This window comes from Sphingomonas sp. P2_B6 (genome assembly GCF_056404755.1).
Genome location: NZ_JBFUDK010000020.1, coordinates 1 through 88,829 on the forward strand (window position 1 = coordinate 1; position 88,829 = coordinate 88,829).

The window sequence follows — 88,829 nt, forward strand, 5'->3', positions numbered from 1 at the left end:
GGGCGGGATTCTCGAGGCGCTGACACCCGACGACTTCTATTTCGGATAGCCGTTGCGCAAGGTCGAGGAACAGAGACGCCAGATCCTTCTCGAACCAACCTTCGCCGGGATGGCTGATCCGCTGCAGCGGCTTTGAGCATCAGGTGCGTGAGCTTGGCGAAGACCTGCTCGATCGGATCGAGATCGGGGTTGTAGGGCGGCAGGAACAACAGCCTGGCGTCGGCGCTGCGGATCGCCTTACGGATGGCGAGCCGTTTGTGACTGCTCAGTTTATCCATGATGGCGACGTCGCCGGCCGGCACGGTATTCAGTGACATCCGTTGCGCCGCGGGGGCAGGGCGAGAATGCCCCCAACCAAGATATGGTTGAACGCACCGGCAGCGCGCTCCTATTGAGGCATCGGCAGGGGTGCCCGTTCGGAGTATCGCCACATGAAACCGCTCATTCTCTCCGCCGTCGCGCTGCTTGCCCTGGCCGGGGCGCAGGCGCCCGCACAGGGCAACGCGCAGCGGGTCGAGATCGACCTGTCCAACTTCAAGTTCACGCCCGACACGATCACCCTGCAGCACGGCCAGCCCTATGTGCTGCACGTCGTCAACCAGGTGAAGGGCGGGCATGATTTCGAGGCCAAGGCGTTCTTCGACGCGGCGCGCGTCGCGCCGGAGGATCGGGCGGCGATCGCCAAGGGCAAGATCGCGCTGGACGGCGGCCAGTCGGCCGATGTGCACCTGACCGCGCCTGTGGCCGGCCGCTACGAGGCGCATTGCACGCATTTCRTGCATTCGACCTTCGGGATGACCGGGACGATCGTGGTTCAGTAGGGCCCGGTCCTACATCTTCACCCGTTCGTGCCGAGCCCGTCGACTAACCTTCTTCATGGCTGGCGACTTAGAAGAGCAGCCCCCTTCGACTGCCTGCCAAGGCAGGCGCTCAGGACAGGCTTCGACAAGCTCAGGGCGAACGGGGGATGTGTGGCGCCTCAGCTATATTTCGCCTTGAGCATCGCCCATGTCGCGCGCAGGCCGAGGGCGTCGCCGCCCTTGGGGCGGCCGGGCTTGGCGGCGGGGCGCCAGGCGAAGGTGTCGAGATGCGCCCAGGGGGTGCCCTCGGGCACGAAGCGTCGGAGGAACAACGCTGCCGTCACCGCGCCGGCATAGCCGCCATCGGGGGAGTTCACCATGTCGGCGATGTCGGATTTGAGCATCTCATCATAGCCGTCCCATAACGGCAGGCGCCACAGCGGGTCGTCCACCGCGCGCGAGGCGGCGAACAGCGCGTCCGCCAGCGGCTCGTCATTGACGAAGGTCGCCGGGAGATCGGGCCCGACCGCGACGCGCGCGGCGCCGGTCAAGGTCGCGAAATCGAGGATCAGCGCCGGCTTGTCCTCGCCGGCGCGGGTGAGCGCGTCGCCGAGGATCAGCCGGCCCTCGGCATCGGTATTGGTGTTCTCGACGGTCAGGCCCTTGCGCGTTCTGAGCACGTCGCCGGGGCGGAAGGCATTGCCGGCAATGGCATTCTCGACCGCGGGGATCAGCAGGTGAAGCCGGACCTCGAGCCGTCCCGCCATGACCAGCCCGGCCAGCGCCAGCGCGTGCGCCGCGCCGCCCATGTCCTTCTTCATCAGCCGCATGCCCGAGGAGGGCTTGATGTCGAGCCCGCCGGAATCGAAGCACACGCCCTTGCCGATGATCGCGATGCGCGGGTGTTTCGGGTCGCCCCATTCGAGCTCGATCAGGCGCGGCTCGCGGCCCTTGGCGGCGGCCTGGCCGACGGTGTGGACCATCGGATAACCCTTGGCCAGCGCCTCGCCCCGGGTGACGTGGAGCGTCGCGCCATGCGCCTCGGCGAGAGTCGCGACCTCGGTCTCGAGCTCGGCCGGGCCGAGATCGGACGCGCCGATATTGACCAGGTCGCGCACCTTGTTGGTGGCGGTGGCGATGCGGACGATCTCCTCGAACCGCGCCGGCTCGCCCGACAACAGGATGCGCGGGCCCTCGCCCTCGGGCTTGCGGTAACGGTCGAACCGGTATTGTCCGAGCACCCAGCCGAGCATCGCGGCGCCGGCATCGCGCGAGGGGCGGTAGCTTCCCTCGGGCAGCGTTTCAGCCAGCCTGGCGAGGTCCCAGGCGCCGAGCGCGGCGTGCTTCACCACCAGGACGACCGACCAGTCATCGGCCTCGCCGGGCAGGATCGCGCTGGCGCCCGCTTTGGCGCCGCCCTTGCCGCTGAGCTTCTGCGCCGCGACCGCCGCGCGGATACGGGGCGGCTGAGCCTTGATCCACGCCTCGAAGCCGTCGGCCTCGACGATTTCGATCGCCTGCGCGGGCTGGCCGCGATCGGGCTGGAGCAGTTTCGTGGGCATCAGCGTTGCACCGGGGTGATGAGGAATTGTTCGATCTTGCCGCTCTGGTCGGCATAGCTGCTGATGGTCAGCGCGCGATTGGCATAGGTGACGCGGTAGGAACGGCCGACGAAACCGCCGCGCAGCCGGGCGCGGCCGGTCTGGACGAAGGTTACCGGATCGCCGAGCGGGACCAGGCTCGCGCGATAGTCGTCGAGCGTTACGCTCGTGAAATAATAATTGGCGTTGTCGGTCAGCAGCGCGCGGTCGAGCGCGCCGGTGCGAAGCTGATCGAACACGCGCCGCGCGGTGCCGAGCGCGGCGGCGTCCGCGGTATCGGCCGAGGCCGGGGGCAGGGGCGGGAGCAGGGTCCGGGCGAGCGCCTGGCTGATCGAGATGAAGGCGTCGCTCGACCAGGTGTTGGTCAGCACGACGATCGCCGCCTTCTCGTCCGGATAGACGATATTCTCGGACAGGAAGCCGACCGCCTCGCCGCTATGCTCGATGAAGCGGCGGCCATTGGCGCTGCCGATCGAGACGCCCAGGCCATAGCCGGTCGAGCTGCCGTCAGTCAGCTTGACTGGGGTTTCCTGCAGCATCCAGTCGTCGGGGGCGAGGATCTTGCGGTCGAGCCGGGCGACGTCCCATTTCGCGAGGTCGCGCGCGCTCATCGCCAGCTCGCCCGCGGCGAACAGCCAGCCATGCGCTGCGGGGGTAGCGACGCGCACCGGGCCCATCGCGGCGCGGCCATAGCCCTGGGGGAAGCCCTTGCCGATCGCGAGATCCTGATCGTAGGCGGTGATGCCGAGCGGCTTGAAGATGCGCAGCTCGAGGAAGTCGAGCAGCGGCATGCCGGCGACCTTCTCGACGATCATGCCGGCGACGACATAGCCGGTGTTGGAATATTGCCACTGCGTGCCCGGCGCGAAATCGAGCGGCTTCTTCGCCCAGCGATCGACGATGCCCTGGGGCGTGACCGGGGTAGCCATGGCCTTGAAGCTGTAATCCTGCGGCCAGTAATCCTGCAGGCCCGAGGTGTGGCTGAGCAGCTGGCGGATGCTGATCCGGTCGCCGTCAGTGATGTCCGGGACATATCTGGCGACGCTGTCGTCGAGGCTGAGCTTGCCGTCCTTCTGGAGCAGCAGCAGCGCCGCGGCGGTGAACTGCTTCGAGACCGACGCGATCTGGTACGGCGCCTCGTCGCGCGGAACGGGCTGGTTCTCGGCCTGCTTGCCATAGGCCTTGGCGAAGACGATCTCGCCGCCGCGCACCACCGCGATCGAGGCCGAGGGAACGTCGGTCGCCTTCAGCGAGTCCGTGACGATCCGGTCGACCTGGGCGCGCTCCTCGGCAGTGAGGGCCTGGGCGAAAGCGGGGGTCGCGGCGAATAGCGCGACCAGAGTCAGCGTCGAGCGGAGCAGCATCGTCAATCAGTCACCTTGCCAGTGGCGGGGGAGCCCGTCTTTTCACCTTAGCGCCGCAAAGGGAAGGGGGCGGCGATGACGATTTTGTCATGGAAACAACCAGTGCCTTCGCTGGTTTGGATGGAGCGGGGCAACAGGGAAATCGTCATGCCGGTCCGTCACAGCTGGATCGCCGCCATCATCGGCATCGTCGTCGCGCTGATCGGGGCGGTGCTGAGCATCGGCGGGGTCTGGCTCGCCGTGCTGGGCGGGTCGCTTTATTATCTGGTGACGGGCGCGGCGATGGTCGCCGCCGGAGCGCTGCTGGTGCGCCAGCGGCTGCTGGGCGGCTGGATCTATGTCGCGGTGGTTGCGCTCACCCTGTTATGGGCCTTTGCCGAGGTCGGGACCAATGTCTGGGCGCTGGTACCGCGCATCGTCGCGCCGATCGTGCTGCTGGTGGCGGTGCTGGCGGTGATGCCGACCCTGTCGAGTGCGCCGAAGCGCTGGCGCATCGCGCAGGGCGCGATTGCGGTGCTGCTGGTCGCGACGGCGGTGCTGTTCGGCATGCTCGGCACGCGCGATGATGTGGCGGTGGCCGCGCTGCCCGCGCCGCAATCGCCCGGGTTCGCCGACCCCTCGGGCCAGGCGACCGGGCCCGACTGGCCGGCCTATGGCGGCACGTACAGCGCGCGGCGCTTCTCGCCGCTGGCGCAGATCAACAACGGCAATGTCGGCGGGCTGAAGCGCGCCTGGCTGGTCCATACCGGCGACATGCCGTCGAGCAAGGCGATCGCCGGGACCTATGGCGCGGAGACCACGCCGCTCAAGATCGGCGACAGCCTGTATCTCTGCACCCCGAAGAACCTCGCCATCGCGCTCGACGCAGCGACCGGCAAGGAACGCTGGCGCTTCGACCCCAAGGTGGCGGACGACGCGATCCCCTATACCGCGGCCTGCCGCGGGGTGAGCTATTATGCGGTGCCGGGCGCCGCCGCCGGATCGGCCTGCGCGGCGCGGATCGTCGAGGGAACGCTCGACGGACGGATTTTCGAGCTGGACGCGGCGACGGGCAAGCCCTGTGCCGATTTCGGCACGGGCGGGCAGGTCGACATCAAGGCCGGCATGGGCGCGGTGCCGCCGGGCTATGTCTCGATCAATTCCGCGCCGACCATCGTGCGCGGGGTGATCGTGACCGGGCACCAGGTGCTCGACGGACAGGATCGCTGGGAGCCGTCGGGCGTGATCCAGGCCTATGACGCGGTGACCGGCAAGCTGCGCTGGGCGTGGGACATGATGCGCCCCGACATCACCGGCATGCCGCCGGCGGGCCAGACCTATACGCGCGGCACGCCGAACATGTGGACCACGGCGTCGGGCGACGAGCAGCTGGGCCTGGTCTATCTGCCGATGGGCAATTCGACGGCGGATTATTATTCGAGCCTGCGCCGCCCGGCGGAGAATTTCTTCGCCACCTCGCTGGTCGCGATCGACGTGACGACGGGCAAACCGCGCTGGCGCTTCCAGGCGGTGAACAAGGATGTGTGGGATTACGACTTCGGCAGCCAGGCGACGCTGATCGATTACAAGGGCACGCCGGCGCTGGTGCTGCCGTCGAAGCAGGGCGATCTCTATGTGCTCGACCGTCGCACCGGGCGGCCGCTGACGCCGGTGGGCACGATCAGGGCGCCGGGCGGCGGGGTCGAACCCGAGCAGCGCGCGCCGACCCAGATCGTCTCGCTGTGGCAGACGCTGCGCAAGCCGGCGCTGACCGAGCGCGACATGTGGGGCATGTCGCCGATCGACCAGATGATCTGCCGCATCCAGTTCCACCGGGCGAGCTACAAGGGCTTCTTCACGCCGCCCGAGGCTGATCGGCCCTCGATCGAATATCCCGGCTATAATGGCGGCAGCGACTGGGGCGGTATCGCGGTCGATCCGCAGCGCGGGGTGATCGTCGCCAATTACAACGACATGCCTAATTATGTCCGGCTGGTGCCGCGCGCCGAGGCGAACAAGCGCGGCTGGACGCCGCGCGACCAGGCACGCGGCAAGATCGGCGGCATCGAGGGCGCGGGCGACCCGCAGGCGAACACGCCCTATGCGATCAACGTCAATGCCGGCTGGCGGATGCCCTTCACCGGCCTCCTCTGCAAGCAGCCGCCTTATGGCGGGATCAGGGCGATCGAGATCGCCACGGGCAAGACCCTGTGGGACCGGCCGCTCGGCACCGCGCGGACCAACGGGCCGTTCGGCATCCCCTCGATGCTGCCCTTCCATATCGGCACGCCGAACAATGGCGGTGCGGTGGTGACGGCGGGCGGCCTGGTGTTCGTCGCGGCGGCGACCGACAATCTGATCCGCGCGATCGACCTGCGCACGGGCAAGACGCTCTGGTCCGACGTGCTGCCGGCGGGCGGGCAGGCAACGCCGATGGTCTATGAACAGGGCGGGCGCGAATATCTGGTGATCGTGACCGGCGGGCATCATTTCATGGAGACGCCGATCGGCGACCAGGTGATCGCCTATGCCCTGCCGCAGCGGAGTTAGGGCCGATAGGGCCGCCACAGCCCTTGACAGGCGCCGACGCCGCCCGTCGAATGATGCCACGCAAAAACCGGGAGAGACGGCATGTGTGACAGCGACATCCATCAAGGGCTGGTAGAGACGTCCGCATTGTCCCGCCGGGCGTTCGTGATCGCTGGCGTGGCGGTGGCCGGGCTGGCGACGACGGCGCTCGCGGACAATGTCGTCGAGACCGACGTGACGGTGAAGACCGCCGACGGCGAAGCCGACGCCGCGCTCTTCTACCCCAAGGGCAAGGGGCCCTGGCCGGCGGTGGTGGTCTGGCCCGACATTCTCGGCCTGCGCCCGGTGTTCCGCGAACTGGGCCGGCGCCTGTCGAACGAAGGCTATGTCGTGCTCGTGCCCAACCCCTTTTACCGCAGCAAGCGCGCGCCCGTGGTCGACGGGGCGTTCGATTTCAGCAAGCCGGACGACCGCGCCAAGGTCATGGGCTTCCGCCAGGCGATGACCGACGCCGGCGTCGACACGGATGCCGCCGCCTATCTCGCCTTTCTCGACCAGCAACCGCAGACCAATAAAAAGAAGAAGGTCGGCGTGCAGGGCTATTGCATGGGCGGGCCATTGTCGTTCCGCACGGCGGCTGCGGTACCGGGGCGGATCGGCGCGGTCGGCAGCTTTCATGGCGGCGGGCTCGTCACCGCCGAGCCGTCCAGCCCGCATCTGCTGATTCCGAAGACCAAGGCGGCCTATCTGGTCGCGGTCGCCCAGAATGACGATGCGCGCCAGCCCGAGGCGAAGGACGTGCTGAAAAAAGCGTTCGAGGCCGCCGGGCGCCCCGCGACGGTCGAGGTCTATCCCGCCGACCATGGCTGGTGCGTGCCGGGCAGCCAGACCTATAATGAGGCGGCCGCGGAAAAGGCGTGGGGCGAGTTGCTCAAGCTGTACAAGGCAAACCTGGCCTGACGGATCGGCGCGCGCTTGGCGACCTGCCTCGCGCGCGCTAGCCTCCCCCAAAGGGGGAGAGCGATGCAGGAGACAGGACTGCGCCCATTGGCGATCGCCCTGGCGGCGACTGCCCTTGCCGGGATCGGCATCGTCTTGCTGCTTTTGGCGCTCGGCCCCGACTGGAGCGTCTATGCTCCGGCGAGTTGCACCGCGACGCGATGTTTCTGCGAGATGCCGCGCATCGGCGCGCTGATCCTCCAGCGGGCCAATAGCTGGTCGTCGCTGGGCTTCGTGTTTGCCGGGTGCCTGATGATCGTGCTGGCCCGCGCGCCGGCCTGGCATTCGGCGATGACGCCGGTTTCCGCGGTCGCCTTCGGGATCACCGCGATCATCGTCGGGCTTGGCTCCGTGCTGCTCCATGCGACGCTGACCTTGTGGGGGCAGTTCCTCGATGTGCTCGGCATGTATCTGGTGGGGTCGTTCCTGCTGGTGAGCGCGCTGGCTCGCTGGCGGCGTATGGCGGACGGGCAGGCGATCGCGCTCTACCTGCTGTTGTGCCTCGTTCTTGTCGGGGTGTTGATCGTCGCGCCCGAGGTCCGGCGCTGGCTGTTCGCGGTGGTGCTGATCGCGGCGATCGTCCTCGAACTCGGCCTTGCGCGTCCCCGTCGGCAGGGGGTGCGGCTGCGTTTCTATCTGGCCGGCATCCTGGTCAACGCGATCGCCTTCGCGATCTGGAACCTCGACCAGCACGGGCTGGCCTGTGCGCCGTCCAGCTTGATCCAGGGGCACGCGATCTGGCACCTGCTCGGCGCCGTCGCGACCTGGCTGACCTTCGCTTATTATCGCAGCGAGCGGGCCGAAGCCTAGGAGCTGCGCTTGACGTGGCGGATCGTCTGCTTGCCTGCCTGGAGCGTCTGGGGATGGCATGTCGCGCCGTCCGCGCCTGACGTCGCGCAATAGCTGGTGCCGGGGCCGATTCCGCTGACGGCCCCGGTCTCGTTCACCGCGACGGTCGCGGTGGAGGGGCTGGCATTGCCGTCGAAGCGGAAGACGCACTTGCCGCTCGACGATATGCGGCAGGTGAAAAGAGCGACGCTCTGATTCGCATCGACATCGGCCGAATAGGCCAGCTCGTCGAAATGCGCCGGGCCGCAGGCGGCGAGGGTCGCCGCGAGCACCGACATCAGGACCGCTGTCTTGACCATTGTCACCCCTTCGTCATCGTCGCGAAAGTGTATTGTTTAAGCAATACACTGTCAATATGCGGCAGCGACGGAAACACTGGTTACGGTGAAAGACCATATCATGTCGTGAGCAAGTAAGCGCCATGTTGAATGCCAGTTGCATCCCGAAAATCCTCAGATCGGTGCCAACATGACTTGAATACGCCCGAAATGAGAGGATGCTCCCCGCGAGACACCGGCCAGTCGGACCGATGTCCGCCATTTGAGACGCAGGAGAGGTTGTCCATGGGATATGCATTCTTGGCGATGATGGGGTGGTGCGGGACTAAATGGCCCGGCTGGTGGCGCGGTCCACGGCCGCCGCAGCCGGATCCCTGGTGGTGGATCGTCGGTCTTGCCGGGGCCATCGGCGGCGTACTCGCGGGCACCGTCTTCGCGCCGGTGATCGGCGAGGCGGGGATCTTCGCCAGCGCCCTGACCGGCTTTGCCGGCGGCGTGCTGGTCGGCAGCATTGTCGATGGTATCGGCGGCGTAACCAACAGGGGTTGACCGCGATCGGAGGGGGAGGTGGCGGCCGTCAGGGCGCCGCCTCCCTTTTTGGTTACGCGACAGGCACGCCGAACAGGTCGTGCTCGTCGGCATCCTCGATCTCGACCTGGACGATATCGCCCTGGCGGAGATGGCCGGCATCGCGAAGATGCACTTCGCCGTCGATCTCCGGCGCATCCGCCTTGGACCGGCCAGTCGCGCCGTCGCCATCGACCGCGTCGATGATCACGTCGAGCGTGCGGCCGATCTTGGCTTCCAGCTTTTCCGCCGAGATGCGCGCGGTCAGCTCCATCAGCCGGGCGTAGCGCTCTTCCTTGACCTCTTCGGGCACCGGGTCGGGCAGGTCGTTCGCCGCAGCGCCCTCCACGGGTTCGAAGCGGAAGGCGCCGACCCGGTCGAGCCGGGCTTCTTCCAGCCAGTCCATCAGATAGCGGAAATCATCCTCGGTCTCGCCGGGGAAGCCGACGACGAAGGTCGAGCGGATCGCGATATCGGGCTCGATCGTGCGCCAGTTCCTGATGCGCTCCAGCACCTTCGCCTCGTTGGCCGGGCGGCGCATCGCCTTCAGCACGGCGCGCGAGGCATGCTGGAACGGGATGTCGAGATAGGGCAGCACCAGCCCCTCGGCCATTAGCGGGATGACCTGGTCGACATGCGGATAAGGGTAGACATAGTGCAGGCGGACCCAGGCGCCGAGCTTGCCCAGCTCGCGCGACAGATCGGTCATGTGCGCGCGGACCTCATGGCCGTGCCACATGCGTGGGTGATGCCTGATGTCGACGCCGTAGGCCGAGGTGTCCTGGCTGATGACCAGCAACTCCTTGGTGCCGGCCTCGATCAGCTTCTCGGCTTCGCGCAGGATCGCGTCGGGGCGGCGGCTGACGAGGTCGCCGCGCAGCGACGGGATGATACAGAAGGAGCAGCGATGGTTGCAGCCCTCCGAGATCTTCAGATAGCTGTAATGGCGCGGAGTGAGCTTCAGGCCGCTTTCGGGCACCAGGTTGAGGAAGGCGCTGGGCGGCATCGGCGCTGCCTCATGCACCGCGCCGACCACTTCCTCATATTGATGCGCGCCGGTGACGGCGAGGACATTGGGGAAGCGCGCGCGGATCGTCTCGGCTTCCTTGCCCATGCAGCCGGTCACGATGACGCGGCCGTTCTCGGCGATGGCTTCGCCGATCGCTTCGAGGCTTTCTTCCTTGGCGGAATCGAGGAAGCCGCAGGTGTTGACGAGCACGACGTCGGCACCGGCATAGTCGGGCGACATCGCATAACCGTCCGAGCGGAGCTTGGTCAGGATGCGTTCGCTGTCGACCAGGTTCTTCGGACAGCCGAGCGAAACCATGCCGATTTTCGGCGGGGTGGGGAGAATCGTTGCCATGGGGAACGGGCCACATAGGCGCATCGCGCGGGATTTTCCAGTCATCGCCTTCATGGGCCGGAGAGTCGACTTCCAGTCGGGCCAGAACGGGCATATCGTGCCGTGGGCGAAACGAGGGGAGAAGGACGATGGGAACGGAAGTGCACTGGCTGGCGATCCTGGTCGCCGCGGTTTCGGGGTTTCTTGTCGGCGGGCTGTGGTACGGCCCGATCTTCGGCAAGGCGTGGCAGGCAGCGCGCGGCCTGAGCGACGACGCGATGAAGAACGCCAACATGCCGATGATCTTCGGCCTGACCTTCCTGCTCAACCTGTTCTCGGCCTTCATCCTCGATCACACGCTGACCACCTACGGCGCGCCGGATCTGAGCCTGTCGGTGATGATCTCGGGCGGCATCGCGCTTGGTTTCATCGTGCCGTCGATCGGTGTGAACTATCTGTTCTCGCGCCAGTCGCTGCGGCTGTTCCTGATCGATGCGGGGTATTGGCTGGTGATTTATGCGGTGATGGGCGTGGTTTTCGCGCTGCTATAAGGGGCATTTGAGGATGTCGCTCTTGCCACCATAACCCTCCCCGGCAAAGGCCGGGGTCCAGTTGGGGGACGCTGGAATGGAAGAGCAATTCTACGTTTACATCATGACGAACCGGCGAAACGGCGCGATCTACATTGGCTCGACCAACCATCTGATCCGGCGTGCGTGGGAGCATCGTAACGGCGTTATTGCGGGCTCCACGAAGAAATAGGATTGCCGGTTGCTGGTCTGGTACGAGATGCACGGCGATCTTGAGTCTGCGAGGGTGCGAGAGGTTCGGATGAAGGAATGGAAGCGGGCGTGGAAGGTGCGTGAGATCGAGGGGCTCAATCCCGATTGGGAAGACCTTTACGACCGGATCGCGCAACCATGACCGACATCCCGACTGGACCCCGGCCTTCGCCGGGGAAGGAAGAAGGGCAGGGGGAATCGTTTTCGCTCGTCCCGCACCCCGATTGTCCGAGCAATGCGGTACGATCGATCGCGGTCACGGCGCGGCGGGATGGGAACCGGCTGAGCCTGACCTATCGCGTTACCGGCGCGATCGGCGATGTGCTGTGGCCCGAGCCGGCGGAGCCCGGCTTCAGGGACGAGCTGTGGCGGCATAGCTGCTTCGAGGCCTTTGTCGGGCACGAAGGGACGTCGCTCTATGTGGAGCTCAATATCGCGCCGTCGGCGCAATGGGCGGCCTATGATTTCGACGATCATCGTACCGGGATGCGCCGCGCGGCCGGTGCGGCGGTGAGTGACGTGATGTGGCAGCCGGAGGCGGAGGTCGCGGAATTGCGGGCGGCCGCCGACTTGTCAGGGCTGGCGGGTGTCGACTGGGATGTCGCGCTGACCACGGTGATCGAGGAACGCGACGGGACCAAGTCCTTCTGGGCGTTGGCGCATCCGACGGGGCCGGAGGATTTCCACGATCGGGATTGCTTTACGGCACGGCTCGCGGCACCCACCGCCCCATGAAATTCGGTATCGATCGCCTACTCGCCGACCCCGCCCTGCGTGCGCCGCTGGAGGGGAAGCGTATCGCCTTGCTTGCCCATCCGGCCTCGGTGACGGCGGATCTCACGCATTCGCTCGACGCGCTGGTGGCGAGCGGGCTGAATGTGACGGCGGTGTTCGGGCCGCAGCACGGCGTGCGCGGCGACCTGCAGGATAACATGATGGAGTCGCCCGACTTCACTGACCCGACCTATGGCATGCCGGTATTCAGCCTGTACGGCGAAGTGCGCCGGCCGACCGGCCAGTCGATGGGCACCTTCGACGTGATGCTGTTCGACCTGCAGGACCTGGGTTGCCGCATCTACACCTTCATCACGACCTTGCTCTACGTGCTCGAGGCGGCGGCCGAGCATGGCAAAACAGTCGTAGTGCTCGACCGGCCCAACCCGGCCGGACGTCCGGTCGAGGGGCTGACGCTGTTGCCGGGCTGGGAGAGTTTCGTCGGCGCCGGGCCGATGCCGATGCGGCACGGGATGACGCTCGGCGAACTCGGCCACTGGTTCGTCGCGCTGAAGGGGCTTGATGTCGATTACCGCGTGATCGAGATGGAGGGCTGGGCGCCCGAGGCCGCGCCGGGCTTCGGCTGGCCGGACGACCGGATCTGGATCAACCCGAGTCCGAACGCGCCCAATGTCAACATGGCGCGGGCCTATGCCGGTACCGTGATGCTGGAGGGCACCAATTTGTCGGAAGGGCGCGGCACCACGCGGCCCCTGGAACTGTTCGGTGCGCCTGATGTGGATGCGCGCGCGGTGATTGCCGAGATGCGGCGGCTCGCACCCGACTGGCTGAAGGGCTGCGCGCTGCGCGACATCTGGTTCCAGCCGACCTTTCACAAGCACGTCGGTAAGCTCTGCAACGGCGTGCATATCCATGCCGAGGGGCCGTTCTACGACCATCACGCCTTCCAGCCGTGGCGGGTACAGGCGCTCGGGTTCAAGGCGATCCGGCTGCTATACCCCGACTATGACCTGTGGCGCGATTTTCCGTACGAATATGAATTCGGCAAGCTGGCGATCGACGTGATCAATGGCGGGCCCGGCCTGTGCGAATGGGTCGACGACGCGGCGGCGGTCGCGGGCGACCTGGATGCTGTAGCGCGCCCGGACGAGAGCGCCTGGGTGGAAGAGCGGAAGCCCTATCTGCTGTATTGATGCGCCGCGGGACCGGGGGAGGCGAGCATGCGACCGATGATGTGGATGCGGCACCTTGGCCTTCTGGCTTGCCTAGCCATGGGGCCGGCATCGGCCGTGGCAGGTGACGGACGCGCTTGCCGGCTGCAACCCGCCGACCGGTTGTGGACCGAACAGGCGCTGGACAATTGGCGCTGGGCCGAGACCAACATGCTTCACCTGCCGGCCGTGCCGATGCCGGAAGTGGTGGCAGTCGATGCGACCTGCCAGGCGAATGCCGTGCCGCACACCGGCGCGCCGATCCGGTGGCGCGGGCGGCTGCATCACGGCAAGGTGATGATGCCCGACGGCAACGGCGCGCCCGTCGGCGTGATGTCCTTTGCGGGCCCGAATCCGAAAGACCCGCGCGGCTTCTTCGTGATGAGTATGCCGTCGGTGTGGCGGAAAGGCGGGGTGACGAGCGAACTCGGCCTGGAAACGCTGATGGACGGCGTGCTGCTGCACGAGATGATGCACACGCGGCAATTCGCCTTCGCTAACCCGGCGGTGGCAGCGCTGAGCAAGCGCTATGGTTTGCCCGAGGACATCAACGACGATTCGATCCAGGCTGCATTCAAGGGCGACCCCGCCTATGTGAGTGCCTGGCAGGCGGAGACCGACCTGCTCTATGCCGCCGCGGCGGCACCGACCGATGCCGAGGCGCGCCGGCTGGCGCGCAAGGCGCTGACGGCGATGCGCGTGCGGCACGCGATGTGGTTCGTCGGGCCGGAGGAGAAGTGGAAGCCGCTCGACGATATCTTCCTGCAGATGGAAGGGCTCGGCCAATGGCTGATCTACAAATATTATGTCGATGGGCCGAACAAGGTCTACGCGCCGGGGACGGCATTGAAGGCAGTGCGGCGCGGGCGGAAACAATGGTCGCAGGACGAGGGGTTGGGGCTGATTCTGGTGGTCGACCGGCTGGTCCCGGGCTGGCAGGACGGGGCGTTCGCAGCACAGCCGATGCTGGCTGAAGCATTATTGGCCAGGGCTGCTGCGTAACGGCTGGCCATCGGGCGTCGGGACGTTCAGGGGAAAGTCACGATTTTCCTTGGAAAGAGCGTGGGATGCGTAAGGTTGGATTGAGTGTCGCCATGGCGATCGGCCTGGTCTGGGCAGCACAGGCGGCCGCCCAGGATTCGTCGCAGGACGATGTCGTCGTGACCGCGCGCAAGCCGCTGGATCGCGACGAGGCGACCCGTTTCGTCAGCAGCATCACCGCCGGCAAGAGCGACGGCCAGGTGGCCCGGTTCGAGGCACCCGTGTGCCCGATGGTGATCGGATTCACGCCCGAGATATCGCGCGAGATCGTCGCGCGCATCCGCAAGGTCGCAAAGGCAGTGGGTGCCGAGGTGGCGCCGGAGGACTGTGCGGGCAATGTCGCGCTGGTCGCGACGCCCGATGGCGGCGCGCTGGTGAAGGGCATGCGGGCGACCAACCCCGAATTGCTCGCTGGGCTGGAGACCACGCAAATCCGCCGGCTGATCGATGGCGGCGGCCCGGTACGCGCATGGAGCGCGACCGCCACGGTGAACGAGGATGGCCAGCGCCTGTCCGCGCCGTCGAGTAGCAACCCGATGGGGCCTTCCTCACTCAACGTGAAGACCGCATCGATCCTCAATCCATCGAGCAAGCGGATCATCGACACCTCGACAGTGGTGATCGACTCGCCGGTCATGGCCGGCAAGACGGTGATCCAGCTTGCCGATTATGTCGCCATGCGCGCGCTGGCGAAGACCCGGCCGGTGGGAGGCGAGGCGAAGGTCGGCACGATCCTCACCCTGTTCGATCCCGAAGCGAGCCCGCCGCAATCCGTGACCGACGTGGATGTCGCCTATCTGAAGGCACTTTATGCGATGCCCGGTAACCGGCGGGTGGGGTATCAGATCAGCGCGATCGCAAGGGCGGTCGAAGCCGCGGCGCGAAAGTGAGGTCAACCAGCGATTCGAGATGGATCACGCCGGGCGAACCATAGCCGCCATCCCGATGGTCGTGATATTCAGCGCTTCGGAGACAAGGACTGCGGTCGGTCGTTGAATTGCCTGATCCCTCACCGCTTCCGCGTCAATTCCCGCATCGCGTCGTCGAGCCCGGCCAGGCTCAGCGGGTACATGCGGTCGTTCATCAGCTCACGGATGATGCGGACCGATTGCGAATAGCCCCATTGCTGTTCGGGGACGGGATTGAGCCAGATTGCCGCGGGATAGGTGGTGGTCAGGCGGTGCATCCACACCGCGCCCGATTCCTCATTGAAATGCTCGACCGAGCCGCCGGGATGGGTGATCTCATAGGGGCTCATCGAGGCGTCGCCGACCAGCACCAGCTTGTAATCATGGCCGTATTTGTGGAGCACGTCCCATAACGGGGTGCGCTCGGTGAAGCGGCGGCGATTGTCCTTCCACACCCCCTCGTACGGGCAATTGTGGAAATAGAAGAATTCGAGATTCTTGAACTCGCTGGTCGCGGCGGAGAACAGCTCCTCGCACAGCTTCACCCAGGGATCCATCGATCCGCCGACGTCGAGGAACAGCAGCAGCTTGACCGCATTGTGCCGCTCGGGCCGCATCACCACGTCGAGCCAGCCCTGGCGGGCCGTGCCGTCGATCGTCGCGTCGATGTCGAGCTCGTCGGCGGCACCCTCGCGCGCGAAACGGCGCAGCCGGCGCAGCGCGATCTTGATGTTGCGGGTGCCGAGTTCCTTGGTGTTGTCGAGATTCTTGAAGTCGCGCTGGTCCCAGACCTTCAGCGCGCGCTTGTTCCTGCTCTCGCCGCCGATGCGCACGCCCTCGGGATTATAACCCGAATTGCCATAGGGGCTGGTGCCGCCGGTCCCGATCCATTTGTTGCCGCCCTGATGCCGGCCCTGCTGCTCCTCGAGCCGTTTCTGCAAGGTCTCCATGATCTCTTCCCAGGAGCCGAGCGACTTGATCGCTTCCATCTCCTCGGGCGTGAGGTATTTCTCGGCGACGGCGCGGAGCCATTCCTCGGGGATGTCGGCATGCTGGGTGCCGAAGCTGGTGGCGATGCCCTTGAACACCTTGGAGAAGACCTGGTCGAACCGGTCGAGCAGGCCTTCGTCCTTCACGTACACCGCGCGCGACAGATAGTAGAAATCCTCGGGCGTGTGCTCGATCACGTCGCGGTCGAGCGCCTCGAGCAGGATGAGATGCTCCTTCATGCTCGCCGGAATGCCGGCCGCGCGGAGCTCGTCGAGGAAGTTCAGAAACATCGTTGGGAGAGTAGGCGCTGCATCCCGGTCAAGTCGATGCTTTTATGCTCAGCGCGCGTAGACATCGATCATCGCGCCGACATAGTCGGGATCGTCGCCGGTCAGTTCGGATGCCGGGCGGGCTTTGGCGACCTGCTTCGACTCCGGCGTGCCATAGATGAACCCGTAGACGGGATAGGTCGTGGTGCCGAGGCCGTCGCGGTCGCGGTACCAGACCTGCACTTCGCTCCAGTCATTGTCGCGCGACATGTCGGTCAGGGTCACGTCCTGCTCGGCATGGCCGCGTTCGCCATTCTGGCGCGACCAGTTGGCATGCGTGACCATCACCACGCGCGGCGTGATGACCCGGCTGATCACCGCGACATGGCCGAGCGGCAGGCGCGCGGTCCTGGCAAAGACGATGACCGATCCGATCCTGGGCTTGTCGCCGCGTTTGTATTTGCCATCGGCCTGGTCCCACCAGGTCCAGGCATCGCCATAGATCTGGATGCCCGAGGCGGCGCGGGCGAAGGGCACGCATTCGCCGACATAATCGAGCAGGGATGCCGCGCCGGCGGGCGACATTACCGCGCACGACATGGCGCAGGCGGCCGCTGACAAAAGGGCGTTCGAGGAAAGGATACGCATAAGCGCCGTCGTCCCGATGGTTCCGCATCTGCCTGATCGGCGATGATTATTAGCACGTAAACCCTGTTTCGCGCCAGTTGCGCGTGACGTTCGCTTCGCGCGCGATGATCAGTTCTTGTTCGCCTGCCTTTTTGCCATGAAGGCGAGCCGTTCGAACAGCATGACATCCTGCTCGTTCTTGAGCAGCGCGCCGTGCAGCGGCGGGATCGCCTTGGTCGGATCGCGGTTCTGCAGGACCTCGAGCGGCATGTCTTCGTGCAGGAGCAGCTTGAGCCAGTCGAGCAGCTCGCTGGTCGAGGGCTTTTTCTTCAGGCCCGGCACGTCGCGCACGTCGTAGAAGATGTCCATCGCCTTCGAGACGAGGATCTTCTGGATGCCGGGGAAGTGCACGTCGACGATCGCCTGCATCGTCTCGCGATCGGGGAATTTGATGTAGTGAAAGAAACAGCGGCGCAGAAAGGCGTCGGGCAGTTCCTTCTCGTTGTTGGAGGTGATGACGACGATCGGGCGCTCGACCGCACGGACCGTCTCCTTGGTCTCGTAGACATGGAATTCCATGCGATCGAGTTCCTGGAGAAGATCGTTGGGGAATTCGATATCGGCCTTGTCGATCTCGTCGATCAGCAGAACGGGCACCTCGGGCGCGGTGAAGGCCTCCCACAATTTGCCACGGCGGATATAGTTGGAGATGTCATGGACCCGCTCGTCGCCGAGCTGACCGTCGCGCAACCGGGCGACCGCATCATATTCGTACAGCCCCTGCTGCGCCTTGGTGGTCGATTTGACGTTCCATTCGATCAGCGGGGCGCCGACGGCCTTGGCGATCTCATAGGCGAGCACGGTCTTGCCGGTGCCGGGCTCGCCCTTGACGAGCAGCGGGCGGCGCAGGGTGACGGCCGCGTTGACCGCGACCTTCAGGTCGTCCGTCGCCACATAGCTTTGCGTGCCCTCGAAGCGCTTCATTCAGCCGTCCAATCCCGTTTCGAATATCGGGTTTGGGGATAGAGGGAATACTACGCCTGACGCAAGCCGGTGTTACGGGTGATTGCGCGCGCTCGCACGGGCTTCGAGCAGATCCCACAGGCCGCGATGCTGCGCGAGAATCTGCTGCGCGCCGAACGCCATGGCGCGTTCGATCGCCGGCGTTTCGGCAAGCGCCGAGACGAGGGAGGCCGTCTCCATCTCGTCGGGCAGGTCGGCGGCGGGCGGCTCGATGCCGAAGCGGCGGGCGGCGGCATCGAGCATGACTCGTATCGCCGCCCAGTCGAGCACGAAGGCGATCGCCGCACCGGTCGCGCAGCCGGTACGGTCGGACTGGGCCAGCATCTCGAGCGCGTGGCGTTGACCCGCGACGGCGGCCTCGGACTCGGCCTGGCCGGGAGTCGAGGGCAGGGGGCCGGCCACCGCGGTGAGCCGCGCGAGATAGGTACGCTCGCCGACGAACGCCGCGGCGGCCGACTCGAACCAGTCCTGCGCGGCGGGCTGGTGATTATGGGCAGCGGCGCGATCGACCACGCCCGGGTGGCGGCCATGCAGCCAGCACAGGGCGTGCACCGCGTCGGCCAGGTCCCTTACCGCGACGTTCGCGCCCGACAGCGAGCGCGGCACGGCATGAGTCGCGGTTCCGTCGACGGACGCCAGCGTGGCGATGGTGCCCCAGCTGCCGCCGATACGCTGACCAAGTGCCGAATCGAAAGCCATGACCCCCCGGGGTTTTCGTGAACGCGCCGGCGAATCCCGGTGCGGTTCATCAATGGGCTCACGGAGTATACCGAAGGGCGTAAAGACTTGGTTAAAACCCCGTTAGGCGTTTCCAAATCGCACCCATTTTATCGGCCTTGCGCCCCGGATCAGTCGTATTTTCTTCGTCAGCCGGATTCACTCAGGCTTTAGTGTACGAAAAAGCGCCCCGGAAACAAATCCGGGGCGCTTTTTGCGCAAAATAGATATTGCGGTTCTTACTGATCGAGAAAGCTGCGCATCTTGCGCGATCGTGACGGATGCTTGAGCTTGCGCAATGCCTTCGCTTCGATTTGCCGAATACGCTCGCGCGTCACCGAGAATTGCTGGCCGACCTCTTCCAGCGTGTGATCGGTGTTCATGCCGATGCCGAAGCGCATGCGTAGCACGCGCTCCTCGCGCGGGGTGAGCGAGGCAAGGACGCGGGTGACCGTTTCCTTGAGATTGGCCTGAATCGCGGCGTCGACCGGGATGACCGCGTTCTTGTCCTCGATGAAATCGCCGAGATGCGAATCCTCCTCGTCGCCGATCGGCGTTTCGAGGCTGATCGGCTCCTTGGCGATCTTCATCACCTTGCGGACCTTTTCGAGCGGCATGGACAGCCGCTCGGCCATTTCCTCGGGCGTGGGCTCGCGGCCCTGCTCGTGCAGGAACTGGCGGCTGGTCCGCACCAGCTTGTTGATCGTCTCGATCATGTGCACCGGAATACGGATGGTGCGCGCCTGGTCGGCGATCGAGCGGGTGATCGCCTGGCGGATCCACCAGGTGGCATAGGTGCTGAACTTGTAGCCGCGGCGATATTCGAACTTATCCACCGCCTTCATCAGGCCGATATTGCCCTCCTGGATGAGATCCAGGAACTGCAGGCCGCGATTGGTGTATTTCTTCGCGATCGAGATCACGAGCCGCAGGTTCGCCTCGACCATTTCCTTCTTGGCGATGCGCGCTTCGCGCTCGCCCTTCTGGACCATGTTGACGATGCGGCGGAACTCGCCGAGCGACATGCCGGTCGCCTGGCTGATCTCCGAAATCTCGATGCGGATCCGGTCGACCGCATCGCTCTCGTTCGCGACGAACGCCGTCCATTTCTTGTCGAGCTTCGACACGCTGGGGAGGAACTGCTCGTCCAGCTCATGGCCGATATAGCGGTCGAGGAAATCCTTGCGCGGCACCTTGTGGCGCTCGGCAAGGCGCAGCATCTGGCCGCCCAGCGCGGTCAGGCGCCGGTTGAAGGCATAGAGCTGATCGACGAGATATTCGATCTTCGCATTGTGGAACTGGACGCTCTCGACTTCGGCGGTGAGGTCCTCGCGCAGCTTCTGGTACTTGCGCTCCTCGGCACCCGACAGCTCGCCGCCCGCGGCCATCGCCTCGAGCCGCTGCTGCTGCATCTTCGAGAATTTCTTGTAGATCGCCGTGATGTTGGCGAACCGCTCGAGCGCCTGCGGCTTGAGCTGCTCTTCCATCTGGGCGAGGCTGAGGGTGTTGTCCTCTTCCTCGTCATCCGACGGCCGCGGCGTGCGCCGCTCGGTCATCGAATCCTCGTCCTCGTCGGCGGCGGCCTCCTCGGGCTCTTCCTCTTCCTTGAACGACGGGCCGGCGGTCTTTTCCGAGATTTCGCCCGAACCTTCGGCGTCGTCGTCGGTCAGCGACTCGGGGGCAGGGTCCTTGGACAGCATCGCATCGAGATCGAGGATCTCGCGCAGCTGCATCGTGCCTTCATTGAGCGCGGTCGACCAGTCGATGATCGCGTTGAAGGTGATCGGGCTTTCGCACAGGCCGAGGATCATCGTGTCGCGGCCGGCCTCGATGCGCTTGGCGATGGCGATCTCGCCCTCGCGGCTGAGCAGCTCGACCGCGCCCATCTCGCGCAGGTACATGCGCACCGGATCGTCGGTGCGATCGATGACCTCTTTTTTCTTCACGTCGAGCGCGGGCGCGCTTTCCTCGGACGAATCGACCGATTCGACCTCGTCCTCGGGCTGATCCGCCTCTTCGCCGTCCTCGCCGGCTTCGTCGTTCTCGACGATGTTGATGCCCATCTCGTTCAGCGCGGACATCACGTCCTCGAGCTGGTCGGACGACATCTGGTCCTGTGGCAGCGCTTCGTTGAGCTGCTCATAGGTGATGTAGCCACGCTTTTTCGCGCGGGCGACCAGCTTCTTGATCGACGCATCGTTCAAGTCGATCAGCGGCGCATCGCTGTTTTCGGTCGTGTCAGCGACGTCCGCCATTTCCGTCTTCGCCATTAATTGCCCTCGGTACCTAAAGCTCTGGCGTCTTCGTTCGCTTGCACCAGATTTGCAAGTCGTGCGTCGAGCGCCTGTTGTTCCTTCACCAGCGAAACCTGCCGTTCAAAGGCTTCGTCCGAATAACGCGCCATGAGCGCCGCCGTTGCTTCCGCCAGTGCCGCATCCACTTCCGGCCGTGCCACCAGAATGGCGATGGCTTCGTCCAGATCCTCCCTCGCTCGCACGGGTTCGGCGCCTTTCAGCGTGAACGACCACGATAATTGGTCGGCCCGTAGCAGATTGCTGGCGATGTTATCGAATCCTGATTTCGCCAATATGGTGAGCAAGCCGTCGCTATCAAGCGCCTGATCTTCAACCGCGAGATCGACGACGGCCTCGAACAGCCTTCCCAGCGCGCCATCGGCAAGTTTCAGCGAGCCGAGAACCTCCATGTGGCGGGCGATTTCGGCCGGGTGGCGGATCAGGCCGGCGAGCACCGCCTTGGCGAGGATCCGGTCGATTCCGGTGGCGCGCACACCCTTGGCGACTTCGCCCACGGGTGGATCGGGCGCTTTCCATTTCTGGCCGGGCTTACGCTTCGGCCCCGGCTGAAAGGCGCGGAAGGGCTCGCGGACGCGGGCATAGAGATCGTCGAAGCGGCGGCGGAATTCGGCCTGATATTCGATGCTGACATTCTTGTCGGCGATCGATTGGGCGATCTCGTTGAGGCGCATTTTCAGCCCGGCCTTTTGTTCGGGCGTGTTCAGCGGCTCGGCGGCGAGTTCATGCGCCCAGAGCCGGTCGACCAGCGGTTCGGGGGTGCGGAGTAGTTCCTCGAACGCGGCGGGGCCCTTCATGCGGACCATATCGTCCGGGTCCACGCCCTCGGGCAGGGTGACGAACGCGAGGCTGCGGCCGGGGGCGAGCATCGGCAGCGCGCGGTGGGCGGCGCGCATCGCGGCTTTTTGTCCGGCCGAATCGCCGTCGAAACAGAGGATCGGGATGTCGGAGAGGCGCCACAGGCGTTCGAGCTGCGCTTCGGTCAACGCGGTGCCGAGCGGGGCGACCGCTTCGCCGAAACCTGCCTGGGCGAGGGCGATGACGTCCATATAACCCTCGACCACCAGCACGCGGCCGGTTTTGCGGGAGGCCGGGGCGGCGCGATCGAGATTGTAGAGCGTGCGGCCCTTGTCGAAGAGCGGCGTCTCGGGCGAATTCAGGTATTTGGGCTCGCCGTCGCCGATGATGCGCCCGCCAAAGGCGATGGTGCGACCGCGCGGATCGCGGATCGGGATCATCAGCCGGCCGCGGAAGCGGTCGTACGGCTCCTTGCCCTCGACCGAGATCAGCAGCCCGGTCTCAACCAGAATCGGGTTGCCATAGTCCTTCAACGCCTCTTTCAGCTTGCCGCGCGAATCGGGGGCAAAGCCGAGACCGAAATCCCGCCGCGCCTGGTCGGTAATCCCCCGGCGCTTGAGCAGCGCGACCGCCTCGCCGCCATCGAGACCGCCGAGCTGTGCTTCGAACCAGTCTGCCGCGGCTTTCATCGCATCATGCAGGCCCTTGGCTTGCTCCGCTTTTTCGGCCGAGCGCGGGTCCATCGCGGGCAACTCCATGCCGGCGGCCTGGGCCAGCTCCTTCACCGCGTCCATGAAGGGCAGGCCGCGCTGATCGGTCATCCAGCGGATCGCATCGCCATGCGCGCCGCAGCCGAAGCAATGGTAAAAGGCCTTGTCGTCGTTGACGTAGAAGCTTGGGCTCTTCTCGTTGTGGAACGGGCAGCAGGCGCGGAATTCCCGGCCGGCCTTTTGCAGCTTGGTGGTGCGGCCGATCAGTGCCGAGAGGAGGGTGCGGCTGCGGAGTTCGTCGAGGAATTGGGGGGAGAGGCTCATTGGGGCGCCTCCTCCGGGCGCGCACCTCTGCTCCCTCGCTCGTTTGCAGAGTCACCCACCCCACCGTTCGTTTCGAGCGAAGTCGAGAAACCTTGTGGCACGGGACGTATGTTTCTTTCCTTGGGCGGCTTCGCAAGATGCGAGACCATCGACCAGTCGCCAGCGATCAGCGCTTCTTTCTTGCCTCTGGACCAGCCGCTTACGATTCGTTCGGCCTCGAGAGACTCGATCCGCGACCCGAAACTCTCGGACCAAGCCAACTCGATCGGGAGGCGGCGCGAGGTGTAGTCGCAATACCCGCCGGTCTGATGCTCGCCGATGCGCCGATCGAGATCGTCAGTGTGGCCGGTGTAGAATTTGCCGTCCGCGCACCGCAACATGTATGCCCAGAAAGCCATGGGGCATTGTGCCCCACGCTCCCCATTCGTGTCGAGCGTCGTCGAGACCCAACAAGGGCATTGCCAGCCAGGTTTCTCGACTTCGCTCGAAACGAACGGAGGGGTGATGTTCGGTCGTAAGGACCTTACGCCAAAGCCGACTTCACCAGCCCGCTCGCCTTGCTCATATCCAGGCTCTGCGCATGCCGCGCCTTCAGTTCCGCCATCACGCGGCCCATGTCCTTCATGCCGCTCGCGCCCAGCTCGACCTTGATCGCTTCGATCGCCGCCGAGGTTTCCGCCTCGCTCATCTGCTGCGGCAGGAAGCGTTCGATCACCGCGACCTCGGCGGATTCGGCGTCCGCGAGTTCCTGGCGGTTGCCCTTCACGAACATCTCGATCGATTCGCGGCGCTGCTTGACCATCTTCTGCAGCACTTCGACCACCAAAGTGTCGTCGTCCTCGGGCGCCTTGCCGGTGCGTGCTTCGATATCGCGGTTCTTGATCGCTGACTGGATCAGGCGGAGGGCGGCGGTGCCTTGCTTGTCTCCGCCCTTCATGGCGGTGACGAGCGCGGCCTTGATGTCGTCGCGAATCATTGTCGGTCCTTTTCGGTAATCCGTACAGATAGCGCGGCGGCCCCATCTTTAACAGATTGACGCTCCGCCCCGCGAGGCTTAGCGACCGCCGCTTAGCGACATCGAAACCCGAAGGAGTGCCCGCCACGATGGCCGACGCCAAACCCGTAACTGCGCCCGAAGGAGCGACGGGAGTCCTCGTCCTCGCCAATGGGGACATTGCGTGGGGGCGCGGATTCGGCGCTGAAGGCGAGGCAGTGGGCGAGGTATGTTTCCACACCGCGATGACCGGCTATCAGGAAGTGATGACCGATCCGTCCTTTGCCGGGCAGATCATCACCTTCACCTTCCCGCATATCGGCAATGTCGGCGCGAACCCGGAGGACATCGAGGCGAACGACCCGCATGCGCTGGGTATCATCGTGCGCGAGGACGTGACCGCGCCGTCCAATTTCCGCTCAGTCGAGCGGCTCGACGACTGGATGAAGCGGCACGACCGAATCGGCCTTTCCGGCATCGACACGCGCGCGCTGACCCGCCGCATCCGCACCGGCGGCGCGCCCAATGGCGTGATCTCGCACCGCGCGGACGGCCAGTTCGACATTCCCCTGCTGCTGGAGATGGCGCGGGGTTGGCCGGGGCTGGAGGGCATGGATCTCGCCATCTCGGTCACCACCGAGACGCATTATGGCTGGGAGGGTGGCATCTGGCGGCTCGGCTTCGGCTACGGCGCGGGCGGGGCCGAGGATGCGCGGCCGCATGTCGTCGCGATCGATTACGGCGCAAAGCGCAACATCTACCGCAATCTGGTCAAGGCCGGCGCCAAGGTCAGCGTGCTGCCGGCGACCGCGACCTTTGAGCAGGTCATGGGGTTGAAGCCCGACGGCATCTTCCTGTCGAATGGCCCGGGCGATCCCGCCGCGACCGGCGACTATGCCGTGCCGGTGATCCGGCAGCTGCTCGAGACGCGTATCCCGCTGTTCGGCATCTGCCTTGGTCACCAGCTGCTCGGCCTTGCGGTGGGGGCCGAGACCACCAAGATGTTCCAGGGCCATCGCGGCGCGAACCATCCGGTCAAGCGGCTGAGCGACGGCGCCGTCGAGATCACCAGCATGAACCATGGCTTCGCAGTTCGCAGCGAGACGCTGCCCGCCACCGCGCGCGAGACTCATGTGTCGCTGTTCGACGGATCCAACGCCGGGTTCGAGCTGACCGACCGGCCGGCGTTCAGCGTGCAATATCATCCCGAGGCGAGCCCGGGTCCGCAGGACAGCCTGTACCTGTTCGAGAAGTTCGTTGGATCGCTGGAGAAGGCGGCATGAGCCTGCCCGAGGTAGACCAGACCAGGTTCGAGCAGGAGTGGCTCGGCGACCAGGACGTGCTCGCGCGGCTGGCCGAGAGCGGCGACCGGCCCGAGCTCGAGCGACTGGTCGATGTCAGCTTCACCGGCGACGAGGATGCGCTGGACCAGCTCTCCGAGGAGGCCGGCAAGTTCGGCTTCTCGGTGATCGAGCGCGAAGAGAATGAGGATGGCGGCGAATCGCTGTTCCTCGCGAGACACCAGAAGGCGGACGCGGCGTCGATCAAGGCGCTGACGCTGCAATGCCTGCAGATCGAGATATTGTACGACGTGGAATATGAAGGTTGGGGCTGCATGGCCGAAACGGGATCGAGCCACTAATGCCAAAACGCACTGACATCTCCTCCATCCTCGTCATCGGCGCCGGCCCGATCGTCATCGGCCAGGCGTGCGAGTTCGATTATTCCGGCACGCAGGCGATCAAGGCACTGCGCGAGGAAGGCTATCGCATCGTCCTGGTCAATTCGAACCCGGCGACGATCATGACCGATCCCGAGCTGGCCGACGCGACCTATGTCGAGCCGATCACGCCCGAGATCGTCGCCAAGATCATCGAGAAGGAACGCCCCGACGCCGTCCTGCCGACGATGGGCGGGCAGACCGCGCTCAACACCGCGCTGGCGCTGTTCAACGACGGCACCTTGGAGAAATACGGCGTCCAGATGATCGGCGCCGATGCCGAGGCGATCGACAAGGCCGAGGACCGGCTGAAGTTCCGCGACGCGATGGACAAGATCGGGCTGGAATCCGCTCGCTCGGCGATCGCGCATACGCTGGAAGAGGCCGTTGCCGGCCTGGAGACGACCGGGCTGCCCGCGATCATCCGCCCCAGCTTCACCATGGGCGGATCGGGCGGGGGCATTGCCTATAACCGGACCGAGTTCGAGGAGATCGTGCGCAAGGGGCTCGATGCGTCGCCCACCACCGAAGTGCTGATCGAGGAATCGCTGCTCGGCTGGAAAGAATATGAGATGGAGGTCGTGCGCGACCGCAACGACAATTGCATCATCATCTGCTCCATCGAGAATGTCGATCCGATGGGCGTCCATACCGGCGATTCCATCACCGTCGCGCCGGCGCTGACGCTGACCGACAAGGAATATCAGATCATGCGCAACGCGAGCATCGCGGTGCTGCGTGAAATCGGTGTGGAAACAGGTGGTTCCAACGTCCAGTTCGCGGTGAATCCGAAGGACGGGCGCCTCGTCGTGATCGAGATGAACCCGCGCGTGTCGCGCTCGTCGGCGCTGGCGTCCAAGGCGACCGGCTTCCCGATCGCCAAGGTCGCGGCCAAGCTGGCGGTCGGTTACACGCTCGACGAGATCATCAACGACATCACCGGCGCGACCCCGGCCTCGTTCGAGCCGACGATCGACTATGTCGTCACCAAGATCCCGCGCTTCGCCTTCGAGAAGTTCAAGGGCGCGGAGCCGATCCTGTCGACCGCGATGAAGTCGGTCGGCGAAGTGATGGCGATCGGCCGCAACATCCATGAATCGATGCAGAAGGCCCTGCGCGGCCTGGAGACGGGGCTGAGCGGCTTCAACCAGGTCGATGCGCTGGTCGGCGCGCCGCGCGACGAGATCGAGGCGGCACTGGCGCGCGCCACGCCGGACCGGCTGCTGGTCGCGGCGCAGGCGCTGCGCGAAGGCTTCACCGTCGCCGAGGTGCATGCGATCGCGAAATACGATCCATGGTTCCTGGAGCGGATCGCCGAGATCATCGCGGCCGAGGAAGAAGTGTGCCGCGGCGGCCTGCCGCGCGATGCGGCAGGCATGCGCCGGCTCAAGTCGATGGGCTTCAGCGACAAGCGGCTTGCCTGGCTCGCGCTCAAATCGGCCAATCTCCACGGCGGCATGGACCGCGGCATCGCGCGCGGATCGGGCCTGATCCATGAGGCGGTGGTGGCGATGACCGGCGGCATCACCGAAGACGAGGTGCGCAAGCTTCGCCACAAGCTCGGCGTGCGGCCGGTGTTCAAGCGGATCGACACCTGCGCAGCCGAGTTCGAGGCGAAGACGCCGTACATGTACTCGACCTATGAGGCGCCGAGCTTCGGCGAGCCCGACAATGAGTCGATGCCGTCGGATCGGCGGAAGATCGTCATCCTGGGCGGCGGGCCGAACCGGATCGGGCAGGGCATCGAGTTCGATTATTGCTGCTGCCATGCCTGCTTCGCGCTGGCCGAGGCCGGCTATGAGACGATCATGGTCAACTGCAACCCGGAGACGGTGTCGACCGATTACGACACGTCGGACCGGCTCTATTTCGAGCCGCTGACCGCCGAGGACGTGCTSGAGATCCTGCATGTCGAGCAGCAGAACGGTACCCTGGTCGGCGTGATCGTGCAGTTCGGCGGGCAGACCCCGCTCAACCTGGCCAATGCGCTGGAACAGGCGGGTATTCCGATCCTGGGCACCAGCCCGGACGCGATCGACCTGGCCGAGGACCGCGAGCGGTTCGCCGCGCTGATCACCCGGCTCGGCCTGCGCCAGCCCGCCAACGGGATCGCGCGCAGCCGCGACGAAGCGATCAAGGTCGCCGAGCGGATCGGCTATCCGGTGCTGATGCGGCCGAGCTATGTGCTGGGCGGCCGGGCGATGGAGATCGTCGACGGCCCGGCGCAGCTCGACGATTATATCCAGACCGCGGTGCAGGTGTCGGGCGACTCGCCGGTGCTGATCGACCAGTATCTGCGCGACGCGATCGAGGTGGATGTCGACGCGATCTCCGACGGGACCGACGTGACGGTCGCGGGCGTGCTGCAGCATATCGAGGAAGCGGGAGTCCATTCCGGCGACAGCGCCTGCTCGATCCCGCCCTACAGCCTGTCGGACGAGATCATCGCCGAGATCGAGCGCCAGACCAAGGCGCTGGCCAAGGCGCTGTCGGTCATCGGCCTGATGAACATCCAGTTCGCGGTGAAGGACGGCCTTGTCTATCTCATCGAGGTCAACCCGCGCGCGAGCCGGACGGTGCCGTTCGTCGCCAAGGCGATCGGCGCGCCGATCGCCAAGATCGCGGCGCGGGTGATGGCAGGCGAGAAGCTCGCGGCGCTGCCGGCGATCGACCGGGCGATCGACTATGTCGCGGTGAAGGAAGCGGTGTTCCCGTTCAACCGTTTCCCGGGGATCGATCCGGTGCTCTCACCAGAAATGAAGTCTACCGGCGAAGTGATGGGGATCGATAGCGATTTCGTCATGGCCTTTGCCAAGTCGCAACTCGGCGCGAGCAATGTGCTGCCCAAAAGCGGCACCCTGTTCGTCAGCGTGAAGGACAGCGACAAACCGGTTGTCCTGCCGGGCGTGAAGCTGCTCGCCGAGAATGGCTTCGCCATCGTCGCCACAGGCGGCACGGCGGATTATCTGCTCGCGCACGGCGTGCCGGTCGAGCGAGTCAACAAGGTGGCGCAGGGCAGGCCGCATATCGTCGACCGGATCAAGGACGGCCAGATCGGCCTGATCTTCAACACGACGGAAGGCTGGCAGTCCTTGAAGGACTCGCAGCCGATCCGCGCGTCGGCGCTGAATCAGAAGATCCCGTACTTCACCACGGCCCCCGCCAGTGTGGCCGCGGCCCAGGCGATCGTGGCGCTTGCGACACGCAGCCTTGAAGTACGGCCCTTGCAATCCTATTATTCGCACTCGCACAAATAATTTCCCACATGAGAGTGACGTGCGGGCGGGTCCGTGAAGGGCCGGCTTGAAGAAGATTTTTTGACGAAGGACCTAAAGGGATGGCGACCGTCGACAAGATGCCGATGCTGCAAGAGGGCTATGAGAAGCTCAATGCGGACCTGAAGCGGCTGAAAGCGGAGCGCCCGACCATCGTCGACGCGATCGAGGAAGCGCGCGCGCACGGCGACCTTTCCGAAAATGCCGAATATCATGCCGCCAAGGAGCGGCAGGGGCAGATCGAGGCGTCGATCTCCGACATCGAGGACAAGCTGAGCCGCGCGCAGGTGATCGATCCGCGCGACCTGTCGGGCGACAAAGTGGTGTTCGGTGCGACCGTCACGCTGCTCGATGAGGACGACAAGCCGATCCGCTATCAGATCGTCGGCCAGACCGAGGCCGATGCCAAGGGCGGCCGCATTTCCTATAATTCGCCGCTGGGCCGGGCGCTGATCGGGCGCAAGGTCGACGACGAGGTCGAAGTGACGGTGCCGTCGGGCGACCGTTATTACGTCGTCTCGAAGATCGAGTTCATCTGAACGGAATCGATCTTCCGCGGGGCCGGTTCACCGACGCGCTGGTTGCGCTGTCGGTCTTTACCGTCTTGCTCGCCACGGCGGTGTTCGGCCTGGACGCGGCCGCGATCTGGTTCGGCTTCACGCCGGGGGATTTCCTGGCGGGCGGGTGGAGCAACGACCCGATCCGGTCCTGGCTGTCGCCGCTTGCCTCCGCCTTTCTGGCGCGCGATTTCATCTCGGCGATCTTCAACCTGATCTTCCTGCTGATTGCCGGCCGCTATGTCGAAAAGGCGATCCGACCGATCGGGCTGGGCGTGATCTTCGTCGCGGGCGCCTATGGCGGCGCGCTCGCGCGGCTGATCCTGACGCCCGGATCGGCGCTGGCCAGCGCCGGGGCCGACGCATCGGTGTTCGCGGTGATCGGCGCCTATTTCATGCTGTACGGCGTGCCGAGCGCCATCCCGATCGCGCGGCACCATAGCCGGCTGACCCAGATCGCGATCCTTGCCGGCATCTGGATGGCGATCCAGATCGCCTTTGCCGTGCTGTCGCAAAGCTTCGCGGTATCGGTGACGATCGTCGAGCCGATCGGGGGGCTGCTGGCGGGCGTGGCGCTGGCACGGCCGATGCTGGCCTGGGCTTATCGTAAGGCTTGAGGGAGGACGTTAGACTGCCCTCTGCCTCAACCCCAATCCGCTCGTAAAACGCACTGAAGTCGGGAGCGATGATGGCGTCGCGATTGCCGCCCGCGACCATGTCGATCGCAAATCGCCGGTCTGAGCGCCTTCACAACACCACCAAACGCCCAGCCACGGGCCATCAGCCTGATTTCGGCTTCTTCCCCGTAGCGAGCGGCTTCAAGGCGGCTTGCGACATCCATGGCATTAGCTGGGCTTCGTCCATCTCATCCGTCGATGCCAACTCGACGCCGCGCGTGGCCTTGCCCATTCCGACAGGCGTTACCGGAGGCTCGGGGCTTAGCTCGGTGCCCCGAATGAACATCAGCTTCACATGGCCGACAAAGGCGCCGGACGAGAAGCACCAGCCGTCAGGCACGCCATAATAGGCCATGCCCCATTTCACCGCGCGCTTGAGGTCAGGCACTGCCTGCATGGCCAGTTCGTCGACACGCTCGGCGATACCGCGCTGGGGCTGCGGTAGACTGGCGATATAGGCGAACACCGGCTTGTCCCCTTCTGCGGCCTTGGCCGAACTGGCTTTGCCCGTCATGGCAACGAGGAGTTCTGACTCTCTTGTGGTGGCGGGCTGATTGCCCGAAACTTTTGTCATGCGATGTTCTTTCGCTGTCGGCCGAGGTCTGGCACTTGATTGCTGAGCTGGGCTTTTGACGCGACGCGCATAACCTCGCACAGCCTCGTTTCTCCCACATGACGACTGCATCTCCGCCATCGCGGTCGGCGCGCCGTCGGACCACCGCTCCCATGGAGTGCATTGGAACGACGAATGAGCGGATCGATATTCGACATCGTCTCGTAAATTTTTTGAAGATACGGATGACGAATGGCCGCATTGGGGAGCGACGCCACTTTCATTGCCACGAGCGGGCTGGAGCGCGTCGACCAGCCTCGGCGACATCGCGCAAGATGTGCATCTTGGCAAACTAATCGCGGTGGGCTTGGCAACCGCGGGCCGCATGGCGATTTTCCCACCTCCTACCCAGATGAAGAGCGCGCCACACGGTGCCGCCGCGGCATGGTTCACGCAACGACCGGATGAAGGGGTCGCCGTCCCTCGAGAGGAGCAAGTGTGGCTACACCAACAAAGGTGGGACGCGGGAAGCCGGTGGGCGAGCGTCGATTCTTCGCAGCCATGGCGATCGTTATCGCCGTAGCGACGTTCGTGGGCTTCGCGCCAAGCTATTATCTTGCGCCGGCGTTCCATGCCAAGCCGCTGTCGGCCCTGCTGCATCTTCACGGTCTCGTCTTCACCGCATGGATATTGCTCTATGTCGCGCAGACCGCGCTGATCTCGGCGGGCCGCACCGACATACACCGGTTCGTCGGGCCGGTTGCGGCCGTGCTCGCCGTCGTCATGGTCCCGTTGGGTATCGCGACCGCGATCATCACCAAGCACGTCGCGGCGGTTCATCACGTGCCGCCGCAGGGGCCGCCTCTGGTCTTTCCCCTGGGGGCGATCCTCACCTTCGCGGTGCTGGTCGGCGCGGGCGTGACGATGCGCACGCGATCTGCCTGGCACAAGCGGTTGATGCTCCTGGGCACATTGGCGATCCTGACCACACCGCTCGCTCGGGTGACACGCTTCACGCATATCGGGCTGAGCCCGGCATTCGGAGGGATGATCCTGACCGACATCCTGCTGGCGGCGCTGGTGGTCTATGATGTCAGGACGCGCGGCACCCTGCATCTCGCGACGATCTGGGGCGGCGGGTTCTTCCTGGCGACTCAGCTGATCCGCATCGCGCTGAACGCGATGCCCGCATGGCAGGCATTCGCCAAGAGTCTGACGGGCTAAGCCCAACGGCTGCCATGCACCCAGCCTATGCCGGCACGCACCAACGATCCAGCGCCTGTTCCAGGCCGAGCACGCTATCCCTCTCGCCGGCCCAGGCGACGCACGCATCGGGGCGGATCAGCATCGAGGGCCCCGTATCGACCGCCGCACTGCGCACGCTTTGCGTGGCGGCCGAAACGAGCCTGGAGGCCGACCCGTCCGCCGACGCGTCGAGGAACACGCCCATTCCGTCCTGCATGAGATCGTAGAGCGACCCGCCGCCGACCGGCCGGTCGCCGATGAGCCGTCCGACCGCGTCATGCTCCGAGCCGAGATCGTAGCGGTTGGCCAGCCCGCTCATCATCCCGCCGATGAAGCGGTTGGCCTCGTCGCCCTCCATCAGCGTCGCGACGATGGCGCGCATCGCCGCCGCCTGCGGGTCGGGTCGCATGATCGCGGCCTGGGCGAGGGTGTTGGCCAGCACGGCTTCGGCGACCGGCCGCCGCTCGGCCTGATAGGTGTCGATCAGGCTTTCCGGCATCGTCCCGCGAACCACCGCGGCCAGCTTCCAGCCGAGGTTCGCGGCATCGGCGAGCCCGAGGCTCAGGCCCTGGCCGCCAAAGGGCGAGTGAATATGCGCGGCGTCGCCGGCGAGCAGTATCCGGCCGTTGCGGTAGGTGTCGACGAGGCGCGTATTGTCGGTCCAGCGGCTGGCATTTTCGAATACCGTCACGCGCACGTCCGCGCCGCTGACCCGGCGCAGCACCTGTTCGAACGTGTCGCGGGTGACCGGGGCGTCGCGGGCTTCGGGCGGGCCGCTGAAATCCAGCATGACCAGGCGACCGGCGAAGGACATGTACATGCCGCCGGACGTGTACTGGAAACCATGGGCGGCAAGCCGTTCGGGATGATCCACCTCGGCGACGGCCTGGTACATCGTCATCGTCGGGTCGCAGCCGGGAAAGGCGAAGCCCGACAGCTTGCGGACGGCGCTGCGGCCGCCGTCGCAGCCGAGGAGCCATGAGCAGCGGACCTGGCCGTTACCGGTCTCCGAGCTCCAGTCGACATCGATCCCGTCGGGCCGCTGCGTCAGGCGGTGGACGTCGCATCCGCGGCGGACCTCGATCCCGAGCGCGCCGGCGCGCTCACCCAGCATCGCTTCGATATTTTGCTGGTCGATCGGGCTGCCGAGCCGGTCCGGCTCGACCTGCGCATCGCGTCGGATCAGCATCAGGCCGGCGAAATGGCCGCTATAGCGGCCCCCGGGACCGCGCGGCGCCGCCTGGCCATGGCCCGCGGGCCGCGCCATCGCGGCAAAGGCGCGGGCCTGCGCGGCGTCGATCGCCGAGGCCATGCCGCGCCGCCGCAGTGCCTCGATGCCGAGCGCGCCGATGCCGCCGGCCTTCAGCACCTTGCTCGGTTCGGTCAGCCGTTCCAATACAAGGACGCTGGCGCCGCCAAGGGTCAGCTCGATCGCGGCAAGGAGGCCGACCGGACCTGCGCCGACCACGACGACATCATAGGGCGTTTCCATATACTCAATCCCAATATATACTCGATACATAATAGGTGGGAGTGAATGAGCGACCTGTCAACACCGACCGACCGCCGATCGCGCAAGCGCCTCGCCACGCGGCAGGCGATCTCGGACGCCGCCACCTGCCTGTTCCTGGAGCGCGGTTTCGACGCGGTGACGATCGATGAGATCGCCGACGCCGCCGATGTCGGGCGCATGACCGTGTTCAATCATTTCCCGCGCAAGGAGGACATGTTCTTCGACCGGGACGATGAGGGCCGCGCGGTCCTGCGCGAGGCGTTGCGGGATCGCGATCCGGGGGTTCCGCCGATCGAGAGCCTGCGCCTGCTCGCGCATCGGCTGGTGGCGGAAGGGCGGCCGTTCGTGGAGTTCTCCGCGATCAGCCAGCGCTTCATCGCGACGATCGAGGCAAGCGAGACGCTGAAGGCGAGGGCGCGGGCGATCCGCGACGAGCTGGCCGGCGTGGTGGCGGCGGCGCTGGCCGAGAGCGTCGGACGGGAGGCCGATGGCGACGCGCGTCTGGCGGCCGGCCTGTTGCTGGCGACCTGGACGGTGGCGTTTCTCGAGGCGCATGGGACCTATCGCCGGACGGGGGATGGGGGGGCAGCGAATGCCGCCTTTCTCTCGATCGTCGACCGGGGGAGTGTGGGGCTGGTCGCGGCGATGGCGGGTACGCCCTATGCGTGACGCTGCGTAAGGGGATGACGATGCAGGCCAAGCCCGTGTTTTGCGAGATCCGGTACCGGCTCGATCCGGACAGGCTGGAGGCGTTCGAGGACTATGGCCGGGCCTGGACCCGGTTGATCGAGCGGCACGGCGGCGTCCATTACGGCTTTTTCATGCCGCGGGCGGCGCCGGGCGATGCGACGATCAGTTTTCCGGGCAAGGGACAGCCGGGCGCCGAGGATGTGGCGATCGCGCTGTACGGGTTTCCCGATGAGGAAAGCTACAACAACTATCGCACACAGGTTCCGCTCGATCCCGAGGCCGCGTCCGTCATCGAACGCTTCGCCGCGCCGCCGTTCAGGGGCTATGAGCGGGTGTTCCTTGCGCCACTGGCGCGGGAATGACGGCTCACCTGATCGGACATCAGGCCGGGAGCGGGTGCCGCTCCCGGCCTGATGGATAACCTCCCCGTTCGCCGCTCAACCTGAACGGGGGAGGTGGATCAATTCAGCTTAGAAAGCGCTATTGGGCGCGTTCCGGAGCTGCTCCCGCGCCCTTCACATCACGTCGACGCTTTTGCTGACCAGGATATTGACCGCGACGCGGCGGTTCTGCGCCTTGCCTTCTTCGGTGTCGTTGCTCGCCAGCGGGTCGGCCGTGGCCATGCCGGTGGGGGTGAGCATGCGATAGGGTTTCCAGCCGCATTTCTGCTGGAGGTAATTGATGACCCGGTTGGCGCGCTTTTCGCTGAGTGCCTGGTTGATATCGTCGCTGCCGGTCGAATCGGTGTAGCCGACCACCAGGATCAGGGCGTTTTCGGTTGCCTCGGCCGTGGTGGCCGTCGAGCAGAGCTGAGCCCTGTCCTCAGCGGAGAGTTCCGACTTGCCGGTATCGAAGTGCACGTTGGTGGTGCCCTTGATGTTATATTTGTCGATATCGCCGAGGCGGCCGCGCAGCGACTCGGTTGCTGCGGTCTGTTCATCGAAGCGCTGGTCCGTCGCGTTGCGGATCATCGTCGCGGTCTTGAGGTCGTTCTTGCGGAAGCTGACCTGGCTCGCGACCAGCTCGGCGCCTGGCTGGCCGTCCGCCTGCAAGGTCTTGACGGTGACCGGCATGCCGTTGAGCAGCGCATCTGCGCCGAGCTTGCCGCCACCGCCGAACAGCCCGCCGCCGCCCTTGATGCGGGTGGAATCGGTGACGGCGATGACCACGGCGCTACCGTCGGCGGTCCTGACTTTCATCTTGTCGCCATTGCGCGCGGTGATGACGCCCTTGACCTCGGGCCCGGCGGTCATCGCGGGCGGGGTGCCATAGACGACGACGTTAGACTCGGGCGCGCTCTGCTGCTGCTGGTCCTGCTGCGGCTGCTGATCCTGCGCGGACACGGCGCCCGACACGGACACGGCCAGAGCGGCAGCCAGGAAAGGCACGCCTGCCCTTTGGGGAATGACACGCATTGAGCAATCTCCTCTACTTTGCCCCCCGACGGCCCTTGCGTGTTCGGGTGAAGCTGTCTCCCAGATGAACAGGGCCGGGAGAGTCTCTGTCCCGGCGGTCGGTTCGAGCGCGGCGTGCGACGAACCGAGGCCGATGGCGCGGCGACCGCGACGCCTGTATTGGCCCCGGATGGACAGCGAGACAGACTTGGAGACCATGTTGCTGGGGCCGGTCCTCGCCGATCGCGTATGCGGGGCGTGCACGGCGTGCTGCACCGTGCTCACCGTCGATACGCCCGATTTCAGCAAGCCGGCGGGAACGCCCTGCACTTATCTGACGGCGCGCGGATGCGGCATCCATGCGGTGCGGCCGCCTATCTGCCGGACTTGGTTCTGCGCCTGGCGCCGGGTCGCGGCGATGCCCGACGAGGCCCGGCCGGACCGGTCAGGCGTTCTCGTGTCGCTCAATTTCGAGAAGAAGCCGCGCAACTGCTTCGAAGGCGTATCGATCAACGTCCGCGCGCTCGCCGGCAGTGAAGCGATCGAGACCGGCATGGCGGCGACGATCCTCGACAGCCTGTGCGATCAACTGGTCCCGGTCTGGTTCAGCGACGGGTCGAGGAAGATGCTGATGCACCCGGACAACGACGTCGCCAGCCTCGTGCTATCGGGAGAAGCCGCGCCCGCGCATCTTGAAGACGAAGTGGGGGCGTGGCGCGAGCGCTACGGCGTTTTCGCGGCGAAGGATTAGGCCTTGGGCGTTTCCAGCACGTCAGGCTGGAGCAGGCGGTGGAGATGCACCACCACGAACTTCATCTCGGCATCGTCGACCGTGCGCTGCGCGGCGGAGCGCCAGGCTTTCTCGGCGCTGGCATAATCGGGATAGATGCCGACGACCTCGATCGAATCGAGATCGTCGAAATCGAGATGGCGGGGGTCCTTGACGCGGCCGCCGAAGACCAGGTGGAGTTTGCTCATGGATCGGGCTTCCCAAGGGAGGAGTCACCCGTCCTTAGAGCGTGAATTCCGCGAGGTGAACCATCCAGCGCGGCTTTTTGTTACTTGCTGGACGCTTTGGCGGCGGCGGCCGAACCGGCGCTGGACAGCGCCTTGACCACGCCGTCGAGCAGCTTGCCGACCTGGTCGCGCGCTGCCGCCTTGTTGAGGCCGAGCGCGTCGAGTTCCGCCTTGCCCGCTTCCTTCGCTGCCTGAGCCGCGCCGGCAGCCGTGTCGGTGATGCGCTTGCCGACCGGGCCGAGCAGCTTGCCCTCCTGCTCGGTGCGCGGGATCACCGCGCCGGCGAGCACGCCGATCGCGACGCCGCCGACCAGAACGGCGAGCGGATTGGCTTCGATCCCCTCGGCGGTGCGGCGCACGGCCTCGCGCGCGGTGTCACGCGTGGTCTCCAGCGCCTTTTCGGCGGTGCTGCGCGGCGTGGCCTTCGGGGTTGCGGGCTTTTCGGTGGTGGGGGCGTTCATTCGGAGGATCCTTTCCGTCGGGCAGGCGCCCGTTTGGGTTTCAAACTCGCGGGACGCTCGGGAGTTTCATCGAGATAGACCTCGATGAGATGCTTGATCGGCCCGCGGGCAAGGAGCAGGCCGACCGCCGCGGCGCCCCCCGCGAGGGTGAGGGGGTGGCGCTTGAGGCTTTCCAGACCGTCCCGCCCGATTTCCTGCGCCGCCTCCTTCAACTCTCCCATGGCCTCGCGGGCAAGCGCCTTCGGGTTGAGCCGGGCCTGGAGGTCGACGAGCGTCCCGGCCAGGCGAGCGCGCGCCGCCTCGGCCCGCCGCTTCGCCGCTGGCAGGTCGGTAGCGTCGTCGATTGCCTCGGGCAGGTTTTTAGGCGGGCTCATTCGGGCTTGTCCGACATATCGGTGATCTTGCGAACCTTGGCGATGGCGAGGCGGACAAGCAGGGCGGCGACCCCGAGCGAGAGCAGCACGACCAGGATCGTCGCCCCGACCTCGCCCAGCGGACGCCGCAGGATCAGCAACAGGCCGAGCACCGTCGCGATCATCGCCGACTGGGCCAGCAGCAACGCTACCACGCCGAGGATGATCGCGGTGCGCGCCTCGCCGACGCGGCTGAGGAACTGGGCGCGATACAGCCTGATCTCCGCGCGCACGAAGCGTTCGGCGTCGTCGATCAGGCGCGAGAACAGGGCCGCAATGCTGTTGCTGTCATGCTCTTCCGGCGGTTGCTCGGCCATGTTCCCCCCGGTTCCTGTCGGATCAGGCGTCGTCGCGGTCGGCCGCGTCGAGGCCCGACTTGATCAAGCGCACCAGCACGAAACCGATCGCCGCGGCGGTGCCGATCGCCACGGCCGGGCTCTTCTTCACGAAGCCGCGCGCATCGTCGATCAGGTCGTCGAGATTCTTCTGCTTGATCGATTCCGAAAAGCCCGAGACGGCGTCGGCGGCGCTGCGGGCATATTGGCCATATTGCGGGCCAACCTTCTCGTCGACGGTGCCGGCGGCCTCGGTCATCATCTTGGCCAGTTCGTCGAGCACGCCGCCCGCACGGGCCTTGCCGTCCTCGGCATAGGCGCGGGCCTTGTCGCCGGCGTCCTTGGTGAGCTTGGAGGCGCTGTCCTTCAGCGTCTGCGTCGCGGCCTTGGTCTCGGCCTTGAAGCGTGGGGTGGCGGTGTCTGCGGTGGTTTCCACGGTCGGGCCTTTCTTCGGCTTGGCCGGCTTGGGGGCCGGCTTTGCGGTTGTCGCGGCAGGCGAGGTCGTGGCGGCAGCCGCTTTCCGCGGTGTCGCGGTGGTCGCGGCCTTCTTCACCGGTTTGGCCGGTTTGGGGGCCTTGGGAGTTTCGTCAGCCATGCTGTCGCCCTTTCCTCGCTTGTCCATCGTCAACCGGCCAGCGCAGTCCGCGGTTCCATCGAACGAGACGAATTGCCGCCGCCGATGATAGCCGATAGAGGCACGCCCGTCTGTCTGGGGCATCAATCGTTAGAAGGATCATAACGTGACCGCAATCATCGACATCCACGCGCGCCAAATCCTCGACAGCCGGGGCAACCCGACCGTGGAAGTCGACGTGTTGCTCGATGACGGTTCCTTCGGTCGCGCCGCCGTTCCCTCGGGCGCGTCGACCGGCGCGCATGAAGCGGTCGAACTGCGCGACGGCGACAAAAGCGTCTATCTCGGCAAGGGCGTGCTGAAGGCGGTCGAAGCGGTCAACACCGAGATCGCCGACGCGGTGCTCGGCCTCGAGGCCGAGGATCAGGCCGATGTCGACCGGGTGATGATCGATCTCGACGGCACCGAGAACAAGAGCCGGATCGGCGCGAACGCGATCCTGGGCGTCAGCCTCGCGGTGGCCAAGGCGGCGGCCGATGCGCGGGGCCTGCCGTTGTACCGCTACGTCGGCGGCGTTTCCTCGCATGTGCTGCCGGTGCCGATGATGAACATCATCAATGGCGGCGAGCATGCCGACAACCCGATCGATTTCCAGGAATTCATGGTCGTGCCGGTCGGCGCTTCGTCGATCGCCGAAGCGGTGCGCTGCGGTTCGGAAATCTTCCACACGCTGAAGAAGGGCCTGCACGACAAGGGCCTGGCGACCTCGGTCGGCGACGAGGGCGGTTTCGCTCCGAACATCGCCTCGACCAGCGACGCGCTCGATTTCATCATGAGCTCGATCGAGAAGGCGGGCTACAAGCCGGGCGACGACGTGATGCTGGCGCTCGACTGCGCCGCGACCGAGTTCTTCAAGAACGGCAAGTACGACATCTCGGGCGAGGGCAAGATCCTGTCCAGCCACGAGATGGCCGAATATCTCGCCGACCTGACGCGCCGTTATCCGATCTTCTCGATCGAAGACGGCATGGCCGAGGATGATTTCGTGGGTTGGAAGGCGCTGACCGACCTGATCGGCGACAAGGTCCAGCTGGTCGGCGACGATCTGTTCGTGACCAACCCAAAGCGGCTGAAGCAGGGCATCAAGGACGGCCTCGCCAATTCGCTGCTGGTGAAGGTCAACCAGATTGGTACCCTGACCGAGACTCTCGAGGCCGTGTCGATGGCCCAGCGTGCCGGCTACACCGCGGTCATGTCGCATCGTTCGGGCGAGACCGAGGATGCGACGATCGCCGACCTGGCCGTCGCAACCAATTGCGGGCAGATCAAGACCGGCAGCCTCGCGCGGTCGGACCGGCTCGCCAAGTACAACCAGCTCATCCGCATCGAGGAGGAACTGGACGAGGCGGCGGTCTATGCGGGGCGCTCGATTCTGCGCAGCTGACTCGTCGGCGCGATGTCGTGCTCGATTTATCTTGAACAGGTAAAATTCCTGCTTGATCCACGAGTCGCGACCTGCGAGAATCGCGGGATGGCCAAGCGTTCCACCTTCCGCACCATGCTCCGCCGCGCCGGTCCGCCGGCTGCGTTGCTGATCGTGGGCGCGTTTTTCGGTGGCTATGCGATCATGGGTCCGAACGGCGCGCTCGCGTACGGCGACATCCAGCGCCAGCTCGACAAGCGCCAGAGCGACCTCGCCGTGTTGGAGAAGCAGCGCGCCGAGCTGAAGAACCGCGTCGCCTTGCTCGATCCACGCCATGCCGATCCGGACATGGTCGACGAGCTGGCGCGCAAGAAGCTCAACGTGGTGCATCCCGACGACATGATCGTCGACCTGGACAAATAGCCCCACCGCGCTGTGGGCGGCCTTGCGCCGGGCTGGCGCCCCTCGATTCAACCTGCCAGCATCGCGCGACAAGACGAATCAAGAGGAACGGGTATGCGCAGGATATTGCTCGCCGGGGCGGCCTTGCTGGCGGTCACGGCATGCGGGCCGTCTGAAACCAAGCCCATCACCAACGATGCCGAACTGGCGCTGCCGACGACCGAATGGCCGGCGTTCCGCGACGCGTTCATTGAGGGCTGGTTCAAGCTCGATCCGGCCAATGCGGTCTATCAGGGGCGGCATGATTTCGACGGTGGGCTGGGCGACTGGAGCGAGGTCGGGCTGAAGCGCCAGGCCGATTTCCTGCGCGCCTCGATCATCAAGGCATCGGCCTTCGACGCGGCCAAGTTGAGCAAGCAGGACGCGTTCGAGCGCGACTATCTGGTGAATGTCGCCGAGGGCAAGCTGTTCTGGCTGACCGATGCGGACCAGCCGCACACCAACCCGGCCTGGTATATCGGCGCCGGGCTCGACCCGAACGTCTATATCGCCCGCAACTATGCCGATGCGCCGACGCGCATGAAGGCGATGATCAAGTTCCTGCGCCAGATTCCCGGCGCGGCGGCGAACATCAAGGCGAACCTGAAGACGCCGATGCCGCTGAGCTTCATCGATTATGGCGTGGCGGGCTTCAACGGTTTCGCCGATTATTACACGGGCGACGCGAAAAAGGCCTTTGCCGGGGTGCAGAGCCCCGAGCTGCAGGGCCAGTTCGACCAGGCGGCGGGTGCCGCGGCCAAATCGATGCATGACCTTGCCGGCTATCTCGACGGGCAGCGCGCCACCGCGACGCAGGGCTTTGCGCTCGGCGCCGACAAATTCTCCCGCATGGTCAAGATGACCGAGGGCGTGGACGTGCCGCTCGACCAGCTCGAGGCGGCGGGGAAGGCGGACCTGAAGCGCAACCAGGACGCGCTCACGGCCGCCTGCGCGAAGTTCGCGCCAGGCGCGACGATCCCGGCTTGCATGGCGAAGATGAACGCCAACAAGCCCGAGGGCGGCCCGGTCGCCGAGGCGCGGCGGCAGATACCCGAGCTCAAGGCATTCGTGATCGCCAAGGACATTGTCTCGATCCCCGACGCGGAACAGGCGCTGGTCGAGGAAAGCCCGCCCTATAACCGGCAGAATTCCGCCTATATCGATCCGCCGGGACCGTTCGAAAAGGGCATCCCCTCGGTCTATTACATCTCTCCGCCTGATCCGGCCTGGGCCAAGGCCGTGCAGGACTCGTTCGTGCCGGGCAAGATGGACCTGCTGTTCACATCGGTGCACGAAGTGATGCCCGGGCATTTCCTGCAGTTCCGCCATGCCAACAAATCGCCCTCGCTCTTCGGGCGGCTGTTCGTCGGCTATGCCTATGCCGAGGGCTGGGCGCATTATGCCGAGGAAATGATGTGGGACGCGGGCCTCAATGATGGCGACCCGGAAACGCATGTCGGCCAGCTGTCCAACGCGTTGCTGCGCAATTGCCGTTATCTCTCGGCGATCGGATTGCACGCGCGCGGCATGACGCAGGAACAGTCATACCGGATGTTCCGCGACGAATGCTATCAGGACGAGGGCAATGCGAGGCAGCAGGCGGCGCGCGGCACCTATGACCCGGCCTATCTCAACTATACGATGGGCAAGCTGATGATCCGCAAGCTGCGCGACGACTGGACCGCGACGCATGGCGGGCGGCAGGGGTGGAAGGCGTTCCACGACCAGTTCCTGAGCTTTGGCGGCCCGCCGATCCCGCTGGTGCGCAAGGCGATGATGGGCGGCGACGGGAAAGCGGTGTTTTGAGCGGGGCGGGCTCGCCCGTTCGCTGGCGGGTAGGCCTGCTCGCCTATGACCGGGTCAACGGCTTCGACATTGCCGGGCCGCTGGAAGTGTTCGCCACCGCGACGGCCATTGATCCGGCCCGCGCGGCCTATGGCGTCGAGATCGTCGCCGCCACGCTCGATCCGGTCACGACGGAGGCGGGCATGCGCATCCTGCCCGATCGCGGCTTCGCGGAAGGCGGCGCGTACGACACGATCATCGTCCCGGGCGGGGTCGGCCTGCGGGAACCGGAGATCAGCGCCGCCGTCGCCGGATGGCTCAGGCCGCGGCTCCAAACGACCCGCCGGATCGCGTCGGTCTGCACTGGAGTCTATGGGCTGGCGGCGACCGGCGTGCTCGACGGGCGGCGGGCGACGACGCATTGGCGCTTCATCGCTGACGTGCAGCGGCGCTTTCCCGCGATCCGGATGCAGAGCGACTGCATCTATGTGGAGGACGGACCCTGCTTCACCTCGGGCGGAGTCTGTGCCGGCATCGATCTTGCGCTGGCGATGGTCCGCGCTGACCTGGGGCCGACCCTGGCGCTGTCGGTCGGGCACGAGATGGTCGTGCCGAGCATGCGCGCCGGTCCGCAGGCGCAATTCTCCGAGCCGCTCCGCGCCCAGGCGCGCGCCCCGCGCCGGCTGGCCGATCTGATAGCGTGGATCGGCGCCAATCTGGAGGCCGACCTGTCGTTGCCGGCGCTGGCGGAACGCGCGGCAATCGGAGAGCGGCAATTGTCGCGCATGTTCCGCGAGGGGTTGGGCGAGAGCCCCGGCGCGCTGGTGACACGGCTGCGCCTCGCGGCGGCGCGCGACATGCTCAGCGCCGATGCGGTGCCGGTGGGAGAGGTCGCGCGGCTCGCCGGCTATCGCAGTCCCGACGCGTTCGGCCGCGCTTATGCCCGCGCGCATGGCGAGCCGCCCGAGGTGACGCGCGACCGGCGGCGCATGTCCGGAACGGCAGGATAGTCGACATCCTCGCGGGGCCGGCCGCGCCCTATGGCTTCCCGTCTGAAAGCGAGGGGTTTTATGGGGTTCGGGCGATATCTGGTTCCAGCGGGCGCGGCGGCGCTGTTCGCCATGTCGGTAGCGCCGGCCAAGGCGCCCGAGGCAGCGGCGGCGGCGCACTATAACGACAAGGGCGAGATGCTGTTTCCGGCCGAATATCGCAGCTGGACCTTTGTCACTTCGGGCCATGCGATGAGTTACAACGCCTCGGCCAATGCCGCCTCGCCCGAGGGGCCGTTCGACAATGTCTTCGTCAATCCGGAGGCGCATGCCGCATTCCTGAAGACCGGGCACTGGCCCGAGGGAACGGTGCTGGTGCTGGAGATTCGCGGCAGCACCTCGAAAGGATCGATCAACAGGAGCGGCGCCTTTCAGTCGGGCGCGCCGCTGGCGGTGGAAGTGCATGTCCATGACCGCAAGCGCTTCAAGGGCGGCTGGGGCTTTTTCGGCTTCGACGGCACCAAGCCCGCAGCGATGATCGGCTATGATGCGAGCTGCTATGCCTGCCATCAGGCCAATGCGGCGGTCGATTCGACCTTCGTGCAATTCTACCCGACGCTGCTACCCGTCGCGACGGCGCATGCGACGATCAGCGCCAACTATCTCGCGAACGAGAAGACTGCGGCTAAGCCGTAGATCGCCACCACTACCCCGTTCGTTTCGAGCGAAATCGAGAAACATCGATCGAGCGCCAAGCCACGTTTCTCGACTTCGCTCGAAACGAACGGAGAGGGTGTGGTGCTGGCCAGCCCCTAGCGGTTCTGCGCCTCGGGCTGGACGTTTTCGGCCTCTTCGGGGCGCGGGTTGCGGATCGAGGGGCGGAGGCGGGCGATGCTGCACAGGCCGGCGATGATCGCGAGGCCGGCGGACACCATCGGCGGGATGCGGCCCTCGCCGATGCCGAGCGCAAGCAGTGCCGCGACCAGTGTCGCGCCCGTGGTCTGGCCGGCAAGGCGTACGGTCGACACCAGGCCGCCGGCAGCGGCAGCGCGCTCGCGCGGGGCCGAGCCGACCAGCAGTCTGGCGTTGGGCGGCAGATAGGTGCCGAAGCCGGACCCGCACAGCGCCATCCGCCATGCGACATCGAACAGGCTCGGGTCCGCCGGCATGAAGGCGAGGAGCAGCAATGCGACGATCGAGATACTCATGCCGATGCCGCCCAGGATGCCCGCGGGCACACGGTCCGACAGGAAGCCCGAAGCCGGTGCGACGATCATGTTGGTCAGCGGCCAGGGCGCGATCGCGGCGCCGATCGCCGCTGCGCTGAAGCCGAGCGCGTGGAGGCGGAAGGGCGTCGAGATGAGCAGGGTCATCGAGGCGGTGAAAGCAATGAAGCCGCCGATCGCCGACAAAGCAAGCACCGGGCGGACCAGCAGGTCGATCGGCAGGATCGGGTTGGGCTCGCCGCGTTCGCGCCGGACGAAATAGATGCCGACCAGCACGCCGACCAGGACGATCGCCGCCGAGACGACCGGGCTGTCGCCATGCACCATGCTTTCCAGCCCGCCGATGATCAGCCCGAACATTGCCGCGCAGAGCACCGCGCCGAATATGTCGAACGTCGCGTGGCGCGCGCGCGGATTGGGGATGGCGCGGCCGAGCGCAAGGCTGGCGAGCGCGAAGGGCACGGCACTGGCGAATACCCAGGGCCAGGGCGCGACCGACAGGATCAGGCCGCCGATCGTGGGCGCGATCGCCGCCGAACTGGTCACGACCACCGAGTTGATGCCGAGCCCGCGACCAAGCTGGTTCGACGGGTAGATCTGGCGGATCAGCGCCGAGGAGACGCTCAGCACGCCCGCCGCGCCGATCGCCTGGGCGGCGCGCACGATGAGCAGGAAGGGCAGGCTCTTGGCGAAGAAACAGAGGATCGTGGCAATGGTGAAGATCGCCTGCCCGGCCTGATAGGCGGTCTTCAGCCCGATGCGTTCGCCGAGACCCGCAAAGGGCAGCAGCAGCATCACCAGCATCACCTGATAGACGGTGACGACCGAGACGATCGCGCTTTGTCCAACACCCAAATCCCGGGCGATAGTGGGCAGCGCGACATTGGCGACACCGCCGTCGATGATCACGAGCGCCGAGCCGAACGACATGGCCGCGATGGCGACATAGCGGCGCGGGAGCGGAAGGCCGTCGCCGCTATTGTGTTTGTCGGGCTCCTGCTTGCGGCGGAACAGGCCAAGGCCACCGGCGGCACCGGTATCCGCGGGAGGAGGGGGCGGAGTCGTCACGGGCCGCCTATGCGACAAAATTGCCGCCTGTGGGAAGTTTTTCGAACCGGGGCGATGCCGGTGCGCCGCCCCGGTAACGCGTTTCTCAGGCCAGCGAGACTTCGGCGACCTTGTCCTTATAATCCTGCTTCGGATCCCGGCCGAGCAGCATCTTCACCCCGGCGAACAGGCTGGAGCCGTTGAGCCAGATCTGCGCGCGCTCGGGGTCGAGGCGCAGAAGCTGGAGCTTGGGATCGTCCTTGCCGCCTTCGAACCAGGCGGCGACGAACGGATTCCACAGCCGGTCGATCACGGCGCGGTCGTCGGACAGCGACAGGCTGCCATGGATGCTGGCGAACAGATCATGCCCCTTGGAGGCGAAATGAGCGAGCGCGCGGCTACCCTGGCCCTCGCGCAGCTCCTTGGTCAGATCGGCTTCCTTCGAGGTGAAGAACCAGATCGGGCCGTGATCCTCGTCACCGTCCAGCTGAGCGGTCATCGGCTGGGCATGGCCGTCCTCGACGCCGTCCAGACCCAGCATCAGAGTCATGTCGGAGCGGAGCGCTTTCCAGAACTTGGCGGTGATGTCCTGCGTATCGGGCATGGCGATTTCCTTGATGTTGCCATGTCCGAACGGGTGGGCGATTGCCGGGGTTCCAAAAAATGGAAACACACAATTCATCGATCTGTGCTTGCTGCGATGCAGCATATTATTGTATGGCTATGTCATGAAGCTACCCATCGAAAGCGACAAGGCGGCCCCCGCAGGCCCGGTCCCGACCATTTTCGAGGCGATCGTGCGCAAGCGCTGCGTGGTCGCGACCTACAACCGCGTCACCATGACGCTCGCGCCGCACGTGATCTACACGAAGCATGGCGACCTGTTCATCGACGCCGTGGCCGTCGAGAAGGACGGCAAGCCGCCGCGCGAGGAGAAGATCGGCACGTTCAAGCTCGCCGGGCTCAACGAGCTGAAGCTGATCGAGCGCGAATTCCCCGCGAGCACGCTGTTCCACGCCAATGACGCGAAATATGTCGAGGCGCTGATCGCGGTCGAAGCCGCCTGAGGCAGGCTGCTCAGCACCTGACCGTTCGTCCTGAGTAGCCATCGAGGTGCCGCGTAGCGGCGTATCGAGAGGGCGTATCGGTTCCGCGCGATAACCTGTCCTTCGATACGGGCCCTCGATACGCCTTCGGCACCTCGGTCCCTACTCAGGACGAACGGGAGGGGTAATGCGCGCCGCCCTAAAGCACCCACTCCACCGACAGAAAGACTTTGGTCGTGTCGGTCTGGAGCCGGTCGGCCTTGTAGCGGGCGAGTCGGGCCGCGACGGTGAAGCGTTTCAGCCTGGCCTGGGCAAGCAGGTCGAGCTCGTCGCCATAATGTTGCGACAGCCGGTCGCTGTCGAAATGGTGCCAGGTCGCGCCGAGACCGACGCCGCTGATCGGACCTTTTGTCTTCCAGTTGGCGCCGAGCGTCCCGTAGAGATCGCGGATGCCGTTGGGCGGCGTGGTGCCGAACTTGCCGGCCCAGCCCTGGAAACGGAACAGCGAGGCGAGCGGCGTCTGGAAGCTGGTCAGTGCGGCACCATGATCGGCGCCCAGCACTTCATAGCCCGCGGTTGCTGCGATCACCTTGCCGCTGAGATTGGCCTCGGCGAGATAATAGCTGGCGGCATAGTTGTTCGGGTTGCGGCGATAGTCGCTCTGCCGCGCGGCGCTGGCAATATAGCCGATCTTCCATCCCGCGCCGATCGGCCGGCTACCGGCGAAGCGGACGCCGTAGCTCTGGCTGGATAGACGGAAACCCTGCAGCGCCGCCAGATCCTGATCGACGAGATAGGCGAACCCGGTGAGCGTGCCGATCGGCGCCGTGTAACTGACCAGGCCGAACCAGTTGCTGCCGGGAACCGCCGTGGGACGGGCGCCCGTGCCGTCGATCCCGTTCACGGTGCGCACGCTCCAGACATAGCTGGCGTCGACGCTGAGCCGGGCAATGCCCGCCCAGGTCACCCGCACCGCGTCGAAGGTCTGCTCGTTCTGACGCCACGGCGCGGGCCCGACGAACCGTTGGTCGGCAAGGTCGAGCACCTGGCGCCCGGCGGTGATGCTTGCCTTGTGCGCGGTGTAGCGGAGCTGGGCGCGATTGATCTCGATATTCTGCGGATCGGCGACCAGCGGCAGCGGCCGGCCGTTCAGTCCGTCATTATAGCGGTTGGAAATCCCGATCGTCGCTTCGCTCTCGACCAAGGCCGACCAGGGGCCGGTGCTCGCCTGGACGCCGCTGCGAACGCGCAAGGTGGCGGCGTCGGCCGTATCGGCGATGCCGTCCTGATCGACATGTTCGTAGCGGAGGCGCGCGTCGATCAGCGGCTTTAGCGTCACATCCTGGGCATGGGCGGCCTGGACGCATGTTCCCAGCGCCGCGAGCCCGAGGACCCGCGCCATCGTCTTGCTCATGAGCAAATCCTTGAACTCGAAAAAATGGAGCGGGCGGGGTGGGCCGCCCGCTCCAGGGGAGGCAAGGGTCAGGCCGGCTTGGCGACGAGCCCGACGTCTATCGCGCCGAGCTCACCGGAGGCGCGCGCCTGGCGGCCATAGACCAGCTCGAACAGGGGGCCGGCCATCATCGTGGTGACGATCGCCATCAGCACCAGCATCGAAAACAGCGTGGGGCCGATAATGCCCTTTTGCAGGCCGATATTGATGATGATCAGCTCCATCAGCCCGCGCGAGTTCATCAGTGCGCCGATGCCAAGCGCCGTGCGATTGTCTTCGCCGGCAATCCGGGCCGCGAGATAGCAGGCGCCACCTTTGGCGAGGATCGAGGCGATCAGGATGCCGAGCGCGATCAGCAGCAGGGCAGGGGAGTTGACCATGTCCAGCCGGGTGTTGAGGCCCGAATAGGTGAAGAACATCGGCAGCAGCAGCACGACGGCGAGCGGCTCCACCTTCTTCTTGAGCTCCTCGACGAACAATCCGCGCGGCATGACGACGCCGAGGATGAAGCCGCCGAAGATCGCATGGATGCCGATCGCATCCATCAGGAAGGCGGAGAGGCAGAACAGCATCAGGGTGATGGCGAGCACGGTCACGCTCATCTCCCCGGCGCGTTCGACCGCGCGGCCGAGCGGCGCCAGCAGGCGCTGGCCGAACAGGATGATGAAGGCGGCATAGGCGAGACCACCGCCGATCGCGAGCACGGCCACGCCCGGCCCGCCGCCGAAGGTCGCCAGTACGATCGCCAGCACGCACCAGGAACAGGCATCGTCGAACGCGCCGGCGGTCAGCGACAGCGTGCCGAGCGAGGTGTCGGCGAGGCCGCGTTCGTTGATGATCCGCGCGAGCATCGGAAAGGCCGTCAGCGCAATGCAGGCGCCCATGAATAGCGTGGCGTTGAAGGTCGAGATGTCCTTCGCGAACAGGCCGGGTACGGTGAGCAGGAAGGGCGTGATCAGGAACGCGATCAGGAACGGTGCGCCGATCCCGGCGAAGGATACGCCCATGGCGCTCTTCGCCTTGGATTTGAACTTGTCGAGTTGCAGCGTGGTGCCGACAAGGAACATGTAAAGCCCGACGCCCAGCTGCGACCCGGCATAGAGGACGTTGCGGGTTTCCTTGGGGAAGATCGCGCCTTGCAGGCCCGGGAAAAGCAGGCCGATCAGCGACGGCCCGAGAATCACGCCGGCGATCATCTCGCCGACGACCTGGGGTTGGCCGAGGAACTTCTTGCCGGCCCAGCCGACCACGCGGCACGCCAGCAGGATGACCGCCAGCTGCAGGAAGAAATGAACGCTGAAATCGCCTGGTGTATAGCTTGCGGCCGCGGCCGGCGTTGCCGGGCCATGGGCTGACAAGATGCCGCCCACAGTAGACCGGATGCTGTCGATGACTCCGTCAGCCATGTACTTCCCCTCCTAAATCCGGGCTCTTCCCCGCGGCAATTCCTGTTGCCTGCTCATGATGGGGGCGAAATCCGGTACGGTGCGCAACCGGAAAATGCGTCCCCCATGCCTCACGCTGTCATTTTTCCGGTCGGAGCGTCCCAGTTGTTGCGAAGTCGCCACAGAGTAGTAATGTGCCTACAAGTTAGCGTGAATATTGTAGCGATATAGATACAGGAATCGGCACGATGAAGCTCGTCTCAAGCCGCGATTTCAACCAGGATGTGACCGCTGCGAAGCGCGCTGCACGACTCGAACCGGTGTTCGTCACCGATCGCGGTAAGCCGACCCATGTGCTGATGAGCATCGACGCGTTTCGCCAGCTTACCGGCCAGACCGAGACGATCGTCGACCTGCTGGCGATGCCGGGCCTGCCCGACATCGACCTGGCGGGCAGCGCGCATGACGCGTGGAGCCGGCATGAGGGGATCGGCTGATGTATCTGCTCGACACCGGCGTGGTCTTCGAGCTGCGCAACGCGCGCGCCGGCCAGAGCGACCCGCGCTTCGCAAGCTGGGCAACGGGGCTCGCCCGACAGAGTCTGTTCATCTCGGCGCTGACCCTGCTCGAGTTGGATAGCGGCGTCGCGCGCACGGCGCAGCGGGACAAGGTCGCCGGGGTGGCGCTCCGCCAATGGATCGACAATCAGGTGCTCGGCGCCTTCGACGGGCGAATCCTGCCGGTCGATACCGCCGTGGTGCGGCGGCGCGCGCAACTGCCTTATGCCGATGCGCGCGACGGCCTGCTCGCGGCGACCGCCGTCGAACATGGCCTGACCCTGGCGACGCGCCATCCCGGCGCGTTCAAGGCGGGCCGGGTCAAGCTGATCAATCCCTGGGCCTATACGGCTGAGGCGGCGGAGGAGGATGGCGACTGGCGCCAGGCAGCGAAGTCTGGGCCGCTCTGGCTCAAAAACCTGTTCGTCAGGGCATGATCATGGGGCAGGAAGGCGGCATGAACCGGAAACGCAGTATCCTGATCGTCGGCGGCGGTACGGCCGGATGGATGACGGCGGCCTATCTCGCCAAGTTCCTGGAGCTCTCCGGCAATGAACGGCTCGAGATCAGGCTGCTCGAATCGCCGGAGATCGGCATCATCGGCGTGGGCGAGGGGACCTTCCCCACTATCCGGAGCACACTCCAGTTCATTGGCATCGACGAAAGCCGGTTCATCCGCGAGACCTCGGCGACCTTCAAACAGGGCATCCGTTTCGTCGACTGGGTGCGCACGCCCAGGGACGGCGAGCACAGCCATTTCTTCCACCCGTTCGAGGCGCCCTTCCATGTCGAGGGCGTGAGCCTGGTGCCCTATTGGCTGCTCCAGGACGAAAAGACCCGCCGGCCCTTCGCCGAGGCGATGACGATCCAGAATCGCGTGGCCGAGGCCAAGCGCGGGCCCAAGGGGCCGGGCGAGGGCGATTTCTCGGGGCCGCTCAGCTATGCCTATCATTTCGACGCGACGATGCTGGCGAAGATCCTGGCCGAACGGGCGCGCGAGCTTGGCGTGGTGCACCTCCAGGGCCTGCTCAACCATGTCGAGATCGATGCGGCCGGCGCGATCGACCATGTCGTCACCGCCGAACAGGGCCGGCTCGACGCCGATCTCTATATCGATTGTACGGGGTTCCGTGCCGAGCTGATCGGACGGGCGCTGAAGGTCCCGTTCAAATCGGTCCGGTCGATCCTGTTCACCGACCGGGCGCTCGCCTGCAAGATTCCCTATGAACGGCCCGACGCACCGATCGAGAGCTATACCATCGCCGCGGCGCATGAGGCCGGCTGGACCTGGGATATCGGGCTGAATGGTGCGCGCGGCATCGGCTGCGTCTATTCGAGCGACCATATGTCCGACGATCGCGCCGCCGAGATCCTGCGCGACTATATCGGGCCGGGCGCGGAGGAGGTCGTGCCGCGCCGCATCCTGTTCGAGCCCGGCTATCGCGAGCGGCAATGGGTGAAGAACTGCGTCGCCGTCGGCCTGTCGGGCGGTTTCCTCGAGCCGCTCGAATCGACCGGGGTGCTGGTGATCGAGGCAGCGATCGGCATGATCGCCGAGATGTTCCCGCACAACGGCCCGATCGATGCGCCGGCGCGGCGCTTCAACGAGTTGATGGCCGCGCGCTACGACAATATCGTCAATTTCCTGAAGCTGCATTATTGCCTGAGCCAGCGCAGCGAACCGTTCTGGCGCGACAATGCCGACCCCGCCTCGATCCCCGAGCGCCTCGCAGAGATGCTCGACCAGTGGCGGCACCGGCCCCCGGGCCGGTTCGACTTCACGCTCGACCTCGAATCCTTCGCCTTCTTCAATTACCAGTACATCTTGTACGGCATGGAGTTCAGGACGGACCTGGCGCCGAGCCGGAGCGATTTCCCCAATGTCGGCGCGGCGGAGAAGACCTTTGCCCGCATCCGCAATTTCGGCGAGCGCGCCACGCTCGACCTGCCGCCGCACCGCGCGCTGATCCAGCAGATCAACGGCGCGGGCTGACTGCGGTCTATCCGCGTTCGCCCTGAGCTTGTCGAAGGGCTGTTCTTCTTGCGACATCGGAATGAAAGAGCAGGGCTTCGACAAGCTCGGCCCGAACGGAGATACGTGAGACCAGCTACCCGAGTGTTGCGTCAGCGGGGCGACCAGCCCGGCGCGGCGAGCTCGAAGCCGGAGAATTCGAAGGCGGGGGTGACGATACAGCTCACCAGCGCCCATCCCAGCTGCGCTTCCGCCGCCTGCCAGGCATTGGCCGGGACGATCGCCTGGGGGAGCTGGCCCGCCAGCACGTCGCCGCCGAGCAGATGCTCCTGCGGCGTGCCGTCGTCGATCAGCAGCCGCAACGGGCTGCCGGCGTGCCACAGCCACATCTCCGCCGCGTCGACCCGGTGCCAGTGCGACCTCTGGCCCAGGTCGAGCAGGAACAGGATCGCCGTCGCCAGCCCGCGGCCAGAGCCAGACGCGGGCTCACGCCCGTTGGCAGGCGCGGGCTGGCGGAACGTCTCGCGATACCAGCCGCCCTCGGGATGAGGCTCGAGCCCCAGCCGGGCGATGAGGGCGGCGGCGTCGCTCATGCCTTGATGAAGGCCAGAAGATCGGCGTTCAGCACATCGGCATGCACCGTCAGCATGCCGTGCGGATAGCCGGGATAGATTTTCAGGGTCGGCTGCCGGAGCAGTTCGGCCGAGAGCAATGCCGCGTCCTTGTAGGGCACGATCTGGTCGTCATCGCCGTGCAGGATCAGTACGGGCACGTCTATCTTCTTGAGGTCCTCGGTGAAGTCGGTTTCCGAGAACGCCTTGATGCATTCGTAATGCGCCTGGGCCGAGCCCATCATGCCCTGCAGCCACCAATGGTCCATGACTCCCTGCGAGATCGTCGCGCCTTCGCGGTTGAAGCCGTAAAAGGGGAAGGGCACGTCCTTGTAGAATTGCGCGCGGTTCGCGGCGAGCTGATTGCGAAGATCGTCGAACGCCTCGATCGGCGTACCGCCCGGGTTGGACTCCTTCTTGATCATGACGGGCGGCACGGCGCTGACCAGCACTGCCTTGGCGACCCGCGACGTGCCGTGACGGCCGAGATAGCGCGCGACTTCGCCGCCGCCGGTCGAATGGCCGATATGGATCGCATCCTTCAGGTCGAGCGCGGCGGTCAGCTCGGCGACGTCGTCGGCATAGGTGTCCATCTCGTTGCCGAAGGACGGCTGGCTCGACCGGCCATGGCCGCGGCGGTCATGCGCGATCACGCGGTAGCCCTGGGCGAGGAAGAACAGCATCTGCGCGTCCCAATCGTCCGAGCTCAGCGGCCAGCCGTGATGGAACACGATCGGCTGTCCGGTACCCCAGTCCTTGTAGAAGATTTCGGTGCCGTCCTTGGTCGTGATCGTGCTCATCGCGGTGTCTCCTCGGGGGGGTAAAGCAATCGCGAGCGGGATGATCCGTTCGCGATGGGCTCGATCTAGGTCGCGATGATGACACTATCCATCATCCCAAAGGATGAGCGCCGTATTTCCAGTTGCCGGACGGCGACGATCGCCACCAGCGCCACCAGCGCACCGGCGATCATGTCGGACAGATAGTGCGTGCCCTCGACCGGGGTGGACAGCAGCATCGCGACATTGAGCAGGATGAGCGGCCAGCGCAGCCGGCGAAACGGCCAGGCCGCGGCGATATAGAGCACCGCGCTCGCGGTGTGGAAGCTGGGCGCCGACACGAGTCCACGCAGATCGCCCAGATCGACATGGCTGACCGCGTGCAGGCGCAGCGCGGGGATGATCTGCGCCTCGGACAGCGCGCTCACCGGCATATAGGGGATCGGGCCCTGCCACAGAAAGGCGAGCGGCCCTTCCGCCGGGATGAAGCGGAACAGTATCAGCGAGATGACCGCGGCGAGCCAGAAAGCGGCAATGAACGATCGCGCGGCGCGGCGACGGTCATACCAGGCGAAATAGCCAAGCAGGATGACGGGCGTGACGAAGATGCTCTGATAGGCGGCGATGCCGAGCAACTGCAGCGAACGATGCGCGGCCACCAGATCATACCAGGCGATCCAGTTAAAGCGCAGCATCGCGTCGATCCGCTGCAGGGTGGGATCGATGAAGCCATGGCTGCCGGCCGACAGCGGATAGGTCGCGGTCGCGCCCATCAGCGAGATCAGGGTGAACAGGCCAAAATACTCGGCCATGTCGCGCGCGATGCGGCGGCCCCTGGTGGGCGAGTGGCGCAGGGCATAACGGATGGCAGCGGCAACGACACCCAGAGCGGAGAAGACGAGCGTGCTGCGCGCCCAGGGGTCGATCCGGAGTCCCTGCCACGCCATCAGCACGATCAGCGCGGTGAGGCTGAGCAGCGTGCCGGCGGTCACCCATGTACCTGGAATAGCATGGGCGGCGGCGCTGGATGGTGAGGTGTTCTGGAGGCGGGTGGTCCGGAAAGTCGATCGGGGGAAATGGAGCAAGCGCGTGCCTTAATGGCCGCCGCGGGCGGCGGGCCTGGTGATCTGGGTTCACGTCCGTCGCGATCTGCCGTCGATTGCGTGAACGGGCCGTGACGTCTGCATGACTTGTCGTTCAGCGGCAAGCGGCCTGATCTGAATCAAGCCCGGCCGCTAACGACTCGCAACAGGCCGAGCGCGCGGAACGAACCTTCCGCGTTGCGGTTGATCCAGCGACAAACAGGAGGTTTTCATGGCTGAAACGAAACAGGACGCGGTCGCTCTGCTCAAGGCGGATCACCGCACGGTCGAGCAATTGTTCGAGCAGTTCGAGGGTGCGAGCAGCCCCGCGAAGAAGCAGAAGATCGCGATGCAGATATGCCTGGAGCTGACCGTGCATGCGACGATCGAGGAGGAAATCTTCTATCCGGCCTGTGAGGGCAAGATCGAGGAAGACCTGCTCAAGGAAGCCTATGTCGAGCATGACGGCGCCAAGGTGCTGATCGCCGAGATCGAGGCGGGCAGCCCCGACGACGACTATTACGACGCCAAGGTGAAGGTGCTCTCCGAGCAGATCGAGCATCATGTCGAAGAGGAAGAGAAGCGCATGGAGGGCATGTTCTCCCAGGCGCGGCATGCCGGGCTCGACATGGACGCGCTGGGCGACCAGCTCCGCGCGCGCAAGGAAGAACTGATCGCGACCTACAAGGCGTCCGGACTTCCCAAGCCGGAGACGGTGACGCTGGAAACGGTGACGCTCTGACGCTGGCCGCTTTCCGAGCACCGGCATTAGTCCTGATCGGCTAGTTAAATAATCCGAAAGAGGCAGGGGCAAGTGGAACGGGCACGCGGCAAAATGGTTCTATCACCAACGTAACAATCGAGAGGAACATGTCGTGGGTAAAGGCATCTTGTTGTGGCTGATCGGCATTCCGCTCCCGATCATCATCCTTCTGCTGATCTTCTGGCACTGAGCAGCGCGACCATGTGTCGCGCTGCATTCGTCGGGCCGAGCCAGGCGGAGCGCCGCAGATCACGCTCTCGACGGATATTGCTGAACAAATTCACTCGGTCGTGACACCGAATTCATGTCACGCACGCTTGTCGTCCTCCATCGCCCGAGGATAAAGTTGCCCGATTGAGGGCGACACGCGTGAAGATGACCAGACCACTTGCGATCCTTGTTATGCTGTCCACCGCCGGAAGCGGTGTGGCCCGCGCTTCGGAAGACCCGGCAAAGACCGCAGAGGCGTTTGGGGCGCAGCCCTGGGTGCAGAGCGCCAGCCTGTCCCCGGATGGAAAACACGTCGTGTTCATTTCGCCCGGTGCCGGGCCGATGAATGTCGCGATGGTCGAAAACGTCGCGACGGGCGAGATGAAGACGATCACCTATGCGGACGGCAAGCCGCTGCGCCTCACTTATTGCGGCTGGTCGGCCAACGACCGCCTGGTGTGCCAGCTCTACGGTGTCTCGGTACTCGAGAACCGCAAGCTTGGATGGAACCGGATCGTTGCGGTCAATGCCGACGGCACCAAGGCGCTGGCGATGGGAAAGCCGAACCGCTCCATGTATTATGGCCCCAAGACCTATGACGGGCGCGTGGTCGACTGGCTTTCCGGTGCCGACGCGCAGATCCTGATGGTGCGATTTCGCAAGGACGGGGCGCTGGGGCTGGAGCGAGTCGACACACGCACGGCCGATGGCGTTCGTGTGAAGGCGCCCGATGCCGGAAGCTATATCACTGATGGTAACGGCACGGTCCGCATCACCGCGGACTATAATTTCAACAACATGTACAATTACACCGGCAAGGTGACGTATCGTTATCGTCCGGGGGACGATGGCGACTGGCAGATTTTCAGCAAGATCGATGCTGACGAAAAGGGCCTGAGGCCCGCAATCGTCGATGAGCGCACTAATGTCGTCTACGCATTTCAGAAACTGGACGGACGTGACGCGCTATACCGCGTCGCGCTCGACGGATCGATGAAGACCGATTTGGTCTTTGCGCATGCCCAGGTCGATGTGGATTCCGTCGAGACGATCGGTCGTCACGAACGGCCGATCGGCTACAGCTACATCACCGACAAGAAATATGTCGTTTATTTCGACCCGGAATATCGCGCTCTGGCGGCCAGCCTGACCAAGGTGCTCCCCAACCTGCCGACGATCGTCTTCGAAGGCGCGAGTTCGGACGAGCGCAAGCTGCTCATCTTCGCGGCGAGCGACGTCGATGCGGGGCATTATTATCTCTTCAACCGCGACACCAAGCGTCTGACCGAGGTGCTGCGCGCGCGTCCGCAACTCGACGGCCGCACGCTAGCGGAGCAGCGCGCCATTTCCTATCCCGCGGCCGATGGTACGATCATCCCGGCCTATCTGACCCTGCCGGTCGGATCGACCGGGAAGAGATTGCCGGCGATCGTGATGCCGCATGGCGGCCCGGCGTCGCGCGACGTCTGGGGATTCGACTGGCTGGCCCAGTTCTTCGCGGCGCGCGGCTATGCCGTGCTGCAGCCGCAGTTTCGCGGATCGACCGGCTATGGTGACGCGTTCCTCAACGAAAGCGGATTCAAGACCTGGCGCACCGCGATCGGCGACGTGACCGACGCCGGGCGCTGGCTGATCAAACAGGGTGTCGCGGACCCCGACCGGCTGGGCATCTTCGGCTGGTCCTATGGCGGCTATGCGGCATTGCAGGTCAATTACCTCGACCCGGCGCTGTTCAAGGCTGTCGTCGCGGTAGCGCCGGTGACCGATCTGCAGGCGTTGCGCAACGAATCGCGCGAGTCACAGAACGCCGTCCTGGTTTCGAAATTTGTCGGATCGGGTGCCAATGCGAGCGAGGGGTCGCCGACGCGCCATGCAGAGATGTTCAAGGCGCCGGTACTGATGTTCCATGGCGACCAGGACCTGAATGTCGACATCAAGGATTCTCGGAAGATGGATTCGGCGCTGCGGGCAGCTGGCAAGACGACCCGGCTGGTCGTCTATCCCGGGCTGGACCATCAGCTTTACGACAGCACGGTCCGGGCGGATATGCTCGCGCAGGCCGATGCCTTCCTGGCGAAGGCGCTGAAGCCGGCTGTTGCCAAATGACCGATTGTGGCGGGCGTTTTGTTGAGACCTGTCGGGGCGAGATCGGAACGCGTCGGCATCCGGTCCGTTCAAGCTCGAAGGAGAACAGCCATGGCCGACACAGTCCCCCACATACCCGAGATTCCGCCTGAAAATGGTCGCCGCGCCTCGATCGATTCTGCGACAGGAGAAGTTCACGGCAGCGGCGTCGGCGCGGGCGGCGGCAGCTCCGGCGAGGATTACGACAGTGACAGTGCCGCCGGTGACGGCCCGGTGCCGTTGCCTGGTCAGCCCAAAAGGGGCTGACGGGAACGCCAAGCCACTGGTCGATTATCGCTCGGGCGTGTCCGAACGCCTTTTCACTGCGGAACGTCCAGCCCAATCTTCTTCGCCCTTTCCGGCAGGGTCTTTTGCAGGGCGATAGCGGCGTCCATGTCCGCCTTGGCCTGCGCCGCCATGCCCTTGCGATGCTCGACAAGGCCGCGCCCATATAGCGACCAGGCCATTTTCGGTTCGAGCGCCAGCGCGGCGTTGTAATCCGCCAGCGCCTTGTCGAGATCGCCGTTGCGCAAACGCGCCAGGCCGCGACTATCGAGATAGGCCGCCGTTTTCGGACGCAGCCTGAGCGCCCGGTCGCAGTCGGAGATTGCCTTGTCGAGATCGCGCCCGAGAAGGGCACGTGCCCAGCAGCGGCTGTTGAGCGCGGTGGGCATGCGATTGTCGTCGGGATGCGCGGCGATCCACCGATCATATTGGGGAATGGATGCCTCAGGATCTTCCATGTCCTGATAATAGGCGCCGACCGTCAGGCGCAGATTGGAGGCATCCGGCAGCAGGCGATCGAGGGTCGCGAGATCCGCTCTGGCGCCCGGCCTGTCGCCGGTTCGCAGCCGCGCCGACGCGCGCAGCAACAGCGCGTCGGCATAGTCCGGCTTCAGGTTCAGCGCGCGATCCAGGTCGGTGCGGGCGTCCGCCGGTTTGCCGGTGATCAGAAGAGCGAGCGCGCGATGAAAGCGATATTCGGCATTGTCGGGTGCGAGCTCCACCGCGCGATTCAGGTCGACAAGGGCGCCCTTGTTGTCGCTTCGTGCCGCGCGCGCATTGGCGCGCCGGAAGAATTCCTGTGCGGTGACGGGGCCTGGAGCATTGCCCTCGCCCGCGCCGCTCGCCGGCGCCTGCTTCTCCTGCGCGGCGGCCAGCGCTTCGGCGTGCCTTACGCTGAGGTCGAAGACCGGCCCGCCATTATAGGTAAAGAACATCCGCTTCTGCGCGTTCGAGACATAGACCCGGTGAGACAGGAAGAAATCGGCGCCGATCAGCATGTCGGCGGACAGATCGCCCATCTCCGCGAAGCGCAGACGGATCTTGCGCACCTCCTCGTCGCCGATCTTGAGGCTCTGGAACGGACCGATCCAGCTTTCCGAGAGGCGCCGCCCAAGGCCGCCGACCGATCCGGCTTCGACCACGTCGGGCATGTCGGGCTTGATCCCCGCGCGCGCCGCGGCCGCCCTGGTGAGGATGGTGGTCGGCGCCCCGGTGTCGAACACCGCGCGGATCTTGACGCCGTTGAGCAGCACGGTGCCGATGGTGTGCGGCGTGAGCGGCGTCGGCGCCTCGATGTCGAGGGTCGAGACGGCGAGCCCCTTGTCCGCGGCCCAATAGGCCAGGTTCATGTTCCGGCAATCCTTGGATTTCATCAGCCGGATCGCGCCGCCGTTAAGATCATATTCGGTGTCGCCGATGCCGAGGACGTTCTGGCCGAGCAGGCCGATGCTGCCCATTTCGCTGCCGCCGACGAGAAACTCGATATTGTGCAGCGTCTCCGTCCCGAGCCCGAAATCCTTCACCTTGGCGACCGACATGCGCGCCTCGCCGCCGATACCCCTGACCCGCAGGTTCCCCGGCGCCTGAGTCAGCCGCAACTGAAGCTCCGCCGCCGATCCGGGGGAGATGGAACTGTAGAAGGCGCCGCTGTCGACCAGGAACCTGACCTCATGCCCGTTGATCTTCGCCGGGGCGGTTGGCCGGAGGCCCATCATGGTGATGGGCAGTTCGAGCATCTGGCCGACGGAGCATTTGGTCTCGGCGGCGGCGGGAAAACCGGTGGCGCCGGCGACGAGCGCGGCGAGAATGGAGAGGGTCCGCACCTAAGGTCCTTCATCGTGTCGCGATCGCTGGTCTTGGTCGCGCGACCGTGCGACGCGGTCAACAGGATGTTTCGCGTATCGTTGTTTCGGGCGGGCTGCGGGTTCGTGCTACGACACGTCATGAGCAAAGCCCGCGAGGTGCCCGCCCCGACCGACAGCATGCTGGAGCCGCTCTACGCCGGCGCCGACCTGACGGACGCCTATTCCAATGCGCTGCCGGCCGAGGCGACGGGCGATATCGAGCGGTTGACACGTGCGGTACTTGGCCGGCCAGCGGGGTGGGCTCGGGCGCTGATGCGCATTCGCGACGCTGCGATGGCGCCGCTGGGAGTAAAGACATCGGCCGCGATCGCCCGGACACGACCCGGCGAGCGGGTCGATTTCTTCCCGGTGCTGGATCGGTCGCTGCGCGAACTGGTGCTGGGCGAGGACGACCGGCATCTCGATTTCCGGACCTCCGCCTTGCTCCGCGGCGCGTCGCGTGGGGAGGGGCGGGAACTGGTCGTCATCACGGTGGTGCATTGCCACAATCTGCTGGGGCGGACCTATCTGGCGGTGATCAAGCCGTTCCACCGGGCGATCGTGAAATCCTATCTCGCGCGGGCGGCGCAACGGGGTTGGCCGGGCGGATCCTAGTCGCCAGGCGTGTGGCGAATTCGGTCGCACGGCGCCTACTGGGTCCTGAGTCCCAGTCACTTGTCGGCGGCTGCGGCCGCGACCATGTCACTGGTCGTCGACACCGCGTTGAGAGGTGGCCGGATCAGCCGCCGCCGGAAAGGTAGCGGCGAAGGATCGGCTTTCCGGCAGGACGTAAACCACCCCGTCGTGCGGCTGGAACAATGCTGCCACGACCTTTTCGTAAAAGGCGACGGGCACGTTGATGCAGCCATAGGAAATGCGGTTGTCGAGCGTGGTGGCTGTAGCGAGCCGTTCGAGCCTGCGTTCGGCCGGCTTGCTGGTGACGACGCGGTGCAGCGAGATCGCCGCATCATAATCGACCCAGAGGACGTCGTGCGAGAAATTGCGGCCCATCGCCGCGTCGAAACGACCGGCGGGCGTGATCCGGTCGGCCGGGCCGATATCGGCAAGCTTGCGATCGCCGATGCCGGGGGGCGAGATATCGCCCCGCGCCAGCCCGAGCAGCACCGGCGCATCGCCGCGAAGCGCGCCGTCCGGCCCGAAGGCGAAGACATGTGCGCCGGCCTTGTCGACGATCAGGAACGGGCGTCCATGCGCATCGCCCGATCGTACGACCCAGTCGGCAAGCCGTCGCATATCGGGCGAGGCGACGACCCCGGAAAAATCGGCGCCGCCAGCCGCGACCGGCGGCCGGGCGAGGGCCGGCCCGGCCGCGAGCAAGACGAGGCACAGGCCGGCCGTCCAGACCAGCGGGCCAGATCGCCGCATCTAGTTGCGGTCCTGCTTGGCCGGGCGGTTGGGCACGACCGGCCGGGCGGGGACCTCCTCGACTGGAACCGGCTGGACCTCCAACGGGGCTGGGGCGAGCTGCTGCTCGGGGACGGGCGCGAGCAGCGATTCGAGCTGCTGGCCCGGGACCGGTACGCCCTGATCGACCACCACCATGCCGGGCAGGCCCGCGCCGGGCGAGTAGGTCACCGGCAGCAACATCGGCGGCGCATAAGGCAGGACGGCCAGCGTGGTACCCGGCGGTGGCAACACGACCGGCGTCGTAACGGGTGGCACGACGACAGGCGGCACCTCTACGGGCGGCACCACCACAGGCGGCACGACGACGGGTGGCACGACGACCGGCGGTACAACGACGGGCGGCACTACGACGGGCGGCACCACGACCGGCGGCACGACGACGGCGGGGCCGATCGTCCCCGTGGTGCGGAAGGTCGAGACGCAGCAGGACCCCGCCAGCGCATATTGGCCGGCATTGGCGCCAGCCAGACTGTAGCCGGTATAGGTGATTCCGACATTCGATCCCGGTGCAGCGCTGTCGAACACCGCGCTGGCGCCGGGGCCGGCGACCAGGGTCACGCCGACCGGCAGGCCGGATGTGGCGGTGGTGTTGAACCCGTCGAGCGTGGTCGCGGTCGTGCCATCGGCTGCCCTGCTGCCATTGGGGAAGAGCAGCATCCGCTGCACCACTGACGCGCCCAGGCTGAGCGTGAAGAAGCCTGCGAAATTGGTGGGTGCGGCATAGGAGACGGGGTTGTAGTTGATCACGGCCGCTGCGTTCGGTCCGGTCACGGTGACCGGCGGCGTAAGCGGCGCGAAGACCAACGTGCCGCCCTCGACGCCCGGCCCGGTGCCGTCAGCGCCAGCGATGATCAGCAGGCCCGGCTGAAGGCCGAGGCTCTGCGACGGGATGGTGGTGCCCCGGGTGAGCGTGACCGCCGCGGCGATCGTCACGTTATGCCCGGCGCACAGCGCGATATTGCCGTCGGTGGTGGTCATCGCGTGGAACACGTTCACATTGCGTCCGGCGTTGAGCAGGATGCTGCCATTCGTGGTGGTGAGCGCGGCATTGACGTTCACGTCGCGCCCGCAACATGCCACGATATTGCCGTTGGTCGCGGTGATCGCGTTGTTGATCACTACGTCGCGGCCGGCGTTGAGGCGCAGCGTGGTGGTGCTCGGGGATGCCGTCCAGGCGATCGCATCATTGACGATGATGTCGCCATTGCCGGTCAGCGTGGTGCCGAGCGTCGTCGTCGGCGGCGTGCCAGGGACGGTCGCATCGGGGCCCGGCAGGGTGGTGATCGTCACGCTGTTGGTGACCAGCATCGCCGACAGCGTCGCGCCGGAAATGTTGCCGCCCGCGCCGATGATGAAATCCTGCGGATCGATCAGCCAGGTGCCGGTGAGGCCGGCGGGCGCGAGGGTGGTGACGTTGGCGCCCGTCGCGACGTTCACCTGGGCGGCGGAGGTCTCGACAAAGCCGCCATCGCCGCCATGCGCCGCGCTGGCATCGAGCGTGCCGGCCACATTGACCGTGCCGTTCTGCATGTCGCCGAGCAGGTAGATCGCGCCGTTGCGGCTCTCGATCGTGCGTGCTTCGATCACGCCGCTGTTGTTGACTGCGGTGCCGAGCAACTGGCCGGCACCCTGCGTCGTCAGCAGCACGCGGCCGCCATCGGCCTGAATCAACCCGCCATTGCGGACGAGCGCGCCGACCGCGCCTGTATCGACCACGATGTTGAGCAAGCCATCGCCGGCGACGTCGAGCGTCATTGCCTCGCCCGCAGCGAGCGCGACGGTGCCGAAGCGGGCGGCGATCGTGCCGTCATTGCCGACATGCGCGCCGAGCAGGGCGACGAAGCCGCCATCGGCCGCGGTGATGCTGCCCTGATTGAGGATCGTGCCGTTGCTCTTGCCGGTGAAGCGGTATTTGCCCGCCATGAAATCGGTGTCGGTAATGCCAAGCGTCGAAGCGACCAGGCCGCCGACATTTACCTGCGCGCCAGCCCCGAACAGCACGCCGTTCGGGTTGACCAGGAACACCCGGCCATTGGCCGTCAGGCTGCCGAAGATCTGCGACGCATCGGGACCAAGCACCCGGTTGAGCGCGACCGAGCTGCTGTCCGGCTGCACGAAGGTGACGCTATTGCCCTGGGCAATGTTGAAGCTGTCCCAGTTGATCGCCGCGGCATGACTCGACTGGTTGATCGTGACGCTGCCGGTGCCGCCGGTGATCGTGGCAGCCCCGCCGACGACCGTCCCGCCAGCCGGCAGCGCCTGGGCCTGTGCCTGGCCGGCAAAGGCGAACGCGCCGGCCAGGACGAGCGCGGTCGAACCAAGTAGCCGGGCATGGCGGGTTTTGGTGAAGAAGGGAGCGGGAGTAGCGAGGGCGTGGCGGATAGCGATCATGATCGATTCCTTGAAACGAAGGGAGGCGCGCCGCGACGGGGCGCGCGCCGTCAGAAGGTCTTGGAGACCTGGAACCAGAAGCGGCCCGCGCGATCCGGCGCCGAGGTCGCGAGCGTGTCGCCGATCCGGCGGGCATAGCTCGCTTTCAGGACGATATTTTCCGGCGCGTACCAGGCCAGTCCGACGCCATAGCCGCTGCGGTTGGCCCGGTTGCTGCCGGTGAACCAGGGGTGCTTCGCATAGTTGACGCGGCCGGTATCGACGAAGCCGAACAGCTGAAGCCCACCGGGAAAGTCGGGCGTCCAGTCGCTCAGCATCAGGCGCGCCTCGGCGGTGGCAATATAGCCCTGGTCGCCATAGGCCTCCCCCTCGGGATAGGCGCGTACGCCATAAGCGCCGCCCAGCTCCATCTTTTCCGAGATATCGAGATTGTCGAACGCCACCTGGCCGCGCACCGCGCCGTAAAGCGAGAAGGGTCCCGCGACATTCTGAAGCCGGGCAGCGCTGAAGGCGAGCTTGTTGAAACCGCCATCGGTCCGCGCGGTCAGCGCATCGGCGGCGCGATCGAGCGGGCTGCGCAGATCGAGGTCGCCGATCGTCCAGGCCAGCGAGAAGGCCGTCCACCCGCCGCCACCGAGACTGTCGCGCGCGGTGCCGTTGATGCCGAGCGTGGCCGCCTGGCTCGCCTTGCGCGAGCGGGCCGAGACCAGGTCGACCCGGTCGTCGAAGGATTTCGCGTCGAGGCTGCCGACCAGATAGACACTGGCGCGGCGCGAGCGGATCAGCGGATAGCTGGCATAGAGGCTGGCGACATCGGCAGTGCCGTGTGCGTCGAGGCTTTCGAATTCGTGGCTCAGATCATAGCGGAAATGCGCATAGGCGACGCCCAGGGTGAGGTTGCCGGCGGGCACCTGCCAGGAGACGCGGCCATAAGCGAGGCCCTCGGTGGAGGCGAGCAGGCGCAGGCCGAGTTGATCGCCCAGCCCGGTCGCGTTGTTGAGATTGATCGTCCCGCCGGCGCGATAGGCCCCGGTATAGCGATTGCCGGCATTGTCCGCCTCGACGCTGCCGGTGATGCGGCGCCCCTGCGCCAGCTCCACCGTCAGGTCCGAGGTCCCCGGCGTGGCGCCCGGAGCGAGCGTCGAGCTGACCGCGACACCGGGCAGATCGGACAGGAGCAGCAGCCGGCGCTCGAGCGGCGCGTTGGCGATGACGTCGCCGCTGTCGATGCCGCGCAGTACGCCACGCGCGACATGGTTCGACAGGTTGCTCTCGTTGTGAACGCCGATCTTGCCGTAGCGTCCCTCGATCACCGCGATGGTGACCGAGCCGCCCTGCACGTCCTGCGCGGGAAGATACGCCTGCGCGAGGAAATAGCCGCGCGCCCGGTAGAAACCGGCGATACGGGCGGCGGCGGCGCGCAGATCGAACAGGCTGAGGTCGCTGCCCGGCGTGACGCCGCTGGCGGCGACCAGGGTTGGTTCGTCGAACAGGGTCTGGCCCGTAACCTGCAGCGCGGTGACCCGGATCTTCGTTCCGGCCGGATCGGCGTCGGGCGCGGTCGGCGGCGGCGCGACCACGAGGATCGGATCGACCTTCGGCGCAGTGGGGGCGGGCGGAATTTGCTGCAATTGTCCGCCAGCGGAAGGAATCTGCTGCGCGAACGCCGGTTGCCCGGCCGCTATCAGCGCGACCGTCAAGAACCCGAGCTTCATCCGATTATCCTCACCTGACGCAGGACACGACGCTGTCACCATGCGCAGGACACGGTGCCGCCTTTAAACGCTGCAAAATAATTATCTGCCCGAAGTGCGGATCACGTGAGATCGATCGCAACGAGTGGAAATATTATCCTGTATATTGTTAAATGTTCCTACTCGGGTGAAAGTTTCATGATCGAAATAAAAATCTAAGAATGTAAGAAAAATTATGTTTTATTTGACATGGTGTGACAGAATTACCATGAAATTTCGCGATTTCACTGACTTCATCCGGAGGTGAATAGCAGAAATATTTGGTAAATGCCGTAGGGTGGGGCGACAACCGGGCCCTCGCCAACGCGCAACGACTTACGCCCTCGGTCGCCGTGGCGCGATCAAGCGATCACGAGCCGGCGGACGTCGACAGCGAAGTCAGGAGTGTCTGTGGTGGCAAGGATCGGACGCGAGTTTGACGCGATCGCCTTGCCGATCAGGCCTTCACGCCTGATCGCGGCGCCGCCTTTGCCGATGGCGTCAGCCGGTTTGAACCTTGTTCCCGGGCCGCGATCAAATTCTTCAGGACCACAACGCGCTCGCGCTCAGCGCTCCAGTCCCTCGAGGGATGGGCCTGGATCTGGTCGAGCAGGGCGCTGAGTTCCTTGTCCCATTGTGCTCCGTGGATGGACATATGTGCCTCCTTGCGTTGCGGTCCGCCCGATAACGCGGGCGACGTTCTGCCGGATCCGCGTCCCGTCCGGGTTGCAGAGCGTGCCGGCGAAGGGATCGATCCTGACGAAGTCCAGTACCCGAAACCTTATTCTATACTCCCTCGCGATGCGGTTCAAATCGCCGGAGCGATCGATCCTGCGGCCCGACTGCCGTCACGCAACCTTCGGGGTCCTGCGTCAGTTCTGCCTCCATCATTCTTTCAATCCGGAGCATCCAATGCGTACAGCCATCCTCGCTCTCAGCGCCTTTTCACTCGCAATCCCCGCCACCATGGCCTTCCCGACCAGCGGTGCCGAAGCGCGACCGCGGCACCATTACAATCACGGCACCTACCGGCATCATGGCTGCCGTTATTCCAAGGGCACCACGGGCCTGGTCGCGGGCGGCGTTGGCGGTGCACTGGTCGGCCGGTCGATCTTCGGCCACGGGCTGCTCGGCACGGCCGGGGGCGCCGTGGGCGGTGCGCTGGCCGGCCGTGCGATCGACCGCACGATCACCAAGAAACGCCGCTGCCGCTGATCCGTGGATTTGCCGCGGGAGGGCTGACCCTCCCGCGGCGAACGATTATGCCGCGTCGGCGCGGTGCGGGAGCTTCCAGCCCGGGCGGACGAAGTGGCAGGTATAGCCGTTCGGGATGCGCTCGAGATAATCCTGATGCTCGGGCTCGGCCTCCCAGAAATCGCCGGCGGGGGTGACTTCGGTCACCACCTTGCCGGGCCACAGGCCCGAGGCGTCGACATCGGCGATGGTGTCYTCGGCGACGSCCTTCTGCTCSGGGCTGGTGTAGAAGATCGCCGAGCGGTAGCTCGCGCCGACATCATTGCCCTGGCGGTTCCTGGTGCTCGGGTCGTGGATCTGGAAGAAGAATTCCAGCAGGTTGCGAAAGCTCGTCACCTCGGGATCGAAGACGATCTCGATCGCCTCGGCATGATTGCCATGGTTGCGATAGGTCGCGTTCGGGACCTCGCCGCCGGAATAGCCGACGCGGGTCGAGATGACGCCGGGCTGACGGCGGACCAGATCCTGCACGCCCCAGAAGCAGCCGCCGGCGAGAATTGCGGTTTCCTGACTCATGCCACTTCCTCCACCTGGTTGAGATAGGCACCATAGCCTTGTGCTTCCATGTCGTCGCGGTGGACGAAGCGGAGCGAGGCGGAATTGATGCAATAGCGCAGGCCACCGCGATCGCGCGGGCCATCGTCGAAGACATGGCCGAGATGGCTGTCGCCATTGGCGGAGCGCACTTCCGTCCGCACCATGCCCAGACTGGCGTCGCGCAGCTCGTTCACATTGGCGGGCTCGATCGGCTTGGTGAAGCTGGGCCAGCCACAGCCGGATTCATATTTGTCGCTGCTAGCGAACAGCGGCTCACCGGAGACGATATCGACATAGATACCGGGCTCCTTGTTGTTCAGATATTTGCCCGTGCCGGGACGTTCCGTGCCGCTTTTCTGCGTGACGTAGAATTCTTCGGGCGTGAGGGCGGCGACGGCCTCGGCCGTCTTGCGATACTCGGTCATTGGATACCTCCGTTTCGCCGCGGGATATGGGGTGGGAGGGCCGGTTGTTCCAGACGCGCGCGGACCCAATCGACGCGATATCGCGACTGCCATCTCGTCGGGTGCGGCGATCCGTCGCTGATCCGTCGCAGCGCCGTCGCCATGGTCGATTATCGCCTAGACGATCGCGCCCGCCAGCCGCAGCGTCGCGCCCGTCGCTGATATCATGTTACTGCCATCGGAGGGCGATGATGACTCGGGGTCTGTTCCTGCTATTCGGCATTGCCGCCTATCTGATCTTCTTCCTGACCTTCCTCTATCTCGTAGGCTTTGTCGGAAATCTGCCCTGGCTGCCGCTGACGGTCGATCGCGGCGGGCCGGTAGGCGGTACGGCGCTTGCCGCGATTATCGATCTCGCGCTGGTGGCGCTGTTCGGCGTGCAGCACAGCGTGATGGCGCGACCGGGCTTCAAGCGGTGGTGGACCCGCATCGTGCCCGAGCCGATCGAGCGCAGCATCTACGTGCTGCTGGCCAGCATCGCGCTGATCCTCCTGTTCCTGTTCTGGCGGCCGATCCCGGCGGTGATCTGGTCGGTCGAGAACCGCGCCGCCGTGATCGCGATCTACGCCCTGTTCGTCGCGGGCTGGGGGATCGTGCTGCTCAGCACCTTCCTGATCAGCCATTTCGAGCTGTTCGGCCTGAAGCAGGTGTGGGGCCATGCGCGAAACGCGCCCGCGGGCGCCCCGGTGTTCCGCAAGCCCTTCTTCTACAAGCTGGTCCGGCATCCGCTTTATAGCGGCTTCATCCTGGCCTTCTGGGCGATCCCAGTGATGACCGCGGGGCATCTGCTGCTCGCCGCCGCGATGTTCGTCTATATCCTGATCGCGATCCGGCACGAGGAGCGCGATCTGATCGACATGTTCGGCGACCCTTATGTCCGGTATCAGGGCGAGGTCGGCATGCTTGCGCCGAAGCTGCGGCGGTGACCGGCGCCTAGTTGCGGCTCTACTCCCTGACTTAATATCTGCCTGCTTGTTTCCGATATGGTCCATCGCCGGCAGGACCGGAGCTCATGATCAGGTCTCATTTTTCGCCCGAAGACCAATCCGCTCGCCAAAGCTGCCGCAACAAGCAACCTTGGATCAACCAGGAGTCACAACGTCAAGCTTGTCCACTAAACTTAGAGCCGCTGTAGCCACCCATTCGGATTGTATGTGGCGTTGCGCCCGTAAAAGTCGCAAAGTTCGGTGTCGAGACGGTATCCCGCGCCTTCTCGCGCAAGGAAGTCCGCGACGGCGCGATTGGGACCATTTTCGTACTGAATATACTGCTCGCCGGGGAGGTGAGCGACCACGCCATCCTCGACGACGATATAATCGCCCGTCTGTAACAATGGATGGAAGAATTCGAGGACGGCCAGTGAATGACGGTAGAAGTGGCTGCTGTCTTCGATCACCAGCCAGGGCCTGGGCGCTGCGGCAAGCAATCCTGGGGGAAGGCAGGTCCCCAAGTCTGCCGCATCGCCGACAACTACGTGTATCCGTGGATCCTCATATGGTGTTTGAGGATCCAGATCGACGGTGACGACCCGAGGCGTGACACCGTGAGCGGCCATCATATCAGCAAACCACAGGGCCGATCCACCGAAACGGCACCCGATCTCCACAATCGTCCGCGGGCGCAATCTCGAGAGCAATTGGAGATAGAGCCCAATGTCGAATGGGCTTTTGAGGAACGGCACTCCTCGATAGACCGAGCGCATTACACCTTCCTGGATCCCGTCGAGAACCAGGCTCGGTACATTGGTCGAGAAATCGCGTGGGCTGCTGCCGGCAATCACCGGCATAGCGGACAGTCGCGGCTGGCGGGGAGGGGCTGCAAGTCGGTCCAAAGACTCGCGTAGAGACGGCAGGCTCGCGGGATGAGGGCGCCCGACGAGTAACGGTTCCACTTCGGGCGGTGCGTACGGCTTGCCGCGAATGGCGACATATTCGTCATGGAAACGGTCCCAAGGGGATTGCGCGGCATTAGTGGCAACGCCGCCATGCACCTGATGGAACGTCGCCTCCCCGATCAGTAGAATGATGCGGTTAAGCGGATCGGCGCAGAGCCGCTCCCAGATATCGAGATTGGCCAGGCCGCCGCCGGGCGTAGCGAAACGCGGATCATAGCCGCCCAACTCCTGCCAATGCGTCCGCGTGAGGAACAGGGCGTTGGTCTCGGCGGGCGTCACGAACCATCCATTTTCCGAGGATCCGGCGAAGGTGGAAATGTTGAAAAGCCTGTATGGATCTTCCTCCCAGTCGCTGGAGGCGAGCAGTCGATCTTCGACCCCTTGATCATATCCCGCGAGCACGCTTCGCATCTGCACATCCGGACCAAGATGAAAGGCAAGCGTGCCGACCACCGCACGATCGTGCAGTCGTGACGCTTCGCGCGCGGTTGCCAGCAGGCGCGGCGAAGCCATGCGGGCACCGTCGATCCAGACACCGACCAGATCACCGCGCGCTTGCTCTATCGCGAGGTTAATCGCAGGGACCGGCGACACGGTAGGCTCCGCTATCGCGACGAGACGAGCGTTGGGCGACCATTCCGCTACTTGATCTGCCGTCGGCGGATCCGTGGAGCCGTTATCGACGACCAATATCTCATAGTCGCCTTCGCCGATATCACGCTGAAGCGCGGGAGACAGGCTGCGGATTGTCCGGGGCAATTCCCGGCCCATCTCGTAGCTAACGACAATCACCGATAGCGAAAGAGACCCGTTCATAAATCGCCTGCCATGGCTTTCGACGGGCTGCCCGTGGCGGCGAAATGACGCAAGGCCTCGATCCGGGCTTCTCGAGACGCGCTCGCGAGATCGGTACGGAAAATGTCATACGCGGGTGTCGATGGCGATATCGCGTCGCTCCGCATCACTATCGACGACGGTGGATCACCCATCGCAAGCGCTTCGCGGACAATGGGATTGTAGTTTTCCCAAAGAACGCGATTGGCAGGATCGAGGCCGGTTACCAACAGCAAGCCCGACGGTGACGTATCAAGCAATATCAGGGTGAGATCGGGGCGCCAGCGTTGCAATATGGGCACCAATCGCCACACATCCCCGGTCCATACGCGAGTGCGGCGCAGTCGTTCGGCTTGCGCCGGGTGATTGGGCAGGACGTCGTCGACGACGAGGATAGCATTCGGCCCGACGACGCGTTCAATATTCATGAAATCACGCAGAGCCGCTTCAAATAGATGTAGCCCATCGATAAAGGCGAGGTCCACCGGCTCCACAAAGATCGTACTGGCATGGTCGGCAAAGAAATCATCACTCATTTGAGTGAAGACACGTGTGGAGCTCGGCAACTCTACCCGAATCTCCGGTGCTGGATCGACACCGATCGCCGCTCCTTGCGCCAAGGCAAGGCTGCGTCCGAAACGTATTCCGATCTCGAGATAGGAACGTGGTGCCAGTATCTGGTGCAGATCTGCCAAGACATGAATATAGTCGCGCTGCCCTTGCGTCCGCTCTTCCTCATCGGTGCCGGGGGGGATGCTCGCCGGGTCGATGGCAACAGGTTCCGCCAACGGTGCGGACGCCGGCGGCGGACCGTGGCGTGCGAAGACACCGACCAAATCCTTCCAGGGGCCCCGTTCGTCCAGCCAAAGGTCGACCAGCTCGCAATGGGTGTAGCGTGCCAAGGCACGATAGGCATCTGGATAGAAACGATAGCAATCGACTGGATAGCGATGCTCCGGCCCTGCAGAGGGCGCGATCAGGAATATGAAACCTCCAGGGCGGAGGACGCGCACCATTTCGGCAAAGGTCAGCCAGAAAAATTCGCAATGTTCCAGCATCTGTCCGGAAATGACGATGTCGATCGAGGCGTCGTCGAGCGGTAGTCGATATGGGTCCTCCAGAACCAGGCGTACGCCCGGTCCGGCAGCTATATCGGCCGCGGTATAGGCGTAACGGGGATGCGCGAAGATTTCGCGGTAGCTTCCGTTGACATCGGAGCCGCCAATATCGAGCACGCGTACGCAGTCCTGCGTCTCCAGCGCGTTTCCAACAACGTGGCGCGCATAGCATTTGCGCATATTTTCCATGGAGGAGGCGTGCATGCGGCGACGTGTCCCGTTGTGGCAAGGAGAAGGCGCCGATGCCTATCGCGGGCCGCAGCTCGAGAAAAGAGCGATGGCCGGTTCGTAGCAAGATCTCGAGGATGCGGGGCATCCAGCTCGACAACGTAGCGACCATCATTTGGGTCAGGCCCATATGATGGTCGCGCAAAACGTTGTTCGGATCGCGGTGGTTATTTCACCGGGATGGTTGCCGAGAAGGCGCCGTCGGCGCCATTGTTACCGTTGACGCGATTATTCCCGTAGGAAGCTAGGACCCCACCGGCAGTGGGAAACAGCCCGGCGACATTGCCGAAGATCGTCGAATTGCCAACAAGCATGCCTGCATTGGCACCGCTTACCGCCAAGCCTTTGTTGCCGTTGGCGGAAACGGCAACATTGTCGAGCAGTAACGTCACGTTAGCCGCGGTGCCGTTGCTGGTCGTGATGCCATTTTGAGTATTGCGGCTGACGACGCTGTCGCGGACGACACCGTTGATTTTGCCGGTCGTGGCGGACCCATCAGCAATGATGCCAAAGGTCCCGCCGGTGATCTGAGTGCGCGTGATTGTGACGTCGGTCGTTGCGGCGCCCGCCGGGCGGATATTGATCCCTGCAAAGGTGCCGCTCTGTCCGGCCCTGCTGATGATCGTATCGCTCACATGAAGCGCCGCACCGCCCGACGCCGTCATGTTGATCCCGTTGTTGGTAAAATTACGAATAGTGCAATCGATGACCAAAAGTGCCTTCCCGGCAATGAAATTGATCCCGGTGACGCCCGTAGTACCTCCTTCGATATCGATGCCGTCGAGCACGATCACATCGTTCGCGCCCGCATTGATATTGAAGCCAGTGGTGCCGCTGGCGAGAACGCCCGCTTGCCCCCCACCGGCACGGATCGTGATCGCCTTGGTGATCGTCAAGGTACCGTAGGCGCCGTTGTCGATGATGTTGATCTCGCCACCCGCCGCGGTCTTGGAGATCGCGCCAGCGAAGGTCTTGCAGGGCGCCGTGCGCGAGCAGGGATTGACGTCGTCGCCAACGCCGGAGACCCAGGTACGAGTCGCCTGGGCCAGGGCCGGAGTCGCGGAAAGAGTGAACAGGACAGCCAGGGCCATCGCTAACTTCATCCAGATTTTATGCATTTCATGCTCCATCTCAGATTTGTGTTGCGCAGACCCGAAATTGCTTCGACTTGTCGTTGGCCGATTGTCGGCAGGCAAACCTGAACCGAGAAGCGCCCGGATCATCCTCATAGGATTTCGCTCGCGCCAGTGGTTCATCGCCCCTCGGAAGAGACGACCGGTCACCGATATCACGAAGATATGACGGAACAAAGCGGCGAGCGCGCTCAAGTGCGTCTTAGTAACGATGATTCTACATGCGCACCGGTAGGACTGCTTCACCCAAGGCAGTACCTATTCCTTAAGATGATCTCACAAAGGAATAAAGTCTGCCTGGCCTGGGATATCTTCTACGTCACCGGCACGGCGGATTTCATCCTGGTCGTGACCGCACGGGACAACGAGGCCTATGACGCGTTCATGAGCCGGCGGATCGCCGACGATCCCAATGTGCGCCGGTTCACCACGGACGTCGCGCTCGGCGCCGGCAAACGCAGCCTTGGCGATCCCGATCGACCTGGCCGGTTGAACGGCGCGGCCTTCCCTGTTCCGGGGCGGATAACAGCGACGGAACAGGGAAGGGATTTTTTCTTCGCTGTTATCGGGACGTTCAAGGGCGAAATTGTCTGAATTTTCCGTGTTATATCAATCGGATGTATGGCTTATCCCTGTTATTGGGATAACAGGGAAGCGAGCGGCGCGGAACAGGGATAGACTGTCCCGAACGGCGAGCCGGTTTCGGCGGTCTCTCGACGATGAGCGACCTGTCTGTCGTGCCAATGATTTCAAAGAGCGGCAGCGGCGTCGAATGCTGCGTTCGCCGGCACCTTGTGGCGATTTCCCGGAAAGTTGAATCGACCGCCGGTCACGGACCTGTCGAGCGTTGGATTGCTGAGCCGGGAGGCTTGCCCCGGACGGCCAGACTTCATGACTTTCCCCGGCCTCGTTCGCTTTTCGGCAAGAATTGCAGGCTAGGGTGATCCGGCGCACTGGAGGTTGCCGTCCTTGATCGAGATCGAAGTCCAGAACGAGACGAATCAGACCCAGGTCGGGCTGCGCTTCGCCGCGGTCCCCCGCATCGGCGAGGGGCTGCGCCTGCGCCAGCCCGACGGCTTCTGGGCGTCCTACGACATCATCGACGTGTGGTACCAGAAGGCCGAGTTCGGCGAGATCTGGGTGCCCTATATCCATGTTCGCATGACCGAAGCCGACCAGGCCGTGGTCGCCGCCGCGGCAAGCCAGATTCTGAGCCAGAGGGAGCCACAGCCATTCACGGTCTGATCAAGCGCCTGGGGAGCGCCGCAGCCATCGGCCGCGCCGCGCCCCTTCCCGCGGACCCGCAGCCGCCCGAGGCAGCGCCGGCGCCCGTGCCGGCCGCGGCGCCGCGCCAGCCGCATTGCCTGCTGGTCGATGATTCGCGGGTGATGCGCAAGGTCGCGCACCGCATCATCGCCGGCATCGGCTATCAGGTGACCGAGGCCGAAAATGGCGAGGAAGCGCTCGCCCGGTGCCGGGCGGCGATGCCCGACCTGATCCTGCTCGACTGGGAAATGCCGGTGATGAGCGGGGTCGAGTTCGTCGCCGCGCTGCGCCGGATTGCGGGCGGCGCCGCGCCGAAAGTCGTGTTCTGCACCTCCAAGACGCAGACGCCCGACATCTATCAGGGCATCGCCGCCGGCGCCGACGAATATATCACCAAGCCGTTCGACGAGCAGGCGCTGCTGGCCAAGCTGCGGCGGATCGGGGCGGCGTAGCGGCCGATCCGCGCGGCCCGATCGGGGATGAGCGCTATTCCGCGGGGAGGTTGTTGGGTGCCCAGCGCATCTCGATGATGCCGGGCGAATCCGAATTGTAATTGACGTAATGCCAGGCCGGCGTGGAGGAATAGAGCTTCAGGCTGTAACCTGACCCGCCCTGGTCGGTGAAGTCGAGCTGGAACGTGCCGGACCCGAAACCCGATGGCCCCTGGCCGAACACCCAGATGCCATAGGCGTAGCGTTCATACGCCTTTGGCGGCTGGTTGGTGACATAGGCGCAGGTGACCACGGCGCCGGACGGCCCGACCACGCAGCCCTGCAGATCGCTGTTGCCGTTGATCGCGAGCCAGCCGGCCTCAGGCAGCAACGGCGTCGCGCCGAGCGCGGAGCCGCCATCGGGGTCCGCGCAGGTAGTGGACGTGAAATCCGCGCCAATGCCGCTGGGCTGGTCGGTCGGGGGCGTATCGCTCATAAGCACCTCCAGGGCTCGCCATGGCGCCGGCGGGGCGACAGGTCGCGGGCCGGGCCGCAAAAGGCCATGGCCGGGCGGAGCCTGTAAACCCGGATCTTGGTTAAACAGCGGGATCCGGTTCTATTTCGTCGCCTGCGGGATAGAGCGGCGAGCGTTAAATCTGATCCATTCGTCCTGAGTAGGGATCGAGTAGCCGAAGGCGTATCGAGAGCCCGTATCGAAGGACAGGTTGTCGCGCGGAACCCGTCCTTCGATACGCCCTCTCGATACGCCGCTGCGCGGCACCTCGATGGCTACTCAGGACGAACGGGTGTTGGTGGCTCCGATGTAATGCAAGCTACTTCTAAACCGCCGCGTCCCTCATCCTGAAATGGAACAGCCGGCTCGGCCCGTCTTCGGGCACGAGGAACAGGTCGCGGCCCTTCACCGCCATGCCTTCGCCGGTATAGGCCCTGGCGCGATCGGTCACGCCGGTGCGGGTCGTCCGGACGAGCTTCATCGACGGCCAGTCGATCCAGTCGATCGTGCCGCTGAACGGCGTCACCACGCCGCCCGCGACGAGCTGGCCGTCGACGAACTTGATGTCCTGATAGCGGGTGGGGAAGGGGTTGGGCACGACCCGGACCTGTTTCCCGCTGGTCAGGTCGAAGATGCGCAGCAACTGGCTGTCCCAATTACCCGCGACGAGCGTGTCGCCCGAGACCGCGACGCACCCGAGGTGATCCGCGACCGGGATCCTGCGGCGGACCGCGAGGGAGGTCGTATCGATCTCCATCAGCGTGGCGGAGCTGTTCGCGGTCATTTCCGCGACGGCCACCCAGATCGACCCGTCATGCAGCGACAGCCCGCCCGGATGATAGCGCGGGCCGTCGGTCAGCTCCAGCCGCCGCAGCAACCGGCCGCTGTGCCGGTCGAACTGATGGAGATAGCCCTTGTGGCCGGCGAGATCGACCGAGGTGACCCAGATGTGCCGGCTATCGAGATCGACCCCCTGGACGTGGAACAGCTCCCCGTCGAGCGGCAGGGTGCCGACGAGCTGCGCGTTCTGGATCGGGTCGCTGCTCTCCTGCTGCGCGACCGCAGCGGTCAGGCTCAGCAGGACGAGGGAGAGGGCGGTCAGGGCGGTCCGTATCGTCTTGCGCGGCATATCGTGTCGCTCCCGGCTTTCGGTTCATCCGCACTGGATGCGCGCCCGGTAGCGTCGGTTTGCGACGGTGGTGTGAATGGGGTGGCGAAGGGTGATACCGACCGCCGGGGACGTCGCGCGCGGGCCCGGCAGGCTTCGGCCGCGCAGCCCGATATCCGACTGGCATCGCGCCCTAAATTCTTCCATGCTGCGATTTCAAACCGGGGGGAAGACGATGCTACGGAAAATCACGGCACTTGCTTGCGGCCTGCATGTCGTTGCGGGCGTGCCGGCCTCGGCGAACGCGCAGGCCGAAGATCCGCTGGCGCAGTGCCTCGTTTCCCATACCAGCCCCAGTGACCGCAGCGCCCTCGTCAAATGGATCTTCTCGGTGATGGCGGCCAGCCCGGAAGTATCCTCCATGTCCTCGATCACGCCGGCGCAGCGTGACGCCTTGTCCAAGGCCGCCGGCATCATTTTCACCCGGGTGCTGACGGTCGACTGTCGCGCCGAGGCGATCGGCAGCATCAAGGCCGGCGGGACGGACGCCCTGGAAAAGGGTTTCCGGGTCCTGGGCGAGACCGCGATGACGGGCTTGATGAGCGATCCGGCCGTCGAGAAATCGATGGTCGGGCTGCTGGCCGGGATCGACATGCAGGCTTGGGCCACCCTGATGATCGATGCGGGGGAAGGCCCAGGCAAGAAGTTTCAGAAGAAATAGGAGTGACGGGTTCCCGGCAGGGCGGCGGCGGCTCGCGGGAGCGCCGGTGTGGGGCTCGGTCCGGGGAGCCGGGCGCAGATGCCATGGCCGGGCAGCGCGCAAGGCCGGACCGAGGATAAACAGCGGGACCTGTTCTATCTCTGTCGCCACCGGATCACGTAAAGGCTAAGCGACCTGACACCGCAATTCACTCGGGCCGAGTGAAGCAATCGGCGTGGAAGGAGAATTGCGATGGACGAGCAATGGGACGGGATCGTCGCCCGGGCCACGCTGAACGAGCGGGGCACGGTCCCGCGCTCCGCGCTGGCGACGTCGCCGGACATTATTCTCGCCGGCCCGGTCCCATTTCAGGATCCCGGCTTGCTCCTCGATCCCGGCAACTATGGCAAGGTTTATGACAACGGCCTTCATGTCGGCTGGCCGAACTATCTTTATGTGCGGGGAAAGAACTGCGCGCCGGATGCGCAGTCGGGCTGGTGGAACCTCTTCTGGGCGAGGCCGAACATCCTGCTCTATCCCTGGCTGTGGGAACAAAACAAGCTTGCCACCTCGTCGGGGGACCAGAACCCGCGCTTCGCGATCGGCCCCGGGGCGATCGGCGCCACCACCGATCCCTTCACCTGGGTACCGAGCGATATCGCGGAGTATTATTGCCTCATCGCGATCGCCGAAACGCGCGAACATCGCGATCCGCTGAGGGGCGTCCGCGATATATCGAGCCTCGCTGCGGCACTGTCGCGCAACGCGAACATCGCCCAGCGCAATGTCCATTCGATCCGCGGAGACGTGCCTCAGGTCGCGTTTGAATCGGGTTATAATCAGGGCGACGAGCAAGCCCGGGTCGACCTCTCGGTGATATTCGAGAACATTCCCAAGGGCAGCAGCTACACCATTTCATCGGGGACGCCGCTGAACGGTCAGGTGCTCGGCCATCGCGACGCCAGCACGATCGCCAACAATTTCAGCCATGCGTGGGCCGATCTCGACATCCCGCCGCAATGGAGCACGCGCTTTACCTGCGCGATGACGTTCGGGGGCGATTGGTCGGGTATTCCCGCGGGCCAGAAACCAACGGTCACGATCCGCGCCGATCTCCTCCTGGGTGCGGGGGAGCAGCTTTACGATATCGGATTCGACCTGGCTCCGGATCCGCGCACCGGTCAGCCTCGCCGGGGTCGCTGGGGGGAGGCGGTACGGGCGCTGACGGCGGGCTCGTTCGGTATCGTCTGCCCGGACGTCGGGCCCTGACGCCACGCATGGGCGATGGCGGGTTTTCGGTGGCCAAGTGCAGCGTCACCGGGACTGCGAGATCAGAGGCATTGGGCGGTTTCGACCCGCGCTCGGGGTCGCGCCCACGCATCAGGCGCAGATAAAAATCACCTCGCTACTCAGAGGGGATCATCGCAGCGGATGACGACCAATTGAGTGCACTATCACCGTTGTTCCACGTGCCCCTCACCGGCGTTCACTGGCATTCCCGTCGACATTTCCTTCAAATATCCCACACCAAGCGCGGTGAGGTGATGCTTCAGCCGCTCGAAGGCATCGCGGTCGCCCTGTCCTTCGATCGCCGCGCGTGTCGGCCCGACGATCGAGGCGACCAGCACCGCGCTCAGCTCCTCGGCCTGCGCGAAGCTGGCGTCGCTCGCGGTGACCAGCATGTCGTGCACGGCGCGGGCGCAGCGCGCCGACTCCTGTTTGACGATGGCATCGGCGTTGACCATCGCAGTCGGCAGGTACAGCGCGCGCGAGACGTCCGGCCTGCGCGTTTTCGCCGTGACGAAGGCATGCATCATCGTTGCGCACATTTCGCGCACCGATCTGCCATGCGCCGACGCGCAGGCGGCGATCGTGGCGTCGACGACTTCGCCGACATGCCGGCCGACGACCGCCGCGAGCAGGGCGCGCTTGTTCGGGAAATACTGGTACAGCGAGCCGACCGAAACGCCGGCCCGGGCGGCGATCTGGATCGTGGTGATAGTGTCCAGGCCGCTCGCGAGCAGAACCTGAATGGTCGCCTCGAAGATCGTGTCGATCGTGACGCGCGAGCGGCGTTGTCGCGGCTGTTTCCTTGGGCTCAGCGAGTCCGCCCGGGTCCGTTTCATATGCGAATATGTCCGCGACATGGTTTCGGCCACAATAGCGGCCATGCACAGGTTCAGATATCCGCTTCGCGTCGCCCTGACGCTGTCCGGCATGCTGCTTTCCAGCCAAAGCCTGGCCTGTACCTTGCCCGCGGGGTTCGTCGACACGCCTCGGCCCGACCTTGCGCCACTCGAAAGATTATTGGCCCATGTCGAGGAGATCCATGTCGCCCGCCCATTCGCGGCCCCGGCACGCAACCGTCCGCTGGAGGAAGCGATCAGGCCGACCCGGGAACGGCCCGGCGTGGCGGGGACGTTCAGGCTGTCGGCGACGGGCTATGGCAGTCTCGGCTCGCGCAGGCTGGTCTGCCTGACCGACGGCTCCACGGCGGTCGAGGAAGTGCTGCGGACCGAGACCGGCGCCGACAGCCGGCGATTCCGCTACATGGTCTGGAACTACACCAGCCCGAAATTTCGTGACGTCGACTATGCGGTGGGCGACATCTTCAGCACGAAGGCCGCGTCCGGGGCGACGCATGTCACCTGGACGTACCGGTTCGCGCTGAAGGCGGGGCTTGGCGCGGGGGAGAGGGGGCGTTTCCGGAAGGGCTTCCTGGAGAAGCTGTTCGCCGAGTGGATGCGGAGCCAGTTGGAAGCGGGACGATCGGCTTCCGAGGCTGAGCCCGATTGAGGCAGGGTCTGTGAGATAAGTGGGATGTCACCGGGATTCGAAACCTCGCGCCGCAACGGCGAGCGAAGCCCAACGCGGCTAATTAGTGAACTGTCACCGAAATTCGTCACCGAAATTCCCGCTGGGGTGAGCCGGTACGGGCGCTGACGGCGGGCTCGTTCGGTATCGTCTGCCCTGACCTCGGATCCTGACGCGCCGCCGGGCTGACGGCGGCTTTCCGGTGGCTGAAAGTGCAACGTCACCGGGATTTCGAGATCGGAGGCATTGGGCGGTTTCGACCGGCCTGATGAAGTCCCCCGCCTTGACCGGCTTCCAGTCGAGCAGCTGCCGCCAACGCGATGCGGGAGATCATCTTCCCCTTTTTCGCCGCGTTCGAGCGGACCGAGACGGTCTTGCCCCTGGTGAAGAATGTGGCGCTTTGGCCGAAGTCGCTCGTAGAATATCTTCTCGTCGCCGCCGGGCCCGACGCGGCGAGCGAGGCGGGCGCTTCATATCTGGCCGCCGATCCCCTTGTCAGGCGCCGATTCGAAGGGGCGTTGCTCGAATTGTCGCAGAATAATGTAGTGAGTCCCCAGGGCGATCTTGCCCGCGATCTTGCGGCTCTATCGGTTGCGACTGGCTTACGATTTTCCGAACAGCGCGGCGATAATTAGTAAACTGGCACCGTAATTCTTTGCCTCCGCAGCACCGTATAACCGGGAAGCGTGCAATTACCCCTGAACGCAAGGGCCTCACGCGATAGCCTGTAGCCCCTTGGCCTTTACCAGGTTGAGCAGCTTGAGCGATGGACCATCTGGTCGCTTCTCGCCCCGTTCCCATTTGCTGACGGCGTCCTTCCGCACATTCAGATATCGCGCGAAGACCGGCTGGGAGACCTGCTCGCGTTCGCGCAGGGCGCGGATTTCCACCGGGCTCAGGGGCTCGACAGGGGTGAGGCACAGTGCGTCGAACTCGCGCATCGTCGCCTTGTCGACCAGTCCGATCTGATGCAGCCCGGCAGCAGTCTTGTGGACCGAGGCCAGGATGTCGTTTTCAGCCTTGTTCTTCGTCGTCACCGTCCGTCACCTCGATCAATTGCCCGGCGTCCATCGCCACGCCTATCTCGTCCGTGGAGAAGGCTAGAAATATCTCCGCCAGACGCTTCAGCGCCTTCAACTCCACGGGCGTAACATTCGCCTTGTCGTTCTTCGCAAAACCGTGTGCGAAGAAGCTGTGCCCGCCGACCCTGAACAATATGATGGTGCGGAAGCCGCCGGATTTGCCGCCGCCCGGGCGGGCAACACGCTGCTTGAACACGCCTCCCGAGATCCGCATCATAATGGCCCTCGGCAATATCGGCCGCCGCTTCCATCAGACCGGAGTCTTCCAACCGAGCCTTGCGGGCAAAGCGCGCAAACTGCTTGGTCATGTAGACGCTCATGGCCGGACAAGCCCATCATGGCGCATAGTGTAGTCCCTGGAGCTATAGATTTCAAGCCGGCGCCCGATGCGGTTCACCCCAAACTCACAAAACTATCCATCACCCGCTTCCGCCCGGCGCTCTCGAAGTCGATCTCCAGCTTGTTCCCCTCGATCTCCGCGATCGAGCCGTAGCCGAACTTCTGGTGAAACACCCGCATCCCCACGGACAGGTCGTCGCGCCCCTTGTTGCCGATGCTCACCGCGCTTGCCCGCGCCTCCACCACCCGTGAGGGCTCGCGCGTAAAGGTTCGGCTGGTGAACCCGCCGCCATTGGGCGCCACGCCCGCCGCGCGTTGCCAGCCCGGCCCGCGGCCCGTGCCGCGCGCCACGTCCGCGAAGGGGTCGGCGCGTTCGGACCAGTTGGCGCGCCACAGGCTTTCGCCGCCGCTCATCGAATTTTCCTGCTCGATATGCGCATCGGGCAGTTCGCCCACGAAGCGGCTCGGGATGCTCGAGGTCCATTGGCCGTAGATGCGGCGATTGGCGGCATGGAGGATGATCGCGCGGCGCCGCGCGCGGGTGATCGCGACATAGGCGAGGCGGCGTTCCTCCTCCAGTGAGGCGATGCCGCCCTCGTCGAGCGCGCGTTGCGAGGGGAACAGGCCTTCTTCCCAGCCGACGAGGAAGACGGTGTCATATTCCAGGCCCTTGGCGGCGTGGATCGTCATGATCGTCACCCGCGCCTCGCCCGCCTGTGCCTCGTTGTCCATCACCAGGCTGACATGCTCGAGGAAGGCGCCGAGATTCTCATACTCCTCCATCGCGCGGATCAGCTCGGTGAGGTTCTCCAGCCGGCCGGCGGCCTCGGCCGATTTCTCGGCCTGCCACATGCCGGTATAGCCGCTCTCGTCGAGGATCTGCCGGGCCAGCTCGGGATGCGGGATCTCGCCCGCCATGCCGCGCCAGCGCGCCATGTCGCCGACGAGATTGCCCAGTGCGCGGCGCGCGGCGCCGGTCAGCTCGTCGGTGTCGAGGATGCGCGCGGCGGCGACGGTCAGCGGCACATCCTCGGCGCGGGCGAGCTGGTGGACCTTCTGCACTGCCTTGTCGCCAAGGCCGCGCTTCGGCGTGTTGACGATGCGTTCGAAGGCCAGGTCGTCGGCCGGCTGCGCGACGACGCGCAGATAGGCGATCGCGTCGCGGATCTCGAGCCGTTCGTAGAAGCGCTGCCCGCCGAGGATCTTGTGCGGCAGGCCGATAGTGATGAAGCGTTCCTCGAACTCGCGCGTCTGGTGCTGCGCGCGGACCAGGATGGCGATGTCGTCGAGGCTCTTGCCCGCCCGCTGGCAGGACTCGATCTCCTCGCCGACGCGGCGCGCTTCCTCGGGGCCGTCCCACACGCCGAGCACCTTGACCTTCTCGCCCTCGCTCGCATCGGTCCATAGCGACTTGCCGAGCCGGCCGCTGTTATTGGCGATCACGCCCGAGGCCGCGGCGAGGATGTGCGGGGTGGAGCGGTAATTCTGCTCGAGCCGGATCACCCTGGCGCCGGGGAAGTCCTTTTCGAACTTCAGGATATTCTCCACCTGCGCGCCGCGCCACGAATAGATCGACTGGTCGTCGTCGCCGACGCAGCAGAGGTTCTTGCTCTCCTGCGCGAGCAGGCGGAGCCAGAGATACTGGACGCTGTTGGTGTCCTGATATTCGTCGACCATGATATATTTGAAGCGGCGCTGATAGTCGGCGAGCACGCCGCGATCGCGCTTCAATATGGTCAGCATGTGGAGTAGCAGGTCGCCGAAATCGCAGGCGTTGAGCGCCTTCAGCCGGGCCTGGTATTGCGCGTACATCTCGCGCCCGCGGCCATTGGCGTAGAGCTCGCTTTCGCCGGCATCGATGTCGGACGGCGTCAGGCCCTTGTTCTTCCACTGGTCGATCAGCCCGGCGAGCTGGCGCGCGGGCCAGCGTTTCTCGTCGAGATCGGCGGCGAGGATGAGCTGTTTCAGCAGGCGCAGCTGATCGTCGGTGTCGAGGATGGTGAAATTGCTCTGCAGCCCGACCAGCTCGGCATGGCGGCGCAGCATCTTCGCGCCGATCGCGTGGAAGGTGCCGAGCCAGGGCATGCCCTCCACCACATCGCCGACGAGCCGGCCGACCCGGTCGCGCATCTCGCGCGCGGCCTTGTTGGTGAAGGTGACCGACAGGATCTCGGACGGCCAGGCCTTTTTGGTGAAGAGCAGATGGGCGAGGCGCGCGGTGAGCGCCGCCGTCTTGCCCGTGCCGGCGCCGGCAAGGACGAGCACCGGGCCCTCGGTGGTGAGCACGGCCTCGCGCTGCGGGGCGTTCAGGCCTGACAGGTAAGGCGGGTCTTGAGGTGTGGGCGCGGGGAGACTCATCGGTGAACAGGTAGGGAACGCGGCGGTTTGGGGCAAGCTTGCTTCTGCTCCCTCTGCCCTTGCGGGAAGGAGGAGCGGAAAGACGGAAGGGTGAGCGTGATCGCATTTGGAGCGGCGCGACAAGGGAGGCGCCGGAGAAGGGGGTTCACGCGAAGGCGCGAAGCCGCGAAGATGTTTGGAGGCGATCGAACGGACCGCGTATCACGGAGCGTCTATCCAAAACTTCGCGGCTTCGCGCCTTCGCGTGAACCAATTCTTCCGTTTCACCAGGCCAGAAACAAACGCGGTGCGCTCGATATGTGATCACCCTGCCCGCCGGGAGAGGGAGAATAGCGAGTCTTCACGCCGTCATTTTTCCTCGGCTACAAAGTGACCGCCACCTGGAGTCGCATCATCATGATTTCACGCCGAAACCTGCTCGGAGGAATGGCCGCCGCAACGATCCTGCCCGTCGGTGGACTGCGGGCCGCCGCAGCGGCGCGGCCGCCGGTGACCATCCCGATCGCACTGGAGGAAGGCCGCGTGCTGGTGGCGTGCGGCGTGGCGGGGCAGGGGCCGTTCTTCTTCGCGATGGATACCGGTGGTGTGGTCGGCCTGATCCGGGACGATCTCGCGAAGCGGCTGGGGCTGGTGAAGAAGACGACCGCGTCGCTCGGCATCGGCGGGGAGAAACGCATCTACCCGATCTACGATGCGCGCGACTTCATCATCGGCGGCAGCCTGCGCGACGAGGATGTGGCGCTGGCGGGAACCGACCGGGTGTCGTTCGGCGACGACGTGTCGGGGTCGCTCGCGGCGGGGGCGATGACCGCCTTCGACAGCGAGCTGGATTTCGGCAAGGGCGAGTGGCGCATCTACCGCGACGGCATCACGGATCGCACCGGCTATGTCCGGCTCGCCTCCGAGATCCGGCATCACAATCTGGTCAACGGGTCTGCCTATATCTTCGCCGACGTGATGCTCGACGGGCAGAGCTATCGCTTCCTGCTCGATACCGGCGCGCCGGTCGCGGCGCGGCTTTATGGCCCTGCCTCGCGCAAGAGCGGCTTGTGGAACGATGCGAAGCCCTGGGTGCCGCTCGCGGCGCGCGGGGAGCATGCGAGCCGCCTGGTGCGCGCGGGCAGCCTGCAGATCGGCGATACGAGGTTCGATGCGCCGCTGGTCGTGGTCGAAAGCGGTTCGGCCGGCCGCTACGAGATCGCGGACGGCTATATCGGCCTGCCCCTGCTGCGCCGCCTCAACCTGGCGAGCGACGTCAAGGCGGGCATCATGTGGGTCCGGCCTAACCAGCTTCCGCCCGTTCCGGACCGTTACGCCATGTCCGGCATCTGGATCGACCGGAAGGGCGAGGGCATCATGGTCGGGCAGGTCGGCCGCGGCAGCCCGGGCGAGAAGGCGGGCGTGCAGGTGGGCGACGAGATCGTCGGCGAGCGGTTCGGCCCGCTGATCGGCAAGCTCGACGGGCGGCGCAGCGGCGCGGTGGCGGTGCCGTTGTCGCTCCGGCGCGGCGGCCGGGCGCTGCAGGTGACGGTGACGCCGGCGCCCTATCTTTGAGATGAAAAGGGTGGCGGACCTGCCTCGTCATCGGTAAAGACGCCGCCCAGGACGAACGACAAGGGCTGCGAAGCCGACGGCCCCGGGAGGGGACGGACCTTGTCATCAACTTGTCACACAAGCGCGCAAAGCGGTTTCACCATGGCAACGACATTCTCAACGCTCGCCGATTCGGACGAGCGATCTTCTGGTGGGCCCCGGCTCGATCAGTCGATGCATCCTGCCGGCCGCTGGCTGTTCCTCGCGGTGCTGCTCGGCGGCCTGGCCTATGCCGGGTTCAGCATCTTCATCGACACCGCCCAGGTCGGTGAGCAGATGGCGACGGGCGTGTTCCTGTTCCTCGGCCTCGCGCTGGTGATCGCGCTCGGCTTCGAGTTCGTGAACGGATTCCACGACACCGCCAACGCCGTCGCGACGGTGATCTACACCAACTCCATGCCCGCGCATGTCGCGGTGGTGTGGTCGGGTTTCTTCAATTTCCTCGGCGTGATGTTCTCCAGCGGGGCGGTGGCCTATTCGATCATCACCCTGTTGCCGGTCGACCTGATCCTGCATGTCGGCAGCAATGCCGGCTTCGCGATGATCTTCGCGCTGCTGCTCGCGGCGGTGATCTGGAACCTCGCGACCTGGTATGTCGGCCTGCCCAATTCCTCCAGCCATGCGCTGATCGGCTCGATCCTCGGCGTCGGCTTCGCCAACCAGCTGCTGTCGGCGAGCAAGGGCGGCACCTCGGGCGTCGACTGGAGCCAGGCCTACAAGATCCTGACCGGGCTGTGGATGGCGCCGCTGATCGGCTTCTTCGCCGCGATGGCGCTGCTGTTCGTGATGAAGATGGTGCTGCGCAACCCCAAGCTCTACCGCGAGCCTGAGGCCAATGCGCCGCCGCCGCGGGGCATCCGCGCGCTGCTGATCGCGACCTGCACCGCCGTCTCCTTCGCCCATGGCGGCAATGACGGGCAGAAGGGCATGGGCCTGATCATGCTGATCCTGATCGGCTGCGCGCCGACCGCCTATGCGCTCAACCGCACCATGCCGGAAAGCGCGATGCCGGCCTTCGTGGCGAGTGCGACCAGCGCGGCCTCGGCGTTCAGCGGCCATGCCGCGGGCGCCGCGAGCAACGACGTGGGCGTGGCGCGGGACACCCTGACGCGCGCGCTCCAGACCAAGCAGGCGGCGAGCCCGCAGGTCTATGCCGCGGTCGATACGCTGTCGCGCGACGTGAGCCAGCGGATCAGCGGCTTCGGCTCGCTCGACAAGGTGCCGGCGGCGGCGACGCCGAACCTGCGCAACGACATGTATCTGGTGCTCGACACCACGCGGCTGGTGACCAAGGATCCGGCGGCGGCGAAGACCTTCTCCGGACCCGAGCTGAAGACGATCGACGGCTATCAGAAGCATCTCGAAGAGGGCACGCGCTTCATCCCGCTCTGGGTGAAGATCACCGTCGCGATCGCGCTGGGGCTGGGCACGATGGTCGGCTGGAAGCGGATCGTCGTCACGGTGGGCGAGCGGATCGGCAAGACTCACCTGACCTATGGCATGGGCGCCTCGGCCGAGCTGGTCGCGGCGGGCACGATCTTCGCGGCCGAACATTACGGCCTGCCGGTGTCGACCACGCATATCCTGACCAGCGGCGTCGCCGGCGCCTCGGTGGCGAACGGCGCCGGTCTGCGCGCGCGTACGATCGGCAGCATGGCGCTGGCCTGGGTGATGACGCTGCCGGCGGCGATGCTGCTGGCGGGCGGGCTCTACTGGCTGATGCTGACCTTGCTGGATACGTTCGCGACGCGTTGAGGAGTCCCTTTCTCAACGGGAGAGCGAAGGGAGGAGCGAAGCGACGAAAAAGGGTGGGGCGACCGCCTTCACCTCATACGTCATGCCGGACCTGTTCCGGCATCCATCGTCCCGTAAGCGCAACGAGCATTGTTTCTCCGGCACGATGGACCCCGGAACAAGTCCGGGGTGACGGACCGGAAAGGTAGTGCAGGCCATTTCGCCGGCTCTGTCGGAAGAGGGAATAGTTTCTTGACCGAAAGGACTGGCCGCGCGAACCAGTGGCCATGAACTCATCCCCCATGACCGCGCACAAGCGCGTGCTGCTCGCCAGCCTGATCGGCACCTCGGTCGAGTTCTACGATTTCTACATTTACGCGACCGCCGCCGCCTTGGTGTTCGGGCCGCTATTCTTTCCGGCCGAGGACCAGTCGGCGCAATTGCTGCTGTCCTATGCCAGTTTCGGCCTCGCCTTCATCGCGCGGCCGGTGGGTGCGGCGATCTTCGGGCATTTCGGGGACCGGATCGGGCGCAAGTCCACGCTCGTCGCCTCGCTGATGCTGATGGGCGGATCGACCGTCGCGATCGCCTTCCTGCCGACCTATGCCCAGATCGGCTGGGTCGCGCCGCTGATCCTGTGCATCCTGCGGTTCGGCCAGGGGCTCGGGCTCGGCGGCGAATGGGGCGGGGCGGCGCTGCTCGCGGTGGAGAATGCGCCGCCGGGCTGGCGCAACCGCTACGGCATGTTCCCGCCGCTCGGCGCGCCGGTGGGGTTCATCGCGGCGAACGGTTTCTTCCTGATCCTCGGCGCCACCCTGACCGATGCGCAGTTCCGCGACTGGGGCTGGCGGCTGCCCTTCCTCGCCAGCGCGGTGCTGGTCGCACTGGGGCTGTGGGTGCGGCTGAAGCTGACCGAGACACCGGCCTTCCTCGAAGCCGCGAAGGAGGAGAAGCTGCCCAAGGTGCCGATCGTCACCTTGTTCCGCGATCATCTCCGCCCCACCATGGCCGGCATCTTCGGCGTGGTGGCCTGCTTCGCGCTCTTCTACCTCGCGACCGCCTTTGCGCTCGGATACGGCACCACGACGCTCGGCCATAACCGCCAGGCGTTCCTCGCGGTCGAACTCGCCGCGATCCTGTTCCTCGCGCTTGGCGTGATCGTCGCGAGCGTGCTGGCGGATCGGCACAGCGCGACCGCGATGCTGCGCTGGGGCTTTGCCGGCGCCGCGGTGGCGGGGCTGCTGATGGGGCCGATGCTCGGCGCGGCGTCGCTGTTTGTCGTGTTCCTGTGGCTGGCCTTTGCGCTGTTCGTGATGGGCTTTGCCTATGGCCCGCTCGGCGGCTGGTTGCCCGAACTGTTCCCGGCCGAGGTGCGCTATACCGGCGTGTCGATGACCTTCAATGTCGGCGGCATCCTGGGCGGCGCGATGGCGCCGATCGTGGCGTCCTGGCTGGCGGCCAAAGGCGGGCTGGGGCTGGTTGGGGTCTATCTGCTGGTGGCGGGCCTGCTCAGCTTTGGCGGGCTGGCTCTGCTGCGCAAGACACGCGTGCCTTTGGTGTAACCGTCATGCCGGACTGGTTCCGGCATCCATGTCTGCGCAAGAGCCTCAACTGATGGGTGTGCGGCACGATGGACCCCGGAACAGGTCCGGGGTGACGTAGTGAGTAGGGCTAGCCGGCGCGGCGCAGCAGGGTGATCTTCATCTTGCCGTGCGTGCGTTCGGCATCGCTCGTGAAACCATCGACCTCGACCGTCTCGGTCTTGGCGGTCTCGATGCTGATCCAGGTCGCGTCACTCACCCAGCCGAGCCGGTTGAGCCGGTCGAGCGCGACCATGCCGGCGCCGGTGCCATAGGGCGGGTCCATCAGGATCACGTCGAGCGGCTGGGTGGCGGGCGGCAGGGCCAGCACCGATTGTGCGCGGACATCGGCTTTCGTGCCGAGCTTGGCGATATTGGCCTTGAGGGCATCGATCGCGGCACGGTCCTGCTCGACGAAGATGCACGATCCTGCACCGCGCGACAGCGCCTCGAGCCCGAGCGCGCCCGATCCGGCGAAGAGATCGGCGACCGCCAGCCCCTCGAAGCTGCCGAGGCGGCTGGTGAGCATCGAGAACAGCGCCTCGCGTGTGCGGTCGGCGGTGGGGCGGGTGGCATCGCCCTTGGGGGCGATAATGGCGCGGCCGCGCCACAGGCCGGAGATGATACGCATGACTTATTTCCGGGTGCGGGGTTTGGGCTTGGGTTTGGCCCAGCCGGCCTTGGGGCGCGGCTTGCCGGCGGGTTTGCCAGCGGGCTTGGCGGCGCGGGTGTCCGACGGCGCCTCGTCGCGCGGCGGGCGCTGGGGCTTGGCACGGACGTTGCGGCCGAGTTCGGGATTGAACACGCGCGCCGGTCGGCTCTCGCCCGGAGGCGCGGCCTTGCCGCCGCCCTTGGGCTTGGCGTCGTAGAAGCGCTTGGGCTTCACGCCCGCGGGAGACGGCGCCGGACGGGCAGCGCGTTCCTCGGCCGGGCGGCTGTCGCGCGGCGACCATGTCGCCGGCTTGTCGCCATTGCGTGGGGGCGCGGGCGCGCGGCGCGCCGGACGCACGTCGAAGGCGGCGCGGTCGGCCTTGGCGGCGTCTTCGCGCGTGATGCGAGCGGCGGGGCGGACGGCACGCTTGGGCGCTTCCTGTGCGATCC

Annotated in this window: 88 protein-coding genes and 3 pseudogenes; 45 read left to right on the top strand and 46 right to left on the bottom strand. The window is 65.4% G+C overall.

Annotated elements, in window-relative coordinates:
• Positions 1–125 precede the first annotated feature (125 nt).
• Positions 126–293: pseudogene (locus tag AC1DX5_RS21545) on the bottom strand (transposase); the annotation flags it as partial.
• Between the two features lie 138 nt (positions 294–431).
• Between AC1DX5_RS21545 and AC1DX5_RS21550 the strand changes: the two are divergent.
• Positions 432–821: a cupredoxin domain-containing protein gene (locus tag AC1DX5_RS21550; RefSeq protein ID WP_478017315.1), complete on the top strand. Its 390-nt coding sequence runs from the start codon at positions 432–434 to the stop codon at positions 819–821.
• A gap of 158 nt (positions 822–979) precedes the next feature.
• Here the strand turns inward: AC1DX5_RS21550 and AC1DX5_RS21555 are convergent, their stop codons facing one another.
• Both AC1DX5_RS21555 and AC1DX5_RS21560 read right to left on the bottom strand, forming a co-directional pair.
• Entirely contained in the window at positions 980–2,362 is a 1,383-nt protein-coding gene (locus AC1DX5_RS21555) for a leucyl aminopeptidase family protein (protein WP_478017316.1), read from the bottom strand.
• Positions 2,362–3,765: a serine hydrolase domain-containing protein gene (locus AC1DX5_RS21560; protein ID WP_478017366.1), complete on the bottom strand. Its 1,404-nt coding sequence runs from the start codon at positions 3,763–3,765 to the stop codon at positions 2,362–2,364. Before AC1DX5_RS21560 ends, AC1DX5_RS21555 begins: the two co-directional genes overlap by 1 nt.
• Before the next feature lie 147 nt (positions 3,766–3,912).
• On the opposite strand from AC1DX5_RS21560, the gene AC1DX5_RS21565 reads away from it, so the two are divergent.
• The 3 genes from AC1DX5_RS21565 to AC1DX5_RS21575 all read left to right on the top strand — a co-directional run bounded on the left by AC1DX5_RS21565 (position 3,913) and on the right by AC1DX5_RS21575 (position 8,082).
• Positions 3,913–6,294 (top strand): membrane-bound PQQ-dependent dehydrogenase, glucose/quinate/shikimate family, encoded by a 2,382-nt coding sequence (locus tag AC1DX5_RS21565; protein WP_478017317.1) that lies wholly within the window; start codon positions 3,913–3,915, stop codon positions 6,292–6,294.
• An 81-nt stretch (positions 6,295–6,375) separates the two neighbouring features.
• Positions 6,376–7,233 carry a dienelactone hydrolase family protein gene (locus AC1DX5_RS21570; protein WP_465172870.1) on the top strand — a complete coding sequence of 286 codons (858 nt, stop codon included), beginning with the start codon at positions 6,376–6,378 and terminating at the stop codon, positions 7,231–7,233.
• A 63-nt stretch (positions 7,234–7,296) separates the two neighbouring features.
• Positions 7,297–8,082, top strand: coding sequence for a ceramidase domain-containing protein (locus AC1DX5_RS21575; protein WP_465172871.1), 786 nt, complete (start codon positions 7,297–7,299; stop codon positions 8,080–8,082).
• Here AC1DX5_RS21575 and AC1DX5_RS21580 read toward each other — a convergent pair.
• On the bottom strand, positions 8,079–8,420 hold the full coding sequence (locus AC1DX5_RS21580; RefSeq protein WP_465172872.1) for a hypothetical protein: 342 nt from the start codon (positions 8,418–8,420) through the stop codon (positions 8,079–8,081). The two genes, AC1DX5_RS21575 and AC1DX5_RS21580, sit on opposite strands and share 4 nt — an antisense overlap.
• 264 nt (positions 8,421–8,684) lie before the next feature.
• On the opposite strand from AC1DX5_RS21580, the gene AC1DX5_RS21585 reads away from it, so the two are divergent.
• Entirely contained in the window at positions 8,685–8,948 is a 264-nt protein-coding gene (locus AC1DX5_RS21585; RefSeq protein ID WP_465172873.1) for a hypothetical protein, read from the top strand.
• Between the two features lie 52 nt (positions 8,949–9,000).
• On the opposite strand, the gene rimO is transcribed toward AC1DX5_RS21585, so the two are convergent.
• Entirely contained in the window at positions 9,001–10,329 is a 1,329-nt protein-coding gene (gene rimO, locus AC1DX5_RS21590; RefSeq protein WP_478017318.1) for a 30S ribosomal protein S12 methylthiotransferase RimO, read from the bottom strand.
• 128 nt (positions 10,330–10,457) lie between these two features.
• Here rimO and AC1DX5_RS21595 point away from each other — a divergent pair, with 128 nt between their 5' ends.
• The 6 genes from AC1DX5_RS21595 (at position 10,458) to AC1DX5_RS21620 (ending at position 14,967) form a co-directional block, all read left to right on the top strand.
• Positions 10,458–10,859: a DUF1761 domain-containing protein gene (locus tag AC1DX5_RS21595; RefSeq protein ID WP_465172875.1), complete on the top strand. Its 402-nt coding sequence runs from the start codon at positions 10,458–10,460 to the stop codon at positions 10,857–10,859.
• A gap of 103 nt (positions 10,860–10,962) precedes the next feature.
• Positions 10,963–11,070 (top strand): GIY-YIG nuclease family protein, encoded by a 108-nt coding sequence (locus AC1DX5_RS21600; RefSeq protein WP_478017367.1) that lies wholly within the window; start codon positions 10,963–10,965, stop codon positions 11,068–11,070.
• Between the two features lie 158 nt (positions 11,071–11,228).
• Positions 11,229–11,825 (top strand): DOMON-like domain-containing protein, encoded by a 597-nt coding sequence (locus tag AC1DX5_RS21605; protein ID WP_478017319.1) that lies wholly within the window; start codon positions 11,229–11,231, stop codon positions 11,823–11,825.
• Positions 11,822–13,018: an exo-beta-N-acetylmuramidase NamZ family protein gene (locus AC1DX5_RS21610; RefSeq protein WP_478017320.1), complete on the top strand. Its 1,197-nt coding sequence runs from the start codon at positions 11,822–11,824 to the stop codon at positions 13,016–13,018. Before AC1DX5_RS21605 ends, AC1DX5_RS21610 begins: the two co-directional genes overlap by 4 nt.
• A 27-nt stretch (positions 13,019–13,045) precedes the next feature.
• On the top strand, positions 13,046–14,038 hold the full coding sequence (locus AC1DX5_RS21615; RefSeq protein ID WP_478017321.1) for a hypothetical protein: 993 nt from the start codon (positions 13,046–13,048) through the stop codon (positions 14,036–14,038).
• 65 nt (positions 14,039–14,103) lie between these two features.
• Positions 14,104–14,967, top strand: coding sequence for a hypothetical protein (locus AC1DX5_RS21620; protein ID WP_478017322.1), 864 nt, complete (start codon positions 14,104–14,106; stop codon positions 14,965–14,967).
• A 119-nt stretch (positions 14,968–15,086) separates the two neighbouring features.
• Here the strand turns inward: AC1DX5_RS21620 and AC1DX5_RS21625 are convergent, their stop codons facing one another.
• From AC1DX5_RS21625 to AC1DX5_RS21660, 8 genes are all read right to left on the bottom strand, one after another.
• The gene (locus tag AC1DX5_RS21625; protein WP_478017323.1) at positions 15,087–16,265 is read right to left on the bottom strand and encodes a vWA domain-containing protein; all 1,179 of its coding nucleotides are present in this window, start codon (positions 16,263–16,265) and stop codon (positions 15,087–15,089) included.
• Between the two features lie 48 nt (positions 16,266–16,313).
• Positions 16,314–16,892: a CHAP domain-containing protein gene (locus tag AC1DX5_RS21630; protein ID WP_478017324.1), complete on the bottom strand. Its 579-nt coding sequence runs from the start codon at positions 16,890–16,892 to the stop codon at positions 16,314–16,316.
• Positions 16,893–17,000: 108 nt separating this feature from the next.
• Complete coding sequence (locus AC1DX5_RS21635) at positions 17,001–17,855, bottom strand: AAA family ATPase (protein WP_465172883.1); 855 nt, start codon at positions 17,853–17,855, stop codon at positions 17,001–17,003.
• Positions 17,856–17,927: 72 nt separating this feature from the next.
• On the bottom strand, positions 17,928–18,593 hold the full coding sequence (locus tag AC1DX5_RS21640; RefSeq protein ID WP_465172884.1) for a DUF6975 family protein: 666 nt from the start codon (positions 18,591–18,593) through the stop codon (positions 17,928–17,930).
• Positions 18,594–18,850: 257 nt separating this feature from the next.
• Positions 18,851–20,881: an RNA polymerase sigma factor RpoD gene (gene rpoD / locus AC1DX5_RS21645; RefSeq protein ID WP_465172885.1), complete on the bottom strand. Its 2,031-nt coding sequence runs from the start codon at positions 20,879–20,881 to the stop codon at positions 18,851–18,853.
• Positions 20,881–22,755, bottom strand: coding sequence for a DNA primase (dnaG, locus tag AC1DX5_RS21650; protein ID WP_478017325.1), 1,875 nt, complete (start codon positions 22,753–22,755; stop codon positions 20,881–20,883). Before dnaG ends, rpoD begins: the two co-directional genes overlap by 1 nt.
• On the bottom strand, positions 22,752–23,153 hold the full coding sequence (locus AC1DX5_RS21655; protein ID WP_478017326.1) for a GIY-YIG nuclease family protein: 402 nt from the start codon (positions 23,151–23,153) through the stop codon (positions 22,752–22,754). Before AC1DX5_RS21655 ends, dnaG begins: the two co-directional genes overlap by 4 nt.
• Before the next feature lie 125 nt (positions 23,154–23,278).
• Entirely contained in the window at positions 23,279–23,731 is a 453-nt protein-coding gene (locus AC1DX5_RS21660; RefSeq protein WP_478017327.1) for a GatB/YqeY domain-containing protein, read from the bottom strand.
• 128 nt (positions 23,732–23,859) lie between these two features.
• Between AC1DX5_RS21660 and carA the strand changes: the two genes are divergently transcribed.
• The 5 genes from carA to AC1DX5_RS21685 all read left to right on the top strand — a co-directional run bounded on the left by carA (position 23,860) and on the right by AC1DX5_RS21685 (position 29,918).
• A complete protein-coding gene (gene carA / locus AC1DX5_RS21665; RefSeq protein WP_478017328.1) occupies positions 23,860–25,032 on the top strand; it encodes a glutamine-hydrolyzing carbamoyl-phosphate synthase small subunit in 1,173 nt (390 codons plus the stop codon).
• On the top strand, positions 25,029–25,391 hold the full coding sequence (locus AC1DX5_RS21670) for a ribonuclease E inhibitor RraB (protein ID WP_478017329.1): 363 nt from the start codon (positions 25,029–25,031) through the stop codon (positions 25,389–25,391). The genes carA and AC1DX5_RS21670 overlap by 4 nt, the downstream gene beginning before the upstream one ends.
• Positions 25,391–28,726 carry a carbamoyl-phosphate synthase large subunit gene (gene carB, locus AC1DX5_RS21675; RefSeq protein WP_478017330.1) on the top strand — a complete coding sequence of 1,112 codons (3,336 nt, stop codon included), beginning with the start codon at positions 25,391–25,393 and terminating at the stop codon, positions 28,724–28,726. Before AC1DX5_RS21670 ends, carB begins: the two co-directional genes overlap by 1 nt.
• Positions 28,727–28,806: 80 nt before the next feature.
• Complete coding sequence (gene greA, locus AC1DX5_RS21680; RefSeq protein WP_332715884.1) at positions 28,807–29,283, top strand: transcription elongation factor GreA; 477 nt, start codon at positions 28,807–28,809, stop codon at positions 29,281–29,283.
• Between the two features lie 65 nt (positions 29,284–29,348).
• Entirely contained in the window at positions 29,349–29,918 is a 570-nt protein-coding gene (locus AC1DX5_RS21685; RefSeq protein WP_478017331.1) for a rhomboid family intramembrane serine protease, read from the top strand.
• Positions 29,919–30,081: 163 nt separating this feature from the next.
• Here AC1DX5_RS21685 and AC1DX5_RS21690 read toward each other — a convergent pair whose 3' ends face one another.
• On the bottom strand, positions 30,082–30,552 hold the full coding sequence (locus tag AC1DX5_RS21690; protein WP_478017332.1) for a DUF1801 domain-containing protein: 471 nt from the start codon (positions 30,550–30,552) through the stop codon (positions 30,082–30,084).
• Positions 30,553–31,092: 540 nt separating this feature from the next.
• On the opposite strand from AC1DX5_RS21690, the gene AC1DX5_RS21695 reads away from it, so the two are divergent.
• Positions 31,093–31,755: a hypothetical protein gene (locus AC1DX5_RS21695; RefSeq protein WP_478017333.1), complete on the top strand. Its 663-nt coding sequence runs from the start codon at positions 31,093–31,095 to the stop codon at positions 31,753–31,755.
• Between the two features lie 25 nt (positions 31,756–31,780).
• On the opposite strand, the gene AC1DX5_RS21700 is transcribed toward AC1DX5_RS21695, so the two are convergent.
• On the bottom strand, positions 31,781–33,268 hold the full coding sequence (locus AC1DX5_RS21700) for an FAD-dependent monooxygenase (protein WP_478017334.1): 1,488 nt from the start codon (positions 33,266–33,268) through the stop codon (positions 31,781–31,783).
• Between the two features lie 45 nt (positions 33,269–33,313).
• On the opposite strand from AC1DX5_RS21700, the gene AC1DX5_RS21705 reads away from it, so the two are divergent.
• Both AC1DX5_RS21705 and AC1DX5_RS21710 read left to right on the top strand, forming a co-directional pair.
• Complete coding sequence (locus tag AC1DX5_RS21705) at positions 33,314–33,958, top strand: TetR/AcrR family transcriptional regulator (protein WP_478017335.1); 645 nt, start codon at positions 33,314–33,316, stop codon at positions 33,956–33,958.
• 20 nt (positions 33,959–33,978) lie between these two features.
• Positions 33,979–34,341: an NIPSNAP family protein gene (locus AC1DX5_RS21710; RefSeq protein ID WP_478017336.1), complete on the top strand. Its 363-nt coding sequence runs from the start codon at positions 33,979–33,981 to the stop codon at positions 34,339–34,341.
• 153 nt (positions 34,342–34,494) lie between these two features.
• On the opposite strand, the gene AC1DX5_RS21715 is transcribed toward AC1DX5_RS21710, so the two are convergent.
• A complete protein-coding gene (locus AC1DX5_RS21715) occupies positions 34,495–35,394 on the bottom strand; it encodes an OmpA family protein (protein WP_465172898.1) in 900 nt (299 codons plus the stop codon).
• 169 nt (positions 35,395–35,563) lie between these two features.
• Between AC1DX5_RS21715 and AC1DX5_RS21720 the strand changes: the two genes are divergently transcribed.
• The gene (locus AC1DX5_RS21720; RefSeq protein ID WP_465173908.1) at positions 35,564–36,124 is read left to right on the top strand and encodes a YkgJ family cysteine cluster protein; all 561 of its coding nucleotides are present in this window, start codon (positions 35,564–35,566) and stop codon (positions 36,122–36,124) included.
• Here the strand turns inward: AC1DX5_RS21720 and AC1DX5_RS21725 are convergent.
• The 5 genes from AC1DX5_RS21725 to AC1DX5_RS21745 form a co-directional block, all read right to left on the bottom strand.
• Positions 36,121–36,351 (bottom strand): DUF4170 domain-containing protein, encoded by a 231-nt coding sequence (locus AC1DX5_RS21725; protein ID WP_465172899.1) that lies wholly within the window; start codon positions 36,349–36,351, stop codon positions 36,121–36,123. The genes AC1DX5_RS21720 and AC1DX5_RS21725 overlap by 4 nt on opposite strands.
• An 80-nt stretch (positions 36,352–36,431) precedes the next feature.
• Positions 36,432–36,851, bottom strand: coding sequence for a hypothetical protein (locus AC1DX5_RS21730; protein WP_465172900.1), 420 nt, complete (start codon positions 36,849–36,851; stop codon positions 36,432–36,434).
• Positions 36,848–37,225 carry a DUF3618 domain-containing protein gene (locus tag AC1DX5_RS21735; RefSeq protein ID WP_465172901.1) on the bottom strand — a complete coding sequence of 126 codons (378 nt, stop codon included), beginning with the start codon at positions 37,223–37,225 and terminating at the stop codon, positions 36,848–36,850. Before AC1DX5_RS21735 ends, AC1DX5_RS21730 begins: the two co-directional genes overlap by 4 nt.
• Positions 37,222–37,581 (bottom strand): phage holin family protein, encoded by a 360-nt coding sequence (locus tag AC1DX5_RS21740; protein WP_465172902.1) that lies wholly within the window; start codon positions 37,579–37,581, stop codon positions 37,222–37,224. Before AC1DX5_RS21740 ends, AC1DX5_RS21735 begins: the two co-directional genes overlap by 4 nt.
• A 22-nt stretch (positions 37,582–37,603) precedes the next feature.
• A complete protein-coding gene (locus AC1DX5_RS21745; RefSeq protein ID WP_465172903.1) occupies positions 37,604–38,194 on the bottom strand; it encodes a hypothetical protein in 591 nt (196 codons plus the stop codon).
• A 145-nt stretch (positions 38,195–38,339) separates the two neighbouring features.
• Here AC1DX5_RS21745 and eno point away from each other — a divergent pair, with 145 nt between their 5' ends.
• The 5 genes from eno (at position 38,340) to AC1DX5_RS21770 (ending at position 43,507) form a co-directional block, all read left to right on the top strand.
• On the top strand, positions 38,340–39,617 hold the full coding sequence (gene eno / locus AC1DX5_RS21750) for a phosphopyruvate hydratase (protein WP_465172904.1): 1,278 nt from the start codon (positions 38,340–38,342) through the stop codon (positions 39,615–39,617).
• An 87-nt stretch (positions 39,618–39,704) separates the two neighbouring features.
• Positions 39,705–40,019: an FtsB family cell division protein gene (locus tag AC1DX5_RS21755; RefSeq protein ID WP_465176395.1), complete on the top strand. Its 315-nt coding sequence runs from the start codon at positions 39,705–39,707 to the stop codon at positions 40,017–40,019.
• A gap of 93 nt (positions 40,020–40,112) precedes the next feature.
• Complete coding sequence (locus tag AC1DX5_RS21760; RefSeq protein WP_465172906.1) at positions 40,113–41,843, top strand: DUF885 domain-containing protein; 1,731 nt, start codon at positions 40,113–40,115, stop codon at positions 41,841–41,843.
• Positions 41,840–42,832: a GlxA family transcriptional regulator gene (locus tag AC1DX5_RS21765; RefSeq protein WP_465172907.1), complete on the top strand. Its 993-nt coding sequence runs from the start codon at positions 41,840–41,842 to the stop codon at positions 42,830–42,832. Before AC1DX5_RS21760 ends, AC1DX5_RS21765 begins: the two co-directional genes overlap by 4 nt.
• 60 nt (positions 42,833–42,892) lie before the next feature.
• Positions 42,893–43,507: a cytochrome P460 family protein gene (locus tag AC1DX5_RS21770; RefSeq protein ID WP_465172908.1), complete on the top strand. Its 615-nt coding sequence runs from the start codon at positions 42,893–42,895 to the stop codon at positions 43,505–43,507.
• A 116-nt stretch (positions 43,508–43,623) separates the two neighbouring features.
• On the opposite strand, the gene AC1DX5_RS21775 is transcribed toward AC1DX5_RS21770, so the two are convergent.
• Both AC1DX5_RS21775 and AC1DX5_RS21780 read right to left on the bottom strand, forming a co-directional pair.
• On the bottom strand, positions 43,624–44,967 hold the full coding sequence (locus AC1DX5_RS21775) for an MFS transporter (protein ID WP_465173909.1): 1,344 nt from the start codon (positions 44,965–44,967) through the stop codon (positions 43,624–43,626).
• A gap of 223 nt (positions 44,968–45,190) precedes the next feature.
• Positions 45,191–45,688, bottom strand: a complete 498-nt coding sequence (locus tag AC1DX5_RS21780; RefSeq protein WP_478017337.1) for a pyridoxamine 5'-phosphate oxidase family protein — start codon at positions 45,686–45,688, stop codon at positions 45,191–45,193.
• A 124-nt stretch (positions 45,689–45,812) separates the two neighbouring features.
• On the opposite strand from AC1DX5_RS21780, the gene AC1DX5_RS21785 reads away from it, so the two are divergent.
• Positions 45,813–46,151: a hypothetical protein gene (locus AC1DX5_RS21785; protein WP_465172910.1), complete on the top strand. Its 339-nt coding sequence runs from the start codon at positions 45,813–45,815 to the stop codon at positions 46,149–46,151.
• A 178-nt stretch (positions 46,152–46,329) separates the two neighbouring features.
• Here AC1DX5_RS21785 and AC1DX5_RS21790 read toward each other — a convergent pair whose 3' ends face one another.
• Positions 46,330–47,544, bottom strand: a complete 1,215-nt coding sequence (locus AC1DX5_RS21790) for a hypothetical protein (RefSeq protein WP_478017338.1) — start codon at positions 47,542–47,544, stop codon at positions 46,330–46,332.
• A 68-nt stretch (positions 47,545–47,612) separates the two neighbouring features.
• Positions 47,613–48,989: a cation:proton antiporter gene (locus tag AC1DX5_RS21795; protein WP_478017339.1), complete on the bottom strand. Its 1,377-nt coding sequence runs from the start codon at positions 48,987–48,989 to the stop codon at positions 47,613–47,615.
• Positions 48,990–49,216: 227 nt separating this feature from the next.
• On the opposite strand from AC1DX5_RS21795, the gene AC1DX5_RS21800 reads away from it, so the two are divergent.
• The 3 genes from AC1DX5_RS21800 to AC1DX5_RS21810 are packed head-to-tail and all read left to right on the top strand — an operon-like array spanning position 49,217 to position 51,518.
• The gene (locus tag AC1DX5_RS21800; protein ID WP_465172913.1) at positions 49,217–49,465 is read left to right on the top strand and encodes a type II toxin-antitoxin system Phd/YefM family antitoxin; all 249 of its coding nucleotides are present in this window, start codon (positions 49,217–49,219) and stop codon (positions 49,463–49,465) included.
• Positions 49,465–49,962 carry a PIN domain-containing protein gene (locus tag AC1DX5_RS21805; RefSeq protein ID WP_478017340.1) on the top strand — a complete coding sequence of 166 codons (498 nt, stop codon included), beginning with the start codon at positions 49,465–49,467 and terminating at the stop codon, positions 49,960–49,962. The genes AC1DX5_RS21800 and AC1DX5_RS21805 overlap by 1 nt, the downstream gene beginning before the upstream one ends.
• 20 nt (positions 49,963–49,982) lie before the next feature.
• Positions 49,983–51,518 (top strand): tryptophan halogenase family protein, encoded by a 1,536-nt coding sequence (locus AC1DX5_RS21810; RefSeq protein ID WP_465172915.1) that lies wholly within the window; start codon positions 49,983–49,985, stop codon positions 51,516–51,518.
• A gap of 131 nt (positions 51,519–51,649) precedes the next feature.
• Here AC1DX5_RS21810 and AC1DX5_RS21815 read toward each other — a convergent pair whose 3' ends face one another.
• The 3 genes from AC1DX5_RS21815 to AC1DX5_RS21825 all read right to left on the bottom strand — a co-directional run bounded on the left by AC1DX5_RS21815 (position 51,650) and on the right by AC1DX5_RS21825 (position 53,879).
• On the bottom strand, positions 51,650–52,090 hold the full coding sequence (locus AC1DX5_RS21815) for a cupin domain-containing protein (protein ID WP_465172916.1): 441 nt from the start codon (positions 52,088–52,090) through the stop codon (positions 51,650–51,652).
• Complete coding sequence (locus AC1DX5_RS21820) at positions 52,087–52,908, bottom strand: alpha/beta fold hydrolase (RefSeq protein ID WP_478017341.1); 822 nt, start codon at positions 52,906–52,908, stop codon at positions 52,087–52,089. The genes AC1DX5_RS21815 and AC1DX5_RS21820 overlap by 4 nt, the downstream gene beginning before the upstream one ends.
• A gap of 65 nt (positions 52,909–52,973) precedes the next feature.
• Complete coding sequence (locus tag AC1DX5_RS21825; RefSeq protein WP_478017342.1) at positions 52,974–53,879, bottom strand: phosphatase PAP2 family protein; 906 nt, start codon at positions 53,877–53,879, stop codon at positions 52,974–52,976.
• A 322-nt stretch (positions 53,880–54,201) separates the two neighbouring features.
• Between AC1DX5_RS21825 and AC1DX5_RS21830 the strand changes: the two genes are divergently transcribed.
• The 3 genes from AC1DX5_RS21830 to AC1DX5_RS21840 all read left to right on the top strand — a co-directional run bounded on the left by AC1DX5_RS21830 (position 54,202) and on the right by AC1DX5_RS21840 (position 57,333).
• Complete coding sequence (locus tag AC1DX5_RS21830; protein ID WP_465172919.1) at positions 54,202–54,711, top strand: hemerythrin domain-containing protein; 510 nt, start codon at positions 54,202–54,204, stop codon at positions 54,709–54,711.
• Positions 54,712–55,107: 396 nt separating this feature from the next.
• On the top strand, positions 55,108–57,048 hold the full coding sequence (locus AC1DX5_RS21835; RefSeq protein ID WP_478017343.1) for a S9 family peptidase: 1,941 nt from the start codon (positions 55,108–55,110) through the stop codon (positions 57,046–57,048).
• Positions 57,049–57,138: 90 nt separating this feature from the next.
• Complete coding sequence (locus AC1DX5_RS21840) at positions 57,139–57,333, top strand: hypothetical protein (RefSeq protein WP_465172921.1); 195 nt, start codon at positions 57,139–57,141, stop codon at positions 57,331–57,333.
• A 53-nt stretch (positions 57,334–57,386) separates the two neighbouring features.
• On the opposite strand, the gene AC1DX5_RS21845 is transcribed toward AC1DX5_RS21840, so the two are convergent.
• The gene (locus AC1DX5_RS21845) at positions 57,387–59,174 is read right to left on the bottom strand and encodes an aspartyl protease family protein (protein WP_478017344.1); all 1,788 of its coding nucleotides are present in this window, start codon (positions 59,172–59,174) and stop codon (positions 57,387–57,389) included.
• A 120-nt stretch (positions 59,175–59,294) separates the two neighbouring features.
• Here AC1DX5_RS21845 and AC1DX5_RS21850 point away from each other — a divergent pair, with 120 nt between their 5' ends.
• A complete protein-coding gene (locus AC1DX5_RS21850; RefSeq protein ID WP_478017345.1) occupies positions 59,295–59,810 on the top strand; it encodes a DUF2867 domain-containing protein in 516 nt (171 codons plus the stop codon).
• Between the two features lie 87 nt (positions 59,811–59,897).
• Here the strand turns inward: AC1DX5_RS21850 and AC1DX5_RS21855 are convergent, their stop codons facing one another.
• The 4 genes from AC1DX5_RS21855 to AC1DX5_RS21870 form a co-directional block, all read right to left on the bottom strand.
• The gene (locus AC1DX5_RS21855) at positions 59,898–60,581 is read right to left on the bottom strand and encodes a L,D-transpeptidase (RefSeq protein ID WP_478017346.1); all 684 of its coding nucleotides are present in this window, start codon (positions 60,579–60,581) and stop codon (positions 59,898–59,900) included.
• Entirely contained in the window at positions 60,582–63,014 is a 2,433-nt protein-coding gene (locus AC1DX5_RS21860) for a two-partner secretion domain-containing protein (RefSeq protein ID WP_478017347.1), read from the bottom strand. It abuts the gene before it with no gap.
• A gap of 50 nt (positions 63,015–63,064) precedes the next feature.
• Entirely contained in the window at positions 63,065–64,729 is a 1,665-nt protein-coding gene (locus AC1DX5_RS21865; RefSeq protein ID WP_478017348.1) for a ShlB/FhaC/HecB family hemolysin secretion/activation protein, read from the bottom strand.
• Between the two features lie 475 nt (positions 64,730–65,204).
• Positions 65,205–65,402 (bottom strand): hypothetical protein, encoded by a 198-nt coding sequence (locus tag AC1DX5_RS21870; RefSeq protein WP_478017349.1) that lies wholly within the window; start codon positions 65,400–65,402, stop codon positions 65,205–65,207.
• A gap of 257 nt (positions 65,403–65,659) precedes the next feature.
• Here AC1DX5_RS21870 and AC1DX5_RS21875 point away from each other — a divergent pair, with 257 nt between their 5' ends.
• Positions 65,660–65,962, top strand: a complete 303-nt coding sequence (locus AC1DX5_RS21875) for a hypothetical protein (protein ID WP_465176406.1) — start codon at positions 65,660–65,662, stop codon at positions 65,960–65,962.
• 45 nt (positions 65,963–66,007) lie between these two features.
• Here the strand turns inward: AC1DX5_RS21875 and msrA are convergent, their stop codons facing one another.
• Together msrA and msrB are read right to left on the bottom strand one after the other, a co-directional pair.
• Positions 66,008–66,517, bottom strand: a complete 510-nt coding sequence (gene msrA / locus AC1DX5_RS21880) for a peptide-methionine (S)-S-oxide reductase MsrA (RefSeq protein ID WP_478017350.1) — start codon at positions 66,515–66,517, stop codon at positions 66,008–66,010.
• On the bottom strand, positions 66,514–66,963 hold the full coding sequence (msrB, locus tag AC1DX5_RS21885) for a peptide-methionine (R)-S-oxide reductase MsrB (RefSeq protein WP_478017351.1): 450 nt from the start codon (positions 66,961–66,963) through the stop codon (positions 66,514–66,516). The genes msrA and msrB overlap by 4 nt, the downstream gene beginning before the upstream one ends.
• A gap of 227 nt (positions 66,964–67,190) precedes the next feature.
• On the opposite strand from msrB, the gene mddA reads away from it, so the two are divergent.
• A complete protein-coding gene (gene mddA, locus AC1DX5_RS21890; protein ID WP_465181489.1) occupies positions 67,191–67,928 on the top strand; it encodes a methanethiol S-methyltransferase in 738 nt (245 codons plus the stop codon).
• A 194-nt stretch (positions 67,929–68,122) separates the two neighbouring features.
• Here mddA and AC1DX5_RS21895 read toward each other — a convergent pair whose 3' ends face one another.
• The 3 genes from AC1DX5_RS21895 to AC1DX5_RS21905 all read right to left on the bottom strand — a co-directional run bounded on the left by AC1DX5_RS21895 (position 68,123) and on the right by AC1DX5_RS21905 (position 72,194).
• Entirely contained in the window at positions 68,123–69,712 is a 1,590-nt protein-coding gene (locus AC1DX5_RS21895) for a CmcI family methyltransferase (protein ID WP_478017352.1), read from the bottom strand.
• On the bottom strand, positions 69,709–71,052 hold the full coding sequence (locus AC1DX5_RS21900; protein ID WP_478017353.1) for a methyltransferase domain-containing protein: 1,344 nt from the start codon (positions 71,050–71,052) through the stop codon (positions 69,709–69,711). The genes AC1DX5_RS21895 and AC1DX5_RS21900 overlap by 4 nt, the downstream gene beginning before the upstream one ends.
• A 191-nt stretch (positions 71,053–71,243) precedes the next feature.
• Positions 71,244–72,194: a right-handed parallel beta-helix repeat-containing protein gene (locus AC1DX5_RS21905; protein WP_478017354.1), complete on the bottom strand. Its 951-nt coding sequence runs from the start codon at positions 72,192–72,194 to the stop codon at positions 71,244–71,246.
• A gap of 129 nt (positions 72,195–72,323) precedes the next feature.
• Between AC1DX5_RS21905 and AC1DX5_RS21910 the strand changes: the two genes are divergently transcribed.
• From AC1DX5_RS21910 to AC1DX5_RS21920, 3 genes are all read left to right on the top strand, one after another.
• A complete protein-coding gene (locus tag AC1DX5_RS21910) occupies positions 72,324–72,803 on the top strand; it encodes an Lrp/AsnC ligand binding domain-containing protein (protein WP_478017355.1) in 480 nt (159 codons plus the stop codon).
• Positions 72,804–73,178: 375 nt separating this feature from the next.
• Entirely contained in the window at positions 73,179–73,454 is a 276-nt protein-coding gene (locus AC1DX5_RS21915) for a hypothetical protein (RefSeq protein WP_465172934.1), read from the top strand.
• 86 nt (positions 73,455–73,540) lie between these two features.
• Positions 73,541–73,927 carry a response regulator gene (locus AC1DX5_RS21920; protein WP_465172935.1) on the top strand — a complete coding sequence of 129 codons (387 nt, stop codon included), beginning with the start codon at positions 73,541–73,543 and terminating at the stop codon, positions 73,925–73,927.
• A 34-nt stretch (positions 73,928–73,961) separates the two neighbouring features.
• On the opposite strand, the gene AC1DX5_RS21925 is transcribed toward AC1DX5_RS21920, so the two are convergent.
• Both AC1DX5_RS21925 and AC1DX5_RS21930 read right to left on the bottom strand, forming a co-directional pair.
• Positions 73,962–74,402 carry a hypothetical protein gene (locus AC1DX5_RS21925; RefSeq protein ID WP_478017356.1) on the bottom strand — a complete coding sequence of 147 codons (441 nt, stop codon included), beginning with the start codon at positions 74,400–74,402 and terminating at the stop codon, positions 73,962–73,964.
• Positions 74,403–74,745: 343 nt separating this feature from the next.
• Positions 74,746–75,549, bottom strand: coding sequence for a DUF6454 family protein (locus AC1DX5_RS21930; protein ID WP_478017357.1), 804 nt, complete (start codon positions 75,547–75,549; stop codon positions 74,746–74,748).
• A 91-nt stretch (positions 75,550–75,640) separates the two neighbouring features.
• Between AC1DX5_RS21930 and AC1DX5_RS21935 the strand changes: the two genes are divergently transcribed.
• Together AC1DX5_RS21935 and AC1DX5_RS21940 are read left to right on the top strand one after the other, a co-directional pair.
• A complete protein-coding gene (locus tag AC1DX5_RS21935) occupies positions 75,641–76,249 on the top strand; it encodes a hypothetical protein (RefSeq protein WP_478017358.1) in 609 nt (202 codons plus the stop codon).
• A gap of 231 nt (positions 76,250–76,480) precedes the next feature.
• Positions 76,481–77,497, top strand: a complete 1,017-nt coding sequence (locus tag AC1DX5_RS21940) for a hypothetical protein (RefSeq protein ID WP_478017359.1) — start codon at positions 76,481–76,483, stop codon at positions 77,495–77,497.
• A 185-nt stretch (positions 77,498–77,682) separates the two neighbouring features.
• On the opposite strand, the gene AC1DX5_RS21945 is transcribed toward AC1DX5_RS21940, so the two are convergent.
• A complete protein-coding gene (locus AC1DX5_RS21945; protein WP_478017360.1) occupies positions 77,683–78,354 on the bottom strand; it encodes a TetR/AcrR family transcriptional regulator in 672 nt (223 codons plus the stop codon).
• Between the two features lie 43 nt (positions 78,355–78,397).
• On the opposite strand from AC1DX5_RS21945, the gene AC1DX5_RS21950 reads away from it, so the two are divergent.
• Together AC1DX5_RS21950 and AC1DX5_RS21955 are read left to right on the top strand one after the other, a co-directional pair.
• Positions 78,398–79,024: an SRPBCC family protein gene (locus AC1DX5_RS21950; RefSeq protein ID WP_478017361.1), complete on the top strand. Its 627-nt coding sequence runs from the start codon at positions 78,398–78,400 to the stop codon at positions 79,022–79,024.
• A 338-nt stretch (positions 79,025–79,362) separates the two neighbouring features.
• Positions 79,363–79,677 (top strand): hypothetical protein, encoded by a 315-nt coding sequence (locus AC1DX5_RS21955; protein ID WP_465176416.1) that lies wholly within the window; start codon positions 79,363–79,365, stop codon positions 79,675–79,677.
• A gap of 78 nt (positions 79,678–79,755) precedes the next feature.
• Here AC1DX5_RS21955 and AC1DX5_RS21960 read toward each other — a convergent pair whose 3' ends face one another.
• The 3 genes and pseudogenes from AC1DX5_RS21960 to AC1DX5_RS21970 all read right to left on the bottom strand — a co-directional run bounded on the left by AC1DX5_RS21960 (position 79,756) and on the right by AC1DX5_RS21970 (position 82,821).
• Positions 79,756–80,079, bottom strand: coding sequence for a helix-turn-helix domain-containing protein (locus AC1DX5_RS21960; RefSeq protein ID WP_465172940.1), 324 nt, complete (start codon positions 80,077–80,079; stop codon positions 79,756–79,758).
• Positions 80,057–80,444, bottom strand: a pseudogene (locus AC1DX5_RS21965) (type II toxin-antitoxin system RelE/ParE family toxin). Before AC1DX5_RS21965 ends, AC1DX5_RS21960 begins: the two are co-directional and overlap by 23 nt.
• 73 nt (positions 80,445–80,517) lie before the next feature.
• On the bottom strand, positions 80,518–82,821 hold the full coding sequence (locus tag AC1DX5_RS21970; protein ID WP_478017362.1) for an ATP-dependent helicase: 2,304 nt from the start codon (positions 82,819–82,821) through the stop codon (positions 80,518–80,520).
• Between the two features lie 426 nt (positions 82,822–83,247).
• Here AC1DX5_RS21970 and AC1DX5_RS21975 point away from each other — a divergent pair, with 426 nt between their 5' ends.
• From AC1DX5_RS21975 to AC1DX5_RS21985, 3 genes are all read left to right on the top strand, one after another.
• Entirely contained in the window at positions 83,248–84,375 is a 1,128-nt protein-coding gene (locus tag AC1DX5_RS21975) for a pepsin/retropepsin-like aspartic protease family protein (RefSeq protein ID WP_478017363.1), read from the top strand.
• A gap of 141 nt (positions 84,376–84,516) precedes the next feature.
• Positions 84,517–86,169, top strand: coding sequence for an inorganic phosphate transporter (locus AC1DX5_RS21980; RefSeq protein ID WP_478017364.1), 1,653 nt, complete (start codon positions 84,517–84,519; stop codon positions 86,167–86,169).
• Positions 86,170–86,435: 266 nt separating this feature from the next.
• Positions 86,436–87,710, top strand: a complete 1,275-nt coding sequence (locus tag AC1DX5_RS21985; protein WP_478017365.1) for an MFS transporter — start codon at positions 86,436–86,438, stop codon at positions 87,708–87,710.
• Between the two features lie 109 nt (positions 87,711–87,819).
• On the opposite strand, the gene rsmD is transcribed toward AC1DX5_RS21985, so the two are convergent.
• Together rsmD and AC1DX5_RS21995 are read right to left on the bottom strand one after the other, a co-directional pair.
• Complete coding sequence (gene rsmD / locus AC1DX5_RS21990) at positions 87,820–88,359, bottom strand: 16S rRNA (guanine(966)-N(2))-methyltransferase RsmD (RefSeq protein ID WP_465172946.1); 540 nt, start codon at positions 88,357–88,359, stop codon at positions 87,820–87,822.
• Positions 88,360–88,362: 3 nt separating this feature from the next.
• Positions 88,363–88,829, bottom strand: a pseudogene (locus AC1DX5_RS21995) (hypothetical protein); the annotation flags it as partial.

Bases quoted from the DNA above. Each gene is read 5' to 3' on its own strand.
- AC1DX5_RS21555 (WP_478017316.1), bottom strand. From the start codon at position 2,362: ATGCCCACGAAACTGCTCCAGCCCGATCGCGGCCAGCCCGCGCAGGCG.
- AC1DX5_RS21560 (WP_478017366.1), bottom strand. From the start codon at position 3,765: ATGCTGCTCCGCTCGACGCTGACTCTGGTCGCGCTATTCGCCGCGACC.
- AC1DX5_RS21565 (WP_478017317.1), top strand. From the start codon at position 3,913: ATGCCGGTCCGTCACAGCTGGATCGCCGCCATCATCGGCATCGTCGTC.
- AC1DX5_RS21570 (WP_465172870.1), top strand. From the start codon at position 6,376: ATGTGTGACAGCGACATCCATCAAGGGCTGGTAGAGACGTCCGCATTG.
- AC1DX5_RS21575 (WP_465172871.1), top strand. From the start codon at position 7,297: ATGCAGGAGACAGGACTGCGCCCATTGGCGATCGCCCTGGCGGCGACT.
- AC1DX5_RS21580 (WP_465172872.1), bottom strand. From the start codon at position 8,420: ATGGTCAAGACAGCGGTCCTGATGTCGGTGCTCGCGGCGACCCTCGCC.
- AC1DX5_RS21585 (WP_465172873.1), top strand. From the start codon at position 8,685: ATGGGATATGCATTCTTGGCGATGATGGGGTGGTGCGGGACTAAATGG.
- rimO (WP_478017318.1), bottom strand. From the start codon at position 10,329: ATGGCAACGATTCTCCCCACCCCGCCGAAAATCGGCATGGTTTCGCTC.
- AC1DX5_RS21595 (WP_465172875.1), top strand. From the start codon at position 10,458: ATGGGAACGGAAGTGCACTGGCTGGCGATCCTGGTCGCCGCGGTTTCG.
- AC1DX5_RS21600 (WP_478017367.1), top strand. From the start codon at position 10,963: ATGACGAACCGGCGAAACGGCGCGATCTACATTGGCTCGACCAACCAT.
- AC1DX5_RS21605 (WP_478017319.1), top strand. From the start codon at position 11,229: ATGACCGACATCCCGACTGGACCCCGGCCTTCGCCGGGGAAGGAAGAA.
- AC1DX5_RS21610 (WP_478017320.1), top strand. From the start codon at position 11,822: ATGAAATTCGGTATCGATCGCCTACTCGCCGACCCCGCCCTGCGTGCG.
- AC1DX5_RS21615 (WP_478017321.1), top strand. From the start codon at position 13,046: ATGCGACCGATGATGTGGATGCGGCACCTTGGCCTTCTGGCTTGCCTA.
- AC1DX5_RS21620 (WP_478017322.1), top strand. From the start codon at position 14,104: ATGCGTAAGGTTGGATTGAGTGTCGCCATGGCGATCGGCCTGGTCTGG.
- AC1DX5_RS21625 (WP_478017323.1), bottom strand. From the start codon at position 16,265: ATGTTTCTGAACTTCCTCGACGAGCTCCGCGCGGCCGGCATTCCGGCG.
- AC1DX5_RS21630 (WP_478017324.1), bottom strand. From the start codon at position 16,892: ATGCGTATCCTTTCCTCGAACGCCCTTTTGTCAGCGGCCGCCTGCGCC.
- AC1DX5_RS21635 (WP_465172883.1), bottom strand. From the start codon at position 17,855: ATGAAGCGCTTCGAGGGCACGCAAAGCTATGTGGCGACGGACGACCTG.
- AC1DX5_RS21640 (WP_465172884.1), bottom strand. From the start codon at position 18,593: ATGGCTTTCGATTCGGCACTTGGTCAGCGTATCGGCGGCAGCTGGGGC.
- rpoD (WP_465172885.1), bottom strand. From the start codon at position 20,881: ATGGCGAAGACGGAAATGGCGGACGTCGCTGACACGACCGAAAACAGC.
- dnaG (WP_478017325.1), bottom strand. From the start codon at position 22,755: ATGAGCCTCTCCCCCCAATTCCTCGACGAACTCCGCAGCCGCACCCTC.
- AC1DX5_RS21655 (WP_478017326.1), bottom strand. From the start codon at position 23,153: ATGGCTTTCTGGGCATACATGTTGCGGTGCGCGGACGGCAAATTCTAC.
- AC1DX5_RS21660 (WP_478017327.1), bottom strand. From the start codon at position 23,731: ATGATTCGCGACGACATCAAGGCCGCGCTCGTCACCGCCATGAAGGGC.
- carA (WP_478017328.1), top strand. From the start codon at position 23,860: ATGGCCGACGCCAAACCCGTAACTGCGCCCGAAGGAGCGACGGGAGTC.
- AC1DX5_RS21670 (WP_478017329.1), top strand. From the start codon at position 25,029: ATGAGCCTGCCCGAGGTAGACCAGACCAGGTTCGAGCAGGAGTGGCTC.
- greA (WP_332715884.1), top strand. From the start codon at position 28,807: ATGGCGACCGTCGACAAGATGCCGATGCTGCAAGAGGGCTATGAGAAG.
- AC1DX5_RS21690 (WP_478017332.1), bottom strand. From the start codon at position 30,552: ATGACAAAAGTTTCGGGCAATCAGCCCGCCACCACAAGAGAGTCAGAA.
- AC1DX5_RS21695 (WP_478017333.1), top strand. From the start codon at position 31,093: ATGGCGATCGTTATCGCCGTAGCGACGTTCGTGGGCTTCGCGCCAAGC.
- AC1DX5_RS21700 (WP_478017334.1), bottom strand. From the start codon at position 33,268: ATGGAAACGCCCTATGATGTCGTCGTGGTCGGCGCAGGTCCGGTCGGC.
- AC1DX5_RS21705 (WP_478017335.1), top strand. From the start codon at position 33,314: ATGAGCGACCTGTCAACACCGACCGACCGCCGATCGCGCAAGCGCCTC.
- AC1DX5_RS21710 (WP_478017336.1), top strand. From the start codon at position 33,979: ATGCAGGCCAAGCCCGTGTTTTGCGAGATCCGGTACCGGCTCGATCCG.
- AC1DX5_RS21715 (WP_465172898.1), bottom strand. From the start codon at position 35,394: ATGCGTGTCATTCCCCAAAGGGCAGGCGTGCCTTTCCTGGCTGCCGCT.
- AC1DX5_RS21720 (WP_465173908.1), top strand. From the start codon at position 35,564: ATGGACAGCGAGACAGACTTGGAGACCATGTTGCTGGGGCCGGTCCTC.
- AC1DX5_RS21725 (WP_465172899.1), bottom strand. From the start codon at position 36,351: ATGAGCAAACTCCACCTGGTCTTCGGCGGCCGCGTCAAGGACCCCCGC.
- AC1DX5_RS21730 (WP_465172900.1), bottom strand. From the start codon at position 36,851: ATGAACGCCCCCACCACCGAAAAGCCCGCAACCCCGAAGGCCACGCCG.
- AC1DX5_RS21735 (WP_465172901.1), bottom strand. From the start codon at position 37,225: ATGAGCCCGCCTAAAAACCTGCCCGAGGCAATCGACGACGCTACCGAC.
- AC1DX5_RS21740 (WP_465172902.1), bottom strand. From the start codon at position 37,581: ATGGCCGAGCAACCGCCGGAAGAGCATGACAGCAACAGCATTGCGGCC.
- AC1DX5_RS21745 (WP_465172903.1), bottom strand. From the start codon at position 38,194: ATGGCTGACGAAACTCCCAAGGCCCCCAAACCGGCCAAACCGGTGAAG.
- AC1DX5_RS21755 (WP_465176395.1), top strand. From the start codon at position 39,705: ATGGCCAAGCGTTCCACCTTCCGCACCATGCTCCGCCGCGCCGGTCCG.
- AC1DX5_RS21760 (WP_465172906.1), top strand. From the start codon at position 40,113: ATGCGCAGGATATTGCTCGCCGGGGCGGCCTTGCTGGCGGTCACGGCA.
- AC1DX5_RS21770 (WP_465172908.1), top strand. From the start codon at position 42,893: ATGGGGTTCGGGCGATATCTGGTTCCAGCGGGCGCGGCGGCGCTGTTC.
- AC1DX5_RS21775 (WP_465173909.1), bottom strand. From the start codon at position 44,967: ATGTCGTTCGGCTCGGCGCTCGTGATCATCGACGGCGGTGTCGCCAAT.
- AC1DX5_RS21780 (WP_478017337.1), bottom strand. From the start codon at position 45,688: ATGCCCGATACGCAGGACATCACCGCCAAGTTCTGGAAAGCGCTCCGC.
- AC1DX5_RS21785 (WP_465172910.1), top strand. From the start codon at position 45,813: ATGAAGCTACCCATCGAAAGCGACAAGGCGGCCCCCGCAGGCCCGGTC.
- AC1DX5_RS21790 (WP_478017338.1), bottom strand. From the start codon at position 47,544: ATGAGCAAGACGATGGCGCGGGTCCTCGGGCTCGCGGCGCTGGGAACA.
- AC1DX5_RS21795 (WP_478017339.1), bottom strand. From the start codon at position 48,989: ATGGCTGACGGAGTCATCGACAGCATCCGGTCTACTGTGGGCGGCATC.
- AC1DX5_RS21800 (WP_465172913.1), top strand. From the start codon at position 49,217: ATGAAGCTCGTCTCAAGCCGCGATTTCAACCAGGATGTGACCGCTGCG.
- AC1DX5_RS21805 (WP_478017340.1), top strand. From the start codon at position 49,465: ATGTATCTGCTCGACACCGGCGTGGTCTTCGAGCTGCGCAACGCGCGC.
- AC1DX5_RS21810 (WP_465172915.1), top strand. From the start codon at position 49,983: ATGAACCGGAAACGCAGTATCCTGATCGTCGGCGGCGGTACGGCCGGA.
- AC1DX5_RS21815 (WP_465172916.1), bottom strand. From the start codon at position 52,090: ATGAGCGACGCCGCCGCCCTCATCGCCCGGCTGGGGCTCGAGCCTCAT.
- AC1DX5_RS21820 (WP_478017341.1), bottom strand. From the start codon at position 52,908: ATGAGCACGATCACGACCAAGGACGGCACCGAAATCTTCTACAAGGAC.
- AC1DX5_RS21830 (WP_465172919.1), top strand. From the start codon at position 54,202: ATGGCTGAAACGAAACAGGACGCGGTCGCTCTGCTCAAGGCGGATCAC.
- AC1DX5_RS21835 (WP_478017343.1), top strand. From the start codon at position 55,108: ATGACCAGACCACTTGCGATCCTTGTTATGCTGTCCACCGCCGGAAGC.
- AC1DX5_RS21840 (WP_465172921.1), top strand. From the start codon at position 57,139: ATGGCCGACACAGTCCCCCACATACCCGAGATTCCGCCTGAAAATGGT.
- AC1DX5_RS21850 (WP_478017345.1), top strand. From the start codon at position 59,295: ATGAGCAAAGCCCGCGAGGTGCCCGCCCCGACCGACAGCATGCTGGAG.
- AC1DX5_RS21855 (WP_478017346.1), bottom strand. From the start codon at position 60,581: ATGCGGCGATCTGGCCCGCTGGTCTGGACGGCCGGCCTGTGCCTCGTC.
- AC1DX5_RS21860 (WP_478017347.1), bottom strand. From the start codon at position 63,014: ATGATCGCTATCCGCCACGCCCTCGCTACTCCCGCTCCCTTCTTCACC.
- AC1DX5_RS21865 (WP_478017348.1), bottom strand. From the start codon at position 64,729: ATGAAGCTCGGGTTCTTGACGGTCGCGCTGATAGCGGCCGGGCAACCG.
- AC1DX5_RS21870 (WP_478017349.1), bottom strand. From the start codon at position 65,402: ATGTCCATCCACGGAGCACAATGGGACAAGGAACTCAGCGCCCTGCTC.
- AC1DX5_RS21875 (WP_465176406.1), top strand. From the start codon at position 65,660: ATGCGTACAGCCATCCTCGCTCTCAGCGCCTTTTCACTCGCAATCCCC.
- msrB (WP_478017351.1), bottom strand. From the start codon at position 66,963: ATGACCGAGTATCGCAAGACGGCCGAGGCCGTCGCCGCCCTCACGCCC.
- mddA (WP_465181489.1), top strand. From the start codon at position 67,191: ATGATGACTCGGGGTCTGTTCCTGCTATTCGGCATTGCCGCCTATCTG.
- AC1DX5_RS21895 (WP_478017352.1), bottom strand. From the start codon at position 69,712: ATGAACGGGTCTCTTTCGCTATCGGTGATTGTCGTTAGCTACGAGATG.
- AC1DX5_RS21900 (WP_478017353.1), bottom strand. From the start codon at position 71,052: ATGCACGCCTCCTCCATGGAAAATATGCGCAAATGCTATGCGCGCCAC.
- AC1DX5_RS21905 (WP_478017354.1), bottom strand. From the start codon at position 72,194: ATGCATAAAATCTGGATGAAGTTAGCGATGGCCCTGGCTGTCCTGTTC.
- AC1DX5_RS21925 (WP_478017356.1), bottom strand. From the start codon at position 74,402: ATGAGCGATACGCCCCCGACCGACCAGCCCAGCGGCATTGGCGCGGAT.
- AC1DX5_RS21930 (WP_478017357.1), bottom strand. From the start codon at position 75,549: ATGCCGCGCAAGACGATACGGACCGCCCTGACCGCCCTCTCCCTCGTC.
- AC1DX5_RS21940 (WP_478017359.1), top strand. From the start codon at position 76,481: ATGGACGAGCAATGGGACGGGATCGTCGCCCGGGCCACGCTGAACGAG.
- AC1DX5_RS21945 (WP_478017360.1), bottom strand. From the start codon at position 78,354: ATGAAACGGACCCGGGCGGACTCGCTGAGCCCAAGGAAACAGCCGCGA.
- AC1DX5_RS21950 (WP_478017361.1), top strand. From the start codon at position 78,398: ATGCACAGGTTCAGATATCCGCTTCGCGTCGCCCTGACGCTGTCCGGC.
- AC1DX5_RS21955 (WP_465176416.1), top strand. From the start codon at position 79,363: ATGCGGGAGATCATCTTCCCCTTTTTCGCCGCGTTCGAGCGGACCGAG.
- AC1DX5_RS21970 (WP_478017362.1), bottom strand. From the start codon at position 82,821: ATGAGTCTCCCCGCGCCCACACCTCAAGACCCGCCTTACCTGTCAGGC.
- AC1DX5_RS21975 (WP_478017363.1), top strand. From the start codon at position 83,248: ATGGCCGCCGCAACGATCCTGCCCGTCGGTGGACTGCGGGCCGCCGCA.
- AC1DX5_RS21980 (WP_478017364.1), top strand. From the start codon at position 84,517: ATGGCAACGACATTCTCAACGCTCGCCGATTCGGACGAGCGATCTTCT.
- AC1DX5_RS21985 (WP_478017365.1), top strand. From the start codon at position 86,436: ATGAACTCATCCCCCATGACCGCGCACAAGCGCGTGCTGCTCGCCAGC.
- rsmD (WP_465172946.1), bottom strand. From the start codon at position 88,359: ATGCGTATCATCTCCGGCCTGTGGCGCGGCCGCGCCATTATCGCCCCC.